Raw genomic sequence first — 115343 nt, 5'->3', positions numbered from 1 at the left:
ACGCCAGGACACGCGTCTGCGCTTCGATAATGAAGACAAGATGCTTCGTTTCACCTTGGGTGATCTAACGTTGTTAGGTCGCGGCTTTCAACAGTCTCCGAATCTTGGTGGTGCTTCCCTGGTTCGTGATTTTTCAATTCAGCCCTATAAAACTCTTCGACCTCTTAGTAATAGCGAAATCGTTATTAAAAGGCCTTCGCTAGTTGAAATTTTTGTGAATGGATTTTTATACAGTCAGCTTCGCCTGGCTCCAGGCGTATTCAACATCCGTGATTATCCGCTGGCGGTGGGACAAAACAGCGTAAAAGTAAAAATCACCGACGATCTTGGACAAGTAGAGATTTTTGACTTTTCAATTCTTTTTGAAAACACGTTGCTAGGAAAAGGTGTCCATGAGTTTTCCTATGCTGCCGGCTTCCCCTGGGAAGTTTCCGGTGCGGATCGTGCTTATGATAATACAGCTGCGATGACGACGTTTTATCACCGCGTGGGCTTAACTAACGAAGTCACATTTGGTTTTAATTACCAAAACTATTTAAGCCAAGCCATGACGGGCTTAGAACTTTCAGGTATTTCCACGTTAGGTTACATGTCCTTAGAAGGTTCTTACGCTACGAATGAAGCCCAGCAAGAAGCGTCGGCGCAACGATTCCGCTATCGTTCGATTGAAAGAATGTTTGGCAAAGACATTCCAGTTACTTTGGCACTGGAAACGGAAAATCGTGATTCTGCATTCCTTCCAGTTTCTCCTGCTCCGATCACTTCTTCATTCCTAAGAAGGTATGACGGGCAACTTAATTACCGTTCACCAGCCCAATGGGTATGGGGGATTGGGACTGGGGTTAATGAAGTTACCACCGGTGAAAACTTAAGAAGCTATCGCACGAACGTGTTATTCACTTTAAATCCACAGACGCGCATGGAATTTAGTTTAAATAGAACAGTTGCTGAAACTGAAGAAGATCGCGGACTGATTTCATTTTATTGGACGGAAAGACAAGGTCGTTTAAGCGCAAGCGCCTACTATGATAGTTCGCAACGCAATTCTACGGTGTCGGTCAGTCGCAATAATATTTATAAGTATGACGACTATAGGCTTAATGCCTCGGTTCATAATCAAGATAATGAAACTACCGGGTCTTTATCCGGCGAATACCTATCCCAGGCGTTCAGTTTAAGATTAGATCATTATTCACAAGCCAACTTAAATACCACGGGCTTGGGATTAAATACGGGTTTAGCGTGGGTAGGTAATTCTGCAGCATTTACCCAGCCAATTTATGATAGCTTCGTTTTACTAAGAACGAACTCACTTCCGCCAGGCAGAAGTATTGTCATTAATCCTTCGGGTGAAAAAGGGGAAGCGCAGTTAGGTCCAGGCACGTCCGTCGTTTTAAGAGATCAATCTGCTTATTATAAACATTTTCTAAGTGTTGATACGACCTCTTTGCCGATGGGTTATTTACTAGATCGCGAGTATTTTGGCACTCAACCGACTTATCGCAGTGGTATTGCGTTGGATTTAGTGTTTAAAAAGCGCATCCTGGTCAAAGGCAGACTGGTTGATGCTAAAGGCGAAGGCTTGCAATTTATCGCCGGTGATATCGTGAATTCCCAGGGCCAGCTTGTCGACAATAGCTTCTTCACCAATAAAAATGGTGGCTTCGTGATTGAAGGACTTGAACCTGGCAGTTACACTTTGACGACATCAGAACCTAATCTAGAGTCAGTGCAATTTAAAGTTGAAGAAGTATCTTCAAACCAACTGAACCTGGGCACTATTACGGTAGGAAAGGAGAACTAAAATGAAAAGCTTTATCATGGCATTTATATTTTTGTTTTCCTTAGATACTTTTGCGACGGTTTGTAATAATCCAACGATGTTAATAGCTCAGACGACGTTCGATTTATCATCGAATACGACGGTGAACCCAACGATCACAGTCAGAGCGAATACCAGTCCGGGTGGTTGTGACTTCTTTATTACTTTTGATTATGGGCTTGCAAGTTCCTATACAGGACGGGCGCTAAGACGCAGCCCTCATTCATGGCCGTTTACTCTTTCAAAAAATTCCACTGGTACTCAGATTCTAAAAAAAATTCCTGATGTAGCAGGGCCCAATGATGTTTTGTCAGGGACATTGACTGCAGGAAGCAGCAATCGCCAGGTCAACGTGAATTATTTTGGTATTCTTAACGTGGAAAACCCATGGCTTTATTATGGCTTATTTTCTGACACATTCACTGCAAGCTTATATATTGGTTCCGCAAGTGGCAGTTATACATTTATAGAATCAAAAACTTTGACCTTCCAATATACCGCACCCAAAAAAGTCGATATTTCGATTTCAAATAGTGGCGGCAGCTTTGATGTGAACGATTTTACTGAAACTCTAAATTTTGGAACGTTATCTCCAGGAACAGTGCGCAGCTGTGATGCAATTTTAAAATATAATGCCGGTTATATTCTTTACGCTTCTTCATCAAATAATAGTTCTTTAAAGCAAGATTCGGGTAGTGCAACGATTCCTTACACAATTAAATTTAACAATACGTCATTCAATCTTTCCAGTAGCGCTAGTTCTCCAGTGGAAATCGCTCGTGAACTCGGAGTTTCTCCGGCAAGTGGTCGCGTGGTGCCAATTTCTGCAACCATCGGCAGCTTCGGAGTCAAACCTTCAGGCACATACAAAGACACCATCACATTAACGGTTCAATCCGCAGAATAAAAAAAGGCCCACCTTTCGGGTGAGCCTTTTTAAACTTTGAACTAAAAATTATTAGTTAGCTTCGATAGCGATAGTCAAAGTATCAGAATAAGTACCAGCAGGAGCCGTTGGGTAAGCAGTTACATCAACGTTTACGTTTGAAGAATCGCTTGTCAAACCGCTAAGAGAAGTTACGTTCTTAACTTCAACACCAGCAACAGTTGGAGTTACAGCCGCAGCACCATCATAAGCAATTTTATAAGTAGTCTTTTTAGTAACATCAGAAGAGTTTCTTAACTCACCAGCAGTTGTTGAAGAGATTTTAACTTTATAACCAGCTAGGTTGTTTGAAGTTTCAGTTGCCGTTGCAACGTTCTTATTAGACTCACCATCAACGATGTTTAGTGATGTGTTGTTAGCTGTGTTTTCTACTACTGAAATATCAGTTGCAGCAGCTACAGTACCTTGCAAAAGAACTGTGCCTGAAGTCGCAGCTAGCGCCACGTTAGAAGTCATTAGAGCAGCCAATACCGCGAATACCAATTTGTTTGCTTTCATGTGAATAACCTTTCGTATTTAATTAATCTTGAAATTGTTGTTTTCACAGAATCTTTAAAGCATGTAATGTGCCATCTGCAGGATCCAATTAAATGGAATAGGACGCTTTCCCACTGTTGAAAGGTTAAACACCCAGTTAAAAACTTGTTAAGGCAACAGCAAATTGTTTGATCTAGACTTTTGTTGCATACCCGTAATATCAAGAATTCTTCATCATAATCCGATAAGTTAGCTATGAGTTCCGCTCAGGAAAAAAAAGAAACTCCAATGCTCTTAGCGTTGCTTCTATTTATAGGAGCAGCGGGGCTTATCTTTGCTTATCTTGGCAGCGAAGATAGCAAGCCTGCAAAAGTTATAGAGACAACTGTGAAGTCTGAAAAATACGAAAAGGCAGTTAATAAGCATCTGATGTTCACGAATGAAAAAATGGAACTAGAACGTCAACGCATGCAAGTCGAAAATGCCAAGCTATTGAATTCTGACTTTAATGCCACGACTCCGAAACAAGCTTATACCAATGATGCGAAACTTGATCTTACGGTTGAAAACCGCGCAGCTGAAATCGCCAATGAATTAGGAAGAGGCGGCCAAAAAGAAGAACAAGCCATGACTCCTGATGAAGTCGTGCAAAAAGAGTTATTCAATCAGCAGCAAAGTCATGAATACTCTCGCGCCTATAAAGAAGAGTATGCTCGTCAATTTATCGAAAACGCCCGTCGTGGTGGTTACAAAGTTATTTTAAGTGATGATCTAAGCCGCGTGATTTCGGTGCAGCCCTTACGCTCTCGTCAAAGCATGGAGCTTTTTGGTTCAGGCCAAGACGTTCAATAAAGCATCCGACTGCTATTCTTTTTCCATTTTTTAAAATGCCCCTGTTCAGCCATGCTGTAATAGTCCTTTGTAGTTACAATTAAATGGTCATTTAATGGAATTTGAAAAAGCACTGCAAGCTGGTGAATCTTTCGCGTTAATATCAAGTCTTGCTCTGATGGCAGTGCGCTATTGCTGGGGTGATTGTGCGCCATGATGAAAGAGCTGGCGTTATTTAAGATAAGAATTCTAAAAATATCTCGAGGATGTATCAGACAATGGTCTGCGGTGCCGCGAAAGACCATTTCTAATTTAATAAGTTTTAGCTCGGAACTAAGAGCATAAATCCATAATTCTTCTGCATAAGGGTTAATTTGTGCACGAAGGCATTCATAGGCAATTTTGCTTGTGGTGATTTCAGTCATGGCACGTCTTGGCTGCAACCTGGATGATATTCGCATCTTAAATTAAAGGCTTTTTCAAAGTCGGTTTCGGACTTGCGCGTCCGCTGTCCTCGACATAAACTTTCACTTGTGTCCTTCGTTGGACAGGAAGGTAGTATGAAAAAGAATATCACTTTAGCAGCAGTCTGTTTTTCATTTTTAGCGATGGCAAGTTGTGGTCCGAAGGCTTTCGTTAAAGGCCAATACGACGATGTAAATCGCGAAAACCTTTTGAACGATCAGTGGTCAGAAACTGATATGCAAAAAGCTGTGCAAGATTTAGTTGCTGGCTTGATGACGTCTCCGGCTATCAATGCTTCTAAAAAAATGCCTGTAGTTATGGTGACTGGTTTACAAAATAAAACCAGCGAGCATATCGACACTCAAAGCATCATGGACATGGTTCGTGTAGAGCTTATGAAATCTGGCAAAGTGGGTTTCATTGATAAAGAAGCTCGCCAAGATATCTCTGATGAATACAATTACCAAAATTCTGGTATGGTTGCTGAAGATTCTAAAAAAGGCCCAGGCGGCCAAGTGGGCGCTGATTTCATCATCAACGGTCGTTTGGATTCAATCGTACAAGAAGTTGGAAAAGATAAATCGGTTTATTATAAACTAACTTTGAATCTTACGAATTTAAAAACAAGCATGATCACTTGGTCTGATCAAAAACAAATCCGTAAGACATTCAAAAAGAAAACTATTGGTCTTTAATTGATGTTTGATTTTTTAAAAAGACTCACGCCTTGCGTGGGTCTTCTTTTTTCTCTTTCTCTTATCGGTTGCGCCTCTTATCAGACAAAAGTTCAAGGGGCACGGACTGCTCTGGTCCAACAAAACTTCGAAAAAGCCGTCACAGAATTAAAGCCCCTGGCTGAAAAAGAAAGCGATGACCAACTGGTTTACCTTTTGGATTATGCCGTGGCTTTGCAGCTTTCTGGAAATCTTAAAGAAAGTAACACTGTTTTACTTAAAGCAGACCGCCTGGCAGAGATGGTTGATTATCAGTCCATCTCTCGCTTTGCCGGATCTTTGGCTTTAAACGAAGAAATGGTTCAGTACAAAGGTGATACTTTCGAAAAAATCTTCATAAACGCTTATCTTGCGATGAATTTCTTAGAAATGGGTCTGCTTGATGATGCGTTGGTTGAAGCTAGAAGAATCAACGAAAAGTACATCAAGTATCGCGCAGATGAAAAAAAGGCGTTCGAACTAAATTCTTTCAGTAAATATCTATCCGCTCTAGTGTGGGAAGCCAGCCGCAGTTATGACGATGCTTACATCGCTTATAACGAGGCTTACAAGATCGATCCTAGCATCGCTACTATCGGTGAAGATTTAGTGCGCTCTGCAAAACTGGCTCGTCGCATGGATTCTTATAACGAATGGAAAAAGAAATTCCCTGACGTTAAAGAAGATCCTGCTTGGTATGATAAAGCCTATGGTGAACTTGTAGTGATCTATCAACAAGGCTGGGGTCCAAGAAAGATCTATAGTCCCAACGAATATCGTTTCCCGGCATTGACGGCTGTTCCAAGTGAAACGCAAAAGGCCAGAGCGACTGTCCAGGACATGGGCTACCTAAGCCGTGAAGTGTATGACGTGCAAACCGCTGCCATTGCGACTTTGCAGGAAGACCAAGGCATCCTGGTTGCGAAACGTTTGGGTGGTATTGCTACAAAAGCAGTGCTTTCAGATCAGCTTCGCCAAAAGAATGAATTGTTGGGTAACTTAACATGGATCGCCTTAAACGTGGCAGACCGTGCGGATTTACGTCAATGGTCCACTTTGCCACAAACGATTCAAACCATTCGTGTGCCGCTTAAAGCAGGCAAATACAAAGTACGTTTAGATGGTCTAAACTCGGCTGGAAACATGACGGGTGAAGGCTTGGCAGAAAAAGAAGTAGAGATTAAAGCGGGTCAAAAGAAGTTTATCGTTTGGCGCTCTCTGAAATAGTCTTGAAGAATCATTTTTAGGAAATAAAAAAGGCTCTGTAAAAACAGAGCCTTCTTTTTTTGCGAATTTCGCAATCTTGTTCAGAAGATCTTAGTTATTCAACAAAGATGTTCCTGGAAGATTTGGAGTTTCGTCGTCTTGTTGAAGACCAGGAAGAACAGTCGCTTTTTCAGCAGCTACTTTAGCAGTAGTGTCTGTGTTGTAGCGAGTTGCAGCAGTAGCAACGCGGTTTTCCAAGTTTTGTTTAACGCTGTCAGTAGAAGCGTTTTCAACGATTGTGTTAACTTGTTGCTTAGTCATGTAGTCCTGAGGGAACGCGCCAAGCTTAGCAAGGTAACCAGAAATGCTTCCGTTTCCGTTTTGGATGATTTCACGAAGAGTGAAAAGAGGAGCGTATTGAGATGCTTTCTTTTCAGCTTCGAAAATGATCTGAGTCAAAGTAGCAGCAGTGATATCGTTTTTTGACTTATTATCGATAACCATTACTTCTTCGTTTGTGCGGATCATTTTAGCGATATCATCAAGAGTCACGTAGCAGCTTTGTTGAGTATCGTAAAGTTTGCGATTCTGATAGCGCTTGATGATTTTAACTTTAGAATTTGGCTTCGATGTCATTGTTTCGTTTTGGTTGATCAAAAGTGCCTCCCAATTTGAAATTTCCCCAAAGTCTCAATGAGATAACTGCTTTATGATTCAGCGTTCCCTTTGAGATGGGCGCAACCTATCCCTGCCGCCACCCCTTGTCAAGGGCTCCTCAAATCAAAAGAAAAGACTCTAAGCGTTACAAAAATCATAAACTTGAGCGTGTTTTCTAAAAATTCACAGACCTTTGTCTAAAGTTTTCCCAGATTAGCGCCGAAAGGTAAAAGGACCCATATCAAATGTAGGATGTAATTTAATGAAAATCGAAGAAAAACAAGAGTTTAAGTCCACTAGCGTTTTGGCTCTGTTGGGTCTAGTCGGTTTTTCTTTCGCCATCATTGCGACCCCCTGGAATCGTCATATGCAAGATTCTAAGGTCGAAACGGCCCGCCAGCGAGCTGAAGTGGTAGGGTACCAAATCGTGCAAATTTACCGCGAAGCGACACGGACTGCTGCTCCACCAGAATCTGTGGGTGGCCGCAAAATCGCTTCTGTAGCGCCAGACAGCGCCATTTCAATGGAAAATTTAAGAACCACTGGAACCATGGGCAACGACCCGTGGGGACGCCCTTTCCGGTATCGCATTCTTTCGCAAGATCATTCAGGCAAGGTGCGCATCTTGGTTTGGTCAACGGGTCCGAATCAAAAATTAGAGTCCTTGGACCTGGAAGATGAAGAGTCAGCGATCAAAGATCCACCACTCTACTCGGGTGATGATATGGGAGTTCTTTTGAGCATGTCTCAGAACTAAACACTTTCTCTTCCCGCTCTTAGTCGCGATGAGGTCCTGTCTCATCAAGAAAATCCCCCGAAAGACCGATCAGCCTAGTATCAAGGAGAGCTAATGCATCTTTCCAAAACTAGGACAGCGACAATCCTGTTACTTTTATTAAACCTCACGGCCTGTGCGAGTTTCACGACCAATGAAGCCGACAAAGCTCCGTATTATGAGGCCTCCTTTGATGATAAAAACAGGGCTCCTGCTTCGTTTGCTCCAGCAGTTGTTGCGGCAGATGGAACAGCGACGTTAGATCCTCTTTATATGCGCACTCAGGCTGATTACTATTTTGCAGCCGGTGAAGCGTACAGCCTTGAAGGCAATTCAGCAAAAGCGATCGAATCTTTCAAAATGACTTTAGTTTACGATCAAGAGTCGCCAGCAGTTAGCATGCGTTTAGCGGCAGAATATCTTAAACAAGGCATGATCTCTGAATCGTTAACTCAAGCTCAGGAAGCTGTAAAGAAAGATGAAAAGAATATCGAAGCCCGTTTGTTGTTAGGTGGTCTTTATTCTTCCTTAAAAATTTATCCTAAAGCATTAGCAGAATATTCTGAAGTTTTGAAATTGCAGCCGTCAAACACGGAAGCCCCGCTTTACATTGGTGCTTTGTATTCTGAGCAAAAGCAATCAGACAAAGCAGTAAAGTACTTTGAGTCTTTATTGAAAAATTCTGAATACGCGACACCACACTTGGCGCATTACTATATTGGCCGTGTTCGTTTGGAACAAGCTGATGGTAAATTCCAAAAAGCGGCTGAAGCTTCATTCAAAAAGGCCATCGAGTTAAAGCCTGATTTTTCAGATGCGGTGATTTCTTTGGGTATGCTTTATACGAAACAAAAAAACGAAGCGAAAGCTTTGGCTATGTACCGTGAGTTCCAAAAAGAAAACTCGCCAAGTTCACGCATTGCTGAAATCTTAGCACAGCATTATATCGAAAAAGGTGACTACGAAAAAGCTTACGAGCAACTTGAAATCGTGGAAGCTGATTCTGATGAACCATTAAACGTGCGCATGAAGATGGCCTTGATCCTTATTGAACAAAAGCGCTTTGATACTGCAGTGGTTAAATTGCAGGAAGTTCTTAAAGAAGCACCAGATTCAGACAAGGTTCGTTTTTATTTAGCAGCTGTTTATGAAGAGATGCAAAAATCTGAACTGGCGATCAAAGAATATCGCAAAGTTCCGGTATCAAGCACTTACTTTGGCGAAGCGGTTGTTCATGCAGCTTATTTGCTAAAAGGTTTAGGTCGTCTTGATGAAGCTATCGAAGTGGCTCAGTCAGGTTTAAAAGATCGTCATGACCAACCGCAAGTGTATGCAATTTATGCGTCTTTGCTTGATGAAAAGAATGACTATAAAGCGGCTGCGAAAGTGCTTGAGCAAGGTTTAGAGAAGTTTCCTGAAAACGCTCAACTGCGCTTTTACTTTGGTACAATCAACGACCGTCTTGGTAACAAAGACATCGTAGTTCGTGAAATGAAAAAAGTTTTAGAAGTAGATCCAAACCATGTTCAAGGCATGAACTATCTTGCCTTCACTTATGCAGAAATGAACGTCCATCTGCCGGAAGCAGAAGGTTTAGCTCGTAAAGCATTAGCGATTGAACCAAAAGATGGATACGTTTTAGATACTTTGGGATGGATTTTATACAAACAAAACAAGTTTGCTGAATCAATCAAGTTCTTAGAAGCGGCTCACAAATATCAAGCGACAGTAAGTATTATTGCTGAACACTTGGGTGATGCTTACTTTAAGCAAAGCATGGTTGAAAAAGCGAAAAGAATGTATCACAAAGCCGCGGACCTAGAGACGGATAAGAAAAAAGTAGAAGAAATCCGCAATAAGATCTTCGCGATCGAAAGACAAGAGCTAGCAAATCCTCGTTTGCCAGCTTCTGTAGATGGCGCTATCGCTGCAGAAAACCAGCAGCCTTAGATTCCAAATAAGAAAAGTGATTAGCATAAAACATAATGGGGAGCGCGACGATAAGTCCCGCTCCCCATGTCATTCCGGCTATTAGAATAAATAATCCAAAATAGAAACTTAAAGGTAAATATAGCTGAAACTGCTTTACCGAAGCCAGTCCGACAGCGTCGATGGCTTTAGCCAGGCTTTCTTTTGTTTCAATGTGCCGACGTAGTGACTGGCTAAGAACAAAATAAAAATACACACCCAAGATCAATAAACCTAATGCCAATGAGGCCGTTACAAAAAGATTGTTGGGACTTTGTAAAATCCCTAAAGCCGATCCAAAGAGCACGCTAGTAGGCAAAAGAATGAATGAAGTAATAATATATGCCGGGAGGTGCGTCTTAAGATAACTAAAGTTTGTCTGAAAATTTTTTGCAGTAATAAAATGACTAGCGACATCTTGAAAAATTAAAAAGCCTAAGGAAATTAAAAAAGCGCTGACGTAAGGTAGGTCCCTTACTAAAAAGATAAAAGCAGTCACTAAGACGCCAAAGGCAAGGCTTAGCTTCCAGGTGGCCTTAAATTGATTCAGAGCTTGTTTAAAAGAATTCATTTCCCTATGCTAAGGCAATGATGATGAAGAGCAATTATTTTCTAATTTTCTTTTTAACCTTTTTAACTGTTAGCTGTGTCACTAAGCCAGTGAAAGAGGGTCCCTATGAACAGGCCCAATGGGAAACCAAGGCCTTAGTTAAAAATTTAAAGCAGAATAAAAATCAATCTCTGACTATTGATGTTTATGCCGTTAAAAACCAAAGCCTGCGTTTGGAAATTTCGGCGTTGATGGGTTTTCAAGTGGCAAGTGTTGTCGTGAATCCATCTGAAATCTCTTACATAAACTTTCCACAAAAAACTTTTTACTCCGGAGCGAACACCGAAGCTGCAATTTCTCGCGTGTTGAATTTATCTTTGCACCCGATGAATCTTGCGCGCATTGCTTTTGATGAACCGTTAAGTGGCATGGGATGGAAGTGCAGTCTTGATACTCTAGGCCTGATTTCTCAATGTGATAATTTACAAAAAAATATCAGTGTTAAATGGTCAGATCGAACTGAAGGTAAAAAGAAGGTGGTCATTACGGCGCCGCAATTAGAAATGCAGTGGCAGTTTAGTGCTCCCCAGACTGAAGTCCAGTTCAAGGAAGGTCTGTTCACTTTGAAACAGCCTACGGGGTTCAAAGCAATACAAATAAATTAAATAGTTCGTTAACCGTCTAGCTTTGAGGCATAATCTAAGAAGAGTAGGTTTTTTCCTTATCACCGGGAGAGATTATGGCCTCTAAGATTGATCTTCATTCGTTGGTCACTAACTGGCAGAACTCAAGCACTCAAGCTAAAGAGCATTGGAGTGGCACCTTCGAGGAGTACCTCGATCTAGTAAAAGAAAATCCAAAAATTACGCGCAATGCTTACCAGCGCATGTACGACATGATCGTTGAAGAAGGCACTGAAACGTACATCGATTTCAAAAAAGAAGTCGTTCGCTATAAATTCTTCGATGATAAATTCAATAACGGCAAAGATGCCGTGTTTGGTTTGGACGTACAGTTGATGAAACTGGTGAACGTACTTAAAGCCGCTGCTTTAGGATACGGTACGGAAAAACGTGTGATCCTACTTCACGGCCCGGTGGGAAGTGCGAAGTCAACGATCTGCCGCATGCTTAAAAAAGGCTTAGAGCGCTACTCTCACCAAAAACAAGGTGCGGTGTACACTTTTGAATGGATTGATGAAAAATTAGAACTTGATGGTATCTTGGGTAAAGGTGTTAAGTCTTTCCCTTCACCGATGAACGAAGAGCCGCTTCTTTTGATTCCAGAAGAAATGCGCCAATCGGTTTATGACTCTATCAACAAAGGCCAAGACGGATCTTTCCGTGTTCACGTAGATGGTGAACTAAGTCCTCCTTCAAGGTTCATTTTTAAAGCATTGATGGAAAAATACGAAGGCAACTTAATGCAAGTTCTTTCCCACGTTCGCGTGAAAAGACTTTTCATTTCAGAAGCTGACCGTATTGGTATTGGTACCTTCCAACCTAAAGATGAAAAGAACCAAGACTCGACAGAATTAACTGGTGATATCAATTACCGTAAGATCGCTGAATACGGTTCTGATTCAGATCCTCGCGCGTTTAACTTTGACGGAGAGTTCAACGTCGCTAATCGCGGCATGATTGAGTTCGTTGAGGTTCTGAAACTTGACGTAGCGTTCTTGTACGATCTACTGGGTGCTTCGCAAGAACATCGCGTGAAGCCAAAAAAATTCGCGCAAACCCATATCGATGAAGTAATCATCGGTCACACAAATGAGCCAGAGTACCGTCGTCTTCAAGACAACGAATTCATGGAAGCCCTTCGTGACCGTACTGTGAAAATTGATATTCCGTACATCACTCGTTGGAGAGATGAAATCAACATCTATAAGCGTGATTTCAATTCCCAAAAAGTTCGCGGAATCAGTATCGCTCCGCACACGGTTGAAATGGCAGCGATGTGGGCTATCTTAACTCGTTTAGAAAAACCTAAGAAAGCAAACCTAACGCGTTTGCAAAAACTAAAACTGTATAACGGTAAAACATTACCGAACTACACGGAAGACAACGTGCGTGAGCTTCGTAAGGAAGCCAACCGCGAAGGTTTAGAAGGTATTTCGGCTCGTTATATCCAAGATAAGTTGTCAAACGCTTTAGTGGCGGCTCAGCAGTCCAACAAAGGCTCTGTGAATCCGTTCATGGTGTTTAAGGAACTTGAATCCGGCTTAAAAAATCACTCGCTCATTTCTAATGAAGAGTTGAAAACGGAATTCAAGGAACTTCTTGGCGTGGTGATGCAAGAATACGAAGAGATCATAAAGGCCGAAGTGCAAAGAGCAATCAGTGCCGATGAAAGTGCGATGCAAAGACTTTGCGCGAACTACATCGATAACGTGAAAGCTTACACGCAACGTGAAAAAGTTCGTAACCAGTTTACTGGTAACGACGAGGAACCGGATGAGCGTTTAATGCGTTCGATTGAAGATAAGATCGAAATTCCTGAATCGCGCAAAGATGACTTCCGTCGCGAGATCATGAATTACATCGGGGCCTTGGCTTTGGAAGGTAAGAAGTTCAATTACAAAATGAACGAACGCCTTCATAAAGCGATCGAATTAAAATTATTTGAGGATCAGAAAGACAGCATCAAGTTAACTACATTAGTTAGCAACGTGGCTGACAAAGATACTCAAGAAAAAATTGATATCGTTAAAACTCGTCTCATCAAGGACTTCGGGTATGACGAAATTTCTGCAACTGACGTGCTTCACTACGTTGCAAGTATCTTCGCCCGAGGGGACGTAAAGAATAAATAATGTCTATACGGGAAGACCATAATAGATTTAGAGAGATCGTAAAGGGCAAGGTTAAAGAAGACCTGCGTAAGTATGTCTCTCAAGGCGAAATGATCGGGAAGCGTGAAAACGAATTTGTGAAAATTCCACTTCCACGCATTGATATCCCTAATTTTCGCTACGGTCCCAAACAACAAGGTGGGGTCGGCCAAGGTGAAGGTCAGCCCGGTCAAGACGTGGGTGACCCAGGCGAAGGCGGTCAAGGCCAAGCTGGTGAAGCACCTGGGGAACATCTTTTGGAAGTTGAACTTTCAATGGATGAACTTGCCGACATTCTTGGTGAGAAGTTGCAACTACCGCGCATTGAACCTAAAGGCGCAAAAAATATTGATTCCATGAAAACGAAGTTCACAGGCCTTGCTCCGGTGGGACCTGAGGGGCTTCGTCATTTTAAATCTTCCTATAAAAGAGCTTTAAAGCGTATGGTTGGTGCTGGCACCTACGACGCTGAAGAGCCTTTGGTTTTACCGATCCGTCGGGACATGCAATACAAGTCCTTCAAGAAAGTTCACCAGCCGCAAACGCAAGCAGTTGTGATCTACATGATGGACGTGTCGGGCTCAATGGGTGATGAACAAAAAGAAATCGTTCGTTTAGAAAGTTTTTGGATCAATACATGGCTAAAGAAACATTATAAGGGTTTAGAAACTCGTTTCATTATCCATGATGCTGCTGCCAAAGAAGTGGATGAAGATACTTTCTTTAGAACCAGTGAATCGGGCGGTACTTTAATCAGTTCTGCATACAAACTTTGCCAAGAGATCATCTTGCAAGATTATCCGGTTCACGAGTGGAACATTTATCCTTTCCATTTTAGTGATGGTGATAACTGGTCCGGTGAAGACACAAGATTATGTATTAAGATGCTGACTGAATTCTTTCTTCCGAATTGTAACGTGTTTAGTTACGGGCAAGTGGAAAGTAAATACGGCAGCGGTCAATTCCTAAAAGACCTGCAAAAAGAATTTGGCACGGATGATAGACTTACCCTTAGCCAAGTTGAAAACCGCGATAAGATCCTTGATTCGATCAAAGATTTCCTTGGTAAGGGAAAGTAAAGTACAGGGGGCCCCATGGCTAACTTGACACCTGAATTAGAAGCCGAAAGAAAAAGAATCTGCCAGATTGCTAAAGACGCGGGCCTTGATTGCTTCGAAACTATTTTCGAATTGATTACCTATGATCAAATCAATCAGTTTGCTGCCTATGGCGGTTTTCCGGTGCGCTATCCTCACTGGAAGTTCGGCATGGAGTACGAACATCTTTCTAAGAGCTATGAATACGGTCTTTCAAAAATTTACGAAATGGTAATTAATACGGATCCTTGTTACGCGTACCTGATGGAAGGAAACGCAATGATGGATCAGAAACTTGTAATGGCCCACGTGTACGGGCATTGCGATTTCTTTAAGAACAACATTTGGTTTTCTAAAACCAATCGCAAGATGATGGATCAGATGGCGAATCATGCGACTCGCATTCGTCGCTACATGGACCGCTATGGAATTGATGTCGTCGAAAATTTTATCGACGTGTGTTTGTCGTTAGAAAACCTGATCGATCGCTATAGTCCGTATGTGGAAAAGTCTGTGGTAAAAGTGGAAGACTCTCGCCCGCAAGAAGCAAATTATTTGCTACGGGTAGACCGCTCTTACATGCGTGATTATATTAATCCGCCTTCATTTGTCGAAGAACAAAGAAAGAAAGCAGAACAAGAAGCTTTTGAAAAAGCCAATCGCTTTCCACGTGAACCAGAAAGAGATGTTTTAAATTTCTTCATTCATCATGCTCCGCTGACGGATTGGCAGGTGGATGTTCTTACAATCATTCGTGATGAAGCTTACTACTTTGCTCCGCAAGGAATGACGAAGACCATGAATGAAGGTTGGGCTTCGTATTGGCATTCAAAATTAATGACGACCAAAATCCTAGATGATTCAGAGATTATTGATTTCGCTGATCATCACAGCGGAACAATGGCGATGGCTCCGAATGGATACAATCCTTATAAAGTGGGAATCGAGCTTTTCCGTGATATCGAGGAGCGTTGGAACAAGGGACAATTCGGACGAGAATGGGAACAGTGCGACGATGTTCGCGAGAAAAAGAACTGGAATCGTGATTTACGACTCGGGCGCGATAAGATTTTTGAAGTTCGCAAAGTTTGTAATGATGTCACTTTTATTGACCAGTTCTTAACAGAGGACTTCTGCGTCAGAAATAAACTCTTTGTTTATAAATTTAATAAGAAGACTCAAAAATTCGAGGTTGATACCAAGGATTTTAAGGCAATCAAAGCACAATTGTTGTTCCATATGACTAACTTTGGACAGCCGATCATCCGCATTGAAGATGCGAATTTCGAGAACCGCGGCGAGCTATTGCTAACCCATCTTCATGAAGGCATTGATATGCAACCTGACTTCATGAGCGAGACACTGAAGAACGTTTATAAAATGTGGAAACGTCCAGTGAATTTAGCTACTTTGATGGATGAAACTCCGCAGCTTTTTAGATTCGATGGAAAAGAGTATACAACCCACAAGCTTGGGGAAGAACCGAGCGCTAATGCAGCTACTGAGGAAAGCAAAGGGTAATGAAAAACACCAGGTTAGTTTATAGTACGGATCCGAAAGATCAGGTTCGTTGTGAAAAGTGTAATGTTCTAAAAGAAGACTGCAAGTGTATCACGCAAGAACAAGTGACCGGTCAATATACTGTTAAATTTCGCATTGAGAAAAACGGGCGCGGTGGGAAAACCGTTACAGTTATGGATGGTTTTCCAAAAAACGAAGATTTCCTTAAGGGCCTATGTAAAGAAATGAAAGCAAAGTGCGGTGTTGGAGGAACTCATACCATCTCTGAAAATGGTGGTACAATTGAGATACAAGGTGATAAAAGGGATCAACTAAAAAGAATTCTTGAACAAAAGCAGATTAAGTTTAAAGGTATGTGACAGAAGGAGACGTTTCAAGAATGAACGCACTAATTAATGAAACCCCTTTTAGAGGTGAGGATTTGACCGCCAAAAAAATCGTGATTGTAGATGACTACGAGGAAAGCTGTAAGTTGCTTGCAGAGATCCTTAGTTCTACATACGAATGCTCTTACACATCTGACAGTAATGCAGCTGTAAAGCTCATTAATGATAAGAAGCCGGATCTAATCCTTTTAGATTATAAAATGCCAGGCATGATGGGCGTGGATGTTTGCCGTGTTATTCGTGAAAACGAAAGCACTAAAAACACGCCGATCATTTTCGTTTCCGGTGCAGCGACTATTGATGAAAGAATTAAAGCGTTTGAAACAGGCGCTGATGATTTCATCTCTAAGCCTTTCCACGTGAAAGAACTTATCCTTAGAATTAAAGCGCGCTTAAATGATAAAGAACCAGAAATGGCTTCTGAATTAACGGCTGCGAATTTGCGTATGAATCTTCTTTCTCGCCAAGTTTTCGTTGACGGAGAAGAAGTAAACTTAACGCCAAAACAATTCGATATTTTGAAACTTCTTGTTGCTGGTAAAAACAATCTAGTGACTCGTGAAAAATGTCTGACTGAAATTTGGGGCGATACAGAAGTGACTTCACGTAACGTGGATTCACAAATCAACTACCTTAAACGCAAGATCAATAAGTTTAACGGTCGTATCGTAGCGGTTCCTTCGTTGGGTTACCGATTAGAATCTCAAGAATAGTTTTAGTTTTTTATATTAAAAAGAAAAAGGCCAAGAGTGATCTTGGCCTTTTTTATTTCTGGATTCCTGTTTTTTTAGAATCTATTTGCCCGCAGGCTTCTTTCCGCCGAATTTTTTAAATCCGCCGCTTTTGCCTTTACCGACGCCGCCACCTTTGCCGTGACCGCCACCATGACCAGGTTTTGGTCCACCAGCAGGGCCTCTGTGGGGTTTTCTTTTATAGTTCTTAGCTCTGTTTTCCATGCGTTGGCCTTCAAGCATCGCTTTTGCTTTACCTGGGCTTACAACCGCTGCATTTTCAATTTCAACTGAATGATAAGGCTGATCCTTAATCACTTCGACTTTTTGACGAGTCACCTTTTCGATTGCGAACATGAACGATTTTTCTTCAGCAGTACAGAATGAAATTGCATCACCACTTGCACCAGCGCGAGCGGTACGGCCAATTCTGTGCACGTAACTTTCAGGAATATGTGGAACATCCAGATTGATCACGTGACTGATGTTATCAATATCAATTCCGCGAGCAGCGATATCCGTAGCTACCAGTACGCGCACATCGCCTGTTTTGAATTCTTCTAAAGCTCTTTGACGGGCGTTCTGCGATTTATCACCGTGAATACCGGCAGCTTCAATGCCAGCTTTTACAAGTTTATCAACAACACGATTTGCACCGTGTTTCATCGCCACGAAAACTAAAACGCGCGAAAGATTGTTGTCTTTAAGAAGATGAATCAAAAGATCTAACTTATCTTTCTTTTCAACGTACATCACCTTTTGATCCACTTTTTCAGCGGTAGATGATGTCGGTGTTACTTCCACTTTTTCTGGATCCACTAAAATGCTGTGGGCAAGTTTAGCAATTTCTGGCGGCATGGTTGCCGAGAAAAACAGGTTGTGACGCTTTTTAGGAAGCAAAGGCAAGATGCGTTTAATGTCTTGCATGAAACCCATATCAAGCATGCGATCGGCTTCATCAAGAACGAAGATTTCAACTTTATCTAAACGCAGGAATTTTTGTTGGAACAAATCAATCAAACGGCCCGGGGTCGCCACCAGAATATCAACACCAGCTTGAAGTGCGCGCACTTGCGGGTTTTGGCCAACACCACCAAAGATCACGGCGTGCTTTAGGTTTAAGTGCTTTCCGTAGGCTTCGATATTTTCATGAATCTGAATCGCAAGTTCACGCGTCGGAGTCAGAATTAAAGCGCGTGGGCATTTGCTTTCTGGGCGAGTGCGATGCTTTGATAAGTTTTGCAAGATAGGTAATGAAAAAGCAGCTGTCTTACCAGTCCCTGTTTGCGCGATTCCAAGAAGATCTTTTCCTTCAAGAACAATAGGCATAGCCGCCAACTGAATTGGTGTTGGGTGTTCATAGCCTGCTTCTTTTAAAGCGAACTGAAGGGGAGCAATCAAAGGGAGGTCAGTAAATTTTGTCGTAGTCATAAGAGGCTCGTTGTAACAGCCCCCCATTTTTAGCGCAAGGCGGATTTCTTTTGAGCGGTTTTCAGCAATTTTTGCACGGCCCACAGGATGTCTTTATTATACGAAAAAACATCTGAAGCGTTTTTAGCCTCAATCCAATCAACACCTTGGTGATAATCAGTATCGCGAACGTCTTTAGGTTCAGACCATTCTTCATCTAATTGAGCGACATAAAAAACCGTATCACAGGCATGGATTTCACCATTCCAATTAAAGTCATATTTTCTTTCGAACGCGGTTTCTTCTAAAACGCGCACACGGTACCCGGTTTCTTCAAGGCATTCACGCTCGGCAGTTTCTTTTGGCGTTTCACCGTCTTCGACTCTGCCACCAGGAAGGAAAAAGTAGGGTTCCTGGGACACGGGATCTACGGCATTAAAGCCAAGTATTTTATTTTTATGAACAACGATAACGGAAGCTCGTTTGCGATAAACTTTTTGGGCTTTTTCTGCCTTTTCTTCATCGCGGCGGGACTGGAAAAAACCATGAAGAAGTTCGCTGCATTCTTTTTCGAGAACGCCCGAAGTGACATCAACTTTGTGATTAAGGCGATCATCATTTAGGACTTGAAATAGGCTTTTTACCGCTCCACCTTTTGGATCCGTGGCGCCATAAACCACGCGCTGAACACGTGATTGTTGAATGGCTCCTGCGCACATCACGCAAGGTTCTAATGTAACGTAAAGTGTGCACTCGTTTAGGCGCCAGTTGCCTTTTTTTTGCGAGGCTTTATGTAAACAGAAAAGCTCTGCATGGCCAATGGGAGTTTGTTGACGCTCCCGTGTGTTGATCGCTTGGGTAATTAAGCCTTCCGGTCCTACTAAAAGTGCCGCCACGGGGACTTCCCCTTTGTGGGCGGCCTTTTTTGCAAGACTTAAAGCAAATCTCATCCATTGTTCATCATCACGGGTATCAATCACTAGTCTTCCTTGGTAACAATTTCGCGAAGCTTAACTGGGTCAGCTTTCTTACGCATACGAATGTTAAGAAACTCTACGAAGACAGAAAAGGCCATAGCGAAATAAACATATCCTTTAGGAATGTGAACTTCTAAAGATTCAACAATCAGTGTGAATCCGATCATTAATAAGAAGCTTAATGCTAAAACTTTAAGTGAAGGGTGTTTATCTACAAAGTCGCTGATTGGCGAAGCAGCAAAAATCATCACCGCGGTTGATGCAATCACGGCAGCGATCATCACAGTAATATTATCAACCATACCCACTGCTGTGATCACAGAATCCAAAGAAAATACGATATCTAAAAGCAAAATTTGCAGAATCACGGCGCTAAAAGAATGAGCGACTCCCTTTGAAGTGCTGCCAGCCTCACCTTCAAGCTTGTGATGAATTTCCATCGTACTTTTGACGATAAGGAACAAACCACCAAGAAGAAGAATCAGATCGCGGCCCGAAATTTCATGACCCGCCATTGAAAATAAAGGAGCTGTTAGTCCAATAATCCAAGATAAAGAAAGCAAAAGCAAAATACGCGTTCCAACTGCCAAGCCTAAGCCTGTAGTACGCGCTTTTTTCTGCTCATGGGCAGGCAATTTGCCAGAAAGAATTGAAATGAAAATAATATTGTCGATTCCTAGTACCAGCTCTAAAGCAAAAAGAGTGGCAAAGGCGATCCAAAGTTGCGGGTTCGATAAAGCTTCCATCATATGTTCAAAACTCCTTTAAACATGGAACCTACGTTTATAAACGATCCCCCGTTAAATGGGTATAAAGGCATCTGAAGGCCCTTCAAGAATGCTGCACCGTAGACTGAAAAAGGTGCCAGGCACCTTTTAGGAGTTTAGAGTTTGAGTTGTGTTTTCGATATTTTAGGCTTAATTGACGGGCGTTTCAGTCGATTTTCGGTTTAAATACGTGGTGTAACCTTGAAAAAATGGCCTATAACGCCATTAGCTCTATGCGTTAAGACCTCAAAACTTGCCCCCCAGATGCTGCTTTGTTATACACTCTGGTTCTTATTTCCACATTAGAAGGGCAGGTGATTGTCGTGGCAATGGTTAGAATCAAAGACGGTGAGTCTTTTGAATCTGCTTTCAGAAAATTCAAAAAATCTTGCGAAAAAGCAGGAATCCTTTCTGAAGTTAAAAAACGTGAACACTTTGAAAAGCCCTCTGTGAGACTTAAAAAGAAGTCTATCGCTGCTCGTAAACGCGCAGTTAAAAAATCAAGAAAAGGCTGGAACGACTAATTACCGTTTATTCGGGATTTAGTACTTTTTAAGAGGCGGCCACTGGTCGCCTCTGTTCTATCTGCACCTGGAGGTTTTAATGGAAATCAGAGAAAAAATCAGCGCAGACGTTAAAGCTGCCATGATCGCAAAAGATTCAGCAAAATTGGGAGCGCTTCGTATGCTCCAAGCTGCGATCAAAAACCGTGAAATCGAAGTTCGCCCTGAAGCCATCACTGCTGATGACGTTATGGCAGTTCTTAAGAAGCTAGTTAAACAAAGAAAAGAATCTATCGATCAATTCCAACAAGCCGGACGTCAAGATCTAGTTGATCAAGAGTCTGCTGAATTGAAAGTTCTTGAAGTTTATTTGCCAGCGCAAATGGGTCGTGAACAAATCGAAGCTCTTGTAACAGAAGTTATTGCAGCATTGGGTGCTAAAACCGTGAAGGACATGGGTCCTGTGATGAAAGAAGTCATCGCGAAATCCGGTGGTACCGCAGACAACAAAATCGTTAGCGAAGTTATTAAGTCTAAACTTGCTTAAGCGATAAAGACGTAAAAAGATTCATTTGTGAAAAAGGCAACTTTTGAAACAGATGGGTCTTTTTTGTTTTTAATTGGACTTAAGTTCAACGTCTTGTTGTGGATGTGGCATGAGATATTCTGAAGATTTTATTGGAAAAGTGACTGAGGCGAATAATATCGTCGACATTATTTCCCAATATACTCAGTTAAAACAAGCCGGGGCCGGCCTTATGGGTCGCTGTCCATTCCCTGATCACGTCGAAAAAACGCCGTCCTTTTCAGTCTCAGAGCACAAACAAGTCTATAACTGTTTTGGTTGCCACAAAAAAGGAAACATTTTTAGTTTCCTGCGCGACTACCAAGGGATGAGTTTTCCAGAAGCCGTCGAATATCTAGCCGATCGCGCTAGCATTCCACTGCCGGCTCCTGAAAAAAATCCGGAAGTTCGTGATCAAGCCGTCGAAAAAAAGAAGTTGTTGTTAAAAGCAAATAAGCTAGCTGCTATTTATTTTTCAGAACAACTGCACAGCATGCATTCCGATCACCCGGTAAAGAAATACATCGCTAGCCGCGGTCTTTCTAAGGAAGTCATTGAAACATTCGGTATCGGTTACGCCATTGATGCATGGGATGGTTTAGAAAAGCATCTGCTTTCAAAACAAATTCCAATCGCTATTGCCGAAGAAGTGCGTTTAGTAAAAGCTCGTCAAAACAAACCCGGTTACTTTGATATTTTCAGAGACCGCTTGATGTTCCCCATTTTTTCTCCGATGGGTGAACCCATTGCATTCGGTGGACGTTACTTAGAGAAAAAAGAAAACGAACCAAAATATTTAAACTCGCCTGAAACGCCGGTGTTTATTAAAGGCAAAGTCCTTTACGGTCTTTCCCAGACCGCTCGTTACATTCGCAGCGAAGATATAGCTTTGATCGTCGAAGGCTATATGGATTTAGTTTCACTTTATCAGGCAGGCATTCGCAATGTGGTTGCCACCATGGGAACTGCCCTGACTCCGGACCACGGGAAAATGCTAAAGCGAATGACGAAAAACGTGGTGGCATTGTTTGATGGTGATAGTGCCGGAATGGAAGCAGCAGAACGCAGTCTTCCAATCTTGCTTGCGGCTGATCTTTATCCAAAAGGTCTTACTTTACCAAACAACATGGACCCTGATGATTACGTGAAGAAATACGGAGCTGAGGCTCTTAAAGCAGAGCTCGACAAGGCGCCGGATTTATTCGTAATGATTTTAGCGCGATGGATGGAAGGTTATCGGGGCGAAGCTTCTGAAAAAGTGAAGCTTGCGGATAAAATGAAACCTCTTTTTGAAGTCATTCCGGATCTGCGTTTAAGGGATTTGTATCTCGCTGAAGCCGCGCAAAAGATGGGTGTTACCCTTCCCTGGTTGCGTCAAGCTGTGGGCTTACAAAGCAGTGGACCTGTATATTCGCAGAACCGTCCGGCTATGACTAGAACGGTGCAGCCAACTCCTTCCGTTAACCAGAAGCCCACTTCTGAGGTGTCTTCTACTGTAGAGGCAGGAAAAATCAGCCTCAAAGGCGCCTCTAAAGCGGAAGCTCTGCTATTAGGATTGGTACTCAAAAGTCGTGCCAATTTTGATCAGTTTGTGAATGAAAAAATACTGGAAAGTGTTGCTCACGAAGGAGTCAAAAAGATCTTACAAAAGGCGACGGATGTATATGGACAAGATCTCGATAAGTTTGATAAATTGACCAGTCTCCTCGTCTCATACGTCGATCATCCTGAATTTCTTTTTCAGCTTGGGCCAAGCCTCGAGTCTGACCAGGAGTTCGACGCCGAGATAGAAATGAAGCTCTTGCGTGATTGCTTTAAACGCGTGCGTGAAAATTTCTTAAAAGAGCGCGCAAAGCAACTGATGAAAAGTCTTAATAACGAACCTAGTTCGGAAAAGTTGGAACAGATTATGAATATTCAAAGAGATCGAATCTTTTTGAATAAAGAAAAATAGGGTCAAAGGCGGGGTATTAATGAAACCGAACCTACCAAACAAAAACGGGAATGAACCGGTAAAAGTTCTTTCCCTGCAAGAGCAAGAATCCTTAATTAAAGAGGAAATTCAGAAGTTTCTGAAGCTTGCTAAAGAGAAGGGTGCGTTGACGATCGAAGAGATCAACGACCTTCTGCCTCAGGAAATTATTGCCCCTTCAGTACTTGATTCCTTCATGCAAGGACTTGAGGCTGGTGGTGTAGTTATTTCAGACTTGTCTGAAACTTCGAAAGAAGAAGAGGGCGAAGGCGCTTTCCTTGAAAGCGTTGATTCCGAAGACGAAGAAGTCGATGAAGAAGAAAAAGCCGAAAGCGAAGATGTAAAAGGGAACGATCCAGTTCGCCTTTATTTGCGTAAAATGGGTAGCGTGTCACTTCTTACTCGTGAGGGTGAAGTTGAGATCGCTCGTCGTATCGAAAAAGGGGAGCGTGAAATCGTTCGCGCGATTCTTTTATCACCTTTAGGTACTTACGAAATCATTCAACTTGGTAAACGTCTTGATGAAGGCCGTATCAAAGTTAAATCGATCTTCCGTGGTCTTGAGGACGAAGACACTCAGTACGACGAAAAAGAATACATCGATAAAATCCATGAGCTTATCGGTAAAGTAACTGAATACCAAAAAGCGTCTGAAAAGCAGTTCGCGGTTCTTCGTAAAGAAGAAACGAACACTCCTGCTCGTCAAGCTGCCATGAAAGAACTTGTCGCGATGAATGACAAACTTATGGCGAACTTTGAATCAGTGAACTTCAACCGTAAGACAATCAACCGTGTCGTTATCAAGTTCAAAAACTTGGTAAGCCGTATCGGGACTCTTCGCCGTCGTATTAAAGACGGGGTAGAGCGCACGTTCTCTAAAGACGTCACTGCGATGGCAGAACGTATGAAGTTGATCGATGCGAACGAAAAAGAATTAACAAGAATGACTCGTGATACTGGTTTGAATTACCAAAAATTCAAATCCTACGTATTACAAGCTCAAGAAGCTGAAAAACGTATCAGCCGCCTAGATTCTGAAACAGAAATGAATCACAACTGGGTTAAGGAAACTTACACAGCCATCTGGAAAGGTGAGCGTGAAGCTGATGCCGCGAAATCTGAACTAGTAGAAGCAAACTTGCGTCTAGTGGTTTCGATCGCGAAAAAGTACACCAACCGCGGTCTTCAATTCTTGGATCTAATCCAGGAAGGTAACATCGGTTTGATGAAAGCCGTTGATAAGTTCGAATACCGTCGTGGTTACAAGTTCTCGACTTATGCGACCTGGTGGATCCGTCAAGCGATCACTCGCGCGATTGCTGACCAAGCTCGTACAATCCGTATCCCTGTTCACATGATCGAAACGATCAACAAACTTGTTCGTACATCTCGTTACCTTATTCAGGAGCTAGGCCGTGAGCCGACCCCTGAAGAGATCGCAGATAAAATGGACATGCCAGTTGATAAAGTTCGTAAAGTTCTAAAAATCGCCAAAGAACCAATTTCTTTGGAAACTCCAGTGGGTGAAGAAGAAGATTCACACTTGGGTGACTTTATCGAGGACAAAAAGGTTATCAATCCTGCAGAAGCGATTGTGAACCTGAACCTTGCTGAACAAACTCGCCGTGTATTGTCGACTTTGACTCCAAGAGAAGAAAAAGTCCTTCGTATGCGTTTCGGTATCGGGGAAGAATCTGACCATACTCTTGAAGAGGTGGGACAAGACTTCAACGTAACACGTGAGCGTATCCGTCAGATCGAAGCGAAAGCTTTAAGAAAGCTTCGTCATCCTTCTCGTTCGAACAAACTTAAGGCTTTCGTAGATAGCTAGTCTTTAACGAAGCCGGCTCTACGGTTTAAAAAGCAAAGGCCTTGCTAGGCCTCTTTCTTCAGCGACACGCCATCCTGGCTCAATCGGCCGCGATACCGCCATCCAGGCGGGGCCGAAGGTCGCTTGCGAAAGACTCCTAGCAAGGCCTTTGCTTTTTAAACCGTAGAGCCTTGTTTCAGGCTGCGATCTAAGAAAGTTAAATTTGTTCAATCCGCCCGTGAGTTATCGCTTCATAAATCCAATCACCAGCGCCTTAAATTCTGGCGCTTGCGCGCGTTAGAGTCATGCTGGGGTGGTTGCGGGAAGTTCTGTGATTTGATAGTCTTTGTTTATCTCTTTTTTGGGGGGCTAGCTTAGTTGGTTAAAGCAGCCGGCTCATAACCGGCGGATCGGGGGTTCAAGTCCCTCGCCCCCTACCATCCTTCGCCCTGCGGGCTACGGCTTGGCGAGCCCTGGGTTTTTCAAAGTTAAAATACATGAAGTGTCTAGCACGCGAAGGATGTCCCGCCGTAGCTTTCGGAGGCGGACCTGGCGGCTTGTTAGTTTTTTTTTGATTTGCATTCGAAGAAGCCCCCAGTGCTAACATAAATCATGGAACTAACAATCAATCCCGAAACACCATTTGATTACGAAGGTATTTCTAAACTTGTGCTAGAGGCTTTTTCTGCTGCTGAGTTTACTGATGGGGATGAACATAATCTTGTTCGTCGACTTCGTGATTCATTGGCTTATATTCCTGAGTTGGCTTTGGTAGCTAAAGCTGATGGGGTGATTGCGGGTCACATCTTATTTACTAAAATTAAAATTCATTGTGCTGGTGGGAAAGTCGTTGATTCGTTGGCGCTTGCTCCTGTTTCTGTCCATCCTCGTTATCAGAAGATGGGGATTGGTGCTTCCTTAATTAAGGAAGGTCATCGTCTTGCTCAGAAGCTTGGATACTCATCGGTTATTTTGGTTGGTCATCCTGGGTATTATCCTCGCTTTGGGTATGTGAAGGCTTCGCAGTTTGGAATTACTGCTCCGTTTGAAGTTCCTGATGATGCGTTCATGGCAGTTGAATTGACTGAAGGGGCGCTTAAGGATGCCAGTGGTAAGGTTGAGTACCCGCCGGAGTTTGGAATTTGATTATCCAAAAATGAAGAGAGCCGCAGCCTTCGCTAGGGGCTTCGGCTTGCCAAGACCCGCCGCTATGCGGGCCTTACTTCAAGTTCAAAAATCTTGTTATGGAAGTTCTGTTCTTAGTTTGATCAACTTTTCTTTTACTTGATCAATTGTTCCTACAACTACGTACACATCAAAAGTACGGCTGTAGTTCGGGCCGTCGGCGACGATACATGATGAATTTAAGTTTTCGTTCACAGCTAGGGACCATTTATTAGTTCCGTTGCCGTTAGCGCCTGAGCCGCCAAGGTTGAAGCGGTAAAGGTTGTAACCATGGAAGCCTACTTTACATTTTGCTAGCTGGCTCATTGGGAAGTAGACACCCATAGCGTGGCTTCCGGATTTGTTAGCCATGGCTGATGGCAGTTTAGTGCCGGTATGGTAAGAACCATTTGGAAAGCCTGAGCCAGAGATGTCATTTAGTTTTGTTACTTTTGATAACTCAGCTCCGCTAAGTGCGTAGAATTCTGAGAACTCATCATTTAGATAGCCTGTTAAGAACTCATAAGTGAAACCGCTGGTTACTTCTTCGCGTGGACTTTTAAAAGTCATCGACATCTTTGCAATTTGTTCATCGTTTTTGTAACCGACGGTCACTGTTCTTTGCAGCGAGTGTTTTGAAAGTGGTGTTGTTACACGGGGATCTTTTCCTTTTACACAGGCGCCAGTCACTCTTTTGGCTGACCAGTAAGCCATCATTGTGTCTGTCGTAAATGATTTTTCTGAAGCAAACGAAATATTTGAAAGAACTGAAGTCGATGTTTGTTTTTTATGATCTGCTTCTGAACCAGCTTCAGTAGGGTTGTTACATTCTGCATAGCCATCTACTTGCATAGCTGATTGCAGCTGACGACCGTGGTCCCAGATATTAATGAACTCTTTATTGTTCCACTTTAATGACGTGATTGAACCAGCAAAACGGCCTGGTGTAATTCCTACTGTCATTGAATTACTTGCACTAGCGCCAATTTCACAACCTGGGTAACGACCAGCTTTTTGGCCGATTTTTTCCCAATGAAGTTTTGGATTTTTAGCATAGGTTGAAGTTTTCACGTCAGGATAACGGGCTAAGTAGCAAGTAGCATCAAATGTACCAGTTTTAATAACTGGAGCCGGGCCCGGGGCAGGTGCCGGTGTAGGAGCTGGCGCAGGAGCTGGGGCTTCTACAATTTTCGTTGGTAATGAATATCCGCCTGATCTAGAGACTGTATAGTTCAGTCCGCCTGATACTGAAAGACCGTGAACGTATATTTTTTTTCCTAAGTAACTTTTAACGACTGATTTTTCCACTTTGATTTGAAAACCGTGGGGAATTTTTAAAGTTTTACAAGCAGTAGAAGCTGCAGCATCCGAAGGTAAGTTCGCTTTGCTATTGCCAATCAGAACCGAACCTTTATATCCAGCTGCATTCACTGCATAGGCATGAACATCAATGCTCTTAGCAATGGTCATATCACAGGCCCAACCAGCAATGATAACGCTGCCATCAGACTGAGATGTCAGTGAGGTGATACTGCCGATGATTTTTGAAGCAGGTGACGCATTAGCTGAATAGGTTGATAGAGTAAATAATAGCGAAGCCATTGTTGAAACGCGCAAAAATGACATTTTTCCCCCGAGAGTAATTAGGATACTAAAGGGGGAGTGCGGTTAAAACTTTTTCCTGTTTTCTTCTAAATTCGGGACAATAATGTTCCCAAATTGAGATACAAAACATCTCCGATCACTGTTTATTTAAGCCTTATTTATTTTTTGTAAGGCAGAAGCGGCAGACATCATTTCCTCTTGCAATACACTTTTCAAGTCGGACGTTAAGATTAGAAACATTTTTTAATAGCTGAATATCAAAGGCGCAAAGCTCTGGATGCTGTTTAGCGACGGAGTGATAAACACAGTTTGTCGCCTCTAAAACAGCGCCTTTTCTGATATCACTTTGTTTTAAAACCGTTTGATAACCTAAATCGTTCATGGCCTCAGCTATTTTTGCTAACAACTCTGCAGTGGACGATGCATTCGCAAATTTATCTTTCATCGATACAGCAACTTTATCAGCCAGTGATTTCATTAAGGTGCTTGTGCCCTCTGAACCCATGTCCTCAACCAATAGAGCTAGTAAGCTATTTGATAACCACGAATATTGTTTTGGAAAAGCGTCGTGTCCTACTTCTGAAAGCAAATATCTTCTGCGTGGTCGACCTACACTTCCTTTGGAATCTTCAAAAGTTAAGTAGCCTTGATCTAAAAGTTTCAGGACGTGTTCTTTGGTGGCTGTATTCGTGATTTTTAAGTGCGCCGATAATTCATCAAGTGTCGCACCAGTACGATGTGCAAGTAAGAACTGTAAAATACTCTGTTGGTTTTTATGCAGAGATCTCATAACCATCCCTTTTATTTAAACAGTTTAAACAGGATTTACTGTTTTTATTCTAAAGCAGAAAATAGGGGAAGAAAAGAACAACATAAAAAAGGAATTTCAAAATGGAAAACACTTTAAAGACTCACGCTGAAATGAGGGAAGAATCAAAGAGCATTCTATCGGGAATAATCACAGGGCAAATCGCAGGATTAATAATGGCCGTTGTCGTGATGGCTGTCTTCACTCTTATTTTAGGAAAAGGGCCACTTTTTCCAGTGCAGGTTATCGGTTCTATGGCTGTTGGGTCAGCAGCCTTAGAGGGGTTGCACTTTGGTGCTGTGCTAGCGGGTTTAGTTCTTCATCAAGCGGGACCAGCGCTGCTCTGGGGATTTGTCTTTGGCCTTTTAGCTAAGAAATTTTCAGTCAATACACCCAGCACTTCCTTATTTTTAGGACTGACAGTCGGAGTTATATCAATGGTAGGACCCTTTATTCTGATTCCGTTTCTTATGAAGACTTTGCACGGAGCTGACTTCTGGAATCAAGAAGTGCCGCTAATGTGGGATTGGGCTGCGCACTTAGTGTTTGGTGCTTCCTTTGGGTTGTATCCTAGGGTGAAGGATAAATTTTTCGAGTAAATAAAAATAAAAAAAGGAGCTGCAGTTTCCATGCAGCTCCTTTTGGATCGTTAATTATATTCTTCGATTTATAGCGGGATACGTGCTGCTACTGTGAATAGCATTACGTTGTATTTGTCGTGGTGTGATTTTGACAAGTCATAATCAAAACGTGGAATCAGTGACCAAGTTTCCATTGGGATTCTTGAATACAATGACAAGCGAGTCATAGAGCCAGACTCTTCAAGTTCATTTCCATCCTCATCATTGATAGCGGCTTCTGAGAATTGCGTAATAGCAGCACCTAACAATACGTCGGCCATCATTTGTTCGTAGAAAACAGCCAAGCCAAGTTCATGACCATCTTTGATTGTCACTTCATTACCAGCGGCATCCTCAAGGGTTCTGTCTAACTTGTATTCGTAGCTTAAACGACCACCAAGAATTCCAGTGCCAACGCCCATTGCAGCACCCACGTAAGGCATTAGCGCATGTCCGCCCGTAGAAAGATTTCCATCATCTGATGCGGATGCAGCCTTGGCATTTTCGATTGCAAATTCCGCTAGAACTCCATAGTGCAAGCTTCCCCAGCCCATTGCAGATGTGCCTTTGAATAATAGTTCTGGATTCATTATGCCTGTGTTTTTTGTTTTAACTGCACCCGTTTCGTACTCTGCGGTTGCATAATTAATACCGAACTCAACAGCCCACATTTCATTAATTCCGTATTCATAAGCTACGCCTAATGAATAACCCGAGCTCGTGGTTTCGTCAGTAGCATTTTCTTCTTCAGTTGTTGCAGCAGTATATCCAATCTTTGGAGTGATATCACTGTGACCCGCTGGAGACTGAAAAAAGAATTCGCTTTGATAAGTTGTAGGACCGTGGGAACTACCTTCTTCTGGAGCAGCTTGCGCAACTGCAGATAACAACAAAGATGCGATAACCATTGAACGCAACATACTAAAACTCCTTTTTATAAAGTACATAAATCACACCTAGTAAACCTACTTTGGTCAACCTTTAGTTAGTGAAAATTTGTTGGCTTATCTTTTTGTATGTTTTGTTCGACATTACTTTTTTGTTTTCTTGAGATAACCTTTTCATTTAACACTTCTTCGTGACTTGTATCTAATTTTTTAAGATCACTTATTGCGGGCCCCTCAATGACATTTCCATGGGCATCAAATCTTGAACCATGGCACGGGCAGTCCCAAGACTTTTCTACACCATTCCAGTGAACAACTCCGGCTAAGTGAGTGCAGGTTGCAGACATGTATTCCATTTTTCCGTCTTCGGTTTTGTATGCAGCAATCATTCTTAAACCGTCTCGAAAAACAGTTCCTTCACCAGGCGCAAGATCATTGAAGTGCGGCATCGGCATTGCCTTAAACCAGTCAGCGTACTGAGCTGCCACGTTGCCGTTCTCTTTTAAGAATTCAGGGGTGGCTTTCAAAGAAATTCTATTGGGCTTGTATAAGTCTTCCCACGGATTTTCTCTTTCCATGATTTGATCGGCAATCAGCATCGCTCCGATCGTACAGTGGGTCATGCCGTTACCTGAATCTCCGGTGATGATGAAAACGTTGTTTTTATCCATCGGGTTGTGGCCAAGATAAGCCATGCCATCGACAGGTTCCATGACTTGTCCCGACCATCTGTAGACCACATCAGTGGCCATCGGGAATCTTTCGCGAGTCCAAGATTCTAAATTCAGGAATCTTATTTCAGGGTGATCATCTTGCCCTGTTTTGTGGTCTTCGCCGCCGACGATCAGAATTTCTTCTGCAGCTTCTTCGCCTTTTTCTAAGCGGATGTAGTGATAAGGATCTAGGGTATCCCAGTAAAGTCCATGTGGAACTGAGCCCTTTGGAACTTTCATTCCTAATACGTAGGTGCGATAGGGTGCCTGCTTAGTGTGAATGGCAAATAGATCGTTCACTGGAGTATTGGTAGCGACAACAACAGAATCACAAAGAATGCGTTTACCGTCCTCGGTTCTTACGAAGGCTTCTTCGCCTCCATGAACTTCTTTAACGTGGGTGTTTGTGAAAATAAGGCCGCCACCTTTCACAATGATTTCAGCTAACGCCAATAGGTATTTCATTGGATGAAGCTGCATTTGATTTGAAAACTTAAGGCATGGGCCTGTGTTAAAGGATTCAATCGGGGACCTGTCGACCAGTTGCACATCATTAAGACCTGCGCGCAAGCAAGCATCTAATTCCTTTTTTAACACATCAGTATCTGGATCATTTTGTGCAAAGAGATAGCCATTTGTATGTTGCATTTCGCATTCAATATTTTCATCACGGACTATTTTTTCGACTCTCGCTATCGCAGCTCTGTGGCTTTCGGCAGCTAGGCGCGCGCCTTTTTCGCCATGATATTTTTCTATTTCAAAATAACGATCATCTAAAGCTGTTACAAAGTGCGCAGTCGTTCTGGCTGATTGCCCACTTGCTAATTCCAGCGACTCAAGCACACAGACCTTTTTACCTTCTTTCATCAAGAGGTAGGCTGAAGTTAAACCCGCAATTCCAGAGCCAACCACGCAGATATCTACACTGAGATCTTGGGTCAATTTCGAGAATTTAGGTGTTTTCTGTGTGGTCATCCACACGGACTTGCTGTTGCCTGAGTTCGATGAATTCATAGCTTCTCCTAAAGTTGATGATCGCTCTGTTCCATTATGCCGAAAGTCGCTTTGAATAGTCACAGCTGCAAAGCTACGGATGGTAAATATCAACAAAGGCACACTGTTACTGCTCAAATTTTATTGAGCCTTAAGGATTCATCCGTACAATGAGCTATGCGTATAAGTGTCTTCATTATTGTAATATTTCTGGTTGGATATTTTTTTTGGAATCGTCCTAAGTCTGAGGTCGTATCTTCGCAAGCTTCAATATCTACAGAGGAAAACTCGGTCTTAGAAACGAATTATAAAGATCAAGTCGTTCCCTCCGCTGTTCGTGAAGTTGCGCCTTCCCATCCATTCGCTTCAGAAAGAAAAAAACTTATCAGCCTCATTACTATTTCCCGCGGTCTTACTAACAATCCAGAAAAAGCAGATGAGGCTCAGGCCTTGCGCGATGAACTTAAATCTTTACCAAATTATAAAGAAGTACTTTGGGATTATTATCGCGAGCTGCAAGCAAGGGGTGCGGGTAGTTTTGAGCGAGTGGAAGTTTTAGATTTAATGGTTTCAGATGTCAAAGATCCAGAAATTGCCGATGCGGCTTTGAAAGAAACTATTGTTTTTGCACCGCCTGATACCGGTGACGCCGAAAAAGCTACAAGTGAGGCAGAGGAAAATAGAGCTTTATCAACGGATCCTAGCTTCATTCCAATTGTCGTGGCTTTTGAGATTTATCTAAAGAACTGCGAGGATTATAAGTCTTGTTCGTCCGGAGTGAAGGAAGTTTTGCGAAAGCAGCAGAACAGAAATATGCGCTCTAACCTTGTATCTACTTTGTATGCGGTCTTCCCGCAGTCAGCAGATGAAATTCATCGGGACCTTAGAGGCAAATAAGATCCTGATTAGGAATTAGCGAATTCTGATACCAGTATAAGTTTCTACTAAGCGAATAGGATTGTTTGGATAAACTTTATTAGCAGGAAACATGATTCTTGCTGAACTGTTTGGGTGTCTGTACGACATAACCAAAGTTACATTTTTAAAGACTGGATCTTCAGTCAAACGCGGCAATTTAGAAACTGGTGCGAAATTACCTGGGTCATGGAATGTCACTTGAGTTGCAGAAGCTTCTTTAACCGCTAGACCATGCCCACCATCGCGAGTAAAACTGCAAGTCTTGCGACCGCTTGCCATCACTGTGCATTTAGGCTGATAAAGGCCACGAGAAATTTGTAATACGGCTTTGTTTTTCATTTCACTAAAAAGAACATTGGCAGTAATTTCTTTATCTTTACTTTGCACGTAAACGGCAGCAGCATCGCGCTTAAATTGAGTCGCAATTCTTTTAAAAGTCTCAGCAGCATCATTCATGTAAGTGCCATTCACTGCCGTCGTTTTCATATCCTGACCGAGCAATAGGGTTTCTTGGTAAGGATTGGCTTTATACATACGATCTAAAAGGGTACCCGCCTCAATATCTGTTTTTGTCGAAAAAACTTCTTCCATGATCATAGCGCTGGCTGTCGGAATGCAGCCCATATTTTTGTATTTAGCTGTGATCGATTTATCCATCTGATTTAAAAGGGGCATCGCTTCTGCTTTGCAAGAAGTAGCAGAACACAGGACACGAGCTTGTGCGAAATTGAGACAAAGAACTGAGATCGATAAAAGTAATAAGCTCTTAAACACTGTATCCCCTTGAGCCATGATGCTCTTCATGGTTTCTACGTGATGAGTATTGCAAGGGTGGGGCCTGCTTATAAGCTTCTAGTTCCAATTGAATGACGAAGATTTTGACTTATGCCTACTAGCGAATTGACGTTCTTTTTTGTTACATGGCGCTTTGAATAATCCAGATTACCGAGGGGCAATTTTGAAATTTGTATCTTTACTGAAAATCTGAATCTGCGCATCAGCCTTTCTTCTTCGTGATAGAAATTAAAAATTAAAAAAATCATCGGGGAGGAAAATCCATGAAGTATATTTCTGCGTTGGCCTGTGCAGCGACTTTATTCCTGGGCTCTTTTGCATCAGCCGCTTTAACCAAACAGCACATCATTATGCTTGGTGCTGAGACAGTGATTGCCAATGGTGACGGTCAAAGAGTGCAAAGCTGTTCGGCGATTAAAGATCGTAAAACTCTGATGGCTTGTGTTGCTGATAACACGAACGTAGAAGGAGCAGCTGGTGAGCTTCCTAATCATGCAATCATAAAAGGTGTCGTTGAGCTAAGTTATTTCGATGATACTGGCGACTGCAGAATGCGCATTGAGATTGATGCCACTGAAGAACGAGTCACGGATTTTGAAACCTGGCACTGCTATTAAAAAAAATTAAAATATTAGATCATGGTCTAACTTGTGACTGAAATTTTAGGTGCTGATTCACAAGAAACCGCACTGCTTTGTTTGATGCGCTCTGATCAAGTGCGAAAATAAGTGGTGAAAGGGGGTTTTATGGCTAATCCCAATCAACCACTACCACGAAAAAGTTCTTTTGCAGATAAAGTTGGCAATGCCTTAGAAAAACTAGGGCACAAACTTTCTGATATGGGTGCTGGCAAGCTTGGTCAGAAAATCCATGATGCCGGCGATAAGATGGAAAAATCGCACGACAATCCTGACCATCCTCACAAAGTTTAATTATAAAAGGGTCATTTGCTGAAAGTAGATGACCCTTTTTTTATAGGAGTTTTTATGACTGTGATTGTTCAAGGTCCTCGCAAAAATCCGAAAGCAAAAAACACTGTCGACTCTGTACAAATCGACATTTCAAATTATCCCGAAGAACCAGGCAAGGTGAGGGATGAAGTCATCACCACGAATCAAGGTACGATCGAAGTTGATTACGTACCCCAAGCTCCGTAATAAGAATTAGGCAGATTTTTTTATAGAATTTAATAAGGCCTGAAGTTCAAAGCGCAGAACTTCGCGGTCCTCATGGCGACCATGACTTGCAAAGTGGCTGTCTAGCTCAGGGTAATAGCGAAACATTAATGCGACCACGGCTTTTAGTGGATCGCCGGAATGGATTTGCGCTACTGGTGTTTTTGCTTGAGCAGGTTTAACTGCTTCAACCTTTGGTGCTCCAGTCGCTACTAAAGTTAATTCTGGAGCAGCGACTTCTTCTACTGCTGCTGGTGCCGTGTCATGCTGAAAGAACATCGCTCCGCTGCCATCGGGACATGCCATAGCAAACGATGCCGTTGATGGATCATCAATAATTTTGCGGGCGTGATCACAACCTTTAAGAAAATAATCGACCAGTTCAGGGGAAAGTGAGCCTGCTTCCTTTTGCTGTGTGAAGGCTGTCTCAATAAGATGCACATGTTCTTGAAGGGTCAACTGTTCAAAAATACCAGCTGAACCTTTTAAATTGTGGAGTGCTCTGAAAATCGCATCATAATGAACATTGAATTCCTGGCCGTCATCGAGGTTTAAAAGATTCTCTTCAGCAGAATCTAATAGCTCGCGAGCTTCCAAGAAAAATTCATTTAATTCTTCGTTGTCTGCACTCATTTTGGTCCCCTTGCTCCAGAGCTGGATCGGACACATGTTCGGGGAACTAAAGTACGATGGCTAACATTTCTTTTTATTAATCTTTAACAGGCCCAACATAAGTCTAGTTATGAATGTTCGACGTTTTCCAAGCTAAAAAGCGAATACTTAGCACTCAAGTATTAAAACAGAAACCCGAAAAATTCTCTGCCGTATAATTTTGTTCAATCTTTGACGACGGGAATAACAAATGTCGGATGTAAAAGACGATCTTGAGCTAGGTCTGAAAGAATTTTGGCAGGAGTGTGACGACCTAGGAGAACGAATTTCTTCTAACCTCGCCCTAATGGAAAAAGGCGACTTCACAAATGCAGTAGTCGACGAGCTCTATCGTGACATTCATACATTAAAGGGATCCGCATTTCTTTTTGGCTTTAATCCAATCGGAAACATCGCACATGTGATGGAAACACGATTGGAGCCGGTACGTGATGACCACGGTGCTTTGAGTAACGATCTAATCGAACTTCTGTATAAGGGGATCGACGTTATTGCCAAGATGGTCGAGCTTCGCAGAGAGAAAACTGAAAAGAGCCAAAAAGATGTAGAAACCATCGTTCCGCAAATGGTGGATTCATCAATCAAGTCTGTAGGTGGCGAACTTCATCCAATGAAAGAAAACGCTGAACTCAACGAAATGGTTGAAAAATCATCTGCGTCTGACCTAAGCGCCGAAGATCATCATTCTGCTTTATCTATTGATCCGTCACTGATTGAAAGTATCGAAGCAGAGATTTCACAGATCTCTACTGTAGTTTCTGAGGTGAAATCAAATCCAGTACATGAGCCGGTTAAGAATGAAGCGAAACCGGCGCCAGCTGTAATTGCAAAACCAGTTGCTACAAAAGCAGCTGCGGCTCCGACAGCAAGTGCTGCCCCGGCTCAAGGTGATGATGCAAATAGCTCTGATCCATCAAGCAGCATCCGTGTTCCAGTTTCGTTGTTAGACCGTCTTATGACTTTAATGGGCGAAATGGTTTTAGTTCGTAACCAGGTTCTTCAGTATTCAAGTAAAGAAGACAATCTTGAGTTTTTAAACTTGAGCCAACGCTTGGATGTTGTGACTACTGAAGTTCAAAACGAAATGATGAAGACCCGCATGCAGCCGATTGGAAATATTTTAAATAAGTTCCAACGCCTGGTGCGCGATTTATCCCGTGACCTAAATAAGAAAATGGAATTGCACCTTCAAGGTACTGAAACAGAATTAGATAAAACTTTGCTTGAAGCTGTGAAAGATCCATTAACACATATTATTAGAAATTCTTGTGACCACGGAATGGAGACTCCAGAAGAGCGTCGTCAAGCCGGTAAGGCCGAGACGGGACACATCACAGTTCGCGCTTTCCACGAAGGTGGACAAGTTGTCATCGAAATTAGCGATGACGGCCGTGGTTTACACAAAGATAAAATTTTAAATAAGGCTTTAGAAAAAGGTCTTATTACTCCGGATAAAGCGGCTGCCTTAAGCGAAAGAGAAGTTCATAACTTGATCTTTGCTCCTGGCTTTTCAACGGCTGCCCAAGTGACCAATATTTCAGGTCGCGGTGTGGGTATGGATGTGGTTCGCAGTAACATCGATAAAATCGGTGGTGTCGTAGAACTTCATAGTACGCAAGGTGCAGGCACTACGATTCGCCTTAAAATCCCTCTGACGTTGGCAATCGTACCAGCGATGATCGTTCGTTGCGATGACGATCGTTACGCAATTCCGCAAGTGAAGCTTGTTGAATTAGTGCGTGTTGATAATTCAAACTCTGAAAGCCACATTGAATATCTTCAAGGCAATGCATTTTATCGTTTGCGCGGCAACTTATTGCCGTTGGTGAACATGAAGTCATTGCTAGGCTTCTGCTCTAAAAATGAAGTAGCTAAGTCACTTCCTGATGTTATTAACATCGTCGTCGTAAGAGCTGAAAGACAGCTTTTCGGTTTGATTGTGGATGAAGTCGTGGACACTGCGGATATCGTGGTGAAGCCATTGGCTCGTTTCCTAAAATCAGTGAATGTATATTCAGGTGCTACAGTTCTTGGTGACGGTTCGATTGCCTTAATCTTAGATGTTATGGGTATCGCTCAACGCCTTAGCCTGATGTCAAGCCAACACGAGGCTTTAAACCAAAACTCAATCAGTGCAGGGACTCGTGGAGTTGAAACGCAAGAGTTCTTGTTGTTCAGACTTAATTCTCAAGCACGTCATGCTATTCCGTTGGACCTTGTACACCGTCTTGAAGAATTTAAAACTTCAGATGTGCAAAAATCTGGGGATACTCGAGTTATTCATTACCGTGGATCTATTTTGCCTCTGATTTCATTGAATAGCTTTTTGGGCTATCATGCAGAGCCATCAAAGTCAGAAGGCGAAATCCTTCCGGTGATCGTGACAAGAAAGAATGGCCAATACTTCGGTATCGAGGTCACCGAGATTTTAGATGTTCTGCAAACGGAGGCGAACGTTGAATCTGCGTTCTCTGATAAAAAAGGCATTCTTGGTAACGTGCTAATTGAAAAAGAAATCATCGTTATCGTTGATAGCTTACAAATTATTGATGAACTTATCCCGCAAGCCAGAAGCCATGATGCTAGAACTCCAGAAGTTGTGGTTGATGCTATTCAACGCCGTCGCCACAACATCTTGTATGCGGAAGACAATGCTTTCTTTAGAAAGCACGTAAAAACCCACCTTGAAAAAGCGGGTTATACAGTCATCACAGCTATTGACGGTTCTGATGCAATTTTAAAATTAGAAGAAATGCCACGTCACGAAGTGTCTTTGATTATATCTGATATCGAAATGCCAAAAATGAACGGTCTTCAATTGGCAGGAAAAATCAGAAAAGACGAAAGCTGGAAGGACATCGTTCTTTTAGCTCTGACGACGAAATACGACGATAGAAGTCTTAAAGAAGGCTTGGAAGCTGGTTTTAATGCTTATCTAGAAAAGCTAAATCCTGACTCTTTGATTCAGGCTATCGATAAACACATTTTTAAGAAGGCAGGATAATAAATGGCACAAACACTACGTCATGAAGAAACCCGCCAGTTCGCCACGTTTTATTTGGCCGACCGTCTTTACGGAATCGATGTCACACAAGTGCAAGAGGTTACCAAACCTATGCCTCTGACTTTGATTCGTTTGGCGCCGGATTTTATTAAGGGCTTGATTAACCTTCGTGGGCAAATCGCTACGGCGATTGGTTTACGCGAATTGTTTGGACTTATGAAAAATGATGCAGATGAAAAGATGACAGTGGTTTGCCGTATTGACGGGAATCTACTGTCGCTTCTGGTGGATAGAATCGGCGATGTGATGGAAGTATCACAAGCTGACTTTGAACCAACGCCAGACACTGTAGACAACTCTATAAAGAAATTTATGGATGGGGTTTATAAAACACACGACTCGATTCTGAGCGTGATTGGTATTGAACGTATTTATCAAGAATTAAACATTAAAGAACAAAATTAAAATTTTTAACAACAAAAGGACGTAACGGATATGAGCAAGGCAACAGCAGAGAAATTAAACCACGATATGAGCTTTAACGATCTTAAAAGTACGGTAGAAGCAATTCACCGTGTTCAAGCAGTTATTGAGTTCAACTTGGATGGTACGATCATCACGGCGAATGAAAACTTCTGTAAAGCTATGGGTTATGAGCTTAAGGACATCGTTGGTAAACACCACAGAATGTTCTGTGATCCTGCCTATACGAGCGGTTTTGAATATCGCGCTTTCTGGGATAAGTTGAATCGCGGAGAGTTTGAACAATCTGAATATAAACGCTATGCAAATGGCGGTCGTGAAATTTACATTCACGCATCATACAACCCAGTCTATGACGACAATGGCAAGGTAGTTAAAGTTGTTAAATTTGCGACAGATATCACTGCGCAAAAGCTTAAGAACTCTGATTATGAAGGAAAAGTACAAGCCATATCAAAAGCCCAAGCAGTTATTGAGTTTAATATGGATGGTACTGTTATTACAGCAAATGAAAATTTCTGCAAAACAGTTGGTTATGATTTGCGCGACATTCAAGGTAAACACCACAGAATGTTCTGTGAGACGAACTATGCAAACTCTCCTGAATATCGCATGCTTTGGGATAAGTTAAACCGCGGGGAATTCGACTCAGGTGAATACAAACGCGTGGGCCTAGGTGGTAAAGAGATTTGGATTCAAGCTTCATACAATCCAATTTATGATATGAATGGAAAACCATTCAAAGTAGTTAAGTTCGCAGTCGACATCACTGCGCAAAAACTTAAGACTGCGGATTTTGAAGGAAAAATTACTGCCATTAATAAAGCTCAGGCAGTTATTGAGTTCAACATGGATGGCACAATTACCTCGGCCAATGAGAACTTCCTAAAAACTCTTGGATACGAAATGAAAGAAATCCAAGGCAAACATCATAAAATGTTTTGCGACCCAGCTTTGGTGAATTCAATGGAATACAGTCACTTCTGGTCTAAACTTAACAATGGTGAATTTGATGCTGGCCAATATCGTCGCCTTGGTAAAGGTGGTAAAGAAATTTGGATCCAAGCTTCCTATAATCCAATCTTCGACATGAACGGCAGACCATATAAAGTTGTTAAATACGCAACTGACATCACTCAAGTTAAGATGATGATCAAGTCTATGGAAGAAACTGCAAACAATTTGGCTGCAGCAGCGGGTGAATTAACAGCGACTGCAACTCAAATGTCTAACACAGCAGTTCACACGAACGAACAATCTCACTTGGCTTCTAACTCTGCAAGTGAAGTAGCTAGCGGTGTTAAGACTGTTGCTACAAACACTGAAGAGATGGCTGCATCTATCCGTGAGATCGCTCGTTCAGCAAATGAATCTGCTGAAATGTCTAAAATGACATTGCAACGCGCGCAAGAAACTAACAAAACAATCATGCAACTTGGTATTAGCAGCCAGGAAATCGGCAACGTGATCAAAGTGATCAGCTCCATTGCTCAACAAACTAACTTGTTGGCGCTAAATGCGACGATCGAAGCGGCTCGTGCTGGTGACGCTGGTAAAGGTTTCGCGGTTGTTGCGAATGAAGTTAAAGAACTTGCTAAACAAACTGCAAAAGCGACTGAAGATATCACGAACAAAATCGGTGCTATCCAAGGTGATTCTAAAAATGCGGTAGAAGCAATTTCTGGAATCTCTCAAGCAATGGATAAATTAAATTCAATCGCAGGTGCGATTGCGGCTTCGGTAGAAGAGCAAACTGCAACTACGAACGAAGTATCACGTGTTGTTCTTGAGTCAACGAAGAGCGTTGATAGCATCGCGACAATCATCAAGGTTGTATCAGGTGCTTCAAACGAAAGTAAGGCAAGTGCAGAGCAAACATTGTTTGCTTCCCAAGAATTGAATGCCTTAGCTGAAAGACTTAAAGCAATCGTTAACAAGGCTCAGTCCGCTTAAGGCTAAACTATGCGTAAGATCTTGATCGTCGATGATTCATCAGTGATGCGTTCCCAGTTGTCGGCAGCCCTTAGGGCTGCCCCAGGGATTGAAGTTGTGGGTACTGCCCAGAACGGTGCCATCGCTTTGACCATGCTTAAGGAAAAGCAGATCGATCTTGCGATTGTAGATGTTGAAATGCCTGAAATGAACGGTTTAGAGCTTTTAGATGCTATGAATAAGCACAACATAAAAGTGAAAACGATTATGTTTGCCGGTGCTACTAAAGGCAGTGCCCTTGCATCCTTAAAAGCCTTAAACCGTGGTGCTTTTGATTTCGTGCAAAAGCCAAACTTCACCCCTGAGGAGCTTCAATCCCCTGGAGGATTAAGTGAAAAAATCAGGTCGCTATTATTACCAAAAATTGAATTGGCCTTCTCTGCAGGGCTTATTCACACGGACCGCAGTACGACGACAATAAGTACTGCGGCTCCTAATTCTTTATCAAGTACGCCGCCCCCAGTTTCATATCCGCCAATTAGATGGAATACCTTTTTAACAAAAGCCATCGTTATTGGTAGCTCAACGGGTGGTCCGACGGCTCTTGAAAAAGTTTTTACCAACTTTAACACTCAAATCAATGTGCCTATTTTTATCGTGCAACACATGCCTCCGGTATTTACCGCCGCATTGGGCGAAAGATTGAGTGAGCTTTCGGGTTTGAAAGTCGCAGAAGCGAAAGACTTAGAACTGGTAGAGCCTAACCGCGTGTATATCGCTCCGGGCAACTATCACATGCGCGTAGTGAAGGGCTTAGGCGGAAACTTACAAATTAAATTAGATCAAGGTCCCCAACGTCAGTCGGTTCGTCCCGCCGTCGATAATCTATTTGAAAGTGCTGCAGAGATTTACGGTCAAAACCTGCTGGGCTTTGTTTTCACCGGAATGGGTGCGGACGGTCGTGAAGGTGCTTTAGCCATTAAGAAGGCGGGTGGCGGCGTGGTAATTCAGGACAAGGAAACTTGTGTTGTGTATGGCATGCCTAAAGCGGTCGCTGACTCGGGCGCTTTTGATAAGCAATTGAGTCTAGAAGAGATGAGAAGTTTTTTAATTGAGCAATCAAGTTCAATTTTAAAAAGGAAGGCTACATGAAGTTATTTGGGGAATTCCTAGTAGAAAAAGGCCTTCTGTCAGAACAACAACTGCTTGAATCAGTGATCGAGCAATTGTCCGTGTTGCCTTCTGTTCCCGAAGTGCTGCACAAGCATGGATTATTAGGCCACGCCGATTTATTAAAAGCTTTAAAATATCAAACTAAACACAAAGTTGATTTTGTGCGTGCTTGCCGCATTTTAAATATCTGGACGGCACAGCTTGAAGCCAAAGTTCAACAGATCGTTGATGAGCAGCGTGAACCGATTGGACAAATCTTCATAAAAAAGGGTCTTATGGACTCTGACCAATTAACCCAAGCTCTTCAAGATTTCTTTCATAACCTTGCGGCGGACCAATTGAAAAATGACCATGATTTTAAATTCGAAAAATCAGAGCCAGCATTTTTTGATAGTTTAAGCGCAACGCCTTTGGATGAATCGCGTTTTGAAATCCAAGTTTTAATGGCTCAAGTGAAGGAAGATTCTGAGAATCGCCGCATGCATGCTAGTAACCTGGTGAAGGAACTTAGCTGCTTAAAAGGTATCTTTAGATTTATCCGCGCTGAAGCTTCAGAAAAATTAGTCGAAAAAATTTGTTCTACCATTCAGGTTCAAGCTGAATCTAACTCTGAGCAATCTGGTTGGGATAACCTTTGGCCAGTTGCAGATGAGTCTTTAACAGTTCTTTGGGATCTTGCTGATAAGACCAGCGCCAACGGAAGTGAAGAAGCATGGTGGTCCGAAAACAAAAGCACATACCACCGAATTTATTCATCTTTAGATGAAATCACCTCTAGAAATCAACCGGGAAAAACAGTCCCTAGGGCGGCCTAATGACAGATCCTCGCTTATCCTATTTTGCACAATGGATTGAAAAAGAATTGGGAATCATCTATTCCCAGGAAAATTACTTTCAGTTGCAGAATCGTCTGGAAGAAATTGTGCGTACGATGAAATTTAACGGCATCGATGAACTTTACAGTAAAGTTCAAGAAGGTGCGGTTGGCCAGTTGAAGCAATTGTTGATCGATTCAGCGACCAACAACGAAACTTCATTCTTCCGCGATGCGCGTTTGTTCACCGCTATTGAGCAGGAAATCATTCCAAACCTTATAAAGCAAAAGCCCGGTCAGAAGCTTCGTTTCTGGTCAGCTGCCAGCAGTATGGGGCAAGAGGCTTATTCTTTGGCGATGATCTGTGATCAGTTCGCGAAAACCAACAGCACCTTTGATTATGAAATCTTTGCCAGTGATATCTCTGCTAAAGCACTTCGTCGTGTGGAAGAAGCTACTTATTCCACTTTGGAAGTCGGCCGTGGCTTGACTCCAACGCAATTGCAAAAGCATTTCACACCGGTAGGTGATGGCAATTACCGAGTGAATACTAACTTAAGATCAAGGGTAAAAACGGGCCGCGTGAACTTGCGTGAATCTTTCCGTCAAGTTGGTACGTTTGATCTAATTCTTTGCCGTAACGTTTTAATTTATCAACGAGTTGAAGCGAAGAAAGAGATTATTTCTCGTCTGACTAATCAACTTGAGTCCAATGGTCTTCTTGTGATGGGCGCTGGGGAAAGCATGATCGGCATTTCCCAGGACTTCGAACAAAAAGACGCGATGGGCGCTATTTTTTATCAACTTAAATCAGTATTTAATAAAACAGCTTAAAAAACCGGGGGGTTTTGAATATGGAATTAAAAATTTTAGTAGTGGACGACATGCGCTCCATGAGAAAAATTGTGATGAAGGCACTGACTGAACTTGGTTCTTTCCAAGTAAGTGAAGCAGAAAATGGTGCTTTGGCTTGGGAATTGGTTCAAAAAGCAATCGCTGAAGGAAAGCCGTATAACTTGATAGTTTCTGACTGGAATATGCCAGTGATGAAAGGTATCGACTTGCTTAAGCATGTTCGTTCTACACCAACAATCGCTAAAACTCCTTTTTATCTTGTTACTGCTGAAACTGAAGCGTCACAAGTGAAAGAGGCTGTCGTTCTTGGTGTTTCTGGCTATGTAACTAAACCATTTACTCCTGCAGGTTTAAAGGAAAAACTAAGCAAAGCGATTGCGCAAGCAACGCCTGCTTTGAAAGCTGGCTAGGTCCATGGCGAAATTAAAAGTCCTTCAAAAGAGCGGGGCCTGTATTCTGATCCCGCTTGAAGATTTAAATCGATCCGACAGTGCTGAGCTAAAAAATGTGTTAGCTGGGTTGACTGCAGAGCCCGCATTCAGGGCCTTTGTGATCGATTTTGAAAATACGCCCAATATCCACGAAGCTCCGCTTGCGGATCTTGTGGTGGCATCAAAGGCGCTTAAAAGCCATGATATTCCAACGTATGGGATTAACATGGATAAGCGTTTGGTGTCGCGTATACGGGCATCAGGTTTAGATACGGCTATTTTGAACAGAGAAGCGAAGGACATTCCTGAACTTGCCAATTCGGTAGTTAAGCCTATCAAGTTTGATACAGAAATTATTAATCCTTTTGTGCACGGAGCATTGGAAACCTTAAAACTCCAAGCTTCGATCAACTGTCGTTCTATGCCGATTTATTTAAAAGGCAAAGGCCCGACTATTGATACGGAAATCGCGGCGGTGTTAAGCATTGTCAGTGGAAAATTCGATGGAACTTTTGCTTTGCGTTTTCCTAAGCAGTTGTTTTTGTCGATTGTTGAACAAATGCTGGGCGAAAAATACGAAGACATTTGTGACGACAATGCCGATGCGGCTGGTGAACTTTTGAATATTATTTTTGGCGTAGCAAAAGAACAGCTCAACCAAAAAAATTATCAGATTCAACAAGCTTTACCGACCGTGATTTACGGTGAAAGAATCAAAGTAAAAAGTCAAAGCAGTGAACCTGTTTTGATTATTCCTATTGAAACTGATTTTGGAGTTTTTCATATTGAAATCGGTGTTGACCCGAGCGCCGCTGAAAATAAAAAAGCCAGTTAACAAAGACAGTGGAAGAGGGTGGGCCTCTTCCACTGTCATCGGGTTTTTGCTTGGAATTGGTTTGTTTGCGATCTTTTAATCTCACCTTCAATCTTTCTGTTCCCCACATTTCCAATAAGGACCCCAATCACAGACTAGACGAAATACTTGAGAGATTACGTAATCTTCTATATTGGATTTCACATTTGAGACACTGCCTCTTTCTACGGACGAAAGGCCTGTGAAATAGGGGAACACCTAGACTGTACCATTTAGAGGTAATTCCTTAGTTTAATTCCATAGATAGATGCCGATCTATATACTGATGAAAGCTATGAAGTGCTTATTAACAATACTGTGGATCGTTATAGGATTGACGGCAGTATCTTGCTCAAAAGCAGGGCTGCAGGGAACCACGTTACCATCTAAGTTCGAAGGACTTAGTTCGGCGGTAGCAATTTCACCAACGACGGTGAAACTTTCTTGGTCGCTTCAGGCGCGCTTTAAAGAATATCGAATTTACCGCAAAGGCTTTAATACGCCAGTGAAGGTTGAAACTTTTGCGACGACGAATATCACGGGCCTTTCCCCGGATACTTACTATGATTTTTCTGTTACGGGTGTTGATGCTTTAACTGATGAAGAATTTGGTTTTGAGAATTTTATTCCCGTAAAAACAATGGCGACTTTCACCGGTGTTCCTTCTTCGGGCTTAACTGCACAGGCCAACGGGACGGTGGAGGTAAACTGGGTTAAAAACGGTGACGATGTCACTTACAAAGTTTACACCAAACGTGAAAGTGAAACGTGGGATCTTTCAACACCGACAGCAACTGCTATTGATAAAAGCACTGTGGGTGTTACGTCTCTTGCTAGTGGTGCAAAATACTGTTTTTGGGTGATGGCTCACTATGAAGATGAAACTTATGAGCCTACAAATATGGCCGAAGCTTACATCAACACCAAAGCCCCTTGTGTTTTGGTTCAATCCCAATTAACAAATTTACCGACAGTAAAAATCAATTCAGCATTTATCGGAAACTTCCCTTGGTTTTGGACCGAAGGTGGCGATACCACGTATAAAACGGAAGTGTTTGAGCGCTTTACGGATATTCGTTTAGCCACTGTGAATGGCAATGATTATTTCCGTTCGATCATCCCGATTTCGCCGGGTTCTAAAAATATGTATGCAAAGGTTTCAGATACGACTGGCAAAGTCACTATCGTTGACGTTTTGTTGGATGGATCTTCGGGCATCACGAAGCCTTTGATTCGCAGTCTTGATGGTGCTGGTGCCAAAGCACCGATCATTCCTCGTCTCGTGGGTGGCGGTTTAGGAATGCAAGAGCTTGGTTATAATGTGTCTGTTGGTGATTTCAACTGTGATGGTTTGAAAGACGTTGCAATGGCAGCACCGCGAGCAACCCCTTATGTTAGTGAGCGCCATTATGAATCTGGCGGTGCGGTTGTTGTTTACTACGGTTACGATGCTCCTCCAGGATTTGATGCTAATGGAAATCCAATTGATCCGGCTCCCACTTTAAAGACTGATGTTTCTCCAAGTGCGGATAATTCTTTTCCGAATGCTCAGTTGATCTATTATACAGGTCTTTCATCAAATACTCGTCTCGGGCAGCGTTTGTCGGTAGGAAATGTGAATGGTGACTGTTTTAGCCGTTACACAGATCTAGCCGATTCAAAAGCTAATCGCGTCGGTTTGTGTGACGATCTTTTCACTCCGGCGACACCACCGGCGAATATTAATAAAATTAAAAAGATTTACACTTGTGATGACTTAGCAATCCAAACTGCCGAAGGGTCGGTCTTTGTTGTGTTCGGTGATCCAGTAAAAGGTTTAGTGACTGGTTCTGGCGGCAATTCATATGGTTTAAATGAAGCTACCTGTGATCCAACGTCGTTTAAGTGCCGTCCTGCTAAATATAAAAATTCAACTACCTACAATGTTGAATCCATCGTTTTCGGTGATTACAACAACGACGGTTATGACGATTTAGCAATGGCTGTTCAATTAAACACGTCAGTGCGCCAAGTGCATGTATTGCGTGGTGACCGCTTTGGTTTATTGCCAGTTTCAAATGCCAAAACTCATGCGATCATTGATGCAGAATCATTGGCTCTTGGTGATCTTACTGATGGAACCTTTGTGGGTAAAAGTGTCACCGAAGATTTCGGTGGCGCGATCGGTACTGCGTTTAATTCTAGAAAATGTGTGAACAACGGAAGCTGGGTGTTCCGTACGACTCCAGCTCCTGCCGAAAAAGGTTACGATTTTACTAAGTGTGATGACTTAGTAATTGGTGTCCCTGACAGAGCAGCAGGTCGCGGTTCGATTATTGTCTGTAAAGGTGACATGCTTGATTCAGGTACAGATAAGCAAAAAATCCTGGGTTGGACCTGTAAAGAATCCTATCCGGACGTTGCCGGTGGCGGAAGCCCTGAAGCGACTCACATCAATGTTCTTGGTTATGGGGCAAGCATCTTAGGTATTCCAAACCAAAACGGTTATCCGTTAACTAATATTATTGGTGCGGTTAATACTACACCAAATATTTCTGGAGCTGTTTTTGTAGGAGCTCCAAGATCGACAGTGTCTGGCAGTACTACTGCGGGCGCGGTTTTTGGTTATTATATGACTCCTCGTTCGAATGATTTTACAACGGGTGGCATATTAGGAATATTAGCTCCACAACAAGATATCACGGCAGTCAATCGTATTGCCTGTAACGCCCGGAATACCAACGTAACAACAGGCGCTTTACAGCACTGTGAAAATCAAGTGATTCACACAAGTCCTGCCGAATCTGGCGTTCAATTTGGATATTCACTTGGAACAATGGATGATATTGAATCTGTTTCCCGCGGACTTCCTTCGTTTGCCGTTTCAGCACCTTATCGCACTGTTGCTAGCAGTGATGGTAAAAAACAGCTGATGAACCACGGTGTGATTTATCTTTATAAGCCCGATGTTTCAGCTTTAGGTTATGAAGGTGCAACTCGTATTGATTCTCCGCAATTATCTGATGATGATTCGTTAGGATGTACTACAGGCTGTACATGGTATAGCGGTGGCGTAAATCCATTTGGTGCTTCTATTATATATGCTAAGGATTTAACCGCAGGCGCGATGTTTGGCTTTGGCGGTGCTGGCGGAGCCGACTTCAACGGCGATGGTACCGGTGACCTATTTACTTCTGCACCTTTCCAATCAAGTCCGACTTATTATAACGGCGCTGGTTTTATCTTTAATTCTAATGGTTCGTTTGCTTCTTCAGTGTCAGTGCCAGATAAAACTTTGAATGTTAACTTTGGTAAAGAGTTAAACTATCACTTTGAACGTGCGAAAATTATCGGCGACGTGAATGGTGACGGATATGACGACATGGCAGCGCATATCTCTGTCGCAAACACAGTAGAGTTAGCAATTTATTATGGAAGCTCTTCGGGACTAGTGACATCACCGGATCCTGCACGCAGTCCAGCTGCTGTTGGTGAACCATTAAAGCTTGTTGTTGATCTTGATCCTGGATTTGGTAAAGAGTTCTATCGCATTGGCAGTGTGAACGGCGATGCTTATGATGACATTTTGATAATTGGCTATTACGGTTCATATATCTATTACGGATCTTCAAGTGGGGTTGTATCAGGTAATGCTCCTTCATTGGCGCCGGTGGGTCAAAATCCACTGAAGTTCGCGATTTCCGGCGGATCTAATACGGCCAACTTTCACACATCCGGTGTGATGATGGGTTCTTCATCTATTTCGGCATTAAATATTACTAACTACGGCACAAGCAATCGCGCGGCTACTTATGGTGATTTTAATAAAGACGGTTATAGCGATTTTGCGATTGCGACTAACACAACAGATGAACCCGCTGCCGGCGTAATTCCAGTAGGAATTGATTTCTCTAACTCAAATAACGGCCGTATTTATGTGTTCTACGGTTCAAATATTGGACCTCAGACGAATAGATCTAATGGAACATTAAGATTGGATGATGGTGCCGGGGGTGCTGCGGATGTCGTTGTAGAAAACCCTTGCACGGATACGACACCAAAGGTTTGTAAAGTTCAAATTCTTGCTTCTCCGGATATCGGGGTGATGTTTGGGTGGAGCTTAACTGGGTTAAAATCTTTAGACAATTTAGCCGGTGATGAAACCGATGAGCTCGTCGTTGGAGATCCTCAATTTAACGCCAACAAAGGCCGTGCTTACTTATTTAAAGGAAGCAATAAAGGTTTAGTGTATACGCCACTTCAAAAAATGGATCCTGCTACAGCCGGAGAGAAATTCGGCTATGATGTGGTGGCTCCAGGTGACATCAATGGCGATACATTGACGGACCTTGTAGTTTCTGGGCCCGCGTCATCAAAGGTTTATGCGTTCTATGGGGCACAAGTGGGAACTGTGTATGCATTCTATGGTGCTGCAAGTATTCTTTCTTCTGACTTCTTTGCTAGCAGTCCTATTGGGGAAAACACTCTTCACGCGACTGGTACTCAACCGAAAGTTCAGCGAATTGCCCCGATCTCTTTAGGTGCGCTGACCGCTACGGATTATTTTGGATATGGAGTAGCTGCCGTAGGTGACATCAATAACGACAGTTATGCCGATATCGTCGTGAATATGACTGGTAAAGATTATGATCTAGAAGAGATCTTAGAAGATACTGGCGCATTCGTTGTTTATTACGGTGGTCCATTGGGACTTAAGATCAATGCTACGGCTTCACCGACGCCACGATGTTATGGCGGTTCAACACCTGTGTGTGAGCCTTCTTTGATTTATTTGCCAGAAAGAGTGGCTTTTGAAGGATCTTATATTTCAAGTTCTGCGAGTGGAGACATCAACGGCGACGGAGTTGCCGACTTGCTAATGGCTGCGCCTGGTCGGGGCCATCCATCTGGAAAAGCATTTGCGACAGGAGTGGTCTATGTCCTTTACTAAAAATATCACGCTCTTGGCGTTACTGATATCATTGATTTTTACTGGTGCTTGTACGGAAAAAATTGAAACCGGAAGCTTGTTAAAGGATTTCTCTGGGGTTGAAGGCGTAGAGGTGTTATCGCCAACAGCAGTGCGTGTTTATTGGAATAACCATATCCGGTATAGAGAGTATAAAGTTTTTTATAATCTTTCCTCTGAAGCTTTAGTGACGACTTCATTTAGTGAAGCTATTATTCGTGATCTTGATCCAAACACATCATACACATTCAAGGTCGTTGGTACGGATGGTTCAACTTCTGTTGGTGGTAATAAAGAACTAAGTGCGATCACTTTAACTCCTTTTTCTGGTTCTGATGCAGTGATCAAGGATTCAGATGGAAATCTGGTGGTTTCATGGGTTTATCCAAATAAAGTTGAAGAGTATCAAATCTTTTATAAAAAGTATGAAGATCCCACTGCGACCAACACGGCGAATTGGGCAACCCCTGATGCGACTGCGATTGACACAAAATATGTATTCAGAGGTTTAGAAGGTTCAACTCGTTATCACTTTGTAGTTCAAGTTAAATATCTTGATGGAACTTATGAACGTCCAACGAAGGTTGTGACAGCTTCGACAAATTCATCGTTCCCAACCCCAGCTTATGAATTAAGTCCGATTTCAATTGGGTCGTTGCCATTTGCAAAGGTAACTCCAGTTGTTAATACAGAATATAAAAATGAATTTTATACCAGCCGTGTTTACAAAGGCTCTACACCTGTATCCGATCCTATGGTGGGTTCTGGAACGATCGTTTTTTCTTCTTCAGCAAATCTGAACATCGGCAAAGTGGATGATCTTTCAATCCATGTAAATTATAACGATGGTGTTAAAAACGAAACCCTGATTTTTGATAATTTAAGCACTTATATTAAAGGTATTCCGACATTCAATGAACTTCCACCGATGTCAGCTGCAGACTCTGGTATTTCATTTATGGGCGAGGCTTTGACTTCTGGGGATTTTAACTGTGATGGTTATCCTGATATGGCTGTCGGTCTTCCGTCGGTTTCAATTGCTAACCTTGGCGTAAAAGAAGAATCTGCGGGTGCGGTTTATATTTATTATTCTTATAAACCAAGTGGTTCATCTCAGTTTTCTTTGAAAACAACTCCGACTCCGTCGCGAAATCCAGTGAAGCCGGGTGAAGACCCGCAAGTTATTACTTTTGAAGATTTAACCCATCGCTCAAAATTCGGTAAGTCTTTAAGTGGTAGCGGTAATATCAATGGCGACAGTATCTTAGGTAAGGCTTGCCAAGACTTGCTTGTTGGTGCTCCGGGTTTTGATATCACCGGCAATAATATTCGTTATGATGGTACTGCCTTTGCCTTCTTCGGTAGTCCTCAAGGCTTAAAATCACCGAATCGAATTAAGGATCTTCAGCAAAACGTAGAAACATGTAACGGTTTGGTCGAAGGTGCGACATGTTCTGCAGTTCAGCTATGGGCAAACATGAAACTTTATCCTGCTGCTTATTGGGATGATTCTAAAAAAGTTCAAATCACTGATGATCCTGAATTTGGATATTCAGTCAGTTTTATCGGCGATATCAATGCCGATGGGTATGATGACATTGGTATTGGTGTTCCTAAAGGCGACTGGGATGGCGTTGCTTCACCAAGTTTACCAGGGGATGCGAAGTACGAACTAGCAACGGGTTATGTGGCGTTGTATTTTGGATCTAAAGATGGTGTAGGTTACGAAACTCCATTTGCCACAGGGATTCCGTCTGGGTCGGATTCAAAGTTTCGTTTCTTAAAGATCTACGCTCCGGCTCCGCATAATGGGGCTCGTTTTGGTCACTCTATTTCAGGCGGCGCTGACGTCGATGGCCTTTACAGGGTTCGCCGTTCTGATAATAAACTTTTTGGTGGATCTGATTTTATCGTTGGGGCACCAGGCGACCGTTATCCAAATGCAAGTGCAACTAATTTCAAATTAAAAGTTCAAGGCATCTGTCCAAATTGTACAACGATCACGCCTGCTGATGGTGGCTGGAACGGCGCTACCGCCTTTGCCAATGGTAACAACTACTATGGCATGCCGATGAATGGATCGAATTCAGCTATTGGTACTGCACCTGGCGCCGCATATGTTTATTTTGGACGTGGTGCTACGGGTTCTGCTGATCCAATTGAAACCCCATCGCGCGCTAACTTCTGGAAGTGTGGATTGCGCAAGATGGATACCCCAACTCACTTGTCGTGTTTTGTTGATCCTTCAAGCTTCCGCGTCTTGTTCCCACGCAGTTATTATAAAGATGATGGCACTGGCAAAAAATTAACAAGTGCAGGCTTTGGTACTTCAGTAGCCCTTGTGGGTGATTCAAGTCGTTTTGATGCGACGAACACAGCTATCACTAATAAGTCAGACTCAAACGCTGATGGATTTGCTGAAGCCGTGGTTTCTGCCAGCTACTTTAGCAATTTTGAAAAGACAAACTCTGGCGCTTTGTGGGTTTATTTCGGTAATCAGTGGAAATATTATTCTTACAATGCTTTCTATCAAATCGATGCGGTGTCGCCGACGAACAAAGATTTGGATTGGAACGATACAATTGCACAGTGTGATTCGTTCACTGTGAATAACAACGCAACAAAACAGAAGTGTGCACCTACTTTGATTCGGTCTAATTCCATTGCTGCCAATTCACTTCTTGGAAAAGATCCAGAGGCCATGGCAGTGGGTGATATCACTGGGGATGGTCTTAAAGACGTTGTTGTTGGGGCTGTTGGTGATGCTACCCGTGCGACAAATTCAGGGGCGGTATTTGCATTTACAAGTTTAACTGGTGTGGGTCTGACATCGAACTTCTTACATTCTTACAATACCAACGCCAAAGCCTACGACTACTTTGGTCGTTCGGTGACGGTTGGTAACTTCGACGGCGACTTTACAGGGACGACACCTTTAAATGATATTATGGCTGGTGCGTTTTTAGATAAGTCTACGAAAAATGGTGGCGGTGCAGTTTATGGTTATTATAGCAGTGGTCAACCACTGTCGTCGGTAAACTCGGTTCCTTCGGTGACTTTGACTGATAGTTTAGCAAGCTCGCAAAATCTGGGTTATGAATCTATTCGAATCGTAGGCGATATTAACCGCGATGGTTATGCAGATGCTGTTGCTAAGATTTCTCGTCCGTCAGCAAACAGCACTACTTATACGACGGATGCTGTTGTGTTTTACGGTTCAAAGATTGGTTTAGTGACAACGTCATTCTGTAAAGAAAATCTGACTCGCGTCTTTAAGCCGACAAGCCAAAGTGATGTGTATTGTTTCCCTTCTAGCGCTCCTGCGCAAGGTGTGACGTTAGAAGATATCGCTTTGCCTCAGCTTATTACAAAACCAACCAATATGTCAGCGAGCTGGGCGCAAAGAGCCTTTAACGTTAACGATGCGAACGGTGATGGTTTTGCTGATGTTATGTTCATTGATTATAATACCAATGGGCAGGCAGTGGTTTACTACGGATCACGTGGTGGCCTGCAAGCTGTAAATAATCCTCAGTGGGTTCCAGCTTATGGTGATCCGCAAATTATTTCTAAACGTTGGATGGGAATGACGGGATCTGACGTGGATCTTTTAGATGATCTGGATCCTCAATTCCGTGAAATCGTTTATGCTGGGGACTTTAATGGTGACGGCGTTTCTGACATCGTTATCACAAATCCGACAGCGTCTGCATTTAATAATATGAATCGCACTGGTGGATGGGTAGACACGACGGGAGCCGATGGCACTGCATTGGCAGGAAACTCTGGATGGATGTGTTTACCCGAAGCGGATCCTGACTGTCTTAATGGAGTTAATGCTCACCAGATGGGACGTGTGTGGATCTATTATGGTTCAACTAACGGGGTGCAAACTCCGCGCACAAAGGGATATTCGAATGGAACATATCCTGATGAACCTTCGGTCACGAATGCGTTGGCTTCCACAAATACGACTTACATGATTGATACTTACGGTACTGAAGGCGTTCCCGTCGCAAGTCAGCCGTGCAGTGGTGCACCAGCAAACACGTGTAAAATGCAATTCTTGTATAGTCCAATGATTAAAAACGTGGATTATGGTTATCACCGCATGAAACATCAATTCGGTGCTAGTGTAGCGATTTTGGATATCGATAAGGATGGTTATGATGACATGATCGTTTCAGCGCCAGGTTGGGAAGATATCGCTTGTTATTATGATATCGACACGGATGCGCGTTTTAACTATGGCCGCGTGTTCATTTATAAAGGAAGCGCAAATGGTCTTATAGCTGCTTCCAGAGATTCATATTATAATAACAATTATAATGCGAACTCATGTACAGACGATAACCTATGGCAAAGCCTAGATGCTTCCTTAGATCAAGATGGTTTATCAAATGGTGTGCGCGCACTGATGCCACCTTTATTTGATGGATCATTATTTCAAAATCAAACTAGACGCCATTTTGGTTGGAAAGTTTCAGCCGCAGGCGATTTAAATAACGATGGTTACGAAGATCTTTTCGTCTCTGCTCCGTTTGAAACTCCTAAAGCGGGATTGGATCGCTCTGGAACTGGTTATGTTTATTATGGTCCGATTTGTGGCTCTGACAACGTAACCACCATGTGGGATTATCTTGAAGATAACCTTAATAAGCAGCTTGAGTTTTCTGATCCTAATATTGCTGTTTCACCACTGCCAGGATGCGTGCGTTCATCGGGTACTGCGAAGCCTGCTCCGCAAGCTTTCTATGCTTGGGATGCAAGATCATACGATTACACCGGATTGACCGTATTTGGTGGTCGCGCGAAAAAAGCTGACTTCAACGGCGACGGTTTTGATGACCTGATTTTAGGAGCAATGGGTTGGGATGATCAAATAAACTCTGTCACGAATTTAGGTCGTGGGGTTGTATTCTTTGGATCGAATTCAGGATTGCACTCTGAAGATTATCCTGACTCTGTCGTAGTCACTGACAGTTCAGGTAAAGTGAAGCCGTTTATTATCTCATCTGAAGATACAGAAGTGCAGCCGGAATATTTCTATTCAAATACATCTTCGGGTGATGTTAACGGGGATGGAACTTTAGATATTATGGTTCCTTCGTCACGCCATGATGGATTTGATCCTTTAAAAGGGATCAATATAGGTACTTTCTTTATGTTGTATTAGTGGAACGTTACTTGGGGGATTACAAGTTTATGTTAAGAAAATGGGTGGTCGTACTCTTATTAGCCCTGTCGACAACAGGGTGTCTAGAGGAATCGGGGAAGTCGAGTGAAATCGTCATTCCTCCGGGCGGACTCATTCAACTTGATGTTTCCACGGTGAACAAAGTCAGTGACAATAAATATTCTTTGTATCTAACTGAATTTGTTCAAGCAGATAAGAAAACAAAAAATCTTTTAGATCTTACGACTGACAACAAACCAAGTTTGATTAAACAGATTATGCCCAAAGGCCTTGAGCCCAGCGGAGCCCTAGTCGCGAAAATCGTCATGGAATATAGAACCACGCCGTGGTTTGCACTAGTTTATCCAGAACAAATTATTAAGCCGACCCTAGAGACAACCTTAGTTTATAATCTTCTGTCTTCCTATCCAGATCGGGATCTTGCTACTTTCACAGCTTCTGAAGTAAGTGAAATTCTAGTAGAGATTGAAAAATTCAAGTCTTCAAGAATGGCCTTATTTGGAATCGATCAAAATTACAATCCTGATCATTTGTATCGTTTTTTAAGAAATGGCCTTTCTAATGACGCCAGCTTTTTGACTTTCCTAAAAAAATTCAGCCTGAATTATGATTTTAATACTGATGGTGATGTTTTATCAGAACCATACCCTTTCGGAATTCTAAATCGTGCTCCAATCTTAGATGATAAATCAACCACTCGCGTAGTTCAGCAACGTGTTCAGGAAGAAAAAGTTTTAGAAGTCAAAGCGACTGCCCGTGATCCCGATGGGGATCAAGTGTTTTATGCGTGGATGTGGGATGACGCATTGGTGGATGCTAAAGAAGGTGTCGCTCGCATTAAACCATCTTATGAAGATGGCAAAGCGGATAACTATGAACTAAGCGTGTTGGTTTCTGATGGCGGTAAAATTGCCCGGGTAGACTGGCCAGTTTTCGTTGAAAACGTAAATCGTCGTCCCGTATTTTCCCATTCATGTACATTAAGTGCTTTAGAAAATGAAGAGTGGACTTGCAGTGTTTCTTACAGCGATCCAGATGGTGATGGTATAAAATTAAAAGTTGATGCCCTTACAGGTTCAAATCCAGTTTACATCGACGGTCAAGCAGCCCCTGTTGAAATTACCGGAAAAAATCAGATCCAAGTTCGCTGGACTCCGAACAATGAAGACGCGCGCAAAAAATCAAATTCAATTATTTTAGAGTTATTAGATGATAATGCCGGGTTAACAATGGCGACTCTTGCAGTCAGTGTAAGTGACAGTAACAAGTCACCGATCCTATTGGGTGGAGTTAATCCAATTGCTGATGCCGCTGTTGAATTTGACTACTGCGCTTTGCAAAGTACGGATGGACTTGCTCCATATCAATTTTATTTAGACTTTCAAGATCCCGATAATGTCGCGGATATCCCGTCAAACCCACCAGATCAGATTACTTTTACTACTGGCGGAAATCTTAACTCCAATATTAGTAAAGTCGGGGATCCCGTAGTTTTAGCCGATCGTATCCGTCAAACTTTCATGTGGAAGCCGACCCATGCTTTATTAAAGGGAACTTTCATCGTCAGTTTAAGGGATAATCATGGTGGAGTAACTCCACCGATTAGCTTATCTTTGACAGCCGAAAACAGAAATACAAAGCCTTGTCTAGTAGCGACGGATTTCCTTTTAAGCCTGAATGAGTTGAATCCCAATAATAAGGGTAACTTCAGTAGCTCTGACCGCGACGGGGACCCGGTTTGGATAGAGTACTATGGCTTTGTTAGTAACAATTCTTTAGATGCGCTTAAACATATTGAAGATTGTACTGCGGGTCAGCCGATTACTTTAAAACGTAATATTACGATGTCAGAACCAACATTCCGTAAAAATGCGGCAACAATGTGTTTTAGAACTCACTATAACACAGAGACAAACGCAGGCGGAATTGCAGGTTACGTCAAGTTTTCGCGTCTGACTGAAGATACGGCGAACAGGACAATTCCTAAAGGTTTTGTTTTATCTTCAACTGTTGCTGAAAATGGTTATGTCATGGAATTTGAGACTATGAATGCCGTGACCGTAGAACCAGGCGATCTAGATATTTACGTGCCGGTGAAAGGCAAAAACCGCACGGCCACAGTGAATAACGTGAATCTAATTACTCCCGCATTGAGCGATGCCAATTTAAAAGTTAAAAATGAAGCTAATATTGATGATCGCGGACTTGTGACATTCTATCGTACGGTTGCTGGCGGTGCCGTCGCGATTCCAAGAGGCACAATAGTTAAAACGAATAACAACCCAAGCATAGAATTCGAAGTGCCGACAGATTTTACTTTTGCTGCAGCAGCTGGTGCATCAGAAATGAAAGTGCCTGTATGGCGAAGAACTTTAAATTTGACTGCCGATAAGCTTTTAAATTTAGGTGCTGTGATAGCTGGCCCTGCAATGACTGCTAGAACTGTTTCTGGCCTTATAGACTTTAATGAAAGCAAAGGAAATCCTGGCACAGCGGCTTCGACGATAAATAAACTTTTAAGAATTCGTGGCCTAGATGGATATCGAGCTCCCGCGAATTCGATCACATTATTTGATGCAGCTCTGCCACCTGAAGCGACGACCTTAAAAGTTACAAACACGGCAATCATAGTTCACGAAGGTAAAGTTAGATTTACTCGCACATCATCGGCGACGTCATTTACTTTGCCTGTGGGAACTGTGCTTCGCACTGCGAACATGACGAGATATGAGTTAGCGGAAGCTTTAATCATGAACGCAGGCGAAACTTTAAAAAACATCTGGGTTCGCCGTATTGATAACTTGGCGCAAACAACCTCGACCCCTTACGCGAACTCAAGAGTGATCACAGTACGCTTCACTGATTCAAACAATCCGACGCGCTTAATTTCAACTCCGGTGATTGAGGCTTCTGAAGGAGTGAATTTAACCGGTGGCCTAATTGAAGTTTCAGATTCATCGCAAGCTATCCCAGTTCCGTTATTAAGTTTAGATGAGTATTGGTATCCCAAAGACAGCGTCGATTACTATAGCTTTGATGTCGTCGCGCAAGGGACGGCACCGTCAGGAACATATAAATTTTGTCGCGAACCGGGGGCCTTTGCTGCTGCTTGTACGGCGTGTAACGTGAATCCACCGGCGGTCGCTTGGAGATTCTTTTTTAAAAGTGCAAAATGTTATATGCGCTACGTTCCGCACGTGAATGACTACTCTGGCACATTTAGCTTTAAGATGACCATAAGAGAGCATTTTGCTTACGGAGGAAGTGCAACTTCATCAACGAATTTAACTCTTTATGTAAAAGAAGTGAATGATACGCCTATCATAACAGATTCCGCATTCAACGCGTATGGTGGTGGAGTTGGAACTGTTCACACAAATCCGATCTATGTCGGAGAGTACAGTGAAAACACGGAATCTTTTTATAGTATTTATGTAAAAGACACAGATAAAGGTGGCGAGTTAAAAACCGTCAACTTTGATTTGGATTCTCAAGTATGGGATGTAAAGACGTCCACTTGGCGTCCAACCCCAGCAGGTTTAAAAATTGATATTGAAAAGCGTGAAAATCTGACGGCTTCATCAGGAAGTAAAACAACGGCCAAGATCGTCTGGAAGCCAACGGATGCAGACGCGAAAAAATTTGCTGGCAATGACGGTTTTGTTATCAAAGTAAAAGTTTATGATGCTAAGACCATGCCTGACGCGCAAACGTTTACTTACGCGTATTATAAAATAAAAGTGATCAATAATAACCAGGTGCCAACTATTGGTGCCATCGCTACCGACAATAAGTTCACTATTTATGCTGATACATATTTTACTAAAGATTTTTATCTTTATGACAATGATGCCTACATTCCTGATGCGGGAACTTTTGCGACAAAACTAACATTATGTCGGGATTCAAACTCTAATACAGTATTGCATCCCACTTTAGATGGTGCCTCGGCAGATCCATTTGTGTGTCATGCGACTTCAGCATACTGGGCAGAAGAGCTTACGACCTTTGAGCCTGGCTATCAGAAAAATATGTCGATCACACAGTGTTCAAGTGGCGGAGCTGTCATTGCAGACTTAGCAGTTCCAAAATTAAGTGCGATTGGGCCCACGGAAGTGGAAAATGGCGTTCTAAAACAAAAATACCGTTTAGAATGGTGTCCTCAAAGAAATCATATCGGCGAGTTTTCTGCTGAAATCTTTGTTAATGATAATGGCGATACGAATCGTGATGGATTGGCATTATCACGGGCTGTCAGTGCGACTCCGTTACGGTTTAAAATTATTTCACCAGTATTCTTAGAAAGCCCAAGAGTGAACATCTCAAATGTACCAGTTCACTTTATGCCTCATACATCAGCGAACATGGCTAGCAACCCCTTCCGCTATGAAGTGATCGCTAATAATTCGCAAAAAAATCCATTAGAATATACACTGTTAAACTCGCCACGGGCTTGCGGTGAAGCTAATGGAATGTGTATCGACGCGCAGAAAGGTATCATCACTTGGAATCCTGCCTACCCAGGGGACATCACACCTGTGGACGGAGTAGGAAACCTAGTGCGCGTTAAGGTCCGAGATACAGTGACTGGCGATTCAGATATCGCGCACTTCTATTTGAAAGTTCAAAATCCTTTAACTCCATTTGAAGAGTCACCGGTTATATCTGCAGTGTTACCAGCAACCACTGATGTTTTAGTAGCGGAAAAGGAATTATTAAATTTATCGGTGACTGCATCGGATCCAAATCCAAACGACACGTTATTTTATCGTTGGTATGTAAATGACGAATTAAAATCGGACGAAGGCTCAACCTACTCATTTAAGCCTTCTGATACGGATGGTTCTGCAGATCCAGATGGAACGGGTCCACTAAAAGTAGGAGAATATAAAATCCGCGTTGAAGTGACAGATGGAAACTTCATGACTTCCCGCACCTGGAATATTCGTATCAGAAATACTTATTTATTGGGTGAAACGCTTTTTGATATTTTCACCGCGCGCCCACAAAGCTTACCATCGCAAAATCCGTATGAGTTAAGCTGGCTTGCAGAAGTCGCCCACTCGACAACACTAGGAACGGATTCCATGGATCATCTTATCTTTTCTGGAAGTTATAAGATTGGCGTCTTCGTGAAACATTTCCTTTGGGACTTGTTGATTGTAAACGGCACTGTAACTAAGCCAAATGGTTCGCTGTCAAATCCACCGTGGAACTTCTTTGAGGACTTGCCATGGTTAAGCGGAACTAAAACGGATCGAATGGCGATAGTACCCACTGGAACTACTTTTGATGTTATCTTAACTTCGCAAGTTCCTAGAGCGGGTCCGTTCGGAGTTACTACTGAAGCCTTACGTATCCCAGCCACAGATTTTACCACCTTAGCTTTAAGCAGCGGTAATAAATGTACCGGTGATTGTCCATTGCAGCTTTATACAAGTGACGCTAGCTCTGATGATCGCTTAACAGCATCAATGGATTCGTTATACGTGTTTTTTGCTAATGATGCCCGTGATAAACTTTATTACGACTATTTGACTCCAGCGACGCCAGTGCTGATTAGAAATTTCGGTACTGAAAAAGTCTCTGGAATGGCATTAAACCGTGCGATAGATCGACTGTACGTAACAACCCAGCAAACTGCACCATCGATTGCGCATAAAATTTATGTCTTTAATGTCGCACCACTTCGTTCAGGGGCAGCTGCTGTACTACTATCATCAATGCCGATTTATGACGGTGTGCCCGCCCACGAAGATTGTAAGCCCACCGATATTGCCATTGATCCGGTTACCAATCGTGTGATCATTTTGTTATCTGGAACGGGTGGTGTTGCGACCTTCCCTGATAGCGGTGCAACAACACCGGTTGTTGGCGATATTCAATTTGTGGGAGTGAATGAAATTAGTTCATCACCATTTGACGTGCCGGGCGCAGGCAAACGTTTGGTGGTCAAAGCAGACGATCGTCTGGTGATCGGCACAATGCGCGATTCAAACCAAGTGTTCACTATTGATTTAACAAATTTCAATGTGTACACAAATTCCGTTCAAGACCCTGTGGATAGTATTATCGCATATTCTTCAGGGCAACTTGTTCTTGTCAGTCGCGGCAAGGGCCGAATTTTCAAAGCTCGCTAATTTCACATTGTTTCTTTCATAGGGGCCTCATACCATTAAACAGTGAGGCCTCTTCTTTGTATTTTCATTCTTATTTTTTTAAGTTTCACCGCCGTTGCAAATCCCATAACGGACACCTCTTTTATTAAGAAAAATGCTGTTCCTATCCGTCGAATGATGGATGATGTCGCGGTCATTCCGAATAACAAACTTATTAAAGTTGGCGAGCTCGTTGTTGTTGTAAGACCCTCTGAAGACAACATCGAAGTCATCGCTCGGGGAAGTGTTGAAAACATCCAAAATAATGAGCTGTTGATCTTACTGGATGGCGCTTCGGTCACGAAGTTCCCAAAAGCAAAAGACCTTGTTGTTTCCTTAGCAAAGTTAAATCCACAAGTTTTTGACGAGCCTCCTCCTGACAAGTCTCCAGAAATTCGTGAGGATGTTCCGGATCCCTATGAACCAGGGTATATGGTTTTGGATTTTGGTCCCTATCAAGGGAAATTTGAAAGTCAATCACCCAACAGCGCAAACCAATATAAAATATTTAACAACGATTTCGTATCTACGCACTTTCTTTGGTACTTTGATTTTGTCTGGCGCTACGGAATTGAATACGAGGCCGCTGGTGGCAACGTTCCTGTGAAATCCTATAATCGAGTTTCAAAGGCTACCAGTTATAAGGAAAGCTCCTTAGCCATTCATTACCGTTTCTTACCTATCTGGAAAGAACTGCGTCCCACATTAAAATTAATTTCCAAGAATTCTACTTTTACTACAGAAAATGATGATGAATACGTGATGTCTTCTTCTGCTTCAGGCATGGGATTCGGGACGAACTTCCATTATCTTTTTAATGACAATCTTTTTAAATCCATTCAAAGATTTGATTGGTCACTTAATAAAACTTATTTTGAACTCGCGTACTTTCCTTCTTATACCGTGAAAGACACAGGCGTCACTCGCGGTGACAGTGGATCGGGGACAGCCCTTGAAATGAAGGCGGGTGTGATATTTTTATTTCATTTACGCTTCATTCCGTTTTTCAAAAGATGGTCTTTGGATCTAAGCACCGGAGTCAATCAAAGCCAGTTCAGCTTTAGTGGTCCTACCGTTGATCCGGTGGATGGATTCACGCAAATTCCAGAGGGGCAAACGTATAATGAAACTCAAAACTTCATTAAGCTGACCTTGGGATTGCGAATGGATGACTATATTGGAAAGGCATTAAAACCGCGATGAAATCATGGTTCATTATTCCTCTTCTATTGTCTTTTATTCCAGTGGCTTTTGCACAAGAAGGCTCAGATGCAAACATTCCCGCTGTCGATGAACCAGTGGATCCGCAGGGAATTATTCAACTAAAGTCTTCGGATCTTTTAGATAAGATGGATTTCAAACCGATAGATGTCCCTGCAAATTTAACCGGGGAAGTGGCGGCAGAGGAACTTAAAGAGCAAGTTCCGCCATTGGTGGAATATGTTATCGATAGTTCGGGTTCCATGGGACAGATTCTTACCGGTAAAAAAACTAAGATATATGTTTTAAAGAAAATCTTAAACAAATACCTGATGGCTCAGTGGACTGAAAAAGCAGCCAGCGGACTTCGTGTTTTTGGTGGCAGAAGAAAAAAAGATTGTAAGGATAACTTTTTAGCAATTCCGCCAAAGTCAGGAAATTTGGGCGCTATTGAAGGTGTGGTAAAGGGCTTTGAACCCGTTGGCATGACCCCTTTGGCGTTTGCACTTCGCGATGCTACCAAGGATCTTAAAGATTACAATGGTCCAAAAAGAATTGTTCTTTTTACTGACGGTGAAGAAACCTGTGGGCAAGATCCGTGTAAGACAGTTGAGCAGTTGAAAGCATCGACAGTTGATATAAAATTCTTTGTGGTCGCATTTGGTCTGCGTGATCAGCTGGATACTTTAAAAAAATTAGCCTGCATTGGCGATATGAACCAAGCAGATAATGAAGAACAGCTGGATGAACTTTTTCAGGATCTTGATAAGAAGTTAAATCCAAATAAGAATCTTTTTGTCGAAAGTCCGGAACCTAAAGCCACGGTTTTTTTATTTAAGGCAAGTTCCCCTGATATTATCTATCGGAAGTTCCCAGCCAACCTAGGTATTGAAGTGCCGCCAGGAGATTACGTCGCCATTGTAAACTTAAAGCCAAAATACAAGTTTCAAAAGTTCACAATCCCCGCAAAAAAGAAAATTACACTGAGGGTAAAAGGGGACGGATATTTTCAAGCCAATTTTATGCAAAAGTTGATGAAGATTGAGCTTCTAGATAAAAATAAGAAAGCTGTGCGAAAATTTACCAGTGATGTCCGCGTCGCCTTGCCGCAAGGACGCTGGAGTTTGCGATTTTACCGAGAACCATTTTTTGAAAAAGTCATCGATAACTACCTGATTATTCCCAACGCCGAATATGTTTACAATATTGAAGAAGCGGGGGCCGCTATTGTCGATGATCCCAAAGTTCGTGGGGTCTATGTGTATGACGGAAAGGTCGCGCTTTTAGGAAACCATCTGACCAATTTTCCAGTGGTGTTAGGCAAAGGTGTTTACGAAATTCGTGTCGACAAATCTTGTGTTTTTAAAGATGTTATCATGGGATCAAACAAAGATCTTGTAAGGCTTAGCTGCGATAAGGTGAAAAAGTGACAACTTCAAAGAATGCTCTTCCGTTGTTTATTAAAATCCCAGCAATTGCTGCAGGGTTTTTGGCTTTGATCCTTGTATTTACAATTCTTTTTGAAGAAATGCCTGAAGAGAAACCTTTAAAGTCTTGCAAAATTCAAAAGCACGGTGAATTCAAAGAGGCCTCACTAATCAGTCATTTATTCAGAGATAAAAACGGTGAATATATAGCCGCGATGTTGAATCCCAAAAAAGACACGTGGCTTGTTAGCAAATTTCTTTTTAGCGCTGATTTCACCCCTTATCTGGAACCGTTAAGTACTAAAGAAAATTACTTAACTGCGGTGGGTGAAAACACCTATGAACTTATCGGCAATTATGATGATTGGGCTTTCGTCAAAACCGGGCAAGGTCGAATAGTACCGGTTTCAGTTAAAGACGGAAGGATCGCTATGCACACAAGTTTGGGTCTGTGTGGTGCGAAGTGGGAAGACGAAACAAAACTGACCCGACTTAATCAAAAAGTAGCAGTGCTTTGGGATTCCAAAGGACGCTTGGGATTTTATAACATTGGTTCTTTGTCAGAATTGATTCCTCGAGAGATGCCTAAATCTCCTGATACATTAATGGGTGTTGAAACCGGGAATGTATTAAAGGTTGAAAGCTGCCAGAACCAGTTCGTGAATACGAAAGCGCGGGTGCGAATTGAGTCAGGAATTCTTGCTTATTCTTCGGGTGAATCAAGAAATGTAGCTGCCTACAAGGTTCAGCCTGAACAGATGGATTTAAAGCCCTTAGAAATGAATTTCAAGACAGAACAATTTTCAGATTTTTTTGTGACTGAAAATCTATTCATCGGTTTTAAGATCAGTGATTGGTTGGATCGAAATGAAAAATGGAGTTTAAAACCGTTGATGGTGCCGGAAAGCCCAATTAAGGATATTACCATCAATCATCCCCTGGGCTTTAAGAAGGATTATAGTGTCTTCGGCGAGCCTGAATCCACTTCTTTCTGGGTTGCAGAGAAATGGAAAAAGTGGGGCTTTCTAAATAGATATATTTTAAGTCACGTGTCGGCTGATGGAAGCAAAGAAAGCTTTGAGCTAAATGATGAAAACGCAGAGAAAGCTTTAACTGCTAAAGGTCTTTGGAAGATCTTTCCAGGGAACCGCCACATGTTTATCGCAAACAAATCAGCTGCTCCACTGAGTTATTCTTTAGTAGAATGCGGATTATAAAATACTTTGGTGAATTTCTGACAGATTCTGTTTTTTCATAACAGGCTTTTCTTCAAAGCTTTGCCCTTGTGACAAATTCCAATAAGTTGGCGCTTTGCCGTGAGGTTCAGCGCTTTCTTGCTGAGGACCGTCTTTACGAACTACTTTTTTCGCTAGGTAAGTAAGTTGGGTCTTAGCGATATCCAACTCTTTTCGCATCTTTTGTTCCGACTCAATGGAACGATTCCATAAAACGTAAATACCTTGAACTTCTTTTTTTGCAGAATCTAGAGCATTTTCAGAAGCCGATAAAAGATCTTTCAATTTTGCCACGTCGGCCTGTGCCGCTTTTAGGAGCTTTGCCAGCTTCGATTCGCCTCTCATGCGGGACGCTTCCTTAAAAATAAAAAAGGCCTCGACAGCGCAAACTAGCAAAAATACCGTGATAAATACGTCTTTCATAGGCCCATCCTTGTTCCTTTAAGTTAATTTATCAGAGATAAGAAACAGCTTCTTAACAAGAGTTGCGGAACACCGCCAAATCTAAGCCAAGGCCCAGTTTAGGGTTCCGAATATTAATACGAAAAATAGAGAAGAAGATTAGCACCTTTTTCGGAGGAACAATGAACTTCGCCGGTATATTTGGTTTGATTTCAGCAATTGCGATTGCTGCTTTCTCGATCCTGGACTCTGCGAAAAACCCTAAAATTTTTGCAGACCCTCACGGGATAGTCCTGGTGGTTGGTGGTACGATTACCGTCGCACTTCTTAGCTTTAATTTTAAAAGCCTGTGGAACGCTCTAAAAATCGTCACTCGCAAAATGTTGGGTCGAGAAAGAGTCGACTATCACGGTACAATTGAAACAATCGTTGAGATTTCAGAGGCGTATCGCCGTGATCCAAAGAGTGTTCCTTCTGTTTTAAAGTCTACAACTCACCCGTTCATTAAAGACGGTGTACAGCTTTTAGTCGAGTATGGCTTTAGCTATGAAGAACTTGATGACGTACTTACGAACTCTTTACGTGGTAAAAAGAAACGCGACGAAGAAGAAATGAAAGTATGGCATACAATGTCTCGCTTCCCTCCGGCATTCGGTCTTTTGGGTGCGACACTTGGTATGATCTCGTTACTTCAAACTTTGGGTGATCCTGGCGCTCAAGATCGCATCGGTCCTGCGATGGCAACAGCTCTAGTAGCAACTTTCTACGGTCTAGTTGTAGCAAACTTAGTTTTAATTCCCATCAGTGAAAAATTGCAAACTGTGTCGCATTCGGATGTGACTTTACGAGAGATCATTAAAGAAGGAATTCTTTTAGTTCATGAAAAAAAGCATCCTTTATTCATAAAAGAATACTTAAAGTCTTTCTTGTCTCCGAACCAACGTCAGGAATCAAGTGCCCCGGCTCGCGGAGAATCAGCGAAGAAGGCGGCATAACATGGGACGAAGCGAAGGCAAACGCAGAAGAATACATTTAGAAGAAAAGCCGCATACAATGGTTCATGACGAGTCGAACTGGCTTGTCAGCTACGCTGATATGATGACTCTTCTTTTTGGATTCTTCGTTTTGATGTATTCATTGACTCGCTTTGACGGCAATAAGTTCGATCTAGTTCGTAAAGAAATTGCTAAGTACTTTGGTGGAAACATTAAAGAAATTAGCGCAGTATTAATGGCCGAACAAAAGATTGTGAACATTCTTAAAGGCTCTGGCGACATGAATGGTGTCGAAATCATGAAAGGCCCCGAGGAAAACACTCTTCTATTAAAGTTTGACGGTGAAGTTTTATTTGAATCTGGCGCTGTTGAAGTGAAAGAACAAGCTAAGCCCCAACTTCGTAAAGTTGTTTCTGCATTAAGATCCGTTCAAGGTGTAGAAAAAATCAACGTCGAAGGTCATACTGATAATGATCCAATCGCAAGTGGCTTAGTGAAATCAAATTGGGAACTATCTTCTTTACGCGCAGGTTCTGTCGTTCGTTACTTTGAAGAAAGCGGAATAGAAGCTAAATTTCTTTCGGCAGTAGGGTATGGATCGGCAAAACCTCTTGCACCCAATGAAGATAAAGAGGGTTTAGATATTCCTGCCAATAAGGCGTTAAACCGTCGCGTAGTGGTTGCAGTAAAACTGATGGATCCTGAAGCGTTTTATCGTTTGCAGCAAAAGCAATTCTCTAAGCAGTTAAGCAAAGAGGAAATTGAACAGCAGCAAAAACAGGCTTCTTTGCAAGAAAAAATGAAGCTTGCCCAGAACCGTTTAGAAGAAGCGCAAAGAAAGTTTCGTGAACAGCAAGATCAGAAAAAACGTGAAGCTGCCTTGCTTAAGTTAGAAAAACAAATTGAGAATTTGGAATCAAAAGCAAAACAGTTTGAAGAAAAAACATCTACGAACCAAGCTCCAACCCAGCCTCAATAAGTGAAAAAAATAAGTTAAAACTAAAAACGGAGTCTTAGGGCTCCGTTTTTTATTTAGTAATAAGATGTTGTGAAAGCGACGAAAAAGCCGATGCCGGAATAACGAAGGGCTGTATCGCCCTGAGAGCTGCTGCCTTCGCGGGTTGCAAGCTCGATGCTAATTAAAGAATTGGGTCTGAAAGGGTATTCAAATCCAGCGCCCAACATAAATTCATAAACCAATGAGCTGAATGAAAATGATTGATTCGTATCAGCGGGATCATATTTGTTCAGATTGAAATTCACTGGCGTCAAAGACGCGAAAGTGTAAAAGCCAGGTTTCGATTTTTGTACCAGCGTATCGTTAGAGCTTTCATAGGCAGAAGAAAGACCGCGCAAATAATAATACCCACTAACCCCAATCCCTGAGATCGCGGTCATACCAAACGGGCTTCCAACATCTAGAATATAATGGACCCCAATACGGGAGTTCATCGAAGGTAGGTCCCACAGGACGGAAGGCTGGAGTGTCATCATCGCAGCAAGGGGTTCCTCATCGACGAGTTCCCCGGCAGAGACCATGGTGTTGAACATACCGAGCTTCATGCGAATGACTGGCGCTTGGAATTCACCAAATGCGAACTGCGGAACAGTTAAAAGTAGGACCAAGGTTAGTATGTTTTTCATATATATGTTCTTTTTCAAGCTTTGAACGGAAACTGTAATAAGTCAACTAACGCGGACTCTATGGATGGAGGAATTCGGTGATGTTTTTTAGGCGGCAACTATTGGTGTTGTCTTGTGCTGCGCTTACTCCATTGGCTTTCACAGCATGTGCAGGAAAATATTCGATCAAGTCGTACCCTTCCGGTGCGAAAGTGTACATCAAAGATGTGCAAAGTCAGGAAAAGAAACTTCTGGGAATTGCTCCATTGCAAGTTCAAGAAGAATCAAAGCTAGGTGACGTTTTCTTTTTAATCTTTGAAAAACAAAATTACCGCACTAAAGAAGTGATGGTGAAAGTCAATGAAGGTGAAAGCCTTGCTGTGGCCTCGCGTCTAGAGCCGCTTTCAGATGAAGAGAAAAAAGCTGAAGAGTTAGCTCAGAACGATGATAAAAAACAAGATCCTCAGCAACCAAAACCTGAAGATAAGAAAAAGCCCGAAGATAAAAAGATGGATGAGATGCTTGCTGAGCTTCAAGACTTGAAACTTCGCGTGGCGCTTTTAGAAAACACAGCCTCTTTTACCAAGGATGCTTTGTTTTCACCGCGTTTAGCAGGTGGCATGCCAGGAGCTGAGCGTGATCGTGGCGACAGAGTTGTGGGCCATATTTTTCAGGGTCAGCAGCTTATTATGAAAGGTCAATACGATAAAGCCATTGAACAGATTGATAAAGCTTTGGTGCTAGATGAATACAGCAACAATGCTTGGTTGCTAAAAGGCTCTATCAAATATCTGCAAAAAGATTTCAATGGCGCGAAGATCGCATGGGAAAGAACTTTGAAGTTAGATCCGTATAATAAAGTTGCTTATCAATATCTTTCAGACGTTTATAAGAAGCTAGGTATGGAGCCACTTCCTAAAACGGGGGCAGAAATGCGTTATCCTGCCTCTGCGGTAGAAATCGAAAAACGGAATAAGGTTCGTTAATGAGAGTATTAGTACTTATAGTTTTATTAATGATCGGTGTTCAAGCTCAAGCCTATCTGACCTCGGATTGGGATGTGAGCATGGGTATGACATCATTAAAGTATAAGTACTCGAATCTTGTTGATGATTCTTTAGAGTCCTCATCTACCATTGAAGTAAATTACAGCGTAAATAATCCATCCTTAAACACAGCCATGACTTTGTCTTTTATGGAGGCTGCGGGTGGCGGAGGCCAACAGCTGCCGTTCACACGCATTGCCGTCGGGGCTCGATATTATATGTTTGGTGTTAACGGTGTCAGAGTTGTTATGGATAGTACATCGGAAGCTAAGGTGTGGCGTCCGACTCCGTTTATAGCCATTAATGCTGGCTTAAGTAATCTTGCAGTTGAAGGTTTTAATGCTTCACTTTTAGATCTAAGTGTTCGTGGTGGAGTCGAAGTTCCTCTTTATTCTGATTTACTTATCATTGGCCAAGTGGCCCTAGGTTCTAGTTTGACTTCAGCGGCTTCAGAGGATGAAGCCGTTACCTATAACTCTATGACTTTGTTTGCGGGTATTCGCTTCGTGGGATTTGAATAATGAATATGAAAAAGAAGTTGGGAATAGGCATTGCTTTAGTTGCGGTATTAGGAGGCGGCATCCTTCTAAAAGATCGTTTTAAAACAGTGAATCCTTTTGCTGCAAAAAAATCCGCGAAAGATAACTGGGCAGATTTGAAAAGGTCCCATTCCTTAGCGGTCAATACCCATATGGGATCACCTGCCGGAAAAGCTTGGCAAGACCGCAATTTTACCAAACTTCTAGAAATGTTCGGGGAAAATAAAAGTCAGCAAGACAACCGTAACTTCTTTCAGGCTAGTATTTTTGTGCTTGATCAAATTAACCCCGAGTGGAAGCCAGAAGAAAAAGATCAGGCCCAAGCTGTACAAAAAAGGTTGGTTGAGTATTTAACAGCAGACAGAGCAGATGTCGTCGGCGAAGAGGCTAAAGTCTATAGTTATGCCACTAAAGTACTAATTAAAATTGGTCCCCTTGCTGACGATCAACTGAAGAGTTTAGAAAAATTCTATAACCACAGTAAAAATCGCAATCAGCGCGATGTCGTTGCTGACGCACTTATCCGAAGTATTCCATTATCAGCGGCTGGCAAATCAATTATTTCAAACATGGTGAATTCAAAAAATGATGTCACCCAAGGTTTGTTATTGGTTGGACAGGTGAAAGATCCCGAAGCCCAACAAGATCTTCTGAATCAAGTTTATAAAAAATATACCTCTTACCCCGCGCCGTTGCGTCCAATGATATATAAGCAACTAGTGGTTAATCATTCTTTAATTAAAGGCGATCTTAAAAAATATCTTAAAGAGATGGCAGGAAATAAAGAGCAGGAATGGAATGATGCCTTCCTGATTGGTGTAAAAGAGTTGGATTGTATTAATGATTTCCGCAGTGATGTGGAGCGAATCGAAAAAGAAACTCAGTATCCACACATAAAAATGCTGGCAAATAATATCTTAACCAGTGGAAAAGGTGCGCGATGAAAAATCTTATATTCATCCTGATAACAGGTTTACTGTCGCCGGTTCTTGCGCAAGCGCAATACCTTGAAGAAATGGGTTCGCTTGAAAATCTTTACGAAACACGTGCTCGATCAGTGTTAAATACGATTCTGCGTCCTACCGATTACACGTTGGTGGTTGCGATTGATTTAGATCGTGATGATAAAAAATTAAAAGAATTCCAGGATGAGGTGGAAGTTCAATATCTTCCAGGCATGCCCCTGATGGGGGACCTGCCTGCAGCGCCTAAAGCAACAAATAAACTTCATGAAATGAAATCGCGCACTGATATTAGTGTTGTGCTTTCGCGCAATGTAAGCCCTGAAGTTGAAAAGGTGATCAAAGATCTTTTAACTTCGAAATTGCATTTAGATGCCACTGCTGGTGATACCGTCAACGTCAGAAGAATCACTTTACCTTCCGATCCTGTGCCTGCAGAGCCGGGACCTGAAACTTTACCAGAGCTTACTTGGAAAATGTGGACCCTGATTGTGATTTTATCCTTGCTTGCTTTGTCTGGATTGATGTTCTGGGCATGGAGACGTGGCAAAGCACGTGATCCAAACAAAGACGTTTTTGAAAATCATGAATATAAACATCAGCCCAAAGATCAGGATCCGACAGTGGAAAAACCTGTGGAAATTCCGGTGGCTGAAGCAGCCGCTCCTGAAATTGAATATAATGAATTTAATATGGATGCTGTAAAATCCCATATCATCGCGATCGCGGCACAGTACCCTGCCATGGCATCAAGAGCTATTACAGAGTACTGTTTAAATGAGTCAGCTGATAATGCAACCATCATGATGGAATGGTTAGGTTGGGATACATCTAAAAAAATCTTTAGTGAAGTTCCAGCAATGGCTTGGGCCCGTATCGGCCACGCCGTAAAAGAAAGAAAGGAAGAGCTGACGAAGCAGCACACAGAAAAAGCTGTGCGTGAAAGCTATAAAGCCATTCTTTCAGCTTATATCGAACATGAAATGTCAGAAGATGAAAGCAATCCATTTTCTTTCGTATTAAAAATGAAAGAAGAAGAACGCCAGCAAATCTTAGATAAAGAAACCGCGGCACACATTGCTGTTTTCTGTTTGCATGCCCCTGCAGAAGTGACTGCGGGTATCTTAGCGAATCTAGATCCGGATAAAAGAGTTCGCGTGATGGCAGAGCTTTCGCGCATTGAAAAGCTTCCGCACAATGTCGTGCAGAAGGTGGTTCAGTCATTTAATCAAAGACTGACCGATCTGCGTGTTCAACCAGAGCCTAAAGTAGAAGGTGCCTCAGTACTTGCCAAGGTCATTCGTGGCATGACGGCCGAAGAAGAAATGGATGTATTGGCACTATTTGCCAGTGATAATCCAGAAGAGCTTGAGCGTGTACGTCGTACGATCTTAATCTTTGATGACTTAAAGCTGGTGCCATCTGACATCTTGTCTGAAGTTCTAAGCAGTTATGAAGTGGAAGCACTTTATGCAGCGATGTTTAAAACCCATGCCACTTTAAGCTCAAGATTGCTTGCTGCTTTGCCGGAAAGAAAGGCTATGGTTGTTGAGCGAGAGCTTTCTGATATGGTTATGATTCCGCAAAGGAAGAAATCGGCTGAAATTCGCCGAGAAATTTGCAAACAAGTAGAAGCGATTTTGAATTCTCGTTCAATCCGTATTGCAGATCTTGTTGATGGTTCCGTTGCGAATATAAGAATGGCTTAATTAAATATAGATATATAAAAAAAGAGAGCTTTATCTAAAGCTCTCTTTTTTTATTTCAAGAAGATATTTACAAAGGTGATGTCGTCCGGCTGTTCGATCCCTTCAGTATATTCCGAAATCCTTCTGGCTATTTGATCATGTAAACTGCGTTGAGAGTTTTTATTGGCCGAATCCACTGCCATTTTTATCACGCCTCTTTCACTAAATGCTTTGGCCTCTTTATCTACTGCATCTACTAAACCATCGGTGTAAACTAAAAGATTTTGTCCGGAAGTAAAAGCCAGGGATTCATTGATATATTCATAGCTTCGTTCGTGACCTAAGCGTTTCCCGTTAGCTTCTGTTAAAAAGTTAAGATCGCCTTTTTTAATCTTTGTACCGCTTTCAACTACGGGGACCACAAAGGGAACGTCATGGCTGGCGTTAGAATATGTAAGCTTTTTTTGGTCTATGTCGTAGACGCAGGCGAATGCTGTCATCATCTTTTCACCTTTGGCAACATCGCAAAGAACCTTATTTAACATTCCAAGAATTCTTGCAGGATCCCAGATGTCTTCATCCACGGAAAGAGAAAGTACCGATCTTGCAGCGGCCGTGATCAAAGCTGCGGGAACTCCGTGGCCGGTCGCATCGCCAACGAAAAGAAAGATTTTTTTGTCGTCACAATAATAGTACCAAAGATCACCACCGCATTCTGATGCAGGTTTGTAAAAACCTTTTACATTATAAAGATCGTGTTCCACTTTATTTTTAGGAAGCAAAGTGCTTTGCACTTCCTTAGCAGTTTCAAGTTCTGATTCCATGCGGGCTTTTTCGGCCGTTTGGGCAAGCAGACTTTCAATTTTAGCAAGCATCGAGTTATAAACATCGGCCATCTTGCCAACTTCATCTTGGGAATGGAGTTTCAAGGGCCTTGCAGTTCCACTTTTGGTGAATTGGCTCATGCCACTCGCAAGTTTAGAAAGATTCTGAGTCAAAGTATCAACCCCAAAGAACATCGCGACTAATCCAATGATTAAGATAATCACTGAAACCAAAAGAGTTTTGTTCATCGTTTTTTCAACAACTGCAAACACTTGGCCTTTATCAAAGACTTGAAAGACATAGGAATTAATCTGTGCGACGAATTTGAAAGAAATAAGATAGCTTCTTGCGCCTAGTTTGATTTCTTTAACACCACTTTTTTGATCTAAGACGCTAGCAAGCTGAGAATTGTACTGCGAAAGCGCTGAAAAAACCGGAGGAAAATGCCATTGGGTTTCAGCAGGGGAATAAAATCCTAACTGCGGATTTTGCAGGGCCTCTTTCAAATAGGGAAACTGCATCTCTCCGTAAATGTAAAATTCTCCTTGCCGGAAGAAAACTTGCAACCATTCTGGCTTTTTTAAATCTGTTGCTGTTAGTACTTGCTGATCTTGAAGTCTCAGAAGCTTTTGTTGTAGCACCGGCCCTAGGCTAAAGTCAGTTCCAATAAAATCCATGAGTTGTAAAGAGCCTTGCACATTTCTATACAGAAAAATTCGTCCCCAGTTTTGTTTGACCGCAACTTCTTTCAGCTGCGGATTAAATACAGAGGTTGTTGGATCAAAAAAGAGCAAAGCCGTTTTAATTTTCTCAAAGCTGGTTTGAAAATCTTTTTGTAACTTCGATGATTCAGTTTCTACGCGATCCAAAGCTGTCGAATAAAGATATGATCTTTTATCCGACATAAAGGCGTCGCGATTGATTAGAAATATCGTCAACGACGAGAGGACCAGAAGAACAGATGTGATTACTAAGAACTTTAATTTAATTGGCATCAAACAACCATCTCAGACATAATTGAATAATCATCTATGAAAAAAATCATCCTCGCGAGTCTCATAGGATTGTCTCTTTTGTCTTTGTTTTTGGCAAAGGATTATCTGTTTCACAGTCAAGGTGATGAGTCCGCTTTAGGTGTTCCTTTGGCTGAAGTCAAAGAACTAAGCAATGAGTTAAAGTTTAAACATTCTTCTGCGGTTTTTTGGGCTGAAGCCCAGAAAAATCAGAAGTTGTTCAATGGAACAGAAGTTTTCACCGGCGTAAATTCTAATGCGATGATCGAAATGAAGAATAAGAACCGCATTCATGTGCCAGAGGAAACCCTTTTGCGAATAAGCGAAGACGCAACGGCGCCGGGTGGTCTAGCTTTAAACTTAGATAAGGGTTCGCTGCAAATTATAGGTGGCGGCGTAGGCAAGGGTTTAAAATTAAGGATCGCTGGGAATGATCTTGAACTTTCAGGAAATGAATCCTTCGGTCTTTTTCTTAAAAAAGATGATGTTGGTGTATTAACTCTTTCGGTTTCATCTGGTTCTTTAGAATTAAAATCTGGAGATACGAAGCGCGTCCTAAGCGTGGGGGAAGCTATTAAAGTCGAGAGCCCCTCAGAAACCAAATCTGATAGCGAAGTTCCATCTAGTAAACCGGCAAAAATTGAAATAGCTGAAGTTGTTAATGAAAAAATTCAATTGCTAAATCCACCCCATCAAAAAGTTCTTTATGGGCAGGGGTTGGAGTTTTTCAAATGGCAACCGCAAGAGGAAGCAAAAATTACTCTTGAATACAGCTCAAGCCCGGATTTCTTAACCGATCTTGTGAGGATGGATGTAACAGGCCTATCTGAGACTGTAATTCCCAAAGAACTAAAGCCGGGGCAATATTACTGGCGAATTATCGCAGTTAAAAATAATATCCCACAGTTTTCTGAAATTCGAATTTTTGGTGTCGAGATTTTAAAAGGCAACGAGGCCGGTAAACCCGTACTGCAGTTCAAAGAACGAGGCAAGTGGCAGCTTACGTTGCCAGTTAAAGATGCCAAGTTCGGCGAACAGTTTCATTTTCAAGTAAGTCGTAATTCTGAATTCACAAATATCTTCGACGAATATCAGGGGCCCCAACCCATGAAAAGTCTGATTGATGAAAACGGAGAGTTCTTTATACGCTTAAGGAAAGTGTATGAAGGCGGACATCTTTCAGATTGGTCGGCTCCGGTTAGATTGCAGGTTCGAGCGCCATTGACGTCTCCGGAATTGCAAAAGCAGCCTGAGTTCTTAAATAATAGTGATCAGGTTGAAGCGAAACTGACATGGACGGACGTTCCATTTGCAGTGGACTATTTAATTCAGCTCTCTGAAACGCCAAAATTTGGGACGATTGTAAAAAACGTGGTGGTGGCCCGATCACCCTATGTTCTTCGTCACAGCCTACCCCAACAAACCTACATGCGGGTGTTAGCAAGGTCTTCAGAAGGGGAGTATTCACTCCCGTCCCAGGCGTTCAAAATCAAAGGTCTTCTAAAAGGTCCGTTCCTTGAAAGAAAAGAAGTTTTACCAGCGCTTTACGAAAAACCAGAGACATCGCCCCAATTGCATTTACTATGGGCTCATCGCGACCAAAGCAAAAAGTACCGCGTCGAAATGAGCCGGGATCAAAAACTAGCAAATTCCCAGAGCTATGAAACTGACAATGTAGAATTCTTTAAAGAGGTTAATGAAGAAGGTTGGTATTACTTTAGGGTGTGGTCTCTTGGTGACACGGAAAAGTATCTTTTAGCTCCAACATCCATTTTAGCTGTTTCATTTTCTAAGCCTGGGAATTTAATTACCCCGAAACTAGTCACCCCCAAAAACAAGGAAGTGTTCCTGGTGCCAAAGGGTGTTCCTGTGTCGATCAAATTTACTTGGACTGAATCCCCACACAATGAATGGTACACCTTGCAATTGGCGCAAAATCCAAGCTTTAAGAATCCGATTGAGCACAAAATTGAGGGCCAAGAATACGTATTAAAGTCAGCAATAAAAAATGGCCAGTGGTACTTCCGCGTTCAGGGCCGCAACAAATATCAAGCCTCTGCTTGGAGTGAAACAGGAGTATTCTACTTTGGCGTTTCCCAGTAGAATTCTTTTTATTTCGATTGTTTGTTTTTTTTGCTTAGCCGCTCATGCGCAAGAGCTGAACAAGGCTATTGTTAAAGTGGTTCCGTTTTCATCTTTGCAAAAGGGCCTGCATCCGTTTCAAACAGATTGCCGAAATATTTTACGTGAACCTCAGGTTCAGTGGGATCAAATTGAAATTGTTAGCTTTAAGGCGCAATCCGCACTGCAGTTAAAAATATCAGGGGAAGTACTGGAAAATTTAGATGTCAGATTCTGGAGTCGCCGGATTCTTCTTTACGATAAAAATAAAAAACCGTTAAAGCCGGTGATTCTGCCTGCAATCAGTTTGCCCTTAAAAAATGAAACCGGATATTTCCTGATTTCCGTGAATGTCCCTGAAGAAGCCAATATGATTTCAGTTCCCTTAGAGTTTTATGGTGCCGATCGTTTTCGCTATTTAATTCACGTACGTAATGTACATCAAGAAATGACTGCTGAAGCATATCCGAATCTAGATAAGGTAGGTCGGGACTTTTGCACCCGTGATCTGATGTGGGCGGGTGTTGGCTTGATGGGGGCAGTGCAAAAGCAAGACACCAGTCCCGTTGAAACAACTTTGGATCTTTCATCATTTACTTTTGATAATTTATCGTTTGAAAAAAGATGGAATTGGAAGGTGGATCGATCCATTCGTGTATTCGCGCATTCCGGTACTTTTCAATTCAATAATTTCTTAGATGTTGCTGGGGCTGAAAGAGTGATTGATATAAATACTGACGTCACCTTCACGCGCAGGCACTGGAACTACAAAAATAGTTTATTTAAAGTTCAATACGGGTATTTAGGGTCTGCCAATTTTGAACGTCGACCGTACGCTGTGATTTTAAGTTCTACCGAAGGATCAATAAGCGTAGGCCAGCATTTAAGTGTAGCGGCCGGGGGCTATGCTGAACTCTTTTCCCATAATAATAAATGGTACACCGAAGCCACCTTAAGGTTTCATCCGCTTCATCTAGGTCTTGATCACACTTATAGCGGTATAGGCTTTTCAGGAAGTTTAGGTATAGCAAGGCCCTTTGGATACGAAAAAGCCCTAGGAATATATTCTTACGGAACTATGTTTCAAGGAAAACATTCAGGTTCAGATACTAAAGACAACTCTGATGTCTTTTACTTTCAAACCCATCTAGAAATTCGTTACGGCTGGTTATTTTAGTCTACTGCTTCATCACAGGAGTCGGCGACTTCAGGATAAAAGCATCGTGACCTTCACCAGATAAAGACATCCCCCAACATTTTAAATCACCAAGATTCGTAATTCCACACGCATGGACTGGCATATTTACATCTAGCGGTGATCCGATTGTGATAGAGGTCGCCACACCGTAACTCCATGGATACGAATTCGTTGGTACATTCAATACGGTCGGATTGCTTGAAGCCAACCCAGAAATATCTGCCCCCCAACATTTAACGGTAGTGGACAACGTCGCACATCCAGAATAGAAACTAAGTGACATTTCTGTGGCCCCGGCAAGTTCAGGTACCACTGTAGGGGTATTCACAACTGTATTTACAGCAACATTCAATGGCAGTGATTTATTAGCCGTGCGCGTGCCCCAGCATTTCGTTTCACCATCATGAATATAACAAGCACTTTCGTAACCGACATAAAGCTTCACAGCCTTCGTCGTTGTGATCGAAGCGATTAGGCGTGGAATTCTAGTGCTTGCACCACTGCCAACTATTCCATTTGAATCACTGCCCCAGCAGTAGACTTCTTTTACTGCAACATTGACTTTGACGGCACAAGTAGCGGCGGCGCCGGCAGCAATTGTTTCTACTGAAGTTAAAGGAACGGCCTGGGGGTAAATATAATAAAGAGTATTGTCTGTGCCACTGGTTTGGTAGTCAGCATTATTTCCCCAACACTTTGCAACGCCATCACTTTGCACAGCGCATGCATGCAAGTACCCTACGGTCACATCGATGGCAGCAGTTAATCCAGCATTGTTACCGGCATAGGTTACCGGAATTTCAGTCGGAGTTAAAACTTCGTTGCCATCTGAAAGACCATTTCCGGTTTGCGCCGTTTTGTTGGCGCCCCAACAATAAACTCTGCCGTTTTCACCAAGAGCACAATAGTTAAAGGATAAACCCACGATCTTTTTAATATTAGAAATAGAAAGTGTTGTAACAGGTTTAAGCAGATTATTTCTGGTCCCATTACCAAGCTGTCCATCAGAATTATTACCCCAACAATTTACAGTCTTGTCTTCACGTAAAGCGCAGGTCGACATAAAACCAGAAGCTAATTGCGTGTATTTTACGGAAAGGTCACCCACCGGAAAACTGATATTACGATAAACAGCTCCATTAACACCCGTTGCAGCCTCGCCGTAAAGATTGTTCCCCCAGCATTTGAGCTTAGTATCGGTATCAGTAGCGCAAGAAAGAATTTCTGTCACTTCTATGTCTGTGATGTTCCCGCCCAGAGTTGTTAATTTTCTGGCAACATAAGTATTTACTAATTCATTATCACTCGTACTTGGGATGGAATGACCCCAACAATACACGTAGGTATCATTGCCTAAAGCACAACTGCTGTCCGGACCTGCAATAATCTTCGTTGCTTTGACTCCACCACCTAACAGAACTTCGTTAGCTGCTGACCATGCCGTCGAAGCTGCAGTACCCCGTCGGTAAAGATAATTACTTCCCCAACAGAAAATTCTTTGTGCACTGGTTAAGCCACAGCCGTGGCGTGTGTTAGAACTAAAACTGCCTTGGACTGAAAGACTTTGAATATCACTAGGAATGCCGGTGATGGACGTGGGAGTGTCTGAAAAAGCATTGCTATCATTTTTACCCCAGCACTTGACGGTTCTATTGCCCGGCGCCGTTTCATCGATAGCGCAAACAAGACCGTAGCCAGCGTAAAGATCAATGGCTTTAGTTATGTGGGTATTAAGCTGTGGTGTTAGGTATGCAGAAGTGGTGTTCGGTTTTCCAACCTGACCAGAGGTATTTAAACCCCAGCACTGAACTTTATCATTAGAATCAATAACACAGGTGAAGTTGATTCCTGTGGTTACTTTTTTAACATTGGTCAGTGTAGGATGTTTTAATGGAACGGCAGAGCTTGTCGTTGTGTTGTTCCCGAGTTCGCCGACAGAGTTCGTACCAAAACAATAAAGGTCACCCAACGTATTAACGTAACAAGTATGATAGGAATAGCCATCACCCAGTTTACTGATGTTCACGGCCCCTGTGACTTCAGAAGGTAAAGGTTGATTTACAGTTTTACCGTTGTCATAGACATTTCCGCCCCAACATTCTAGTTTATTGGCAGTGGTCAATCCACACATATGCCCTTTAGCCCCCGTCACTGCTTTGTAACCTGTTGCAGGAACTTTCGGTAAATCTCCTAAAAGATTGCGATTGGTGTTACGTAAAGTGAAAGTCTTTTTAGGTAAAGTGGAAATTGCATTTGCGGTGTTGACAACTTCCAGTTCAAAAGATTTATCTTCATTGTTCACAGCGCCGGGAATCCACGATGACAAAATTGAGAAATACCCCATAGCATCCGTCGCCCCAGGAGCAATCTTAATTTCTTGTGGAACAATGTCAGGAAAGAAAAAATTGATTCCTGCAATAGCAGATCCTGAAATAGCCTTTAACCCCACGGTGACTTCAGCGGTCGTAGAACGCGACAATGCCACTTTGAAGTTCGCCATGCCATTTTGAGTATTAAACGCATCGCCCGCCGGACCCGCAATAATGGTGACGATCGGTCCGGCGATGAAAGTAGGTGACGTTTTTTCTTCACTGACATTTCCGACATTGTCGGTCACTTTAAGCATGTAAAAATAAGTGTCAGCATCAGAATCAGTTAACGTCAGACCATCAAAGAACATTTGATCTTTGCTTTTTTCGGTCCAATTTTTTAAGACAACATTCCCGGCAGTTTTAACTAGTTTGATTTCGTATTTGGAAACACCCGACAGCGAGTCAGAAATTGTCGGCGGGTTTAGGATCGGAGAGACATCTAGCAAAGAACGAGTGGCTTTTAAGGTCAGTGACCCTGAAATTGTAGGCCCTGACTTATCTAAAAAGATGGATTGTTTTACACATTCACTTTCAAAACCTTCTACAGTCCGTACTTTTGCCGACACAAACTGTTCGCCTTCCAGATTAGAAAGTGTCAAAGCTTTTGAACCAGCATAGGGTTCCCACACGTCAATGCAACTAGCACCCACATGCACTGCCATTTCTGAAATTTCTTTTTCCGATTCGACCGCAGCAGTGATTGCTACGTTGGCTGTGTATTTTTGTTGGTTATTAAGGCTTAAAGAAAACGTCGGAGTGTTCGAATCAGAAAAAATAAGACTGAGATCGTTCTTCGTTGTACACGATGTGGTTAAAGCAAGTAGTAATAACAGAAACCAGAACAATCCCATGCATAACTTATCGGAATTCTAGGGGTTTACTTCAATTTATAGTCACTCAAAATCCCATTTCGAGACAGTACAAGCCTTTAGTAGAGGTTTTCTTCTTAGATGACATTCTTTAGATTTATTTTTAGCCTTAAATCATGGAACGTACCGGTGTTGGGCTGCTTGTTTTAATATTATTCGGACTGCAAATAGCCAGCCCCGTTTTTGCCCAAGACCCCTTGGAAGAAGATGATTTTGAATATTCCGAGCCGGAACAGCCTATCCAGCTTGCCGAAGAAAAAGATCCAAAGTTCGATCCCGATCCGGCAACGATGACCCCCGAAGAAGAAGAAGAATCTTTTTTAAGCGCTTATTCCGTTGAAGAAACCCGAAAAAACGTATCTAAGCGTGTGTTTCGTCTTTCAAACACCATCGATTCGCTATTTGGCGATCGGCGCGCCGATGACCGCAGAAATAAAAGTACCTTACGTTTGGGCCAGCGTTTTTGGAATAAAGATGGAGTCACCGGCGGAGACAACTTTGAGGCGAGCCTAAACCTTTATTTACCAAACTTAAAAAGAATCGAAAAGAAAGTCTCAGATAGCGTGAAGAATGCTTTTTCTGACGACAAAGAAACAAAAGAAGGTAAGGCAGCAGGTAAAGAAGCCCCAGTTGAAGATGAAAGAAGTCGCTGGGACTTAAACCAAGAAAGCGGATTCATCGTTGCAGATCCGGTGGATTATTTTTTACGCCTGCGTTTACGTCGGGATTTCTTTAAAGGAAAATTCATCCATTCTTTTTATGAACAAATCGGGTGGTCCAAGAAAAATGAATGGGAAGAAAGAACTTCTTTAGCTTCTGACTATGCAATCACCAGAAACTTGCTTTTTCGTTTTGTGAATGAAAAAGATTGGGCGATGACCAATGAAGTTTTTGTGACGACCCATGGGCCGTCATTGATACATCAACTTTCTGAACAAAGTGCGATTTCGTATGATTTAAGAATGGTCACCGGGATTGAGTCGGGACTTCTTTACGGAGATCGAGCCAGCCTAGGCGCTACTTACAGAACCCAGTTGCCAACAAAATGGATTTTCTTAGAGGTCAACCCGGTCTTAGCTTGGGAGCGCGCAACCCGCTTCCGTCCACTTTATAATTTTTTTGTGAAATTTGAATTCGTCTTCGGAAATATCTAAAGAGGCGTATTATCAATGCCTTTAGCATCTATAATTTTTTGCCATGAACCATCTTTGATGATCATATCGATTAGGTCATTAAACTCACCAACAGTGATGGCGCTATCTTTATTGCGGATTAAGGCCCCTAATCTGTAGATTTGGTCCATTTCTGAAGAAACGAATAAATCATCTTTAGCCTCTGGATGCTGTTTCATATACAGCGCCAAATGTTCTTTAGTCACGATCGCAAGGTCTGCGCGATTATTGCGAATGGCTCTAATATTCGCTTCTTGTGAGTTTGTAAGCTCGATATTATACCCAGCCATTGCCGCAGCATCCGTAGAGTAATTTAAAAAAGCATAGTGGAAGCCATAAGTGGCTTTGATCGATTTTCCCTTTAACGTTCTAAAGTATCCTTGGTTTTTACCTGGACCTTTATGGGTGATGAAAACTTCACCGCCATACTGGAAAATTTTTGAGGATGTGACCTGATCTGGCTTCCAACCCCAATTGATGCTTTCGAAAAAAATCACATCAAATTTTTTTTCGTTAAAATCTTGGTAGCGGCGAGTGGCAGAGGTTAGAATAAAACTGAAGTGGAACTTCTTTTGTTTTTGATTTAGCAGCTGAAGCAAATCCAGTGAAAGGCCGTTGTACTTTCCGTTATTGTCTACAACATATGGGGCAAAGACATAGCCACCTACTTTTACTGAGATAGGTTTTGCCCAAGCGAAAGTGCTGACGAAAAATATAAAAAGAAACAAGATCGTGTTCACTTAGGCACCTTAGAGAGCTAAGGAAATTTGGTCAACTCATTACACGGAGATATGTTTGAAAATAAGGGCCAGTCATATTTTAGTTAAACATCAGTACGAGGCGGAAGACATTCTGCGTTCATTAAACAGTGGAAAGTCGTTCGCAGAACTTGCAATGAAATATTCTAGCTGTCCTTCGGCTAAAGATGGCGGGGATCTGGGTGTTTTTAGTCACGGTAGAATGGATGAGGACTTTGAGGATGCAGCTTTCAGTTTGAAAGTTGGGGAGTATTCAAAAAAACCCGTGCGCACAAAGTTCGGTTATCACCTTATTATGCGCACGGCTTGAATTTTTAGAACTGAATCAAAAGAAGGTTTTGTGCTTTCCAATAGTGCAAAGCTTGTTCGATAATTTGCAGATCGTATTGCAGTCTTTTCTTTTCGTTATCAATCAAAGCTTTATCTTCTGATTGGTTACCGCCCACGCTTCTTTCATCAAAACGCATTTGTGACTGAGCTTTTTCATAAATGGAAGCCCAAAAGTCAGCTGCGACTTTGCGATCAAACTTTTCTGAAGGTTGCATGTCAGCAGATAACTGTCTTCCTTCAAAATCAATCAGACCACGGCTTTTAAATCGAATCTTGTCGGTGAAACGAAGGCGTGCAATAGCATCCAATTTCTTGATGTATTTCATCGCTTCCTCAAGCTTTCCGATATTATCAATTGAAGTCGCCATGATGCTTTCTTTAAGTAGAACGTCTCTGATAAAAACCGTTCTTAACATTAAAAAAGCATATCCTGTTTCTTCAAAGCGGCGGCCGCCTTCACGATTATTAGCAACGATGTAGTTATTAATAATCTCTTGCACGGTTTCCTGAGGTGCAAAACCAGCTATCACTTGTAAAGCCGTCAGCTTCGCAATTTTTTGCGTGTTGATTTTATGAACTTGTTTTTTAGTGTAAGGGACTTCATCACCCGTGGCTTCATCGATATCCTTAGCTGGTAAAGCTTCATCAACTTCTTTCAACCAAAGATATGTCAGCTCAATCAGCTCTTCAGCAGTTGCGGATTCAGCAAACTTTTTACCAAAGGGCATAAGCTTAAACGGAACCGGTGCAAGAGTATCGTGGTTTTCTTCTTTAATCAGATTTTCCAAGGGTAAAAGAAGGGATTGGTCATGAACACCTTTGTTAGTGGTCTTCATTTCTTCCAACATCTTTTTCATGTTGCCATTGGTCTGATCCATTTTACCTGGAACTTGTTTTGTTCCTTCTAAAGCTTCGTGCAGGCCACAGGCTAGCAACGAACAACAAATAATAAGGGAAAATAAAACTTTTAAAACTGTTTTCATGTGCAAATTCCTATGAACCTAGAAGGTCATTTTTTAAAGAAGCAACCCCATCATCTGCAGGAGTTCCTAACCATATTGAAAAGATTTTTTGCGTCAGACCGCGATCGCCTTTAACTGCAGTTTGCTTGCCGTTGGTGTCTTCATAAATAACTGTTTCAGTTCCATCGCTATGTTTTTGCGTTAGTACCGTCAGATTTCCACCAGAAGAAGCGTCGCCACCGTTGCTAACGGCGCTTAAGAAAGCTTTGATTGCTGGATTTTGCAGGTCTACTTTATTAATGCTTAAGGCGTCACGGAAAGAGTTTTGAACTTTATCGGCTTCAACAGTTCTTAGGAAAGTCATTTGAATTGCAGCGATCGTGCTGTCATCCAAAGACTTTAAAGCGTCTGAAGGTTTTTTTGTGAAGCGCTCAGGGCTGCTGACAAGAAGTTGCGCCACGTAGACTTTGGTCTTCATCAATAAAACTTTTTTCCAACGAAGACCCCCACCTACAGTGCCAAGTTCCGTTGTTGATTTATCGATTTCAGTGGTTGCTGATTTAGAAATATTCACGCCCTCAATAGAGCGAGTTCCTTTTTCAAGTTTTAAAAGGGCTGCGTGGGATTGGAAGGAAAAAGCAATCACCGGAGCGATCGCAAGACGCGCCAAGATATTCATAAAGTCTCCTATATAGTTGGTTATTTTGGAGACTTGATATTCTATGAATAAGGGTTCGTCCCTTTACTTTGAGGCAATCAAGCTTTCAATAAGGTAACAACAATAGAAAAAAAGCTTAAGACGTCTTTTCCTTCGTATACAGGGTTAGAACATTTCCCAATAGACACAATACTACACCAATTTGAATGTAGGTAGACCACACAAAGTTTTCAAAAATACTTGAAAGGGTTAGAGCAATTACTGGAGATATCACAGTTGTATAGGCTGCTTTTTCTGCGCCAATTTTTCCAGCCAGGGACAAATACGCGCCGAAAGCGATCACACTTCCAAAGAGCGCAAGATAAAAAAGAGCACCCAAAAAGCGAGGAGTTAATGGAATACTAAGATCCTGTTTAAACAAAAGTGCTATAGCTAATGTAAAGATACTTCCATAAAGCATGCCCCATGAATTCGTCACGGCAATTGGAATTTCAAGACGATAAGCTTTTTGCGCGATCATATTTCCAATCGAAGCGGCTAACGTTGCAAAGAATCCAATTATCAATCCGAACACCGTTTTAGGGTTATCAGTGAAACTTAAAATCTCATTCATGAAAATAAAAATAATCCCAAGTCCCCCTAGTAAAGAGCCAAGAATAACTTTTTTTGTGATGGGAGTTTTAAAGATTAATCTCATCCCGAACATATTGCAGTAAACAAGAACCGTAAAACACAAGGCCGCCAACCCCGAACTAATCATGGTTTCAGCGATATAGGTCAGCATGTAATTCACTGAAAACATAAACACGCCTTGAAAGAAAAACAGAAGATGATACGGGCGTGAATATGAAAGATTGTGCTTCTTAAAAAAAGCGTACGAAAACAAAATGCCAGCAGACAATAAGAAGCGCCAAAATACGGAAGTGATTGGCGATGCCGAATCGATCTGAAAGGTGATTACAAAGTATGTCGATCCCCAGATAAGGGTGCAAATACTGTATAAAATTAGGTTTTCAAATAGCGATGACATAATTTGAGTCCAGTCAGAAAGGTGCTAAGTCTAGCATGACTTCGTAAATGTAACAAAAGCCTGGCTCAGGGTCATGTCGCAAATCTTTCAGAATCTGAGATAATTTAAATGTATCGAAAGGAGGTCCTTATGCTTAGAGCAGCCATTATCTTTTTTGTGATCGCCATCGTGGCGTTCCTATTCGGAGCTGGTGGTATCGCAGGTATGTCCATGGAAGTCGGCAGACTATTACTTACCGTTTTCTTGGTACTTGCTGTTGTCAGCTTCCTTATCAATATTATTGGTGGGCGCAGAGGGCACCGGTGAAGGTTTGAAACTTCAAATAAAAAAAGCCCCTCTCGGGGCTTTTTTATTTTAATGACTATTCTTCGTCATCTTCGTAATCGTCGTCTTCATCCTCATCGTCGTCATCATCTTCTTCGTCTTCATCCTCGTCCTCAAGGTCTTCGTCGGCTTCAATACGAACCAACCAACCTTCTTCATACGGGTCTTCCATGATGATCGAAGGATCTTCTACAACCTGAGTGTTGATCTCTAAAACTGTTCCAGAAACCGGTGAATAAATATCCAACGGTCCATCGTCAGTTTCCAAAGTTCCGATAACGACATCGGCGTCGATTTTTTCTTGTTCAGCAGGAAGTTCCACGGAACTGATTTCTTCAAAATCTTCTAAGCCATCCTCATTAATACCAATAGTGATGATTCCATCCTCTTGGCGAACCCAGAGGTAACCCATAAAATTTCTAACGTCTTCTGAACCCATGTTATTTCCTATCTACAAAGAAAAATAATCTTAGAGCGATTAGCAGTCGTAGTACAAGTGGAATTCGTAAGGCACAGGTCTTTGTTGTACCGGACGAATTTCCTTATCAATTTTGTAGTTGATCCAAGTATCGATGATGTCATCGCTGAAAACATCGCCTTTTTTCAAGAAGCTGCAGTTAGCTGCTAAGTGGTTCAAACTTTCTTCCAAAGTTCCAGGAACTGAAGGAATTGCAGCAGCTTCTTGTGGAGGAAGACCGTAAATGTCTTTATCAAGTGGTTCACCTGGGTGAATTTTATTGATGATTCCATCAAGACCCGCCATCAAAATCGCTGCTTCAGCCAAATAAATGTTTGCTGCAGGATCTGGAGTACGGAATTCAATACGTTTCGCTTTTGGATTTGGACCAGAGTTAGGAATACGCATTGCTGCAGAACGGTTTTTAAAGCTGTAAGCAAGTTTTGTCGGAGCTTCAAAGCCTGGAACCAAACGTTTATAAGAGTTGGTCGTAGGATTGATGATTCCGCAAAGAGCTGGAGCGTGTTTTAAAACCCCACCGATGTAGTAAAGTGCCATTTCAGAAAGGCCAGCATACTTGTTACCCGCGAAAAGATTTTTACCATCTTTCCAAAGGGACATATGCATGTGCATTCCAGAACCGTTGTCGCCGAAAAGTGGCTTCGGCATGAACGTCGCTGTTTTACCATAACGTTTCGCTACGTTTCTAACGATGTATTTAAACCACATCATTTTGTCGCCCATGTTAAGCGCAGTATCGAAACGGAAGTTGATCTCACCTTGACCCGCAGATGCTACTTCGTGGTGATGACGTTCCACGACCATGCCACATCTTTCAAGCTCTAGGCAGATTTCAGAGCGAAGATCTTGTTGAGTGTCGGTTGGTAAAGCTGGGAAATAACCCTCTTTAGGGCGAACTTTATAACCAAGATTGCGACCACCTTCGTCGCGGCCTGTGTTCCAAGCAGCTTCGTCAGAATCGATCATGTAAAAACCAGAGTTGCCAGTTTGTTCGTAGCGAACATCGTCAAAAATAAAGAACTCAGCTTCTGGTCCGAAATAAGCTGTGTCAGCAATGCCAGTAGATTGCATGTAAGCGATGGCTTTTTTCACGATCTGACGAGGATCACGATTGTACGGTTGAAGAGTTTCAGGCAGGCACACATCGCAGATAAGTGAAAGTGTAGGCACTTGCATGAATGGATCCATCATCGCCGTTGTTGGATCTGGCTTGATGATCATGTCTGATTCTTCAATACCTCTCCAGCCGCGGATGGAGCTTCCGTCAAAGCCAAAGCCTTCTTCGAAAATTTCATCAGTTAGTTGATGAAGTGGTACTGTCAAATGTTGCCAAGTTCCGATCATATCGCAGAACTTAAGGTCAACCATCTTCGCGCCTTTTTCATTCGCGAACTTCAAAACGTCTTTTGCGGTCGTGATTTTTGTCGTCATCGGGCCTCCCAGCCATTGTAAATCTAAAAAACTAAATTGCTTGTTCGTCTTTTTCGCCAGTGCGTATGCGTAACGCTGACTCCACGGGAATTACGAAAATTTTGCCGTCACCAATTTTTCCTGTGTGTGCACTTTTGCGAATGGCCTCCACAGCGCTTTCAACAAGTGCTGAAGGTAAAACCACTTCTATTTTTATTTTTGGAAGAAAATCGACAACGTATTCCGCACCTTTGTAAACTTCAGTGCGACCTTTTTGTCTTCCGAAACCGCGAACTTCTGAGACAGTGATTCCTTCTACGCCGACCTCTGACAGAGCATCGACCACATCATCTAACTTGAAGGGTTTGATCACGGCCTCAATTTTTTTCATGCATCTCTTTGTGCTGAATAAGTTCAAAAGAAATTCTGCAAAAGTCTAACAAAGGAATTAAGGAATGCAAAATCAGGAAAAAGTTATTTTATATTTTTAATTACTAATAACGCGAAACAGTAAGTGCGTCTTTTTGAAAAAATAGCTGCTTATGTTTAAAGCGGCTTGCGGAGGCCTGTGGTTTTTGTTACACAGGGGTCCGCTTTTAAGGAAAAGCCAAATTGTTGTCGTACTCGGGGGGGATAATGACTACAACGCGTTTTTTCGTATACGGCTCTTTGTGTGACGGAATGGTCCACTTCTCAAAGATCCAAAATTTCGTGGAATCTTCAATATTTGCGCGCGCCAAAGCCACTGCTTACAGATTAAAGGTAGGCTTTCCGGCTATCGTAAAAGGTGGTTCTGACCTGGTTCCTGGCCAACTTATGGAGCTTAAAGGTTCAGAACTTCTTATCAGCCTTTTAGATGAATTTTTTGGCTACAATCGCAATAATCCTGATCAAAGCCTTTATTCTAGAGAAGAAATCGATGTGCATCCAGAAGGTGCCTCTTCTCCGGTTAAAGCTTGGGTTTATTTCTTAAATCCATTGAAACTTCCAGTCAGTGCTTCGGTGATCCCGGGCGGGGACTGGAGAAAATCCATGGAAGAGCAGCCTCCTTTGATTACTCGTTTGACTGAAAAGCAGTCGACCTATATTCAAAAATTGGGACGCTCTACTGGCCGAGAGATCGTACCCATTGATTTAACTCTTTACCGCGAATTGATGAATTTAGAACTTATCGTGGATAAAGGTCGCCGTTTGGCTTTATCAAAACTTGGCCAAGAGGTTTTTAAGCATCTTGCCTGATTCAAAAAAGTTATTCCGCATTGTTCTTATTGAGCCCGAGATTCCGCAAAATACGGGGAATATCGGGCGTACTTGTGTTGCCACTAACTGTGAATTGCACTTGGTCGGCAAGATGGGTTTTGAAATCAATGACACCAATCTAAAGCGCGCTGGCCTTGATTATTGGCCTCATCTGACATGGCATCGTCACGCGACTTTTGAAGACTGGTGGAGGAAGGTTGAAGACCCGTCACGCATCTGGCTTTTCACCACAAAAACTAAAAGAACTTACTTTGAACCCCAATACCAACACGGGGATTGGCTTGTTTTCGGGAAAGAAACGAAGGGTTTAGATCCGGATCTTTTATTAAAATTTCCCAATCAAACAGTCACAATTCCGATGTTAGGTGAAGGCGCGCGCAGTTTAAATCTTGCGACAAGTGTTGCGATTGCTGCTTATGAAGGTGTTCGCCAAATGACATTCTCCTCTGAAAAACCATAGCCTTTAGTCGAGGAGTGTACATTGTTGCACCCTCGCGACTGGTTTTAAATTTTCCAAATGAATACGCGTCAATGACGCAGTCGCGAATAGTCCCCTTGCCTTGCCGCATAGAGGGCTTTGGGTCTATTCTTTATGACTATGGTTACACAAATTCTTACAAAAATCTTTGGAACAAAACACGATCGTGAAATGAAGAGAATCCAACCAACGGTGGATAAAATCGCTTCATTAGAACCTGCTATGGCAGCTCTCACGGATGAACAACTTAAAGCCAAAACCCCTGAGTTTCAGGAGCGTTTAAAAAAAGGTGAAACAGTTGACGACATCCTGCCTGAAGCTTTTGCCGTTTGTCGTGAGGCTTCAAAGCGTGTGTTAGGCATGCGCCACTATGACGTGCAAATGATCGGTGGTATCGTTCTAAACCGCGGAAATATTTCTGAAATGCGTACGGGTGAAGGTAAAACTCTGGTAGCAACTTTGCCAGTTTATCTAAACGCTCTTACTGGTCGCGGTGTTCACGTTGTAACGGTGAATGATTATCTTGCTCGTCGTGATGCTGAATGGATGGGTCGCCTTTACGGTTGGTTGGGTCTGACTACAGGGATCATCGTTCACGGTTTGAACGATCAACAGCGTAAACAGATGTACGCTTGCGATATCACTTACTGCACGAACAATGAATTGGGCTTTGATTATCTGCGCGATAACATGAAGTTTGATTTAGCTGATTACGTACAACGTGGTCACTACTTTGCAATCGTGGATGAGTGTGACTCGATCCTAGTCGATGAAGCGCGAACTCCGCTGATCATTTCTGGTCCTGCCGAATCTTCTACTGAAAAATACTTGGCAGTAAATGCGATCATCCCGCACCTGAAGCGCGATGTGCATTTCACGATGGAAGAAAAAACGAAGACAGCTTCTTTGACTGATGACGGAAACGCGAAAGTTGAAGAGTTAATGGGTCTATCCAATCTTTATGACCCACAAAACATTGAAATTCTTCACCATGTTTACCAAGGTTTAAAGGCCCACTATCTATATCGCCGTGACGTTGAATACATGATCAAAGATGGCGAAATCGTGATTGTGGATGAGTTCACAGGTCGTTTGATGCCAGGTCGTCGTTGGTCTGATGGTCTTCACCAAGCTATCGAAGCTAAAGAAGGTGTTGAAGTTAAAAGTGAAAACCAAACTTTGGCTACCATCACGTTCCAAAACTACTTCCGCATGTATGATAAACTTTCAGGCATGACGGGAACAGCGGACACAGAAGCAGTAGAGTTCAAAAAAATCTATGAACTTGATGTAAACGTGATTCCGACAAATAAACCGATTCAACGTAAAGACCAAGAAGACGTCGTTTATAAGTCTGAAAAAGCGAAGTTCAAAGCAATCACTGCTGACATCAAAGAACGCAGCGCTAAAGGTCAACCGATCCTAGTTGGTACGGCGTCGATTGAAAAATCTGAGTCTTTAAGCAACTTCCTTAAAAAAGAAGGCATCAGACATGAAGTTCTAAATGCAAAACACCACGAACGCGAAGCAGAGATCGTTGCTCAAGCGGGGCGTAAAGGTGCTGTGACAATCGCCACGAACATGGCGGGTCGTGGAACAGACATCATGTTGGGTGGTAATGCTGAGATGTTGGCGAAAGCTAAGTCAGGTGCTGCTGAAGGTACGCCTGAATATGAAGAAGCATACAATGCTCTTAAGCCCCAAGTGGAAGCAGAACGTGCTGAAGTGAAAGCTTTGGGCGGATTGTACATCGTCGGTACTGAAAGACATGAATCTCGTCGTATCGACAATCAGCTGCGTGGTCGTGCTGGTCGTCAAGGGGACCCAGGGGAATCTAAATTCTTCTTATCCCTTGAAGACAACTTAATGAGAATTTTCAACGGTGAACGCATTCAAAAAATCATGGAAATGTTAAACATTCCTGAAGATGAACCGATCACAGCGAAAATGGTGACGAATGCCATCGAGGGTGCGCAACGTAAAGTTGAAGGTCACAACTTTGATATTCGTAAGAACTTGATGGAATACGATACGGTGATGAATCAACAACGTAACGCCATCTATTCTATGCGCCGAAAAGTACTTGAAGGCCAAGAAATCGAAAGAACAACTTTGGATTGGTTGGGCGATTCAGTATCTAACTTGTTAGACACTTATCTTCCTGAAGGTGCGAAAAAAGAAGCGTGGAGCATTGAAGGCTTAAATAACTCCTTAGGCCAAATGTTCGGTTTCAAAGTCGATCTTGCTGGTAAACCAGTTGATGCTGAAGTAGTGACTGAAGAAGTTAAAAAAGGTGTGAAAGAAGTTTTTGAAAAACAAAAATCTTCAATGGGACCTTTCTTTGAACAAGTTCAAAAAATGATCCTGCTTCAAAGTATCGATCATCACTGGAAAAACCATCTTTATGTTATCGATAAACTTAAAGAAGGTATTGGTCTTCGCGGTTACGCTCAAAAAGATCCTTTAATTGAGTATAAAAAAGAAGCTTTCATGGCTTTTGAAAAACTTAATAACACGATCAAAGCAGACGCGGTTGAAAAAGTGATGCGCGTTCAATTGGTAGCTCAACAATCAGAAGAAGAAGTGCTTGAAAGCCTTCGTCCTGAAGAAGCTGATTTAAGCGAACTTGATTACAGTTCTCCGTCTGAAGCTGACATCGGACATAGCCTTCCACAAGCGAACGCTTCTTCTTCTGAACCAGAGAAACGTAAAATGACTTTCCAAAGCGGACCTCGTGATGACCGTCCAATGAACCGTGAAGAACGTCGTCGCATGGAAAAACCTGGTAAAGGAAAAAGATAATTGAGTTCTTGTCCGAGTTGCCATCAATCCGTAGAGATTCTTGAAAAGCACTGGGGGACATTATTTACCTGCCCCCAATGCAATGCAGTTTTCTTTGTTGATTGGAATGGTCAGCCTGAAATGGTTGAACATGAAGTAACTCCGGAAATGCAGGAACCATCGCTCCCACCGGAACCGGATATCGCAGCCGGCACTGACTTTGAGGGCGGTGCTGATTTTGAGGGTGGCGCTAACTTTGAAGGTGGCGTTCAATTTGAAGTGCCTCCAGTTCAAGATTTTTCTGGTTACGGGAATTCTGAAGCAAGTTTTGAAAACTCTCCTGAACCTAGTTTCAGTGGTGATATTCCTACTGAAGTTCCTGACGAAATGGCTCCGCAAGAAGATCCGTATTTAACTCCGGCTGAAGAAATTCAACCGGGATCTGAATTTGAAACTCCACAAGAAAATCATTATCAAACCGAAGAGCCTGCTCCTTATGATTTCAATCAGCCACTGGGTGCGGTGACAGAACCAGAGCCTTCTAATTTAGATACATCTGATTTTTCAGACGTCACAGATTTTGCCAATGCTGATGTAGAAGCGGGGCCTTTATCATATTTAGTAGTGATCGATGGAATTGAAACCAGCCATCTGCTTTTACAACTTAAAGAAGCCATGACCGATTCCCGCTTTGGCTGGGATGTGAATGCACTCTTAAATGAAGTGGGTGGCGGTCGTTTGGTCTTAAGACGTTTGTCTCCGGCTAAAGCTAGCATCCTAATCAACCGAATAAAATATCTGCCTTTTAAAATTTCTTGGAGGCAAGATGTACTCTCAAGTTCTTAGTTTTTTGCTTAGCTTTTTTACAGCGACTTCGCTTGCATTTGCCAGTGGTGGGGAAGAAAAACCTGCTGAAGGTGGCAAGGAAGATGCGGCGGCCGCCCCTGCCAAAGAAATCAAAACTAACGAAGATAGCTTTAACGTTGTTCAAGCCCGCGTGTCTGGTTTAGAAGCGAAAGTTCGCACTGGCCAAGAAGAAATTAATAAACTGATCATCGCCAAGCAGACCACCAAAGATCCTGAGAAATTAAATGAGATCATTAAGCAGATCATTCATCTTCACCACGAATTAGCAGCGAATATCAAAGAATACGATCAACAAAGATCCCTATTAAAGTACCGCTATCCTGAAAAAAACCAGGCTGCGGGAAGAGTCTATGAACGCATCGACCTTAAATCCATTGAAGAAATGGAAGGGGAGATGAGTTTAACTTCGACGGTGAAGCGCACCCTTAAAAAGGTCCGTTCGCAGTATGGACTTAAAGAAAAACCCCAAACACCTGATGGTAGCCACGCGCTGAAGAAAAAAGCCCCGGAGCCAAGCCTAATTGATCCGGTTATTCTGTCAAAATAGAAGTTTCAAACCGTTTTTCGTGCCAAATTGAGACGGCATCTTTAAGCGCATTCATTTACCTGATACCTTAAGATGATGGGGGATCTATGATCCGTTATTTGGCTATTCCAGTCGTTTTAATATTGCTTCTAACGACAGGCTGTCAGACATCTATGCTTAAGCAGTTTAACGAAGTTAAACCGGGCATGGAAAAAGATGACGTTCTTGATCTAATGGGTTCCCCAAGCCGCTCTGAGCGTTTCCACGGCAAAGACCGCTGGACCTATGTGTTTTATGATCAACATCTGCGCTTTGAAAAAGAAGTTCATTTCTTTGATGGAAATGCTATCTACGTAGGTGATGAGTGGCAACCGGAAGTGGCTAAGTCAGCTGTGACTATGGATGCCCGTAACGAAGAACGAAATAAAGAGATCGATGCCCAGATCGCAAAAGACGTTGAAGATCATCGTCGCGCTTATCAAGACTTTGAAGCAAAAGCTAAAGGCACGGATAAGGTTCGTTACGTTCCAGAGTTTGAACCTATTCGTTAATAAATAACGGCGCACCCAATACAGAAATGATTTCGTAACCATTCACTTCCAATGTGCTTTGCCGTGAATCCCGTGGGTAAAGTTTAATGCCACTTAAAACCCACTGTGCCGGCCAAAATTCCACGATATTTTTAAAGAAAACTTTTCCACCTAAATGTGTGGGGCCTGGCTCAATAGTTAGCATCGTTTGGTCTAATTGAGTCTCAAAAATTTCTTGAAACGGAATAGGGAACGAAGAAATGTGTTTATGATCAGTTGATGGGACGCACGATGCGCGAACAATCAGCTGCGGAATTTCCCCGGAAAATGCAACTCCTTCAGCAGAAAGAAAGAAATCAATCGTTGGATAAAGTTCGCAGACCGACACCTTATTGCCAGCGCTGTCTTTCATTTGAAAGCCGCCAACGGTGATAACGACTCCTTCTAAGTTTTTTTCGACAAGGATGTTTTTAAGAAGTTGGTACTTAAAAGCTTTTTTAAACTCTGACACAGAAGCTTCTGAAAGATCGTAATTTAAATCTTCTTGGTAACCAACTTGATCTGTCGCAATACCTCTAGATTGAGAAATCTTTTTATTTAACAACATCACCGCAAAAGGGAGGGTCGCTAATATCAGAATTAAGCTGATGAATCGCGACATCTTCTGTAATGGAGGTTTATTCTTCATCATGTTAATACTCGCACTTGATCGATTCGCGATCGGCTGCAGAAATTTCTATTCTTTTAACACCGCCATTAAGAATGGCCCACATCACACTAGGAACAGTGCTTTGGTGGCGAAGACCTAGGGCATGACCTAATTCATGAATCAACAAACTTTCTAAGTGAAGATCGTAAGGGGTCGTCGCGGATTCAGTGAAAAAATTAAAGTTTTTATTATTAATTTGAATATCAGCTTCTGTAAGTTCGTTATTATTCCAATATAAATTGGTGACACCTTGAAGCTTGCTTAACTTTTCAGGCCATTCTTGCTTCCACAATAAAGTATTTGCGCCATCTTTGGACGTTGCCGCTAACGAGGTGCCTGTATTTTCGAACATCAGCAGTGTCATTCCGGCAGCATCATTCCAGTGGGCTGCCGCTTTATTTAGAACTTCAAGATATTCAGTTGGGAAATCATTATATACTTTTAAAGTTAGGGGAATGTTCTTTTTCCAAGAAACTCTTTGCCCGTATGAATTGCTCACAAAACCACAGTTGGTTTCAGCTGCACTAGCTAGTTGGTTTTCATCTCCAGGTCCCAAAGTAGGCGAATTTTTGCTGCAGGCGCAGACAAAGACTAAAAATGAAGCAACAGCGAATTTCCGTATCATTCCTTTAGTTTACACAAGATTGCAGTAGATCCTCTTATTTATATAACCATCTAGACGATAGTACCGGGTAATTAAAACAAAATATTAAACAAATAGAAATTTGTTTGCCCCTTATCTGCTTTCCCATTAGAAGTTGCTAATATGTTAATTGAATGGATTTTTAGCTTTATGATCACCACTTGGCAGCATCTTCCCGAGGTGGAAACATGGGCTAATGAAAATTTAGGCGGGGTCGAATCGCTGACAGCTGAAATTCTGCGCGAGGAAGAGATCCTTTGCGTTTTAGAAAAGCATGCATTGTTATCCTTTGATTCGCAATGGACTAAAAGGGACCGCTTAAAAATCCCTGCAGCGTGCCGCCGCACTTCTAACATGTCCGAATATCTTGAAGGTGTGCAATTTCGTACTGAGCCTTTGCTTAAAAAAAATGAATTTCCCGCGTGGGATCACCGTTTGGATGTTGTAGTTAAAAACCAAACGCCCTTTACGATTTACTTAAGACGAGACCGCGATTATTTGGGTGCTCATTCCACAGCAGGTTGGTCGATGTGGATTGAACTTAAAACAGGAATTTTACGTTTTGAATGGGTTGATCAATTTCGAAACTCCCATTTACGCATGAAAGCCCACACAGAATTAAATCCTTTAAAAGGAAATCTTAAACTGATCACCCATATCGATGCGCTTATGGTCACTAACAAGGGAAGTAAGGTCGGCAGAGCAGCACTTCTTACGGGGCGAAGTTCTGAAGGGTTTAAGCACATCGTATTTGAACGCTTAAATAAGGATCTACTTAAATCTAAGGAAAAATGTACGAAGCATCACTCATGCAAAAAAGTATCTTCAATTGCTATTGATGAGTTAAAACTACAGAAATTCGCAAACGTAAAGTCATCCCTTTATACGAACTTTTTGAAACAGGGCCGGCCACTATCGTTTTCTGAAATCAGCCCCGAAGAGTTAGTTCCTCAAATGGCAGTATTTCGTTAGAAGTACGTGTCGCCCCAATCAATAAGAGTGCTATTGATCCAAGAAATTCTTTCTTGAGCCGTAAGTCTGCGCGACTGGCGCAGGAACTGGTTTACTTCGGCCTTTAGAATCTCTGCTGTTTTTGGATGTAAAATCAAAACTCCGCTTTCAGTATCGTGGATGAAGCTGCGACGGTTTAGGTTTACGCTACTGACGAAACTAAGTTTGGTGTCGATCACTAAAATTTTAGCATGCAAGATCGAATGCTGGTCCGCCCACTCATAGATTTCAACGTTTCTTAGGTGGCGGTTCACGCCTTCCTTATTAACGTCTTCAGCGATTTGCGGGGTTCCATCTCCTGCTAAATGAATACGCGTGATGACTTTCACTTTTACGCCTCTGGAAACAGCGCGATCCAATGCTGCACTGATGGCAACGCTTGGACGGAAATAGGGTGTAGTCAGCAAGATTTCAGATTGGGCTGAATCAAACATTTCAATGTAATAGCGCTCTAGCTGGAAGCCATCAAAGAATGGCAACGAAACAATATGACGGACCACCGGATGAAGCTGCGGCAAATTGCTTAGGCGCGACACTTGTTCTGGTGAGGCGTACTGTGGGATATTGATATTCGTAGAACGGAAACGGTTGCTTTCTGGTTCCCTTGTCCAAAAGGAAATCATTTGTGACATCACGGATTTAACAAATTCATGACCACGAATCTCGATTTCGAAATCGTTATAATAGATATAACTTTCTTCGCCGTCGCCATAGTTTTTTAAATAGGCATAAGCTTTGTAAAATGGCGTATCGCTAAAGATATAAGAGTCACGGATATTGCGACCACCTGTTATTAAGAAGCTATCTTTGGTATTGCTGCCAGAATACCCGATGATTAACTTCGTATGATTGACTCGGTGGAATTTATCAAACCAGCCGCCGTCGTCAGCGCTTGAAAGGCGGTATTTATAATACTGAACTTTGACGTTCGGCACACCGATTTGCAACCAGTCTAAGATATTTTTATCCTTCTTAGTCATAGTTACTTCAGGAACTAGGATACGGATTTGCGTGCCACGTTCTGCATGATAGCGCAGGGATCTGGCCATAACCATACCGTAAAAGTCCGCTGAGAAATTCAGTGACGAAACCCAAATAACATCGAAATGGGGAGCTTTTGAAAAATCCAATTTCGCTAATGGGTTTTTATCATTGAAATCCTTGCGCGAAAGCGGGGAGCCCGTTAGCGCTAAAACCTTTTGGTTTGTAGCGATATACGGATCACGCAAGTTCACAAGTTTATCGTAAGTTTGCGGGCAAGTAGAGAAGTTATAATCTTGTTGCCAGAAGAAACCAGTCGGGTTGTTACCGAAGTTTCCTTGAGGACGGGCACAAATATCAATCTGATTAGTCAGCTTGTACCATTCTTTATTGGCATCAGCTAAATCAACAAGTTCAAAAGCATGGGTGTAGTTTTTCGAAATCTCTGGATCAAAAAACTTCACTACGCAACGGCGCACGTTATTGCTAAATTTTACTTTCAGGCGCTGGCCGTTCACTTCATTATAGTACCAGTTAAATTCATAAACTGGGCTGCGCTTTGGGCCGCCGAAAAATAGAAATCCAGAATCATAGATGATATCGGCATTACATTCCATGCGGCCTTTAAGATAACTTTGCGAAGGATTATTATCCTGGCCACGGCCTGCATGGGATTTGTCGCTGTCTTTTGCTGGCAGATCGTTTCTTAATCTTAAAGTGTAGTTCGAATAAAAACGGTGTTCTAACGGGAATGGATTGCGACCCGGGCCGTTAATTCTATATTGATCTAAGTCTTTAATGCTAATGACTTCTTCAGTTTCAAATAAAGGACCGCGGAACGTTGCTTGAAACCATTGACCTAAGCCTGACCATTCTCGCAATTGCAATTTGCCTGAAAGTTGGTTTACCAGGGCTTGTCTTTCATTAAGAAGCTTTTGAACTTGGGCTCTTACTTCAGGATCTGAAACCATCGCACCATCAAAAACAGGAGTGCTTGCTGAAGTTTTCTGAGTTTGAAAAACTCTTTGGCTTGCCCGCCAATCGTTGCTCCAGTACTTAGAAAGTTCTAAATCGATCTCTTGAATTCTATTCGCTCTTTGATCGTCATACATTTCAGAACTAGGCGAACGAGTCGCACTAGTACATGCAGCTAAAGAAACAAGAATAGATAATAGAAAAAAGTAGACCCACTTCATATTCTTTCATTCGGAATAAACGGAAAAAAATGTAGTAGGTTTGTGGGGTGGTCTCGATTTGATACTGAGATTTTCATATTCCTGAGCCTTGGTCTAGGAAGGTCCATAGATTCGTCCGAATACAAAGCTAAACCTACCGACTTGAAAGATGAGAGTCGGCTAGCGATTGCCGAACAAGCCATGAGAGCACGGTGAATTTTTAACATTTAGGACGACTTTTTAAGCTATTGCAACTAACGCCTTCGTTTTTAGATTAAGGTATCACCCATAATGGCTATTGCTTTTTTGCTTTGTGGGACCAGGTCACTACTGGAAGCACCACGCGAATTGTGATTGTTTTGCAGACCAACTACATCAATTCTGTTCCAAGAACGAAAAAAGAATTAAATAAAAAATTAAAAGGATTATTGAATAGATGCCGTAGATGCCGTAGATGCCGTAGATGCCGTAGATGCCGTAGATGCCATAGATGCCATAGATGCGTAGATGCCATAAATGCGTAGATGCCATAAATGCGTAGATGCCATAAATGCGTAGATGCTCTAGATACCTTGAGTCTATAGATAACAGATAGAAGTCTACAATATATAACCATAGAAGGAGATAGATAGAATGCTCCCAAGGAGGAGACTTAGTAAAAAATCCCAAACTCTCAACAAGATTATTGAAGTCGTGCTTCTTTTTTATACTTATAGCGATTGTGATTGCCGCACAGAACCTGCAAGTTTTTAAATGAATTATCACCGTTAGCCCACCGTGGAATCTTATGATCTACTTGTAAAGCAAACGTACTCTTGCAAGCTTTTCCTGTTTTCTTATCGACATACTGACAGCATTTATCACGTTCAATAATTAGCCGACGTGTTTTTGGCGTAACCGATTTATTTTTCGCCACCACCGCATCGGTGGTGATTATTGCTGATTGGAAACCTTCGTGATCGTTTGATGCATTTGGTGAATTCGAATGATTAGATACCTTGCTTTCAAATAGCACATGTTCATTGTTCAAGGACTGCTCAGTTCGTTTATTTACAGATGGTATTTTCTTCGATTTTGGGTTTTTGAATCGTTCATCCAAATATTGATTTGCTAGAAACTCTATTACGTCGGGGATAGAAATAGATTGATTCTTTTCTAACAGCAAGTGCGCCGCTAAATCCTTACAGCTCAAAAGCTTTTGATATTGATCTTTCGATAAAGTCAGTTCCAATCTTACGGATTCATCTTTTTGGATTTTTTGTACGTCATATTCTTTCATCGGCAAATCCAAAGCGCGAGATAGTTCATGCTGAGTTTCCTGCGTAGTTTTGCCAATAACAACAGCAACCAGTTCTTGTTTCTGCAAAGAGGAAACTTTGTCGCCACTTAATTTTTCCTTCTCTTTAATAGCTCGCGAAAGCTCACCAATTTGTGAAAGATTCAACGAGCCTTCTTGAATTTTAGTCGCAACCCCCGGAAGCTCGCGAATCAGACGAGCAGCTTCAAGCCGACGCATGGCTGCCGATCCAGAATATCCAAGTTCTTTAGTCAGGTATTCATAAATCGACGAATATGCTTTTTCGAGATAAAGCTTACGAGCATCAATCTCACGGATGTGTTCCAAAATCACATGCAAAAGTTTTCGTTCTTTTTGAACCAGATCTTTCAAACTGTTTTCAAGTTCATGATTTGATAAACGAGATAATGGATTCATATTATTCCTCCGCGATTGATAGAGGTATAACACAGGTTTTTTTAGATGCTGATTTCGCAAGGGAACGAGTAAACCAAGACATAAGTTTAAACGCACACAAATCAGTTATAAAGGGAGATCATTCCCAAAAATACTTTTGAATTATTCGAAATGAAAATGATCAAACAGCGGGCAAATTAAGGCTAAGAAAATCCGGTCAAGAAATTCACTCATGACAATTTAGATATGACACTTCAAGTAACCGAAGCGGTAGTGAAATGATTGAATTATTTTTTCGCCGTTCCACTTTTTTATATCTGAATAATTGACCACGTGAAGACGCAATAAGTGAGACAGATTAGATTGATGAATAAAATGTACTTATATTGGTGCGATAGAAAGATAGAAAGATAGATAGATAGATAGATAGATAGATAGATAGATGGATAGATGGATGGATGGATGGATGGATGGATGGATGGATAGAGTTGACGAGTTGATGAGTTGATGGGTTGACGAGTTGATGAGTTGACGAGTTGATGAGTTGATGAGTTGATGAGTTGATGAGTTGATGAGTTGATGAGTTGATGAGTTGATGAGTTGATGAGTTTGTGAATTGATGAATTGATGAATTGATGAGTTGGTCACTTGGTCACTTGATGAATTGGTTAGTTTGATGAGTTGATAGAGTTGTGAATTGATGTGTAGATAATTGATTTGTAGATGTATAGATGAGTAGAGGAGACAGGAGATGAGAGAATTCAATTAACCGAAATTATATTGCTACTTAGAAGGGAAGCCTTCATTCAAAAGCAGGCGTTTTAGAATTTTTCCACTGTCACCTTTTGGTAGGTTAGGTAAAAAAGCATAATGGTGGGGCGTCTTAAACTTAGCTAGGTTCTTCAAGCAATAAGTTCGCAATGCTTCCGCCGTTAACTCTTCATCGCGGGTCACCACGAAAGCCTTTCCGACTTCGCCCCATTTTTCGTCTTTTACTCCGATGACGGCGGCTTCTAAAACTCCGGGGTGGCTGCGTAGGATTTGTTCTACCTCTGCGGGATAAACGTTTTCGCCGCCGGAAATGAACATGTCTTTTTTGCGGCCGACGACGTAGAAGTATCCTTCGCTGTCTTTACGGACTAAGTCGCCGGTGTGAAGCCAGCCATCACGTAAAGTTTCTTCGGTGGCTTTTGGATTATTCCAATATCCTTGCATCGCGACTGGGCCACGTAAGATCAATTCACCGATTTCGTCAGCCGCTAACTCTTGGCCTTCGTCATTGACGACTTTGGCTTCGACGTAATGATTAGGGAAACCGATGGAGCCGATCTTGCGGAGGGCGTCTTCTTCATTTAGTGAGAACACATTCGGACCGAATTCAGTTAGGCCGTAACCTTGGCGAACGGGGATGCCTTTGTCAGCCCAAGTTTTAATAAGTTCAACAGGCATCGGTTCACCGCCCACAATGGCGTAGCGGATTTTTTGCAGATCATAGTTCTTAAAGACCGGTGTGCGCGCCATCATGTCCATTGTAGTAGGCACACCAAATAGAATAGTGGCTTTTTCTTTTTCACTTAGCTTTAAAACTTGTTCAGCGTCGAATTTTTTTAAGAAAACTAATTTTCCACCAGCGTGAATGAATGGAGTTGTTAAGACATTCCAACCACCGGTATGAAAAAACGGTAAGAATATTACCGTGCAGTCTGTAGACTGCAGATTCAGTCTTAACTGCGTATTCACTGAATTCCAGTAAATCATTTTCAAGCTTAACAAAGCACCCTTTGGTGCGCCGGTTGTACCTGAAGTATAAAGAATCATCACCGGATCATTTTCGGTGGCTGTAAATGGAACTTCATCATTTGGTTGCAGGTGGATTACATCTGCAAAACTATCTGATTCAGGAACTAAATTGTCAGGTTTCTGCAGCAAAAGCTTCTGAACTTTAAATTCAAGATTTTCCACAATGCCGCCGAAAGCCTCTTGAAATAAAACCAGCTGAGGTTGTGAATCCGAAATGATGTGATCAACTTCCCTTTGTGTTAGTCGGAAGTTGATTGGAACTAAAATCGCGCCCAGTCTTTGAAGCGCGAAAAATAAAAAGACGTATTCAAGTTCGTTGGTTGAAAGAACGGCAACTCGATCGCCTTTTTTGATTTGGTAAGTATTAATTAAAAATCGCGCGGCCTGATTGGAAAGACGGAATAGATCAGCATAAGGAATCTCTTTCCCAGAATCGCCATCTTTGATGGCGATCTTATTCGGAGTTTCTAAATTCCAGTGTTTAAGCCAATCTAATTCCATAAAAACACCTTTAAGTATCATATCCCCACGTAAGGGCTAAGGCCGTCATGCTCATACCACCGCCAGAACCTAACATAAAGACCAAATCACCTTTTTTCATTTTTCCCATTTGGGCAGCATCCGCGATAGCCATGGCAATGGAAGCTGATCCCGTATAACCGTAACGATCCATAATGTAATGCGCACGATCCCTAGACAGATTAAGTTTATCCAAAGTTTCATAAATGCTTTGCACATTAAACTGAGTGATAAAGAAGTGCTTAATATCTTCAGGATGTTTTTTAATTCTATCTAATAAAGCATGGGTCAATTTCGGCCAGTGGATTCCATTTGTCTCTGGCGGAATTTTTTTTGGAAATGAAAGAAGATGTTCTTTATGTTCAATCACTTGATGGGACACGGGCTTAGCTGTGCCGCCAGCATAAATCCCCATATAGTCATGATATTGGCCCTCAGTGAACATTTGGCTTTCTAAAAAGCCCTCTTCTTCTGTCGCTTGAATAACTACGGCGCCGGCGCCATCAGCAAACAACGATGCAATTTTGTAATCGTCAAAATTTAAATACTTACTCATCCCGTAAGCGCCGATCACAAGCACGTTTTTGTACTTTTGATCGGCCACTATATATTTGTGAGCCATATCACAAGCAGTCACAAATCCTGCGCAAGCGGAGTTCACGTCAAAGCTACCAGCGTTGTCGGCACCTAATAAATAAGTGATAACAGAAGCCGTAGATGGAGAGAGATAATCAGGCGTGTCTGTTGCTACAATTATTAGATCTAAATCCAACGCTGTAATATTCGCTGACCTCAGGGCTTGAAGTGCTGCTGGAATGATTAGGTCAGAAGTACGTTGGTCTTCCTTCATCCAACGTCTTTCAGAGATATTTCTTTGTTCTTTTAAAAAGCGGCCGATGTCCTTTTTGTAAAGTTCATCAAAATAAGTATTTGAGATCACTCGTTCTGGCGCGAACATTCCAGTTCCAACGATAGTTGACGATTTCATATATGTCCTTCCTACAGAGCGATAAAATAGCGCGATCGACGGTGTTTGGACGGATGCGCTCGACCACTTTTGATCGTTTCTAAGCGCTATCTTCAAAACATTTTTTCTCTGATTGCAAGAAAAGAAAATTAGAGTTCTGACTCTATTCACAGAGCGAAAAAGTGCGATTTTCTTTGACGGAGGTGGGGCAAATGAAGGTAAGTCGTGTTTATGAAAAATATAAATTTTGATTTCAAAAATAAAAATGCAGTTGTTACAGGTGGCGCTTCCGGAATTGGTTTCCAAATTGCTTTGGACTTTTTAAAAGCTGGTGGCAACGTTGCGATCTGGGATTATTCCGAACAAGCTTTGCAAAATGCAAAAGCTGAATTCGCAGCGTACGCTTCACAACTTTCATTCGCGCAAGTGGATGTGACAAATCGTGATTCAGTAAATAAAGCGACAACAACTTTACCGTGGGCTGTGGATATTCTTGTGAATAACGCTGGTATCACTCGCGATAAATCTTTCGCAAAAATGCAGGCTGAAGATTGGGATGCAGTTATCAATACTAATTTGACGGGCTTATTTAATGTCACAAAGACTTTGTTAGAAAAATTTAATCCAAGCTCTCAACAAAAGCGCATCATTAATATCTCATCAGTAGTTGGTCTTTATGGAAATTTTGGTCAAACGAACTACGCCGCTGCAAAAGCAGGTGTGATTGGTATGACAAAGACGTGGGCTAAGGAATTAGGTCGTAAAGGCTTTACTTCAAATGCCATCGCTCCAGGTTTTATTTTAACAGCGATGACAAAAGCGATGCCTAAAGAAGTTTTAGATGGAATGGCATCCAAAGTACCTGTGGTGCGTTTAGGTGAAGTTGAAGACATTGCAAACGCCTGTTTGTTCTTGGCAAGTGATCAGGCGGCATATATCAACGGCGCTGTTCTCAGCGTTGATGGTGGAATTGTTCTATAAAAAAACTATTAACTATAAAGGACCGGTTATGAAATTTCTGTTTTCGGCTTTCTTTGTTTTTGGATCTAGTATTTTTATTTCGCTTCAAGCTAATGCAAAGACTGAAGCCTTCAAAGGTTTCGTCGCTGTTGCAGCAAAGCGTGAACTTTACGTCGACTACGTTCCTGCAGAAAAAAATCAACCAACAGTTATTTTAGTAAACGGTCTTACTTATAGCACGCGCCAGTGGAATGGTTTTGTTGAGCCATTGCTTCAACGTGGGGTGGGCATTCTTCGTTACGATCCATTTGGACAAGGGCAGACTTTATTAAAGTATGCTCCAATCTTGGCGCCAATTCCTTATCAAGATCAGGTGAGTGATCTAAAAACATTATTAGAAAAAATGCAGTTGAAAGGTCCTTATCATTTAGTAGGTCTTTCCTATGGTGGCGGTATCATCGCAGGCTTTGCAGCTCAATATCCGCAGTTAGTAAAAAACCTAATTATGATGGCGCCATTCACTCGTCCACTTGATGGTCAAGACAACTGGATTAAATCACAAATCTGGGCGACTCGTCAGATGTTTCCATTTAATAAAGCCTCTGATGATGATCTTTATGATTATTTCCTTCATCAAATTATTTACGCAACTTACCCGCAAGCTGAGCCCATCGTTTTAGAAAATCCATTTAAACTAGAAGCGACATATCGCCTGGTTCAAGGAATTCGTAAATTCCGTCCCGTTGATCACACACAAAGTATCCCAGCAAAGTCTTTGCATCTTGTGATTGCTAGACAGGATCAATACATCAACACGAGCGTGCTTGATGAATATTGGGATGCAGTTCCTGTTGCAAGCAGAGCAAGTCGTCTTTACATCAACGGCAGCGAACACAAAATGGTCGAAGCGGTTCCGTATTTTTCTGCTGCGTGGGTTTATCAAATCGTAAAAGGAAATCCAGAATTCCAAGGCGGAAAAGATTTTGAAGGTTATCCATTCCGTGGAGAAGTTAAGAACGGCGACAAAGTTATTAAAGTGGGTCGCGAATGATTAACTACGAAATTAAAGAAAACGTAGTTCCTGAAGACATCTTCTTTATTCATGGCAACTTATCCTCAAACCGCTGGTGGTATCCTGCGGGCGAAGTTTGGGCTGCTGAAGCCAAAGGAAAAGACCATAAAGGTTCATTGATCTTCGCTGAATTTCGCGGCTGTGGAAAAAGTGCAGCGCCAAAAGACTCCAGTGAAGTCGACCTGCATCTATTTGCGGACGACTTTATTCGCGTCCTTAAATCGCTAAATAAGACATCTGTTCATGTTGTTGGACATTCCACTGGGGGACTTATCGCAGCATTAATGTTGGCGAAAGAGCCGTCGCTTTTCAAAAAAGCTGTGCTGTTAGATCCTGTTGGTGCGCAAGGTATTACCTTTGATAAATCCATGATTGCCGCCTTTGAACAGATGAAAGCAGATAAAAATCTGACGGCAGCTGTGATCGGTTCAACGATTCATAATAATAACCCTCACAGCCTATTTTTTAATCACATCATCGTTGAAGACGCTTTTCATTCCGTGAAAACCGTTGGGCACTGGGTGCTTGAAGCCCTTGATGGGCTTGATGTTCGTGAAGATTTAAAAGATGTCGGTCACGAAGTTTTAGTGTTGCATGGAGAACACGATAAACTTTTGCCTGTTTCAGATTCCCAGAATTTGGCGAAACTTTTTTCCCGAGGAAGTTTTGAAATTATTGAAGGTCAAGGTCATTGCGCCAACGTTGAAGCGCCAGAGAAGTTAGTGAATATCATTAACAGATATCTGTTCTAACCACGACTTAATGCTTTGCGGCGACGGTCGGTTATCATAAAGGGGGGCGGCTTAATTAGTTGCCCCTTTTTTCATTTTCAGTTAGTTATCGAACAATACATTACAATGTTGTGACAAAACTTATTTTGCGTCCCCCAGGGAGTGCCAGCCTATGTCTGAAACTAGAGATGAATATAATCGCGGTGGTTTGATTGCTTTTGCTTTCTCCATGGTATTTTGCTTCGTATTTTTCTTCTACCTTGTAGCGATTCATAAGGGTGTTGATTTAGGAGAAAACGTCGTTGATCCAAATGCTCCAGCTGTCGAAGGAGCTGCGCCTGTCTTTAATATCACTGACGTGAAAGAACCATGGGTTTCTACCCCTGAGCTAGTGACTTATGGTGCGAAAGTTTACAAAACAAACTGCGCTATGTGCCACGGTGATCAAGGTAAAGGTGACGGTGCTGCGGGTGCTGGTTTGAATCCTAAACCTCGTAACCTTGTTGAAGGCAAATGGACTCAAGGTGACGGCGCTATCGCTCACTTTAACGTGCTTACAAACGGTATTAAAGGGACATCGATGGCTTCTTATGCTCACTTCAAACCGGCTGATCGCTGGGCTCTAGTGGCGTACATTGAATCTATCACAGAAAATAAATCAAAAGACGATCCTGCAAAAGTAGCTGAGTTTGCAAAAACTGCTCAATAATTAGGGATTTAATTAATGCTTTCTAATAAGCTTGTTTTTAAAATGAAAACAATGGGTATGGCTCTCTCTGGAGCCGTTCTCGTTTTATTTTCATTGCCTGAAACACAAGCTTACGACGGTAAACCAGCGCCGATGGTTGCAAGCGAGCAGCCTAAAGAACTTCAAGGCATCGGCATTGATGAAAAGCTTGGTCAGAAAATCGATCTGAATTTGAAAGTGAAAGACGATAACGGTCAGGAAGTGACCTTGGGCTCTTTCTTTGATGGCAAACATCCGGTGATTATTTCTCCGGTTTATTTTGCCTGCCCGGGGCTTTGCAATTTCCATCTTAACGGTCTGACTGATGGCCTTAAATTGATGGAAAAAGAATGGTCTGTCGGAAAGAAATATAAAATTCTTTCTATGAGTTTTGACTCAAAAGAAACTCCAGAGTTGGCAGCCCAGAAAAAAGCGACTTACATGAAACTTTATGACCGCGAAGGCGCTGAGCAGGGATGGCACTTCCTTTCCGCTGACGAAGCCACTGTTCAGGCAATCACTCAGTCATTGGGTTTTAAATTTAAATGGGACGAGAAAGCTCAGGAATGGGCCCATGCCTCTGCAGCGGTGGTTATCACTCCAGACGGCACGATTTCTCGTTATTTGCACGGGATCATGTTTGATCCCAAGGACATCAAGTTAGCTCTTAATGAAGCGACCGAAGGAAAAATCGGCAGCTTCGTCGAGCACTTGGTGCTTTATTGTTTTAAGTATGACCCACAACAGAGCAAGTACACCCTGGCTGCCTTCAACGTAATGAAGCTGGGCGGGGCGCTGATGGTTCTGGTGATGGTATTATGGTTATTGCCGATTTATATTCGCTCTCGCAGAGCGAAGTCCAAAGAGGCGGGGAGATAAAAGTACATGATGTGGTTTAATTTAGCGAAGGCCCAATCCTTCATGCCCACACAAGGAACTGAGATTGCAAAGCAGGTAGACAATCTCTATGGTTTCTTGTTGATTACTAGCTTTATTGCCTGCGCTCTCGTAATCGGCGGGATGATTTACTTTGTATGGAAATACAGACGTAAAACACCTAACGATAAGACTGCTTACATTTCCCACAATACTTTCTTGGAGTTCGTGTGGTCATTCATTCCACTAGTAATCTTCTTGGGTGTATTTGCTTGGGGCTGGTACATCTACCACGACATGAGAACCATGCCGAAGAACGCTCTTGAGATCAACGTAGTTGGTAAGCAATGGGCTTGGGAAATGGAATACAAGAACGGTTATAAAACCGTGAATGAACTTGTTGTTCCAATCAACACTGACGTGAAATTGATCCTTTCATCTTTGGATGTTCTTCACTCATTCTTCGTACCTTCTTTCCGTATGAAACAAGATGCTGTTCCTGGACAATATACAGCAGTGTGGTTCAGAGCGGATAAGCTTGGCGATTTCCATATCTTCTGTACAGAGTACTGCGGTACTTCGCACTCAGGCATGATCGGAAAATTGAAAGTAGTTAATAAAGAAGATTTCGACCGTTATTTGGAACAAGGCCAGGAAGAACGCAATTTGCCATTGGCAAAACGCGGAGAAAAACTTTTCGCGGTTAAAGCCTGCGCTTCTTGCCACTCTGTAGATTCCCCTGCGGTAAAGGTAGGTCCTACATTATTCCAAAAATTCGGCACAGAAGAAGTTCTTGATGATAACTCTAAAGTTACTATCGATGAAAACTACCTTCGCGATTCTATGCTGAATCCGAATAAGCACATTGTTAAAGGTTTCCCTAAAGGTGTTATGCCTACCTTCCAGGGTCAGTTAAATGAAAATGAACTCAGCGCGCTTGTTGAGTACATCAAGGAATTGAAATAAGGAGCACCACATGGCTACAAAATCAGCTCATCACGGTGACAACTACATTAATTTTGAAAAGGGTCTATGGTCTTGGTTAACGACTGTGGATCACAAACGTATCGGTCTTATGTACATGGCGACCGTTATGTTCTTCTTCTTAATCGGCGGTATCATGGCGTTACTTCTTCGTTTAGAGCTTTTTGCTCCAAACGCGGCAGCAAACGTGGGTAACGTTCTTAAAAACGGTGACGTTTACAATCAAGTTCTGACTTATCACGGGGCGATCATGGTATTCATGGTTATCGTTCCTGGTATCCCGGCGATCCTGGGTAACTTCTTCCTTCCGCTTCACATCGGCGCGAAGGACGTGGCTTTCCCGAAAATCAACTTGGCTAGCTGGTACTGCTTCATGGCGGGTGCGGCTCTTGCGATTGCGACTTTCTTCTTTAAGAAAATCGATACTGGTTGGACTTTCTACACTCCTTACTCAATCAGAACTGGAACAGCGACTGTTCTAATGGTTTTGGGCGCGTTCGTGATGGGGATGTCTTCAGTTCTTACTGGTTTGAACTTTATCGTCACTGTTCACAAATTAAGAGCACCTGGCATGACTATGCACAGAATGCCTTTGTTTGTATGGGCGCTTTATTCAACAGCGATCCTTCAGCTTCTTGCAACTCCGGTTCTTGCGATCACGTTGTTGTTGTTAGCGGCAGAGAAATTGTTCGGTGTGGGTATCTTTGACCCTGCATTGGGCGGTGACCCGGTATTGTTCCAACATTTCTTCTGGTTCTACTCGCATCCAGCGGTGTACATCATGATCATCCCAGCGATGGGTGTGGTATCTGAGTTGATCACGACTTTCTCTAAGAAAGTGATCTTCGGTTACACAGCGATTGCTTACTCTTCACTAGGTATCGCAGCGGTTTCCTTCTTCGTTTGGGGTCACCACATGTTCGTATCTGGTCAGTCAGCAACTGCAGGTATCATCTTCTCTTTCTTGACGATGCTAGTAGGTGTTCCGACTGCGATTAAGATGTTTAACTGGGTAGCGACTCTTTACAAAGGTTCAGTCTCTTTTGATTCACCGATGTTGTTCGCTCTTGGTTTCTTGTTCCTTTTCGCAATCGGTGGTGTGACTGGTATCATGCTTGCGGTATTGCCAATTGACGTTCACTTCCATGATACATACTTCGTGGTAGCTCACTTCCACTATGTGATGGTGGGAGGTACCTTGATGGCGTTGATGGGTGGTTTCTACTACTGGTTCCCGAAAATGTTCGGAAAGATGTTCAACGAATCAATCGCTCGTTTGTCTTTCGTATTCATCTTCATCGGTTTCAACGTGACGTTCTTCCCTCAATTCATCTTGGGTGCGATGGGTATGCCACGTCGTTATTTCGACTACATTCCTGCCTACGAAAACCTAAATAAGATTTCAACAATCGGTTCTTGGTTGATCCTGACTGGTTTCTTGATGGGTCTTTGGGTAATCGTTCAGGGTTTAAGAAATGGACCAAAGGCTCCGCTTAACCCATGGGGTTCTAAAACTCTAGAGTGGCAAACGGCGTCTCCTCCTCCTCACGATAACTTTGCAGTTGAACCAATTGTAACAGCGGGGCCTTATGAGTACAGATAGCACTACTACAGCAAACGGATTCAGAGCAGCTCACGTGTCGCATCACTTTAAAGATGCGACTCAAGAGTACGACAGCGGTAAGCAGGGTATTTGGTTGTTCATGGTAACTGAGATCCTGATGTTCGGTGCGATCTTGGTTGGTTATGCAATCTTCCATCACATCTATCCTGATATGTTTGAAGAAGGCGCGAAGTCTTTGGATTGGAAGATGGGTTTCATCAATACCCTGGTTCTAATCTTCTCTTCATTCACCATGGCGATTTCGATTTCTCTTATTCAACAAAATAAGACGAAACAAGCAGCAATGGCGATGGCAACGACCATCCTTTGCGGCGCGGTCTTCATGTGTATCAAGTACTTCGAGTACAGCCATAAGTTCCACTTGGGCTTGTACCCAGGTCGTTTCCTTGATGTTGCTAAAGTAGGTGCTGAACATGCCAACCTAGGTATGTACTACGGTTTCTACTACTGCATGACAGGTCTTCATGGTCTTCACGTGTTGATCGGTATGGGATTGATCACTTGGCTTTTAATCAGAACTATCCGTGGAGATTTCCACTCTCAGTACTGGTTGCCGGTTGAAGGTGTTGGTATCTTCTGGCACATCGTCGACTTGATCTGGATCTTCTTGTTCCCTCTTCTTTATTTGGTGGGGTAAAAAATGGCAGCAAACGCAAATAACGATTTAAATACACTTCATCCGCACATCACTCCAATGTCGACTTACCTTAAAGTCGCTGGAGCGTTGTTCGGTCTGACATTCTTGACTGTATTCGCGCACCAATTCCATGAGCAAATGGGAGCTTTAGCGGGGGCAGTAGCTTTCGCTATCGCTGCGGTTAAAGCAGCATTCGTTTTGTTGTACTTCATGCATTTGAAGGACGACACAAACATGAACAGAGCGATCTTTGCGACCGGATTCTTTTTCTTACTAGTGCTTTTCGTTTTCAGCGCAGTTGATATCGCAACTCGCGTACTGGAAATTAGCCCTCTATAAGATAGTGTTACGCATATACGCAGATCTTACTAAGTTTGGCATAGTCGTTTTCTCAGTTCTTGCAGGACTGGCCGGCTATGCCACTGGTTTTCAAGTTGAACAAACCTTCGACTGGAAAATCTTCCTTGAGACTCTTCTAGGTATCTACTTCCTTAGTTCTGGTTCGTTGGCTTTAAACCAAGTTCAAGAATGGAAATTAGATCAAAAAATGCCTCGTACAGCTAAAAGACCGATCGCTGCTGGAAAAATCAAACCGGCCGCTGCTGGCATTTTGGCAGTCAGCTTCATCTTTGTTGGTCTAAATTTCCTATTCACACTTCAACCTGTAGCAGGTTGGGTGGGTTTAGTTTGCGTTGTTCTTTATAACTTCGTTTACACCATGTACTGGAAACGTCGTTGGGTGATGGCTGCGGTTCCGGGTGCTTTACCTGGTGCTTTACCAGTGACTATCGGATACGCGGTTGCGAATCCCAATATCTGGAATTCTGAATCTTTGTATTTGTTTTTGATTATGTTCTTGTGGCAGATGCCGCACTTTTGGGTTTTAGCGATTCGTTATAAAGATGACTATGCGGCTGGAGGCATTCCTACTTTGCCGGTGGCTTTAGGTATGCAGAAGACTTTATTCCATATCGGATTATACACTTTCGTGTATGTAGGTGTGGCGTTGGCAGCACCGATGTTTGTTCATGCAAGCTGGATGTTTGCGCTTTTAGCATTCCCGTTTGCATTTAAAGTTATGCAAGAGTTCTATCGCTATTATAAATCAAACGGCACCGAAAGATGGTTGGCCTTCTTTATGTGGCTCAACGTTTCGATGCTCGTCTTCATCGTCATCCCAGTTTTAGATAAATGGAACTTCCTATTTATCCACTCTAATTAGTTTTCAAACATAGGAAGCGGTGAAAAGCGGCCATCCACTTCGTTGGAACGGCGTTGTCCTCGCTCCGACGTAGCGCTGCTACGCCTGCGCTGCGGGAACACCGTTCCGCCTCGCGGCTGACCACTTTTGACCGCTTCTGTTTTGCGGGGGATGTTGGCTGGGCTTTGCCGCCGCTTTTTTTGGGGCTTTGCCCCTTGCCCCCTTTATTTCTTTTTTAAGTTATCGGGTGTGTCTACTTGGATGAAGGGGTCTGCTTTTTGGAAAGCTTCTAGCTTTAGGCAGTTTTCGTTTACTTTTAGTAGGGTCGGATATTTTGAGATATCTACGTTGAATCTTTGACAGGTAAGTAACTGTGGCACGATGAATAGGTCGGCCATTGTTACTTTTTCGCCGAAGCTATACGTGCCTGCGAATTCTTTAATGGTTTCTTCTAAAGTTTCTAAACCTTGGCTTAGCCAGTGTTGCGCCCATTCTTCTTTTTTATCTTGGGTGTAGCCGTGGGTTTTTTCCATGTACTGCAAAGTCTTTAGATTGCCCATGGGATGCATGAACGAGTTTATGACTTCGCAAACTTGTCTGATTCTAGCTCTGGTGTAGGCGTCTTTAGGAAGAAGTGCTGGTTCTGGGAAAACTTCTTCGATGTATTCGATGATCGCCATGGATTCAGGAATGTATTTCCCGTCGTGCAGAAGTGTTGGCACTCCGCCAAGGGGATTGATCTTTAAATACTCTGCGGATCTTTGTTCAGACTTAAGAAGATTGATGGCTTTGTATTCGAAATCCAAACCTTTCACGTGCATCGCCAGGCGCACGCGGTACGAGGTGGAACTGCGAAAATAGTTGTATAAGATCAATGAGGCCATATAATCTCCTTAGCGATTATTTGAGTCTGGTTTTTTTTCTCAGTCAAAGGATCTTCAGTGGCAGATAGATTTATCTTTTCTCTGCGTTTTTCTACGAAAGTCTTTTTAAAATTAGCGATCCTTAGTGTTGCCATGATTCTTTTCATGACCCTGTTTCGCATGAATCTTTACTTCTTGTCGGTTTTCCATGCGACAGCGAATGTGGATTTCATCGAAATCGTTCATTCCTTCATCGCGGGTTTGCGTTTTGATATTTTGGTTTTCGGATTTTTATTTATTCCACTTTATTTCCTGATCATTGGGCAGGCCATAACGCAGAAATGGCCCCGCTGGATGTTTGCTTTTTATAAAATCTATTTTGGCTTGGCTTGGTTTCTTATCTGCGTATTAACTTTCATTGATTTCTTTCACTTCGCAAAACACGGCGTGCGTTTAAGATTTGAAGGTTACATGAATTGGACCTTTGATACGTTGTTAGAACAAGCGCAAGGTCTGCAAAACAATCAAACTCTGATCTTTTGCGTAATCACAGTCATGTTATTTAGCCTTGGTTATATGCTTGTTAAAGCCATTCGTTTTGGAGAATGGAAAGATGAATATTCGCCACAAGCTGGCAATGGATTTGAAATCTTTTGGCGAATTGCTTTGCCGTTAATTCTTATCGCATTGGCGGCCCGTGGCACGGTAGAACCCCATCATCTGCGTTTGGAGCACAGCGAAGTGTCTTTAAATAAGGCTGTAAACGAGATGGCCCTGAATGCTGTATGGTGTTTTGATAAATAAATAAACTTATGGTCCACTAGGTTTAGGACTTTTAGTCGATTTTAGGAGGAAGAATGAAAAAGTTAGCTCTTGTTGTTTTCGCTACCCTGGGTGTGATGACTTCTGCTGCGATGGCAGATGTTGATTACCAACTTGAAGTGGGCGTGCGCCAACAATCTGCAGATGTAGAAGCTCCAGCAACAGCAAAAAGCCAAATGGGAATGCAATTCGGAGCGACAGCTCATATGCCTTTTGGTGAAAAATGGCATTTCCGTACAGGTATGCTTTACACTCAAAGACCTCTTATCGTAGAAAGTGGCGCGACTGAAACAAAAGTATCAGTGAACTACCTTGATGTCCCATTGGCTTTGATGTTCAAATTTGAAGAACACATTGGTGTTTTCTTTGGATTCCAATTGGGTCTAAATATCGATAAAACAAATGCCGAAGACGTGAAATCACCAATGTTGCCAATCGTTCTTGGCACAAGCTTTAAGTTTGCTCCGAACATGGGTGCAGTCCTTTACTATGACAATGGTGATGAACTTGCCGCAGGCATTGAAAAATCTCGCGCTGTTGGCGCAAACTTGATGATCACTTTTGACTAAGGAAATTCTGTGAAACTGGGTTCGTTAAAATCCCCGCAGTCTATGGACGGGGAACTTTGTGTTGTCAGTCGTGATCTGAAGACCGCTGTTAAGGCGACTCAGGTCGCTCCAAGTTTGCGAGTCGCTCTTGAAAACTGGAAGCAACACGAAGAAACACTTCAAAAAATTTATAAAGACCTTAATGACGGTAAAGCAACGGGATCATTTGCAGTAAACCAAAATGATTTCCATTCTGCTTTGCCGCGCACGTGGCTTTTTGCCGATGGTTCGGCATTTATTTATCACATAAAACTTGTTCGTATGGCGCGTAAGGCCGCTTTGCCTGAAACACTTGAAACTGTGCCTTTGATGTATCAAGGGGAGTGCGGGCAGTTCCTGGCTCCAACAGAAGACATCCCTCAGCGTGATTTTGCTCACGGCACTGACTTCGAAGGTGAAGTGGCTGTGGTGACTGATTTTGTCCCGATGGGCACTACTCCAGATGAAGCGCTTAAGTACATTCGTTTATTTGTTTTAGTGA

100 protein-coding genes and 1 tRNA gene (2 of these 101 only partly in view) are annotated in these 115343 nt (G+C 42.3%); 69 read left to right on the top strand and 32 right to left on the bottom strand.

Annotation, left to right across the window (positions count from 1 at the left end; all coding sequences use genetic code 11):
* Positions 1–1804: the 3' portion of a fimbria/pilus outer membrane usher protein gene (locus MNR06_RS11005; RefSeq protein WP_243535988.1), read on the top strand. 599 nt of this gene lie to the left of the window's left edge; only the last 1804 of its 2403 coding nucleotides appear in the window; the start codon falls outside the window, past its left edge; the stop codon is at positions 1802–1804.
* Position 1805: 1 nt separating this feature from the next.
* Positions 1806–2729: a hypothetical protein gene (locus MNR06_RS11000; RefSeq protein ID WP_243535986.1), complete on the top strand. Its 924-nt coding sequence runs from the start codon at positions 1806–1808 to the stop codon at positions 2727–2729.
* A gap of 51 nt (positions 2730–2780) precedes the next feature.
* On the opposite strand, the gene MNR06_RS10995 is transcribed toward MNR06_RS11000, so the two are convergent.
* Entirely contained in the window at positions 2781–3266 is a 486-nt protein-coding gene (locus MNR06_RS10995) for a hypothetical protein (RefSeq protein ID WP_243535984.1), read from the bottom strand.
* 234 nt (positions 3267–3500) lie between these two features.
* On the opposite strand from MNR06_RS10995, the gene MNR06_RS10990 reads away from it, so the two are divergent.
* Positions 3501–4097 carry a hypothetical protein gene (locus tag MNR06_RS10990; RefSeq protein WP_243535982.1) on the top strand — a complete coding sequence of 199 codons (597 nt, stop codon included), beginning with the start codon at positions 3501–3503 and terminating at the stop codon, positions 4095–4097.
* Here the strand turns inward: MNR06_RS10990 and MNR06_RS10985 are convergent.
* Complete coding sequence (locus MNR06_RS10985; protein ID WP_243535980.1) at positions 4091–4501, bottom strand: JAB domain-containing protein; 411 nt, start codon at positions 4499–4501, stop codon at positions 4091–4093. The two genes, MNR06_RS10990 and MNR06_RS10985, sit on opposite strands and share 7 nt — an antisense overlap.
* 135 nt (positions 4502–4636) lie before the next feature.
* On the opposite strand from MNR06_RS10985, the gene lpoB reads away from it, so the two are divergent.
* Together lpoB and MNR06_RS10975 are read left to right on the top strand one after the other, a co-directional pair.
* On the top strand, positions 4637–5236 hold the full coding sequence (gene lpoB, locus MNR06_RS10980; RefSeq protein ID WP_243535978.1) for a penicillin-binding protein activator LpoB: 600 nt from the start codon (positions 4637–4639) through the stop codon (positions 5234–5236).
* A 36-nt stretch (positions 5237–5272) separates the two neighbouring features.
* Positions 5273–6481, top strand: a complete 1209-nt coding sequence (locus tag MNR06_RS10975; RefSeq protein WP_243535976.1) for a COG3014 family protein — start codon at positions 5273–5275, stop codon at positions 6479–6481.
* Positions 6482–6571: 90 nt separating this feature from the next.
* Here the strand turns inward: MNR06_RS10975 and MNR06_RS10970 are convergent, their stop codons facing one another.
* Entirely contained in the window at positions 6572–7117 is a 546-nt protein-coding gene (locus tag MNR06_RS10970) for a polyhydroxyalkanoate synthesis regulator DNA-binding domain-containing protein (protein WP_243535974.1), read from the bottom strand.
* A 262-nt stretch (positions 7118–7379) separates the two neighbouring features.
* On the opposite strand from MNR06_RS10970, the gene MNR06_RS10965 reads away from it, so the two are divergent.
* Both MNR06_RS10965 and MNR06_RS10960 read left to right on the top strand, forming a co-directional pair.
* On the top strand, positions 7380–7874 hold the full coding sequence (locus MNR06_RS10965; RefSeq protein WP_243535972.1) for a hypothetical protein: 495 nt from the start codon (positions 7380–7382) through the stop codon (positions 7872–7874).
* 93 nt (positions 7875–7967) lie between these two features.
* Positions 7968–9842, top strand: a complete 1875-nt coding sequence (locus MNR06_RS10960) for a tetratricopeptide repeat protein (protein ID WP_243535970.1) — start codon at positions 7968–7970, stop codon at positions 9840–9842.
* On the opposite strand, the gene MNR06_RS10955 is transcribed toward MNR06_RS10960, so the two are convergent.
* Positions 9814–10431 (bottom strand): hypothetical protein, encoded by a 618-nt coding sequence (locus MNR06_RS10955; RefSeq protein WP_243535969.1) that lies wholly within the window; start codon positions 10429–10431, stop codon positions 9814–9816. The two genes, MNR06_RS10960 and MNR06_RS10955, sit on opposite strands and share 29 nt — an antisense overlap.
* Positions 10432–10451: 20 nt before the next feature.
* On the opposite strand from MNR06_RS10955, the gene MNR06_RS10950 reads away from it, so the two are divergent.
* The 6 genes from MNR06_RS10950 (at position 10452) to MNR06_RS10925 (ending at position 16960) form a co-directional block, all read left to right on the top strand.
* Positions 10452–11075: a DUF4292 domain-containing protein gene (locus MNR06_RS10950; RefSeq protein ID WP_243535967.1), complete on the top strand. Its 624-nt coding sequence runs from the start codon at positions 10452–10454 to the stop codon at positions 11073–11075.
* 74 nt (positions 11076–11149) lie between these two features.
* Positions 11150–13225 (top strand): PrkA family serine protein kinase, encoded by a 2076-nt coding sequence (locus MNR06_RS10945; protein ID WP_243535965.1) that lies wholly within the window; start codon positions 11150–11152, stop codon positions 13223–13225.
* On the top strand, positions 13225–14322 hold the full coding sequence (locus tag MNR06_RS10940; protein WP_243535963.1) for a DUF444 family protein: 1098 nt from the start codon (positions 13225–13227) through the stop codon (positions 14320–14322). Before MNR06_RS10945 ends, MNR06_RS10940 begins: the two co-directional genes overlap by 1 nt.
* Positions 14323–14337: 15 nt before the next feature.
* Positions 14338–15861 carry a SpoVR family protein gene (locus tag MNR06_RS10935; protein WP_243535961.1) on the top strand — a complete coding sequence of 508 codons (1524 nt, stop codon included), beginning with the start codon at positions 14338–14340 and terminating at the stop codon, positions 15859–15861.
* Positions 15861–16220, top strand: coding sequence for a translation initiation factor (locus MNR06_RS10930; RefSeq protein ID WP_243535959.1), 360 nt, complete (start codon positions 15861–15863; stop codon positions 16218–16220). The genes MNR06_RS10935 and MNR06_RS10930 overlap by 1 nt, the downstream gene beginning before the upstream one ends.
* Positions 16221–16240: 20 nt before the next feature.
* Positions 16241–16960: a response regulator transcription factor gene (locus MNR06_RS10925; protein ID WP_243535957.1), complete on the top strand. Its 720-nt coding sequence runs from the start codon at positions 16241–16243 to the stop codon at positions 16958–16960.
* Between the two features lie 81 nt (positions 16961–17041).
* Here MNR06_RS10925 and MNR06_RS10920 read toward each other — a convergent pair whose 3' ends face one another.
* The 3 genes from MNR06_RS10920 to MNR06_RS10910 are packed head-to-tail and all read right to left on the bottom strand — an operon-like array spanning position 17042 to position 20114.
* The gene (locus tag MNR06_RS10920) at positions 17042–18409 is read right to left on the bottom strand and encodes a DEAD/DEAH box helicase (RefSeq protein ID WP_243535955.1); all 1368 of its coding nucleotides are present in this window, start codon (positions 18407–18409) and stop codon (positions 17042–17044) included.
* A 29-nt stretch (positions 18410–18438) separates the two neighbouring features.
* Positions 18439–19368: a tRNA adenosine(34) deaminase TadA gene (gene tadA / locus MNR06_RS10915; protein ID WP_243535953.1), complete on the bottom strand. Its 930-nt coding sequence runs from the start codon at positions 19366–19368 to the stop codon at positions 18439–18441.
* Positions 19368–20114, bottom strand: a complete 747-nt coding sequence (locus MNR06_RS10910) for a TerC family protein (protein WP_243535951.1) — start codon at positions 20112–20114, stop codon at positions 19368–19370. The genes tadA and MNR06_RS10910 overlap by 1 nt, the downstream gene beginning before the upstream one ends.
* 341 nt (positions 20115–20455) lie before the next feature.
* On the opposite strand from MNR06_RS10910, the gene rpsU reads away from it, so the two are divergent.
* The 6 genes from rpsU to MNR06_RS10880 all read left to right on the top strand — a co-directional run bounded on the left by rpsU (position 20456) and on the right by MNR06_RS10880 (position 26128).
* On the top strand, positions 20456–20656 hold the full coding sequence (gene rpsU / locus MNR06_RS10905; RefSeq protein ID WP_096000879.1) for a 30S ribosomal protein S21: 201 nt from the start codon (positions 20456–20458) through the stop codon (positions 20654–20656).
* Positions 20657–20735: 79 nt separating this feature from the next.
* Complete coding sequence (locus MNR06_RS10900) at positions 20736–21182, top strand: GatB/YqeY domain-containing protein (protein WP_243535950.1); 447 nt, start codon at positions 20736–20738, stop codon at positions 21180–21182.
* Positions 21183–21291: 109 nt separating this feature from the next.
* Complete coding sequence (dnaG, locus tag MNR06_RS10895) at positions 21292–23154, top strand: DNA primase (RefSeq protein WP_243535948.1); 1863 nt, start codon at positions 21292–21294, stop codon at positions 23152–23154.
* Between the two features lie 19 nt (positions 23155–23173).
* A complete protein-coding gene (gene rpoD, locus MNR06_RS10890) occupies positions 23174–25003 on the top strand; it encodes an RNA polymerase sigma factor RpoD (protein WP_243535946.1) in 1830 nt (609 codons plus the stop codon).
* A gap of 342 nt (positions 25004–25345) precedes the next feature.
* Positions 25346–25422, top strand: a tRNA-Met gene (locus tag MNR06_RS10885).
* Between the two features lie 172 nt (positions 25423–25594).
* The gene (locus MNR06_RS10880) at positions 25595–26128 is read left to right on the top strand and encodes a GNAT family N-acetyltransferase (protein ID WP_243535944.1); all 534 of its coding nucleotides are present in this window, start codon (positions 25595–25597) and stop codon (positions 26126–26128) included.
* Positions 26129–26224: 96 nt separating this feature from the next.
* Here MNR06_RS10880 and MNR06_RS10875 read toward each other — a convergent pair whose 3' ends face one another.
* Both MNR06_RS10875 and MNR06_RS10870 read right to left on the bottom strand, forming a co-directional pair.
* Positions 26225–27772 (bottom strand): hypothetical protein, encoded by a 1548-nt coding sequence (locus MNR06_RS10875; protein ID WP_243535942.1) that lies wholly within the window; start codon positions 27770–27772, stop codon positions 26225–26227.
* Between the two features lie 133 nt (positions 27773–27905).
* Positions 27906–28541, bottom strand: coding sequence for a helix-turn-helix transcriptional regulator (locus MNR06_RS10870; RefSeq protein ID WP_243535940.1), 636 nt, complete (start codon positions 28539–28541; stop codon positions 27906–27908).
* Between the two features lie 101 nt (positions 28542–28642).
* Between MNR06_RS10870 and MNR06_RS10865 the strand changes: the two genes are divergently transcribed.
* Complete coding sequence (locus tag MNR06_RS10865) at positions 28643–29158, top strand: hypothetical protein (protein WP_243535938.1); 516 nt, start codon at positions 28643–28645, stop codon at positions 29156–29158.
* Positions 29159–29226: 68 nt separating this feature from the next.
* Here MNR06_RS10865 and MNR06_RS10860 read toward each other — a convergent pair whose 3' ends face one another.
* Entirely contained in the window at positions 29227–30099 is an 873-nt protein-coding gene (locus MNR06_RS10860) for a hypothetical protein (protein ID WP_243535936.1), read from the bottom strand.
* A 65-nt stretch (positions 30100–30164) separates the two neighbouring features.
* Entirely contained in the window at positions 30165–31793 is a 1629-nt protein-coding gene (locus MNR06_RS10855) for an FAD-dependent oxidoreductase (protein WP_243535934.1), read from the bottom strand.
* A gap of 156 nt (positions 31794–31949) precedes the next feature.
* Here MNR06_RS10855 and MNR06_RS10850 point away from each other — a divergent pair, with 156 nt between their 5' ends.
* On the top strand, positions 31950–32669 hold the full coding sequence (locus MNR06_RS10850) for a hypothetical protein (RefSeq protein ID WP_243535932.1): 720 nt from the start codon (positions 31950–31952) through the stop codon (positions 32667–32669).
* Between the two features lie 15 nt (positions 32670–32684).
* On the opposite strand, the gene MNR06_RS10845 is transcribed toward MNR06_RS10850, so the two are convergent.
* On the bottom strand, positions 32685–33494 hold the full coding sequence (locus tag MNR06_RS10845; protein ID WP_243535930.1) for a hypothetical protein: 810 nt from the start codon (positions 33492–33494) through the stop codon (positions 32685–32687).
* Positions 33495–33748: 254 nt separating this feature from the next.
* Between MNR06_RS10845 and MNR06_RS10840 the strand changes: the two genes are divergently transcribed.
* The 3 genes from MNR06_RS10840 (at position 33749) to MNR06_RS10830 (ending at position 34642) form a co-directional block, all read left to right on the top strand.
* Positions 33749–34102: a hypothetical protein gene (locus tag MNR06_RS10840; RefSeq protein WP_243535928.1), complete on the top strand. Its 354-nt coding sequence runs from the start codon at positions 33749–33751 to the stop codon at positions 34100–34102.
* Positions 34103–34231: 129 nt separating this feature from the next.
* On the top strand, positions 34232–34417 hold the full coding sequence (locus MNR06_RS10835) for a hypothetical protein (RefSeq protein WP_243535927.1): 186 nt from the start codon (positions 34232–34234) through the stop codon (positions 34415–34417).
* A gap of 54 nt (positions 34418–34471) precedes the next feature.
* On the top strand, positions 34472–34642 hold the full coding sequence (locus tag MNR06_RS10830) for a hypothetical protein (RefSeq protein ID WP_243535925.1): 171 nt from the start codon (positions 34472–34474) through the stop codon (positions 34640–34642).
* A gap of 6 nt (positions 34643–34648) precedes the next feature.
* Here the strand turns inward: MNR06_RS10830 and MNR06_RS10825 are convergent, their stop codons facing one another.
* A complete protein-coding gene (locus MNR06_RS10825) occupies positions 34649–35293 on the bottom strand; it encodes an Hpt domain-containing protein (protein ID WP_243535923.1) in 645 nt (214 codons plus the stop codon).
* A 229-nt stretch (positions 35294–35522) separates the two neighbouring features.
* Here MNR06_RS10825 and MNR06_RS10820 point away from each other — a divergent pair, with 229 nt between their 5' ends.
* The 14 genes from MNR06_RS10820 (at position 35523) to MNR06_RS10755 (ending at position 65024) form a co-directional block, all read left to right on the top strand.
* Positions 35523–38336, top strand: a complete 2814-nt coding sequence (locus tag MNR06_RS10820; RefSeq protein ID WP_243535921.1) for a chemotaxis protein CheW — start codon at positions 35523–35525, stop codon at positions 38334–38336.
* Positions 38337–38339: 3 nt separating this feature from the next.
* Positions 38340–38801, top strand: a complete 462-nt coding sequence (locus tag MNR06_RS10815; protein ID WP_243535919.1) for a chemotaxis protein CheW — start codon at positions 38340–38342, stop codon at positions 38799–38801.
* A gap of 30 nt (positions 38802–38831) precedes the next feature.
* A complete protein-coding gene (locus tag MNR06_RS10810; RefSeq protein ID WP_243535917.1) occupies positions 38832–40772 on the top strand; it encodes a methyl-accepting chemotaxis protein in 1941 nt (646 codons plus the stop codon).
* Positions 40773–40781: 9 nt separating this feature from the next.
* Positions 40782–41903: a chemotaxis-specific protein-glutamate methyltransferase CheB gene (gene cheB / locus MNR06_RS10805; RefSeq protein WP_243535915.1), complete on the top strand. Its 1122-nt coding sequence runs from the start codon at positions 40782–40784 to the stop codon at positions 41901–41903.
* On the top strand, positions 41900–42739 hold the full coding sequence (locus MNR06_RS10800; RefSeq protein WP_243535913.1) for a hypothetical protein: 840 nt from the start codon (positions 41900–41902) through the stop codon (positions 42737–42739). Before cheB ends, MNR06_RS10800 begins: the two co-directional genes overlap by 4 nt.
* Entirely contained in the window at positions 42739–43572 is an 834-nt protein-coding gene (locus MNR06_RS10795) for a CheR family methyltransferase (RefSeq protein ID WP_243535911.1), read from the top strand. The genes MNR06_RS10800 and MNR06_RS10795 overlap by 1 nt, the downstream gene beginning before the upstream one ends.
* Before the next feature lie 20 nt (positions 43573–43592).
* Complete coding sequence (locus MNR06_RS10790; protein ID WP_243535909.1) at positions 43593–44003, top strand: response regulator; 411 nt, start codon at positions 43593–43595, stop codon at positions 44001–44003.
* 4 nt (positions 44004–44007) lie between these two features.
* Positions 44008–44859: a chemotaxis protein CheX gene (locus MNR06_RS10785; RefSeq protein ID WP_243535907.1), complete on the top strand. Its 852-nt coding sequence runs from the start codon at positions 44008–44010 to the stop codon at positions 44857–44859.
* Positions 44860–45172: 313 nt separating this feature from the next.
* Positions 45173–49807: a hypothetical protein gene (locus tag MNR06_RS10780; protein ID WP_243535905.1), complete on the top strand. Its 4635-nt coding sequence runs from the start codon at positions 45173–45175 to the stop codon at positions 49805–49807.
* Positions 49794–55001, top strand: coding sequence for a hypothetical protein (locus MNR06_RS10775; RefSeq protein WP_243535903.1), 5208 nt, complete (start codon positions 49794–49796; stop codon positions 54999–55001). Before MNR06_RS10780 ends, MNR06_RS10775 begins: the two co-directional genes overlap by 14 nt.
* A 29-nt stretch (positions 55002–55030) precedes the next feature.
* Positions 55031–61162 (top strand): hypothetical protein, encoded by a 6132-nt coding sequence (locus MNR06_RS10770; protein WP_243535901.1) that lies wholly within the window; start codon positions 55031–55033, stop codon positions 61160–61162.
* A gap of 153 nt (positions 61163–61315) precedes the next feature.
* Positions 61316–62383 carry a hypothetical protein gene (locus tag MNR06_RS10765; protein ID WP_243535900.1) on the top strand — a complete coding sequence of 356 codons (1068 nt, stop codon included), beginning with the start codon at positions 61316–61318 and terminating at the stop codon, positions 62381–62383.
* On the top strand, positions 62380–63810 hold the full coding sequence (locus MNR06_RS10760) for a vWA domain-containing protein (RefSeq protein ID WP_243535898.1): 1431 nt from the start codon (positions 62380–62382) through the stop codon (positions 63808–63810). Before MNR06_RS10765 ends, MNR06_RS10760 begins: the two co-directional genes overlap by 4 nt.
* Positions 63807–65024, top strand: a complete 1218-nt coding sequence (locus tag MNR06_RS10755) for a hypothetical protein (RefSeq protein ID WP_243535896.1) — start codon at positions 63807–63809, stop codon at positions 65022–65024. The genes MNR06_RS10760 and MNR06_RS10755 overlap by 4 nt, the downstream gene beginning before the upstream one ends.
* Here MNR06_RS10755 and MNR06_RS10750 read toward each other — a convergent pair.
* Complete coding sequence (locus tag MNR06_RS10750) at positions 65019–65465, bottom strand: hypothetical protein (RefSeq protein WP_243535894.1); 447 nt, start codon at positions 65463–65465, stop codon at positions 65019–65021. The two genes, MNR06_RS10755 and MNR06_RS10750, sit on opposite strands and share 6 nt — an antisense overlap.
* 161 nt (positions 65466–65626) lie before the next feature.
* Here MNR06_RS10750 and MNR06_RS10745 point away from each other — a divergent pair, with 161 nt between their 5' ends.
* Both MNR06_RS10745 and MNR06_RS10740 read left to right on the top strand, forming a co-directional pair.
* A complete protein-coding gene (locus MNR06_RS10745; RefSeq protein ID WP_243535892.1) occupies positions 65627–66439 on the top strand; it encodes a motility protein A in 813 nt (270 codons plus the stop codon).
* A 1-nt stretch (position 66440) separates the two neighbouring features.
* Positions 66441–67418, top strand: a complete 978-nt coding sequence (locus MNR06_RS10740; protein ID WP_243535890.1) for an OmpA/MotB family protein — start codon at positions 66441–66443, stop codon at positions 67416–67418.
* Positions 67419–67471: 53 nt separating this feature from the next.
* Here the strand turns inward: MNR06_RS10740 and MNR06_RS10735 are convergent, their stop codons facing one another.
* Positions 67472–68083 (bottom strand): hypothetical protein, encoded by a 612-nt coding sequence (locus MNR06_RS10735; protein WP_243535888.1) that lies wholly within the window; start codon positions 68081–68083, stop codon positions 67472–67474.
* An 80-nt stretch (positions 68084–68163) separates the two neighbouring features.
* Here MNR06_RS10735 and MNR06_RS10730 point away from each other — a divergent pair, with 80 nt between their 5' ends.
* From MNR06_RS10730 to MNR06_RS10715, 4 genes are read left to right on the top strand one after another with little or no spacing between them, the layout of a single operon-like run.
* Positions 68164–69048, top strand: a complete 885-nt coding sequence (locus tag MNR06_RS10730; protein ID WP_243535886.1) for a tetratricopeptide repeat protein — start codon at positions 68164–68166, stop codon at positions 69046–69048.
* Entirely contained in the window at positions 69048–69629 is a 582-nt protein-coding gene (locus MNR06_RS10725; RefSeq protein ID WP_243535884.1) for a hypothetical protein, read from the top strand. The genes MNR06_RS10730 and MNR06_RS10725 overlap by 1 nt, the downstream gene beginning before the upstream one ends.
* Entirely contained in the window at positions 69629–70591 is a 963-nt protein-coding gene (locus MNR06_RS10720) for a hypothetical protein (RefSeq protein ID WP_243535882.1), read from the top strand. The genes MNR06_RS10725 and MNR06_RS10720 overlap by 1 nt, the downstream gene beginning before the upstream one ends.
* Positions 70588–72318: a FliG C-terminal domain-containing protein gene (locus MNR06_RS10715; RefSeq protein WP_243535880.1), complete on the top strand. Its 1731-nt coding sequence runs from the start codon at positions 70588–70590 to the stop codon at positions 72316–72318. Before MNR06_RS10720 ends, MNR06_RS10715 begins: the two co-directional genes overlap by 4 nt.
* A 50-nt stretch (positions 72319–72368) precedes the next feature.
* Here MNR06_RS10715 and MNR06_RS10710 read toward each other — a convergent pair whose 3' ends face one another.
* Positions 72369–74027 carry a SpoIIE family protein phosphatase gene (locus MNR06_RS10710; RefSeq protein WP_243535878.1) on the bottom strand — a complete coding sequence of 553 codons (1659 nt, stop codon included), beginning with the start codon at positions 74025–74027 and terminating at the stop codon, positions 72369–72371.
* Positions 74028–74195: 168 nt separating this feature from the next.
* On the opposite strand from MNR06_RS10710, the gene MNR06_RS10705 reads away from it, so the two are divergent.
* Positions 74196–76238: a hypothetical protein gene (locus MNR06_RS10705; protein ID WP_243535876.1), complete on the top strand. Its 2043-nt coding sequence runs from the start codon at positions 74196–74198 to the stop codon at positions 76236–76238.
* A complete protein-coding gene (locus tag MNR06_RS10700) occupies positions 76222–77433 on the top strand; it encodes a hypothetical protein (RefSeq protein ID WP_243535874.1) in 1212 nt (403 codons plus the stop codon). Before MNR06_RS10705 ends, MNR06_RS10700 begins: the two co-directional genes overlap by 17 nt.
* A gap of 1 nt (position 77434) precedes the next feature.
* Here MNR06_RS10700 and MNR06_RS10695 read toward each other — a convergent pair whose 3' ends face one another.
* A complete protein-coding gene (locus tag MNR06_RS10695) occupies positions 77435–80677 on the bottom strand; it encodes an RCC1 domain-containing protein (RefSeq protein WP_243535872.1) in 3243 nt (1080 codons plus the stop codon).
* 134 nt (positions 80678–80811) lie between these two features.
* On the opposite strand from MNR06_RS10695, the gene MNR06_RS10690 reads away from it, so the two are divergent.
* Complete coding sequence (locus MNR06_RS10690) at positions 80812–81849, top strand: hypothetical protein (RefSeq protein WP_243535870.1); 1038 nt, start codon at positions 80812–80814, stop codon at positions 81847–81849.
* Here MNR06_RS10690 and MNR06_RS10685 read toward each other — a convergent pair.
* Positions 81846–82607, bottom strand: coding sequence for a substrate-binding periplasmic protein (locus MNR06_RS10685; protein ID WP_243535868.1), 762 nt, complete (start codon positions 82605–82607; stop codon positions 81846–81848). The genes MNR06_RS10690 and MNR06_RS10685 overlap by 4 nt on opposite strands.
* A 55-nt stretch (positions 82608–82662) precedes the next feature.
* Here MNR06_RS10685 and MNR06_RS10680 point away from each other — a divergent pair, with 55 nt between their 5' ends.
* A complete protein-coding gene (locus tag MNR06_RS10680) occupies positions 82663–82935 on the top strand; it encodes a peptidylprolyl isomerase (protein ID WP_243535866.1) in 273 nt (90 codons plus the stop codon).
* A gap of 4 nt (positions 82936–82939) precedes the next feature.
* Here MNR06_RS10680 and MNR06_RS10675 read toward each other — a convergent pair whose 3' ends face one another.
* From MNR06_RS10675 to MNR06_RS10665, 3 genes are all read right to left on the bottom strand, one after another.
* Positions 82940–83938 carry a hypothetical protein gene (locus tag MNR06_RS10675; RefSeq protein WP_243535864.1) on the bottom strand — a complete coding sequence of 333 codons (999 nt, stop codon included), beginning with the start codon at positions 83936–83938 and terminating at the stop codon, positions 82940–82942.
* A 10-nt stretch (positions 83939–83948) separates the two neighbouring features.
* Entirely contained in the window at positions 83949–84596 is a 648-nt protein-coding gene (locus tag MNR06_RS10670; RefSeq protein ID WP_243535862.1) for a chalcone isomerase family protein, read from the bottom strand.
* Between the two features lie 115 nt (positions 84597–84711).
* Positions 84712–85605: a DMT family transporter gene (locus tag MNR06_RS10665; RefSeq protein ID WP_243535860.1), complete on the bottom strand. Its 894-nt coding sequence runs from the start codon at positions 85603–85605 to the stop codon at positions 84712–84714.
* A 129-nt stretch (positions 85606–85734) separates the two neighbouring features.
* Between MNR06_RS10665 and MNR06_RS10660 the strand changes: the two genes are divergently transcribed.
* Positions 85735–85911 carry a DUF1328 domain-containing protein gene (locus MNR06_RS10660; protein ID WP_243535858.1) on the top strand — a complete coding sequence of 59 codons (177 nt, stop codon included), beginning with the start codon at positions 85735–85737 and terminating at the stop codon, positions 85909–85911.
* Positions 85912–85966: 55 nt separating this feature from the next.
* On the opposite strand, the gene MNR06_RS10655 is transcribed toward MNR06_RS10660, so the two are convergent.
* From MNR06_RS10655 to MNR06_RS10645, 3 genes are read right to left on the bottom strand one after another with little or no spacing between them, the layout of a single operon-like run.
* The gene (locus tag MNR06_RS10655; RefSeq protein WP_243535856.1) at positions 85967–86368 is read right to left on the bottom strand and encodes a glycine cleavage system protein H; all 402 of its coding nucleotides are present in this window, start codon (positions 86366–86368) and stop codon (positions 85967–85969) included.
* Between the two features lie 39 nt (positions 86369–86407).
* On the bottom strand, positions 86408–87838 hold the full coding sequence (gene glnA / locus MNR06_RS10650; protein WP_243535854.1) for a type I glutamate--ammonia ligase: 1431 nt from the start codon (positions 87836–87838) through the stop codon (positions 86408–86410).
* Positions 87839–87869: 31 nt separating this feature from the next.
* Positions 87870–88208 (bottom strand): P-II family nitrogen regulator, encoded by a 339-nt coding sequence (locus MNR06_RS10645; RefSeq protein WP_243535852.1) that lies wholly within the window; start codon positions 88206–88208, stop codon positions 87870–87872.
* Between the two features lie 245 nt (positions 88209–88453).
* Here MNR06_RS10645 and MNR06_RS10640 point away from each other — a divergent pair, with 245 nt between their 5' ends.
* The 6 genes from MNR06_RS10640 to MNR06_RS10615 all read left to right on the top strand — a co-directional run bounded on the left by MNR06_RS10640 (position 88454) and on the right by MNR06_RS10615 (position 94280).
* A complete protein-coding gene (locus MNR06_RS10640) occupies positions 88454–89056 on the top strand; it encodes a gamma-glutamylcyclotransferase family protein (protein ID WP_243535850.1) in 603 nt (200 codons plus the stop codon).
* Positions 89049–89537, top strand: a complete 489-nt coding sequence (locus MNR06_RS10635; protein WP_243535849.1) for a tRNA (cytidine(34)-2'-O)-methyltransferase — start codon at positions 89049–89051, stop codon at positions 89535–89537. Before MNR06_RS10640 ends, MNR06_RS10635 begins: the two co-directional genes overlap by 8 nt.
* Before the next feature lie 138 nt (positions 89538–89675).
* Positions 89676–92357: a preprotein translocase subunit SecA gene (secA, locus tag MNR06_RS10630; RefSeq protein ID WP_243540786.1), complete on the top strand. Its 2682-nt coding sequence runs from the start codon at positions 89676–89678 to the stop codon at positions 92355–92357.
* Complete coding sequence (locus MNR06_RS10625) at positions 92358–93182, top strand: hypothetical protein (protein ID WP_243535847.1); 825 nt, start codon at positions 92358–92360, stop codon at positions 93180–93182.
* Positions 93163–93750 carry a hypothetical protein gene (locus MNR06_RS10620; RefSeq protein WP_243535845.1) on the top strand — a complete coding sequence of 196 codons (588 nt, stop codon included), beginning with the start codon at positions 93163–93165 and terminating at the stop codon, positions 93748–93750. The genes MNR06_RS10625 and MNR06_RS10620 overlap by 20 nt, the downstream gene beginning before the upstream one ends.
* Positions 93751–93836: 86 nt before the next feature.
* Positions 93837–94280 carry an outer membrane protein assembly factor BamE gene (locus MNR06_RS10615; RefSeq protein ID WP_243535843.1) on the top strand — a complete coding sequence of 148 codons (444 nt, stop codon included), beginning with the start codon at positions 93837–93839 and terminating at the stop codon, positions 94278–94280.
* On the opposite strand, the gene MNR06_RS10610 is transcribed toward MNR06_RS10615, so the two are convergent.
* Together MNR06_RS10610 and MNR06_RS10605 are read right to left on the bottom strand one after the other, a co-directional pair.
* Positions 94270–94950, bottom strand: a complete 681-nt coding sequence (locus tag MNR06_RS10610) for a hypothetical protein (RefSeq protein WP_243535841.1) — start codon at positions 94948–94950, stop codon at positions 94270–94272. The two genes, MNR06_RS10615 and MNR06_RS10610, sit on opposite strands and share 11 nt — an antisense overlap.
* A 1-nt stretch (position 94951) precedes the next feature.
* Entirely contained in the window at positions 94952–95593 is a 642-nt protein-coding gene (locus MNR06_RS10605) for a matrixin family metalloprotease (RefSeq protein ID WP_243535839.1), read from the bottom strand.
* 141 nt (positions 95594–95734) lie between these two features.
* Here MNR06_RS10605 and MNR06_RS10600 point away from each other — a divergent pair, with 141 nt between their 5' ends.
* A complete protein-coding gene (locus MNR06_RS10600; protein ID WP_243535837.1) occupies positions 95735–96583 on the top strand; it encodes a hypothetical protein in 849 nt (282 codons plus the stop codon).
* On the opposite strand, the gene MNR06_RS10595 is transcribed toward MNR06_RS10600, so the two are convergent.
* The 5 genes from MNR06_RS10595 to MNR06_RS10580 all read right to left on the bottom strand — a co-directional run bounded on the left by MNR06_RS10595 (position 96580) and on the right by MNR06_RS10580 (position 103778).
* Positions 96580–98799 carry a phospholipase D-like domain-containing protein gene (locus tag MNR06_RS10595; RefSeq protein ID WP_243535835.1) on the bottom strand — a complete coding sequence of 740 codons (2220 nt, stop codon included), beginning with the start codon at positions 98797–98799 and terminating at the stop codon, positions 96580–96582. The two genes, MNR06_RS10600 and MNR06_RS10595, sit on opposite strands and share 4 nt — an antisense overlap.
* Before the next feature lie 404 nt (positions 98800–99203).
* Entirely contained in the window at positions 99204–99326 is a 123-nt protein-coding gene (locus MNR06_RS16705; RefSeq protein WP_256461056.1) for a hypothetical protein, read from the bottom strand.
* Between the two features lie 134 nt (positions 99327–99460).
* The gene (locus MNR06_RS10590; protein ID WP_243535833.1) at positions 99461–100492 is read right to left on the bottom strand and encodes an HNH endonuclease; all 1032 of its coding nucleotides are present in this window, start codon (positions 100490–100492) and stop codon (positions 99461–99463) included.
* Between the two features lie 762 nt (positions 100493–101254).
* A complete protein-coding gene (locus tag MNR06_RS10585; RefSeq protein ID WP_243535831.1) occupies positions 101255–102772 on the bottom strand; it encodes a class I adenylate-forming enzyme family protein in 1518 nt (505 codons plus the stop codon).
* A gap of 10 nt (positions 102773–102782) precedes the next feature.
* Positions 102783–103778, bottom strand: a complete 996-nt coding sequence (locus MNR06_RS10580) for a ketoacyl-ACP synthase III (protein ID WP_243535829.1) — start codon at positions 103776–103778, stop codon at positions 102783–102785.
* A gap of 210 nt (positions 103779–103988) precedes the next feature.
* On the opposite strand from MNR06_RS10580, the gene fabG reads away from it, so the two are divergent.
* From fabG to MNR06_RS10530, 10 genes are all read left to right on the top strand, one after another.
* Positions 103989–104738 (top strand): 3-oxoacyl-ACP reductase FabG, encoded by a 750-nt coding sequence (gene fabG / locus MNR06_RS10575; protein WP_243535827.1) that lies wholly within the window; start codon positions 103989–103991, stop codon positions 104736–104738.
* A 28-nt stretch (positions 104739–104766) separates the two neighbouring features.
* A complete protein-coding gene (locus tag MNR06_RS10570; RefSeq protein ID WP_243535825.1) occupies positions 104767–105768 on the top strand; it encodes an alpha/beta fold hydrolase in 1002 nt (333 codons plus the stop codon).
* On the top strand, positions 105765–106541 hold the full coding sequence (locus tag MNR06_RS10565; RefSeq protein WP_243535823.1) for an alpha/beta fold hydrolase: 777 nt from the start codon (positions 105765–105767) through the stop codon (positions 106539–106541). Before MNR06_RS10570 ends, MNR06_RS10565 begins: the two co-directional genes overlap by 4 nt.
* Before the next feature lie 151 nt (positions 106542–106692).
* Entirely contained in the window at positions 106693–107229 is a 537-nt protein-coding gene (locus MNR06_RS10560; RefSeq protein ID WP_243535821.1) for a c-type cytochrome, read from the top strand.
* Between the two features lie 15 nt (positions 107230–107244).
* The gene (locus tag MNR06_RS10555) at positions 107245–108126 is read left to right on the top strand and encodes an SCO family protein (protein ID WP_243535819.1); all 882 of its coding nucleotides are present in this window, start codon (positions 107245–107247) and stop codon (positions 108124–108126) included.
* Positions 108127–108132: 6 nt separating this feature from the next.
* Entirely contained in the window at positions 108133–109089 is a 957-nt protein-coding gene (coxB, locus tag MNR06_RS10550) for a cytochrome c oxidase subunit II (RefSeq protein WP_243535818.1), read from the top strand.
* 10 nt (positions 109090–109099) lie between these two features.
* Positions 109100–110710: a cytochrome c oxidase subunit I gene (ctaD, locus tag MNR06_RS10545; RefSeq protein ID WP_243535816.1), complete on the top strand. Its 1611-nt coding sequence runs from the start codon at positions 109100–109102 to the stop codon at positions 110708–110710.
* Positions 110697–111368 carry a cytochrome c oxidase subunit 3 family protein gene (locus MNR06_RS10540; protein ID WP_243535814.1) on the top strand — a complete coding sequence of 224 codons (672 nt, stop codon included), beginning with the start codon at positions 110697–110699 and terminating at the stop codon, positions 111366–111368. The genes ctaD and MNR06_RS10540 overlap by 14 nt, the downstream gene beginning before the upstream one ends.
* 3 nt (positions 111369–111371) lie before the next feature.
* On the top strand, positions 111372–111707 hold the full coding sequence (locus MNR06_RS10535; RefSeq protein ID WP_243535812.1) for a cytochrome C oxidase subunit IV family protein: 336 nt from the start codon (positions 111372–111374) through the stop codon (positions 111705–111707).
* A gap of 4 nt (positions 111708–111711) precedes the next feature.
* On the top strand, positions 111712–112590 hold the full coding sequence (locus MNR06_RS10530; protein WP_243535811.1) for a protoheme IX farnesyltransferase: 879 nt from the start codon (positions 111712–111714) through the stop codon (positions 112588–112590).
* 203 nt (positions 112591–112793) lie between these two features.
* Here the strand turns inward: MNR06_RS10530 and maiA are convergent, their stop codons facing one another.
* The gene (gene maiA, locus MNR06_RS10525) at positions 112794–113453 is read right to left on the bottom strand and encodes a maleylacetoacetate isomerase (RefSeq protein ID WP_243535809.1); all 660 of its coding nucleotides are present in this window, start codon (positions 113451–113453) and stop codon (positions 112794–112796) included.
* A gap of 57 nt (positions 113454–113510) precedes the next feature.
* On the opposite strand from maiA, the gene MNR06_RS10520 reads away from it, so the two are divergent.
* The 3 genes in view from MNR06_RS10520 to MNR06_RS10510 are tightly spaced (at most 53 nt apart) and all read left to right on the top strand, a layout consistent with a single transcriptional unit that may run on beyond the window.
* Complete coding sequence (locus tag MNR06_RS10520) at positions 113511–114236, top strand: LTA synthase family protein (protein ID WP_243535807.1); 726 nt, start codon at positions 113511–113513, stop codon at positions 114234–114236.
* Between the two features lie 53 nt (positions 114237–114289).
* The gene (locus MNR06_RS10515; protein ID WP_243535805.1) at positions 114290–114823 is read left to right on the top strand and encodes an outer membrane beta-barrel protein; all 534 of its coding nucleotides are present in this window, start codon (positions 114290–114292) and stop codon (positions 114821–114823) included.
* A gap of 9 nt (positions 114824–114832) precedes the next feature.
* A protein-coding gene (locus MNR06_RS10510) for a fumarylacetoacetate hydrolase family protein (protein WP_243535803.1) crosses the window boundary here: on the top strand, positions 114833–115343 show its 5' portion. Its footprint extends 470 nt past the window's final position; the window shows 511 of its 981 coding nt (coding positions 1–511); the start codon lies at positions 114833–114835; the stop codon falls past the right edge of the window.

Origin of the sequence: Bdellovibrio reynosensis (assembly GCF_022814725.1) — a bacterium.
Lineage (GTDB): Bacteria > Bdellovibrionota > Bdellovibrionia > Bdellovibrionales > Bdellovibrionaceae > Bdellovibrio > Bdellovibrio reynosensis.
Note: the sequence above shows the minus strand (reverse complement) of the source record. Positions and strands in the feature narration are given on the sequence as shown.

What these genes read in the sequence shown, in the direction of transcription:
- MNR06_RS11000 (WP_243535986.1), top strand. Translation starts at nt 1,806, where the DNA reads ATGAAAAGCTTTATCATGGCATTTATATTTTTGTTTTCCTTAGATACT.
- MNR06_RS10995 (WP_243535984.1), bottom strand. Translation starts at nt 3,266, where the DNA reads ATGAAAGCAAACAAATTGGTATTCGCGGTATTGGCTGCTCTAATGACT.
- MNR06_RS10990 (WP_243535982.1), top strand. Translation starts at nt 3,501, where the DNA reads ATGAGTTCCGCTCAGGAAAAAAAAGAAACTCCAATGCTCTTAGCGTTG.
- MNR06_RS10985 (WP_243535980.1), bottom strand. Translation starts at nt 4,501, where the DNA reads ATGACTGAAATCACCACAAGCAAAATTGCCTATGAATGCCTTCGTGCA.
- lpoB (WP_243535978.1), top strand. Translation starts at nt 4,637, where the DNA reads ATGAAAAAGAATATCACTTTAGCAGCAGTCTGTTTTTCATTTTTAGCG.
- MNR06_RS10965 (WP_243535972.1), top strand. Translation starts at nt 7,380, where the DNA reads ATGAAAATCGAAGAAAAACAAGAGTTTAAGTCCACTAGCGTTTTGGCT.
- MNR06_RS10960 (WP_243535970.1), top strand. Translation starts at nt 7,968, where the DNA reads ATGCATCTTTCCAAAACTAGGACAGCGACAATCCTGTTACTTTTATTA.
- MNR06_RS10955 (WP_243535969.1), bottom strand. Translation starts at nt 10,431, where the DNA reads ATGAATTCTTTTAAACAAGCTCTGAATCAATTTAAGGCCACCTGGAAG.
- MNR06_RS10950 (WP_243535967.1), top strand. Translation starts at nt 10,452, where the DNA reads ATGATGAAGAGCAATTATTTTCTAATTTTCTTTTTAACCTTTTTAACT.
- MNR06_RS10945 (WP_243535965.1), top strand. Translation starts at nt 11,150, where the DNA reads ATGGCCTCTAAGATTGATCTTCATTCGTTGGTCACTAACTGGCAGAAC.
- MNR06_RS10940 (WP_243535963.1), top strand. Translation starts at nt 13,225, where the DNA reads ATGTCTATACGGGAAGACCATAATAGATTTAGAGAGATCGTAAAGGGC.
- MNR06_RS10935 (WP_243535961.1), top strand. Translation starts at nt 14,338, where the DNA reads ATGGCTAACTTGACACCTGAATTAGAAGCCGAAAGAAAAAGAATCTGC.
- MNR06_RS10930 (WP_243535959.1), top strand. Translation starts at nt 15,861, where the DNA reads ATGAAAAACACCAGGTTAGTTTATAGTACGGATCCGAAAGATCAGGTT.
- MNR06_RS10925 (WP_243535957.1), top strand. Translation starts at nt 16,241, where the DNA reads ATGAACGCACTAATTAATGAAACCCCTTTTAGAGGTGAGGATTTGACC.
- MNR06_RS10920 (WP_243535955.1), bottom strand. Translation starts at nt 18,409, where the DNA reads ATGACTACGACAAAATTTACTGACCTCCCTTTGATTGCTCCCCTTCAG.
- MNR06_RS10910 (WP_243535951.1), bottom strand. Translation starts at nt 20,114, where the DNA reads ATGATGGAAGCTTTATCGAACCCGCAACTTTGGATCGCCTTTGCCACT.
- MNR06_RS10900 (WP_243535950.1), top strand. Translation starts at nt 20,736, where the DNA reads ATGGAAATCAGAGAAAAAATCAGCGCAGACGTTAAAGCTGCCATGATC.
- dnaG (WP_243535948.1), top strand. Translation starts at nt 21,292, where the DNA reads ATGAGATATTCTGAAGATTTTATTGGAAAAGTGACTGAGGCGAATAAT.
- rpoD (WP_243535946.1), top strand. Translation starts at nt 23,174, where the DNA reads ATGAAACCGAACCTACCAAACAAAAACGGGAATGAACCGGTAAAAGTT.
- MNR06_RS10880 (WP_243535944.1), top strand. Translation starts at nt 25,595, where the DNA reads ATGGAACTAACAATCAATCCCGAAACACCATTTGATTACGAAGGTATT.
- MNR06_RS10875 (WP_243535942.1), bottom strand. Translation starts at nt 27,772, where the DNA reads ATGTCATTTTTGCGCGTTTCAACAATGGCTTCGCTATTATTTACTCTA.
- MNR06_RS10870 (WP_243535940.1), bottom strand. Translation starts at nt 28,541, where the DNA reads ATGAGATCTCTGCATAAAAACCAACAGAGTATTTTACAGTTCTTACTT.
- MNR06_RS10865 (WP_243535938.1), top strand. Translation starts at nt 28,643, where the DNA reads ATGGAAAACACTTTAAAGACTCACGCTGAAATGAGGGAAGAATCAAAG.
- MNR06_RS10860 (WP_243535936.1), bottom strand. Translation starts at nt 30,099, where the DNA reads ATGTTGCGTTCAATGGTTATCGCATCTTTGTTGTTATCTGCAGTTGCG.
- MNR06_RS10855 (WP_243535934.1), bottom strand. Translation starts at nt 31,793, where the DNA reads ATGAATTCATCGAACTCAGGCAACAGCAAGTCCGTGTGGATGACCACA.
- MNR06_RS10850 (WP_243535932.1), top strand. Translation starts at nt 31,950, where the DNA reads ATGCGTATAAGTGTCTTCATTATTGTAATATTTCTGGTTGGATATTTT.
- MNR06_RS10845 (WP_243535930.1), bottom strand. Translation starts at nt 33,494, where the DNA reads ATGAAGAGCATCATGGCTCAAGGGGATACAGTGTTTAAGAGCTTATTA.
- MNR06_RS10840 (WP_243535928.1), top strand. Translation starts at nt 33,749, where the DNA reads ATGAAGTATATTTCTGCGTTGGCCTGTGCAGCGACTTTATTCCTGGGC.
- MNR06_RS10835 (WP_243535927.1), top strand. Translation starts at nt 34,232, where the DNA reads ATGGCTAATCCCAATCAACCACTACCACGAAAAAGTTCTTTTGCAGAT.
- MNR06_RS10830 (WP_243535925.1), top strand. Translation starts at nt 34,472, where the DNA reads ATGACTGTGATTGTTCAAGGTCCTCGCAAAAATCCGAAAGCAAAAAAC.
- MNR06_RS10825 (WP_243535923.1), bottom strand. Translation starts at nt 35,293, where the DNA reads ATGAGTGCAGACAACGAAGAATTAAATGAATTTTTCTTGGAAGCTCGC.
- MNR06_RS10820 (WP_243535921.1), top strand. Translation starts at nt 35,523, where the DNA reads ATGTCGGATGTAAAAGACGATCTTGAGCTAGGTCTGAAAGAATTTTGG.
- MNR06_RS10815 (WP_243535919.1), top strand. Translation starts at nt 38,340, where the DNA reads ATGGCACAAACACTACGTCATGAAGAAACCCGCCAGTTCGCCACGTTT.
- MNR06_RS10810 (WP_243535917.1), top strand. Translation starts at nt 38,832, where the DNA reads ATGAGCAAGGCAACAGCAGAGAAATTAAACCACGATATGAGCTTTAAC.
- cheB (WP_243535915.1), top strand. Translation starts at nt 40,782, where the DNA reads ATGCGTAAGATCTTGATCGTCGATGATTCATCAGTGATGCGTTCCCAG.
- MNR06_RS10800 (WP_243535913.1), top strand. Translation starts at nt 41,900, where the DNA reads ATGAAGTTATTTGGGGAATTCCTAGTAGAAAAAGGCCTTCTGTCAGAA.
- MNR06_RS10795 (WP_243535911.1), top strand. Translation starts at nt 42,739, where the DNA reads ATGACAGATCCTCGCTTATCCTATTTTGCACAATGGATTGAAAAAGAA.
- MNR06_RS10790 (WP_243535909.1), top strand. Translation starts at nt 43,593, where the DNA reads ATGGAATTAAAAATTTTAGTAGTGGACGACATGCGCTCCATGAGAAAA.
- MNR06_RS10785 (WP_243535907.1), top strand. Translation starts at nt 44,008, where the DNA reads ATGGCGAAATTAAAAGTCCTTCAAAAGAGCGGGGCCTGTATTCTGATC.
- MNR06_RS10780 (WP_243535905.1), top strand. Translation starts at nt 45,173, where the DNA reads ATGAAGTGCTTATTAACAATACTGTGGATCGTTATAGGATTGACGGCA.
- MNR06_RS10775 (WP_243535903.1), top strand. Translation starts at nt 49,794, where the DNA reads ATGTCCTTTACTAAAAATATCACGCTCTTGGCGTTACTGATATCATTG.
- MNR06_RS10770 (WP_243535901.1), top strand. Translation starts at nt 55,031, where the DNA reads ATGTTAAGAAAATGGGTGGTCGTACTCTTATTAGCCCTGTCGACAACA.
- MNR06_RS10765 (WP_243535900.1), top strand. Translation starts at nt 61,316, where the DNA reads ATGATGGATGATGTCGCGGTCATTCCGAATAACAAACTTATTAAAGTT.
- MNR06_RS10760 (WP_243535898.1), top strand. Translation starts at nt 62,380, where the DNA reads ATGAAATCATGGTTCATTATTCCTCTTCTATTGTCTTTTATTCCAGTG.
- MNR06_RS10750 (WP_243535894.1), bottom strand. Translation starts at nt 65,465, where the DNA reads ATGAAAGACGTATTTATCACGGTATTTTTGCTAGTTTGCGCTGTCGAG.
- MNR06_RS10745 (WP_243535892.1), top strand. Translation starts at nt 65,627, where the DNA reads ATGAACTTCGCCGGTATATTTGGTTTGATTTCAGCAATTGCGATTGCT.
- MNR06_RS10740 (WP_243535890.1), top strand. Translation starts at nt 66,441, where the DNA reads ATGGGACGAAGCGAAGGCAAACGCAGAAGAATACATTTAGAAGAAAAG.
- MNR06_RS10735 (WP_243535888.1), bottom strand. Translation starts at nt 68,083, where the DNA reads ATGAAAAACATACTAACCTTGGTCCTACTTTTAACTGTTCCGCAGTTC.
- MNR06_RS10730 (WP_243535886.1), top strand. Translation starts at nt 68,164, where the DNA reads ATGTTTTTTAGGCGGCAACTATTGGTGTTGTCTTGTGCTGCGCTTACT.
- MNR06_RS10725 (WP_243535884.1), top strand. Translation starts at nt 69,048, where the DNA reads ATGAGAGTATTAGTACTTATAGTTTTATTAATGATCGGTGTTCAAGCT.
- MNR06_RS10720 (WP_243535882.1), top strand. Translation starts at nt 69,629, where the DNA reads ATGAATATGAAAAAGAAGTTGGGAATAGGCATTGCTTTAGTTGCGGTA.
- MNR06_RS10715 (WP_243535880.1), top strand. Translation starts at nt 70,588, where the DNA reads ATGAAAAATCTTATATTCATCCTGATAACAGGTTTACTGTCGCCGGTT.
- MNR06_RS10710 (WP_243535878.1), bottom strand. Translation starts at nt 74,027, where the DNA reads ATGTCGGATAAAAGATCATATCTTTATTCGACAGCTTTGGATCGCGTA.
- MNR06_RS10695 (WP_243535872.1), bottom strand. Translation starts at nt 80,677, where the DNA reads ATGGGATTGTTCTGGTTTCTGTTATTACTACTTGCTTTAACCACATCG.
- MNR06_RS10690 (WP_243535870.1), top strand. Translation starts at nt 80,812, where the DNA reads ATGGAACGTACCGGTGTTGGGCTGCTTGTTTTAATATTATTCGGACTG.
- MNR06_RS10675 (WP_243535864.1), bottom strand. Translation starts at nt 83,938, where the DNA reads ATGAAAACAGTTTTAAAAGTTTTATTTTCCCTTATTATTTGTTGTTCG.
- MNR06_RS10670 (WP_243535862.1), bottom strand. Translation starts at nt 84,596, where the DNA reads ATGAATATCTTGGCGCGTCTTGCGATCGCTCCGGTGATTGCTTTTTCC.
- MNR06_RS10665 (WP_243535860.1), bottom strand. Translation starts at nt 85,605, where the DNA reads ATGTCATCGCTATTTGAAAACCTAATTTTATACAGTATTTGCACCCTT.
- MNR06_RS10660 (WP_243535858.1), top strand. Translation starts at nt 85,735, where the DNA reads ATGCTTAGAGCAGCCATTATCTTTTTTGTGATCGCCATCGTGGCGTTC.
- MNR06_RS10655 (WP_243535856.1), bottom strand. Translation starts at nt 86,368, where the DNA reads ATGGGTTCAGAAGACGTTAGAAATTTTATGGGTTACCTCTGGGTTCGC.
- glnA (WP_243535854.1), bottom strand. Translation starts at nt 87,838, where the DNA reads ATGACGACAAAAATCACGACCGCAAAAGACGTTTTGAAGTTCGCGAAT.
- MNR06_RS10645 (WP_243535852.1), bottom strand. Translation starts at nt 88,208, where the DNA reads ATGAAAAAAATTGAGGCCGTGATCAAACCCTTCAAGTTAGATGATGTG.
- MNR06_RS10640 (WP_243535850.1), top strand. Translation starts at nt 88,454, where the DNA reads ATGACTACAACGCGTTTTTTCGTATACGGCTCTTTGTGTGACGGAATG.
- secA (WP_243540786.1), top strand. Translation starts at nt 89,676, where the DNA reads ATGGTTACACAAATTCTTACAAAAATCTTTGGAACAAAACACGATCGT.
- MNR06_RS10620 (WP_243535845.1), top strand. Translation starts at nt 93,163, where the DNA reads ATGTACTCTCAAGTTCTTAGTTTTTTGCTTAGCTTTTTTACAGCGACT.
- MNR06_RS10615 (WP_243535843.1), top strand. Translation starts at nt 93,837, where the DNA reads ATGATCCGTTATTTGGCTATTCCAGTCGTTTTAATATTGCTTCTAACG.
- MNR06_RS10610 (WP_243535841.1), bottom strand. Translation starts at nt 94,950, where the DNA reads ATGATGAAGAATAAACCTCCATTACAGAAGATGTCGCGATTCATCAGC.
- MNR06_RS10605 (WP_243535839.1), bottom strand. Translation starts at nt 95,593, where the DNA reads ATGATACGGAAATTCGCTGTTGCTTCATTTTTAGTCTTTGTCTGCGCC.
- MNR06_RS10600 (WP_243535837.1), top strand. Translation starts at nt 95,735, where the DNA reads ATGTTAATTGAATGGATTTTTAGCTTTATGATCACCACTTGGCAGCAT.
- MNR06_RS10595 (WP_243535835.1), bottom strand. Translation starts at nt 98,799, where the DNA reads ATGAAGTGGGTCTACTTTTTTCTATTATCTATTCTTGTTTCTTTAGCT.
- MNR06_RS16705 (WP_256461056.1), bottom strand. Translation starts at nt 99,326, where the DNA reads ATGGCATCTACGCATTTATGGCATCTACGCATTTATGGCATCTACGCA.
- MNR06_RS10590 (WP_243535833.1), bottom strand. Translation starts at nt 100,492, where the DNA reads ATGAATCCATTATCTCGTTTATCAAATCATGAACTTGAAAACAGTTTG.
- MNR06_RS10585 (WP_243535831.1), bottom strand. Translation starts at nt 102,772, where the DNA reads ATGGAATTAGATTGGCTTAAACACTGGAATTTAGAAACTCCGAATAAG.
- MNR06_RS10580 (WP_243535829.1), bottom strand. Translation starts at nt 103,778, where the DNA reads ATGAAATCGTCAACTATCGTTGGAACTGGAATGTTCGCGCCAGAACGA.
- fabG (WP_243535827.1), top strand. Translation starts at nt 103,989, where the DNA reads ATGAAAAATATAAATTTTGATTTCAAAAATAAAAATGCAGTTGTTACA.
- MNR06_RS10570 (WP_243535825.1), top strand. Translation starts at nt 104,767, where the DNA reads ATGAAATTTCTGTTTTCGGCTTTCTTTGTTTTTGGATCTAGTATTTTT.
- MNR06_RS10565 (WP_243535823.1), top strand. Translation starts at nt 105,765, where the DNA reads ATGATTAACTACGAAATTAAAGAAAACGTAGTTCCTGAAGACATCTTC.
- MNR06_RS10560 (WP_243535821.1), top strand. Translation starts at nt 106,693, where the DNA reads ATGTCTGAAACTAGAGATGAATATAATCGCGGTGGTTTGATTGCTTTT.
- MNR06_RS10555 (WP_243535819.1), top strand. Translation starts at nt 107,245, where the DNA reads ATGCTTTCTAATAAGCTTGTTTTTAAAATGAAAACAATGGGTATGGCT.
- coxB (WP_243535818.1), top strand. Translation starts at nt 108,133, where the DNA reads ATGATGTGGTTTAATTTAGCGAAGGCCCAATCCTTCATGCCCACACAA.
- ctaD (WP_243535816.1), top strand. Translation starts at nt 109,100, where the DNA reads ATGGCTACAAAATCAGCTCATCACGGTGACAACTACATTAATTTTGAA.
- MNR06_RS10540 (WP_243535814.1), top strand. Translation starts at nt 110,697, where the DNA reads ATGAGTACAGATAGCACTACTACAGCAAACGGATTCAGAGCAGCTCAC.
- MNR06_RS10535 (WP_243535812.1), top strand. Translation starts at nt 111,372, where the DNA reads ATGGCAGCAAACGCAAATAACGATTTAAATACACTTCATCCGCACATC.
- maiA (WP_243535809.1), bottom strand. Translation starts at nt 113,453, where the DNA reads ATGGCCTCATTGATCTTATACAACTATTTTCGCAGTTCCACCTCGTAC.
- MNR06_RS10515 (WP_243535805.1), top strand. Translation starts at nt 114,290, where the DNA reads ATGAAAAAGTTAGCTCTTGTTGTTTTCGCTACCCTGGGTGTGATGACT.